This is a genomic window from Novipirellula herctigrandis (assembly GCA_007859835.1).
In the GTDB taxonomy this organism is placed as follows: Bacteria; Planctomycetota; Planctomycetia; order Pirellulales; family Pirellulaceae; genus Novipirellula_A; species Novipirellula_A herctigrandis.
The window spans coordinates 1250632-1365974 of record SJPJ01000001.1 but is presented as its reverse complement, the minus strand read 5'-3'; the positions used below and the strand labels follow the sequence as shown (position 1 = coordinate 1365974).

General features: G+C 52.5%; 89 protein-coding genes (1 of these 89 running past the window's edge). 18 read left to right on the top strand and 71 right to left on the bottom strand.

Going from position 1 to position 115343, the window contains the following annotated elements:
• The 31 genes from CA13_RS04785 to CA13_RS04640 all read right to left on the bottom strand — a co-directional run.
• A protein-coding gene (locus CA13_RS04785) for a hypothetical protein (RefSeq protein ID WP_146394838.1) crosses the window boundary here: on the bottom strand, positions 1-243 show its 5' portion. The gene continues 402 nt to the left of window position 1, outside the view; the window shows 243 of its 645 coding nt (coding positions 1-243); the start codon lies at positions 241-243; its stop codon lies beyond the left edge, outside the window.
• Positions 244-679: 436 nt separating this feature from the next.
• The gene (locus CA13_RS04780) at positions 680-1111 is read right to left on the bottom strand and encodes a hypothetical protein (RefSeq protein WP_146394837.1); all 432 of its coding nucleotides are present in this window, start codon (positions 1109-1111) and stop codon (positions 680-682) included.
• A gap of 121 nt (positions 1112-1232) precedes the next feature.
• Complete coding sequence (locus tag CA13_RS04775; protein WP_146394836.1) at positions 1233-1739, bottom strand: hypothetical protein; 507 nt, start codon at positions 1737-1739, stop codon at positions 1233-1235.
• A gap of 656 nt (positions 1740-2395) precedes the next feature.
• A complete protein-coding gene (locus CA13_RS04770; protein WP_146394835.1) occupies positions 2396-2884 on the bottom strand; it encodes a hypothetical protein in 489 nt (162 codons plus the stop codon).
• Positions 2885-2965: 81 nt separating this feature from the next.
• Positions 2966-3775, bottom strand: a complete 810-nt coding sequence (locus CA13_RS04765) for a TlpA family protein disulfide reductase (protein ID WP_419193943.1) — start codon at positions 3773-3775, stop codon at positions 2966-2968.
• Between the two features lie 631 nt (positions 3776-4406).
• A complete protein-coding gene (locus tag CA13_RS04760) occupies positions 4407-5159 on the bottom strand; it encodes an SUMF1/EgtB/PvdO family nonheme iron enzyme (RefSeq protein WP_146394833.1) in 753 nt (250 codons plus the stop codon).
• Between the two features lie 65 nt (positions 5160-5224).
• Positions 5225-5515, bottom strand: coding sequence for a hypothetical protein (locus tag CA13_RS04755; RefSeq protein WP_146394832.1), 291 nt, complete (start codon positions 5513-5515; stop codon positions 5225-5227).
• 134 nt (positions 5516-5649) lie between these two features.
• Entirely contained in the window at positions 5650-6054 is a 405-nt protein-coding gene (locus CA13_RS04750) for a hypothetical protein (protein WP_146394831.1), read from the bottom strand.
• Positions 6055-6293: 239 nt separating this feature from the next.
• Positions 6294-6716, bottom strand: coding sequence for a hypothetical protein (locus CA13_RS04745; protein ID WP_146394830.1), 423 nt, complete (start codon positions 6714-6716; stop codon positions 6294-6296).
• 203 nt (positions 6717-6919) lie between these two features.
• A complete protein-coding gene (locus tag CA13_RS04740; protein WP_146394829.1) occupies positions 6920-7438 on the bottom strand; it encodes a hypothetical protein in 519 nt (172 codons plus the stop codon).
• A 149-nt stretch (positions 7439-7587) separates the two neighbouring features.
• On the bottom strand, positions 7588-8046 hold the full coding sequence (locus CA13_RS04735) for a hypothetical protein (protein WP_146394828.1): 459 nt from the start codon (positions 8044-8046) through the stop codon (positions 7588-7590).
• A gap of 62 nt (positions 8047-8108) precedes the next feature.
• Positions 8109-8744 carry a cysteine hydrolase family protein gene (locus CA13_RS04730; protein WP_146394827.1) on the bottom strand — a complete coding sequence of 212 codons (636 nt, stop codon included), beginning with the start codon at positions 8742-8744 and terminating at the stop codon, positions 8109-8111.
• Complete coding sequence (locus CA13_RS04725; RefSeq protein WP_419193942.1) at positions 8737-9378, bottom strand: cysteine hydrolase family protein; 642 nt, start codon at positions 9376-9378, stop codon at positions 8737-8739. Before CA13_RS04725 ends, CA13_RS04730 begins: the two co-directional genes overlap by 8 nt.
• A 77-nt stretch (positions 9379-9455) precedes the next feature.
• Positions 9456-9863, bottom strand: coding sequence for an FAD-dependent oxidoreductase (locus CA13_RS04720; RefSeq protein ID WP_473087440.1), 408 nt, complete (start codon positions 9861-9863; stop codon positions 9456-9458).
• A 99-nt stretch (positions 9864-9962) separates the two neighbouring features.
• Complete coding sequence (locus CA13_RS04715) at positions 9963-10373, bottom strand: hypothetical protein (protein ID WP_419193941.1); 411 nt, start codon at positions 10371-10373, stop codon at positions 9963-9965.
• A 113-nt stretch (positions 10374-10486) separates the two neighbouring features.
• The gene (locus CA13_RS04710; RefSeq protein WP_146394825.1) at positions 10487-10831 is read right to left on the bottom strand and encodes a hypothetical protein; all 345 of its coding nucleotides are present in this window, start codon (positions 10829-10831) and stop codon (positions 10487-10489) included.
• Positions 10832-11265: 434 nt separating this feature from the next.
• Entirely contained in the window at positions 11266-11508 is a 243-nt protein-coding gene (locus CA13_RS04705; RefSeq protein ID WP_146394824.1) for a hypothetical protein, read from the bottom strand.
• A gap of 305 nt (positions 11509-11813) precedes the next feature.
• Complete coding sequence (locus CA13_RS04700) at positions 11814-12230, bottom strand: hypothetical protein (RefSeq protein WP_146394823.1); 417 nt, start codon at positions 12228-12230, stop codon at positions 11814-11816.
• Between the two features lie 141 nt (positions 12231-12371).
• A complete protein-coding gene (locus CA13_RS04695) occupies positions 12372-12728 on the bottom strand; it encodes a hypothetical protein (RefSeq protein ID WP_146394822.1) in 357 nt (118 codons plus the stop codon).
• A 119-nt stretch (positions 12729-12847) separates the two neighbouring features.
• Complete coding sequence (locus tag CA13_RS04690) at positions 12848-13345, bottom strand: tetratricopeptide repeat protein (protein ID WP_146394821.1); 498 nt, start codon at positions 13343-13345, stop codon at positions 12848-12850.
• Positions 13346-13470: 125 nt separating this feature from the next.
• Positions 13471-13869 (bottom strand): hypothetical protein, encoded by a 399-nt coding sequence (locus tag CA13_RS04685; protein ID WP_146394820.1) that lies wholly within the window; start codon positions 13867-13869, stop codon positions 13471-13473.
• A gap of 122 nt (positions 13870-13991) precedes the next feature.
• A complete protein-coding gene (locus tag CA13_RS04680) occupies positions 13992-14612 on the bottom strand; it encodes a hypothetical protein (RefSeq protein WP_146394819.1) in 621 nt (206 codons plus the stop codon).
• 41 nt (positions 14613-14653) lie between these two features.
• Entirely contained in the window at positions 14654-14830 is a 177-nt protein-coding gene (locus tag CA13_RS34705) for a hypothetical protein (protein ID WP_419193940.1), read from the bottom strand.
• Between the two features lie 585 nt (positions 14831-15415).
• Complete coding sequence (ltrA, locus tag CA13_RS04675) at positions 15416-16900, bottom strand: group II intron reverse transcriptase/maturase (RefSeq protein WP_146394693.1); 1485 nt, start codon at positions 16898-16900, stop codon at positions 15416-15418.
• A 511-nt stretch (positions 16901-17411) separates the two neighbouring features.
• Entirely contained in the window at positions 17412-17795 is a 384-nt protein-coding gene (locus CA13_RS04670; protein WP_146394818.1) for a hypothetical protein, read from the bottom strand.
• Between the two features lie 674 nt (positions 17796-18469).
• Positions 18470-19027 (bottom strand): hypothetical protein, encoded by a 558-nt coding sequence (locus CA13_RS04665; protein ID WP_146394817.1) that lies wholly within the window; start codon positions 19025-19027, stop codon positions 18470-18472.
• Between the two features lie 80 nt (positions 19028-19107).
• A complete protein-coding gene (locus CA13_RS04660) occupies positions 19108-20082 on the bottom strand; it encodes a DKNYY domain-containing protein (protein WP_419193939.1) in 975 nt (324 codons plus the stop codon).
• A gap of 81 nt (positions 20083-20163) precedes the next feature.
• Complete coding sequence (locus CA13_RS04655) at positions 20164-20628, bottom strand: hypothetical protein (RefSeq protein WP_146394815.1); 465 nt, start codon at positions 20626-20628, stop codon at positions 20164-20166.
• A 230-nt stretch (positions 20629-20858) separates the two neighbouring features.
• Positions 20859-21317 carry a hypothetical protein gene (locus CA13_RS04650; protein WP_146394814.1) on the bottom strand — a complete coding sequence of 153 codons (459 nt, stop codon included), beginning with the start codon at positions 21315-21317 and terminating at the stop codon, positions 20859-20861.
• 135 nt (positions 21318-21452) lie between these two features.
• The gene (locus CA13_RS04645) at positions 21453-22211 is read right to left on the bottom strand and encodes a hypothetical protein (protein ID WP_146394813.1); all 759 of its coding nucleotides are present in this window, start codon (positions 22209-22211) and stop codon (positions 21453-21455) included.
• Positions 22212-22415: 204 nt separating this feature from the next.
• Positions 22416-22850, bottom strand: coding sequence for a VOC family protein (locus tag CA13_RS04640; protein WP_146394812.1), 435 nt, complete (start codon positions 22848-22850; stop codon positions 22416-22418).
• A 448-nt stretch (positions 22851-23298) separates the two neighbouring features.
• Here CA13_RS04640 and ltrA (CA13_RS04635) point away from each other — a divergent pair, with 448 nt between their 5' ends.
• Complete coding sequence (gene ltrA, locus CA13_RS04635; RefSeq protein WP_419193938.1) at positions 23299-24906, top strand: group II intron reverse transcriptase/maturase; 1608 nt, start codon at positions 23299-23301, stop codon at positions 24904-24906.
• A 70-nt stretch (positions 24907-24976) separates the two neighbouring features.
• Here the strand turns inward: ltrA (CA13_RS04635) and CA13_RS04630 are convergent, their stop codons facing one another.
• The 11 genes from CA13_RS04630 to CA13_RS04580 form a co-directional block, all read right to left on the bottom strand.
• Complete coding sequence (locus CA13_RS04630; RefSeq protein WP_146394811.1) at positions 24977-25516, bottom strand: hypothetical protein; 540 nt, start codon at positions 25514-25516, stop codon at positions 24977-24979.
• A 39-nt stretch (positions 25517-25555) separates the two neighbouring features.
• Positions 25556-25906, bottom strand: a complete 351-nt coding sequence (locus tag CA13_RS04625) for a hypothetical protein (protein WP_146394810.1) — start codon at positions 25904-25906, stop codon at positions 25556-25558.
• A 633-nt stretch (positions 25907-26539) separates the two neighbouring features.
• On the bottom strand, positions 26540-27838 hold the full coding sequence (locus CA13_RS04620) for a sialidase family protein (protein WP_146394809.1): 1299 nt from the start codon (positions 27836-27838) through the stop codon (positions 26540-26542).
• Positions 27839-27984: 146 nt separating this feature from the next.
• Complete coding sequence (locus tag CA13_RS04615; RefSeq protein WP_146394808.1) at positions 27985-28623, bottom strand: hypothetical protein; 639 nt, start codon at positions 28621-28623, stop codon at positions 27985-27987.
• Between the two features lie 233 nt (positions 28624-28856).
• Positions 28857-29150, bottom strand: coding sequence for an immunity 22 family protein (locus CA13_RS04610; protein ID WP_146394807.1), 294 nt, complete (start codon positions 29148-29150; stop codon positions 28857-28859).
• A gap of 135 nt (positions 29151-29285) precedes the next feature.
• Positions 29286-29966 (bottom strand): hypothetical protein, encoded by a 681-nt coding sequence (locus CA13_RS04605; RefSeq protein WP_146394806.1) that lies wholly within the window; start codon positions 29964-29966, stop codon positions 29286-29288.
• 142 nt (positions 29967-30108) lie between these two features.
• On the bottom strand, positions 30109-30897 hold the full coding sequence (locus tag CA13_RS04600) for an SDR family NAD(P)-dependent oxidoreductase (RefSeq protein ID WP_146394805.1): 789 nt from the start codon (positions 30895-30897) through the stop codon (positions 30109-30111).
• A 150-nt stretch (positions 30898-31047) separates the two neighbouring features.
• On the bottom strand, positions 31048-31962 hold the full coding sequence (locus CA13_RS04595; RefSeq protein WP_146394804.1) for an ankyrin repeat domain-containing protein: 915 nt from the start codon (positions 31960-31962) through the stop codon (positions 31048-31050).
• Positions 31963-32148: 186 nt separating this feature from the next.
• Positions 32149-32763, bottom strand: coding sequence for a hypothetical protein (locus CA13_RS04590; protein ID WP_146394803.1), 615 nt, complete (start codon positions 32761-32763; stop codon positions 32149-32151).
• Positions 32764-32855: 92 nt separating this feature from the next.
• Complete coding sequence (locus CA13_RS04585) at positions 32856-33605, bottom strand: hypothetical protein (RefSeq protein WP_146394802.1); 750 nt, start codon at positions 33603-33605, stop codon at positions 32856-32858.
• Positions 33606-34047: 442 nt separating this feature from the next.
• A complete protein-coding gene (locus CA13_RS04580) occupies positions 34048-34929 on the bottom strand; it encodes a YitT family protein (RefSeq protein WP_146394801.1) in 882 nt (293 codons plus the stop codon).
• A 553-nt stretch (positions 34930-35482) separates the two neighbouring features.
• On the opposite strand from CA13_RS04580, the gene CA13_RS04575 reads away from it, so the two are divergent.
• The gene (locus CA13_RS04575; protein WP_146394800.1) at positions 35483-36340 is read left to right on the top strand and encodes a transposase; all 858 of its coding nucleotides are present in this window, start codon (positions 35483-35485) and stop codon (positions 36338-36340) included.
• Between the two features lie 133 nt (positions 36341-36473).
• Here the strand turns inward: CA13_RS04575 and CA13_RS04570 are convergent, their stop codons facing one another.
• The 6 genes from CA13_RS04570 to CA13_RS04545 all read right to left on the bottom strand — a co-directional run bounded on the left by CA13_RS04570 (position 36474) and on the right by CA13_RS04545 (position 41236).
• Positions 36474-37679, bottom strand: coding sequence for an endo-1,4-beta-xylanase (locus tag CA13_RS04570; protein ID WP_146394799.1), 1206 nt, complete (start codon positions 37677-37679; stop codon positions 36474-36476).
• A 555-nt stretch (positions 37680-38234) separates the two neighbouring features.
• Positions 38235-38981 carry a platelet-activating factor acetylhydrolase IB subunit gene (locus CA13_RS04565; protein WP_146394798.1) on the bottom strand — a complete coding sequence of 249 codons (747 nt, stop codon included), beginning with the start codon at positions 38979-38981 and terminating at the stop codon, positions 38235-38237.
• 202 nt (positions 38982-39183) lie between these two features.
• Entirely contained in the window at positions 39184-39675 is a 492-nt protein-coding gene (locus CA13_RS04560; protein WP_146394797.1) for a hemerythrin domain-containing protein, read from the bottom strand.
• An 89-nt stretch (positions 39676-39764) separates the two neighbouring features.
• Positions 39765-40220: an Hsp20/alpha crystallin family protein gene (locus tag CA13_RS04555; protein ID WP_146394796.1), complete on the bottom strand. Its 456-nt coding sequence runs from the start codon at positions 40218-40220 to the stop codon at positions 39765-39767.
• Positions 40221-40311: 91 nt separating this feature from the next.
• Positions 40312-40704, bottom strand: a complete 393-nt coding sequence (locus CA13_RS04550; protein WP_419193937.1) for an Hsp20/alpha crystallin family protein — start codon at positions 40702-40704, stop codon at positions 40312-40314.
• A 103-nt stretch (positions 40705-40807) separates the two neighbouring features.
• The gene (locus CA13_RS04545) at positions 40808-41236 is read right to left on the bottom strand and encodes an Hsp20/alpha crystallin family protein (RefSeq protein ID WP_146394795.1); all 429 of its coding nucleotides are present in this window, start codon (positions 41234-41236) and stop codon (positions 40808-40810) included.
• A 263-nt stretch (positions 41237-41499) separates the two neighbouring features.
• Between CA13_RS04545 and CA13_RS04540 the strand changes: the two genes are divergently transcribed.
• Positions 41500-42447 carry a PAC2 family protein gene (locus CA13_RS04540; protein ID WP_419193936.1) on the top strand — a complete coding sequence of 316 codons (948 nt, stop codon included), beginning with the start codon at positions 41500-41502 and terminating at the stop codon, positions 42445-42447.
• Positions 42448-42505: 58 nt separating this feature from the next.
• Positions 42506-42928, top strand: a complete 423-nt coding sequence (trxA, locus tag CA13_RS04535) for a thioredoxin (RefSeq protein WP_146394793.1) — start codon at positions 42506-42508, stop codon at positions 42926-42928.
• A gap of 56 nt (positions 42929-42984) precedes the next feature.
• Here trxA and CA13_RS04530 read toward each other — a convergent pair whose 3' ends face one another.
• The 3 genes from CA13_RS04530 to CA13_RS04520 form a co-directional block, all read right to left on the bottom strand.
• Positions 42985-43887 carry a helix-hairpin-helix domain-containing protein gene (locus tag CA13_RS04530; RefSeq protein ID WP_146394792.1) on the bottom strand — a complete coding sequence of 301 codons (903 nt, stop codon included), beginning with the start codon at positions 43885-43887 and terminating at the stop codon, positions 42985-42987.
• 73 nt (positions 43888-43960) lie between these two features.
• The gene (locus tag CA13_RS04525) at positions 43961-44461 is read right to left on the bottom strand and encodes a CBS domain-containing protein (RefSeq protein WP_146394791.1); all 501 of its coding nucleotides are present in this window, start codon (positions 44459-44461) and stop codon (positions 43961-43963) included.
• 133 nt (positions 44462-44594) lie between these two features.
• Positions 44595-44909 (bottom strand): TraR/DksA family transcriptional regulator, encoded by a 315-nt coding sequence (locus CA13_RS04520; protein WP_146394790.1) that lies wholly within the window; start codon positions 44907-44909, stop codon positions 44595-44597.
• A 302-nt stretch (positions 44910-45211) separates the two neighbouring features.
• Between CA13_RS04520 and groL the strand changes: the two genes are divergently transcribed.
• From groL to CA13_RS04505, 3 genes are all read left to right on the top strand, one after another.
• Positions 45212-46825, top strand: coding sequence for a chaperonin GroEL (groL, locus tag CA13_RS04515; protein ID WP_146394789.1), 1614 nt, complete (start codon positions 45212-45214; stop codon positions 46823-46825).
• A gap of 797 nt (positions 46826-47622) precedes the next feature.
• On the top strand, positions 47623-48099 hold the full coding sequence (locus CA13_RS04510; RefSeq protein ID WP_146394788.1) for a CBS domain-containing protein: 477 nt from the start codon (positions 47623-47625) through the stop codon (positions 48097-48099).
• Entirely contained in the window at positions 48096-48833 is a 738-nt protein-coding gene (locus CA13_RS04505) for a ZIP family metal transporter (protein WP_146394787.1), read from the top strand. The genes CA13_RS04510 and CA13_RS04505 overlap by 4 nt, the downstream gene beginning before the upstream one ends.
• Before the next feature lie 25 nt (positions 48834-48858).
• Here CA13_RS04505 and sufB read toward each other — a convergent pair whose 3' ends face one another.
• Positions 48859-50220, bottom strand: coding sequence for a Fe-S cluster assembly protein SufB (sufB, locus tag CA13_RS04500; protein WP_146394786.1), 1362 nt, complete (start codon positions 50218-50220; stop codon positions 48859-48861).
• 313 nt (positions 50221-50533) lie between these two features.
• Here sufB and CA13_RS04495 point away from each other — a divergent pair, with 313 nt between their 5' ends.
• Positions 50534-51052 carry a hypothetical protein gene (locus tag CA13_RS04495; RefSeq protein WP_419193935.1) on the top strand — a complete coding sequence of 173 codons (519 nt, stop codon included), beginning with the start codon at positions 50534-50536 and terminating at the stop codon, positions 51050-51052.
• Between the two features lie 121 nt (positions 51053-51173).
• Here the strand turns inward: CA13_RS04495 and ahcY are convergent, their stop codons facing one another.
• Positions 51174-52460: an adenosylhomocysteinase gene (gene ahcY / locus CA13_RS04490; RefSeq protein ID WP_419193934.1), complete on the bottom strand. Its 1287-nt coding sequence runs from the start codon at positions 52458-52460 to the stop codon at positions 51174-51176.
• A gap of 134 nt (positions 52461-52594) precedes the next feature.
• Between ahcY and amrS the strand changes: the two genes are divergently transcribed.
• Positions 52595-53719 carry an AmmeMemoRadiSam system radical SAM enzyme gene (gene amrS / locus CA13_RS04485; protein WP_146394785.1) on the top strand — a complete coding sequence of 375 codons (1125 nt, stop codon included), beginning with the start codon at positions 52595-52597 and terminating at the stop codon, positions 53717-53719.
• A 37-nt stretch (positions 53720-53756) separates the two neighbouring features.
• Positions 53757-54560, top strand: coding sequence for an AmmeMemoRadiSam system protein B (amrB, locus tag CA13_RS04480; RefSeq protein WP_146394784.1), 804 nt, complete (start codon positions 53757-53759; stop codon positions 54558-54560).
• Positions 54561-54986: 426 nt separating this feature from the next.
• On the opposite strand, the gene CA13_RS04475 is transcribed toward amrB, so the two are convergent.
• Together CA13_RS04475 and CA13_RS34700 are read right to left on the bottom strand one after the other, a co-directional pair.
• Complete coding sequence (locus CA13_RS04475) at positions 54987-56042, bottom strand: PDZ domain-containing protein (RefSeq protein WP_146394783.1); 1056 nt, start codon at positions 56040-56042, stop codon at positions 54987-54989.
• A gap of 41 nt (positions 56043-56083) precedes the next feature.
• Entirely contained in the window at positions 56084-56206 is a 123-nt protein-coding gene (locus CA13_RS34700) for a hypothetical protein (protein WP_419193933.1), read from the bottom strand.
• A 269-nt stretch (positions 56207-56475) separates the two neighbouring features.
• On the opposite strand from CA13_RS34700, the gene CA13_RS04470 reads away from it, so the two are divergent.
• Entirely contained in the window at positions 56476-57291 is an 816-nt protein-coding gene (locus CA13_RS04470) for a DUF4339 domain-containing protein (protein WP_146394782.1), read from the top strand.
• Positions 57292-57370: 79 nt separating this feature from the next.
• Here the strand turns inward: CA13_RS04470 and CA13_RS04465 are convergent, their stop codons facing one another.
• Complete coding sequence (locus CA13_RS04465) at positions 57371-94849, bottom strand: CARDB domain-containing protein (protein ID WP_146394781.1); 37479 nt, start codon at positions 94847-94849, stop codon at positions 57371-57373.
• Between CA13_RS04465 and CA13_RS34695 the strand changes: the two genes are divergently transcribed.
• A complete protein-coding gene (locus tag CA13_RS34695) occupies positions 94848-94976 on the top strand; it encodes a hypothetical protein (RefSeq protein WP_419193932.1) in 129 nt (42 codons plus the stop codon). The two genes, CA13_RS04465 and CA13_RS34695, sit on opposite strands and share 2 nt — an antisense overlap.
• A gap of 35 nt (positions 94977-95011) precedes the next feature.
• Here the strand turns inward: CA13_RS34695 and CA13_RS04460 are convergent, their stop codons facing one another.
• The 4 genes from CA13_RS04460 to CA13_RS04445 all read right to left on the bottom strand — a co-directional run bounded on the left by CA13_RS04460 (position 95012) and on the right by CA13_RS04445 (position 98617).
• A complete protein-coding gene (locus tag CA13_RS04460) occupies positions 95012-95458 on the bottom strand; it encodes a c-type cytochrome (RefSeq protein WP_146394780.1) in 447 nt (148 codons plus the stop codon).
• 57 nt (positions 95459-95515) lie between these two features.
• Positions 95516-96868, bottom strand: coding sequence for an MFS transporter (locus tag CA13_RS04455; RefSeq protein ID WP_146394779.1), 1353 nt, complete (start codon positions 96866-96868; stop codon positions 95516-95518).
• A 4-nt stretch (positions 96869-96872) separates the two neighbouring features.
• Complete coding sequence (locus tag CA13_RS04450; RefSeq protein ID WP_146394778.1) at positions 96873-98021, bottom strand: methionine adenosyltransferase; 1149 nt, start codon at positions 98019-98021, stop codon at positions 96873-96875.
• Positions 98022-98188: 167 nt separating this feature from the next.
• Positions 98189-98617 carry a DUF2267 domain-containing protein gene (locus CA13_RS04445; protein ID WP_146394777.1) on the bottom strand — a complete coding sequence of 143 codons (429 nt, stop codon included), beginning with the start codon at positions 98615-98617 and terminating at the stop codon, positions 98189-98191.
• Between CA13_RS04445 and CA13_RS34690 the strand changes: the two genes are divergently transcribed.
• Complete coding sequence (locus CA13_RS34690) at positions 98616-98756, top strand: hypothetical protein (protein WP_419193931.1); 141 nt, start codon at positions 98616-98618, stop codon at positions 98754-98756. The two genes, CA13_RS04445 and CA13_RS34690, sit on opposite strands and share 2 nt — an antisense overlap.
• Before the next feature lie 194 nt (positions 98757-98950).
• On the opposite strand, the gene CA13_RS04440 is transcribed toward CA13_RS34690, so the two are convergent.
• The 3 genes from CA13_RS04440 to CA13_RS04430 form a co-directional block, all read right to left on the bottom strand.
• A complete protein-coding gene (locus CA13_RS04440; protein WP_146394776.1) occupies positions 98951-99616 on the bottom strand; it encodes a response regulator transcription factor in 666 nt (221 codons plus the stop codon).
• 424 nt (positions 99617-100040) lie between these two features.
• Positions 100041-100526 (bottom strand): response regulator, encoded by a 486-nt coding sequence (locus CA13_RS04435; protein WP_146394775.1) that lies wholly within the window; start codon positions 100524-100526, stop codon positions 100041-100043.
• A gap of 57 nt (positions 100527-100583) precedes the next feature.
• Entirely contained in the window at positions 100584-100886 is a 303-nt protein-coding gene (locus CA13_RS04430; RefSeq protein WP_146394774.1) for a BON domain-containing protein, read from the bottom strand.
• Between the two features lie 987 nt (positions 100887-101873).
• Here CA13_RS04430 and CA13_RS04425 point away from each other — a divergent pair.
• The 3 genes from CA13_RS04425 to ppsA all read left to right on the top strand — a co-directional run bounded on the left by CA13_RS04425 (position 101874) and on the right by ppsA (position 106052).
• A complete protein-coding gene (locus CA13_RS04425; protein WP_146394773.1) occupies positions 101874-102137 on the top strand; it encodes a hypothetical protein in 264 nt (87 codons plus the stop codon).
• Positions 102138-102279: 142 nt separating this feature from the next.
• A complete protein-coding gene (locus CA13_RS04420; RefSeq protein WP_146394772.1) occupies positions 102280-103323 on the top strand; it encodes a beta/alpha barrel domain-containing protein in 1044 nt (347 codons plus the stop codon).
• 320 nt (positions 103324-103643) lie between these two features.
• Positions 103644-106052 carry a phosphoenolpyruvate synthase gene (ppsA, locus tag CA13_RS04415; protein WP_146394771.1) on the top strand — a complete coding sequence of 803 codons (2409 nt, stop codon included), beginning with the start codon at positions 103644-103646 and terminating at the stop codon, positions 106050-106052.
• 171 nt (positions 106053-106223) lie between these two features.
• Here the strand turns inward: ppsA and CA13_RS04410 are convergent, their stop codons facing one another.
• Together CA13_RS04410 and CA13_RS04405 are read right to left on the bottom strand one after the other, a co-directional pair.
• A complete protein-coding gene (locus tag CA13_RS04410) occupies positions 106224-106931 on the bottom strand; it encodes a hypothetical protein (protein WP_146394770.1) in 708 nt (235 codons plus the stop codon).
• Positions 106932-107278: 347 nt separating this feature from the next.
• The gene (locus CA13_RS04405; RefSeq protein ID WP_146394769.1) at positions 107279-107878 is read right to left on the bottom strand and encodes a glycosyltransferase family 2 protein; all 600 of its coding nucleotides are present in this window, start codon (positions 107876-107878) and stop codon (positions 107279-107281) included.
• A 213-nt stretch (positions 107879-108091) separates the two neighbouring features.
• Between CA13_RS04405 and CA13_RS04400 the strand changes: the two genes are divergently transcribed.
• Positions 108092-108559, top strand: a complete 468-nt coding sequence (locus CA13_RS04400; RefSeq protein WP_146394768.1) for a RidA family protein — start codon at positions 108092-108094, stop codon at positions 108557-108559.
• Between the two features lie 34 nt (positions 108560-108593).
• On the opposite strand, the gene CA13_RS04395 is transcribed toward CA13_RS04400, so the two are convergent.
• The 3 genes from CA13_RS04395 to CA13_RS04385 all read right to left on the bottom strand — a co-directional run bounded on the left by CA13_RS04395 (position 108594) and on the right by CA13_RS04385 (position 110642).
• Positions 108594-109208, bottom strand: coding sequence for a class I SAM-dependent methyltransferase (locus tag CA13_RS04395; RefSeq protein WP_146394767.1), 615 nt, complete (start codon positions 109206-109208; stop codon positions 108594-108596).
• A 161-nt stretch (positions 109209-109369) separates the two neighbouring features.
• The gene (locus CA13_RS04390) at positions 109370-109723 is read right to left on the bottom strand and encodes a hypothetical protein (RefSeq protein WP_146394766.1); all 354 of its coding nucleotides are present in this window, start codon (positions 109721-109723) and stop codon (positions 109370-109372) included.
• A gap of 70 nt (positions 109724-109793) precedes the next feature.
• Positions 109794-110642, bottom strand: coding sequence for a hypothetical protein (locus CA13_RS04385; protein ID WP_146394765.1), 849 nt, complete (start codon positions 110640-110642; stop codon positions 109794-109796).
• A gap of 221 nt (positions 110643-110863) precedes the next feature.
• Here CA13_RS04385 and CA13_RS04380 point away from each other — a divergent pair, with 221 nt between their 5' ends.
• Positions 110864-111253: a hypothetical protein gene (locus CA13_RS04380; RefSeq protein ID WP_146394764.1), complete on the top strand. Its 390-nt coding sequence runs from the start codon at positions 110864-110866 to the stop codon at positions 111251-111253.
• Between the two features lie 272 nt (positions 111254-111525).
• On the opposite strand, the gene CA13_RS34685 is transcribed toward CA13_RS04380, so the two are convergent.
• The 3 genes from CA13_RS34685 to CA13_RS04370 all read right to left on the bottom strand — a co-directional run bounded on the left by CA13_RS34685 (position 111526) and on the right by CA13_RS04370 (position 115105).
• Complete coding sequence (locus tag CA13_RS34685) at positions 111526-111699, bottom strand: hypothetical protein (protein ID WP_419193930.1); 174 nt, start codon at positions 111697-111699, stop codon at positions 111526-111528.
• Positions 111700-111857: 158 nt separating this feature from the next.
• The gene (locus CA13_RS04375) at positions 111858-113210 is read right to left on the bottom strand and encodes a hypothetical protein (RefSeq protein WP_146394763.1); all 1353 of its coding nucleotides are present in this window, start codon (positions 113208-113210) and stop codon (positions 111858-111860) included.
• A 530-nt stretch (positions 113211-113740) separates the two neighbouring features.
• Positions 113741-115105, bottom strand: coding sequence for an integron integrase (locus tag CA13_RS04370; protein WP_419193929.1), 1365 nt, complete (start codon positions 115103-115105; stop codon positions 113741-113743).
• Positions 115106-115343 lie beyond the last annotated feature (238 nt).

The window sequence follows — 115343 nt, the reverse complement described above, 5'->3', positions numbered from 1 at the left end:
CCACCGGCCGTAGGCGTACGCCGGTTCCGCCAGGATATAAACTCGCTTCGGGTCGTCGACGGGCAATTCGGGAAGAGCCAGCTCAGCCGCGTGCAGCCTGTTGCGCAGCTGGGCGATCTCGCTCTTGAATTGCGCCTCTGCCGCGAGTTGCCGCGCGTGCTGCACAACTACGGTCAGCACGAGCGCGACTAAGACGCACGCCACAAGCAGATTGCCGATCGAATACTGAAAGAGGGTTTTCATAAGGTATGACTGATCCAAGGCATGGTTCCTAGGCCGCCGTACTCACTATTGAAACACAATGGATGCCTGCCTGTGCAAGAGTCTGCTATTCTTGTTGCGAGAACAAGCGGCCTATCAGTTGGCGGATGTGATCCGACGGCATACAAGGTTCCAGCGGAATTGGACATTGATTCGGCAGCGATGTCGAAATCCTCCACGGACATGAAGTTACGGGATCCATTCATCGGAGCGTTCACTTTCTTGTATCTGTTCACGGGGTTATCCGAAGTCAGAAACGACGTATTAGGGTCAAGTTGATTGCGAGCCGTCCGCTAAATAAACTCCGCCAAATAACGTCCATTATCACCGAGAACGCGCGCAAGACTTTCCATTGCCAAACCGCTCTGCACGCGTCCTGCGGTAAATGTCATTGTTGTGTGCCTACATGTATCGGTGCCTACATGTATAGGAAGGCCCAATTGTACACGTTTGATGCGACAAGATAGGTGGCTAAAGCGAGGGAGGTCATCACGCACACAATCCCAACGAACAATGCTTGCCAGGAATCTAACGCCGCAAACAACGGTTTGTACTGAGCGACGATACCAGCCACGGGCAACCCGATTAACAGACCACCCCAAGTCCGCACTAGCAATTCGGGAATCGTCAATCCAAATATTGCGGGTGCATCTTGCAACTGATTGTTTGGGCCGTATTCCATATGGTCCATCAGCAACCCATCAACGAACGGAATCGTGCAAACGATGAGAACACCGGCTGAGGCTAAACCGAATACAAAACCGCACGGGTAACGCCACAACCTAGGCCCGGGATCTACGTTGAAGGGATCATCGAGCGGGAAGCCGCTTTGAAGTTTGGCACTACTCATGTTCGTAAGGCATTGGATTGGAAACGGCGATTCGATTTCACGCACGAAATTAGATTTCACAGGTGTCCCGAATCTCTGTCAATCAGAACGATTGCGCTTACTCGGTCGCCAGCAGTGATTCTCACTTGCCTGAACGCCCGGCTTCGCGACTCGAGGGCAACGCGTTGTTATTCGGCAATGGTTCAGACGTGATTCGTTTATGGTAGTACGCTGCGATCGCGAAATAGACTCCAGCACCCAAGTACAATCCAACCGACCAGAACCAAGCGGAATGAAGCCGATCATGGAATGCGTTTTGTACGACAGCGACCGTTCCCGTTCGCAAAAGCGACAGCCCGTTTATTGCCCCTATGGCACAGCTCATGAAACTAGCTGGAAGTAGTGTACGCGGGGATGGATTCTTGATCCAGAATCCAATGAAAATCAGGACGTTTGCGCCGAGGAATAGCCCGATCCACCCGAATCGAGGCATGACCAGGGCGCTAACCGCCGGAATCATCAACCCAATGATCGATATTAGGCAACCAGCGAACATGAATAGAGCGATCGCAAGCACGCCACGGTCCAACCGCCGGGACGATGGCGATGGCAACGCGTCGGCTTGCTGGGGTGACTCATACGGATTCATTCTGAAATTCCCATCGTGTGCCGGATCACGGGCGGTTTGACCAGAAGGTTTGACCGGGCGGGGAGAGAAAAGTGGCCCATTTCAAATTTGGTCGCAAGCCCCGCTCGGTGTGCAACCCATGGCGATCCGCCATTGTGGACGAACAGCACTTCGGCTAGAGAAGGGCAGACGAAAGTATAGGGTGAACGACGGTCAAAAGAAGTGCAGAAGCGGCGAAGTGGCACGCCGCAAGGCCCCACTTTCGCCGACGGCACATCAAGGCGGCGTTCAACATGATTGCAGCACAGATCAACGTAAGTGCGGGCAGGCAAAGGACGTAGGTTGGCATCGGGTTGACCATAACGGCAGCGGAGTTCAGAACGAAATCGTTCCGCAACCCAAAGATGGCAAGCAAAAACATAAGTATCGCGAGCAATAGCATCACCATAAACGCGGCCGAATGGGCGGCGGATAGTTGCTTGCCTGGGAGACCCTCTGAGTGAAGACCCTCTGAGTGAAGACCCTCTGAGTTACCTGGAACTTGGTACGGGTTGGTGCTCATGCATTCCTCTCGGCGATAAATTTCAGTCGGCAGAATGTCAATGATCACCGGGAACGCGCGAAGGGTTTTCAATTCCAAAACCCGCCTGGATCGCGTACTTGGGGGCACCCGCTGGCTATCGTAAATCTGGATCAGGGTGAGTACGCCGGTTCGCAGTAATCAGTGCGGCCAAAAACGAGATTCCGATGATAGCGGCAAGGACAAGGAGCGGTGAGACAAGTTCCCGGCGCCGCAATGAGATCTCAGCCGCAACATACGTTACAGCAAATGAAGCGAGGATTGCAAACCAGAAGTGCAGACGAGGACGAACCGAACGGTCGAGTTTGCGTGAGCAGATCGCCAGCAGTCCTGCATAGGGAATGCCGAACATTGCCCCGCCAATGGACATCGCAACGGCGAATAAGAACGTGGATCCTCCGCTGCGCAAAAGAAAATCAGGATAGCTGTGTAAGGCCCAAGCGAGGGCCGTTGCCGTCACATGTACGAGCCCAACAGACGCACCCGTCAGCGGTCCAGCAGTCCAGAAAGGAAACCGCGGACGCGGATCGAAAGACTCTTCGCTGTGTTGAACCGTGGCAGATGTTTTATACGGGTTGGCTTCCATGATGCGTGCGATGCTGTCGGAATGCGATAACTGCGGGGGTAACGGAGTCGCCGCCTAAAAACGATGACGTCAAAGCCCGCGTTATTGACGGCTCCCGTTCACCGTTTGGTTCTGCGACTTCTTCTCCACGAGATCAGAAACTACCTCTTCTACGAGAGCATTTGCATTGGCGTTGGCGTTGAGGCTGGCGATGCGACCATCAACATCAATGATGAAAACGGCTGGAAAACTCTTGATACCCCATTGGTCCATCAGTCCTCCGGGCTCACTGTCGCAAACAACGGGCCACGAAAGCGGTGCATTATCGACTGCCGCTCTCGAAGTTTCTAAATCCTTGTCTTGAATAATCGTGAGAATACGTAGTTCTTCGTGATACTGTTGAGCCAGCTTTTGTAGGCAAGGGTCCATGTATTTACACGGCGCGCAGCTGGTGAAAGAAAATAGGAGCACGACGACTTTTCCACGTTGCTCGGACAATTTCCAGAACGTACGATCCAGAAGTTTGCCCCCAAAGTCTTCGAGAAGGGAGCCAACGCGATGGCGAACGCGTTTCCTGCCGAGACCCGCAATCGTTGGCAGCTTCGCCGTAGCGTCGAGGTCAATTCGCACGCTGTTCGGAAACCTTGCAGCCCGAACAACTGGTATACGAAAAGAAGGGTCCTCAAGCGAGAGGGCCGCCAGCAAAAGATTAGCCTCCGACTTCCACGCTTGGTATTCAGTATCCGTTGGTAAAGCCGGGAGGAAGAACTCTATTTCCTTCACGCTCATAATCGACTCCGCATCGGATCCGTTTTTCAGTTCTTCGAGCCGCTGTTTTATTTTCTCTCGATGCTGCACAAATGTGTCGAAGCTGAGTATCCAGTCGCATAGTTTGAGTTTGGCCGCCGCCAACACATTCGGCTTCGCCGCGGGTGAACGCATGATCGCGCGAAGACAATTGCTAACTTCTCGGTCAACGTATCCGGTCATGACGAATCCCGAGTCAGCCAAATGACTGATAACCTCGGCGAGAATGGGTGGGGAAGCGTACGCAGGAAGGCGACGGAGCGCCTCCGATTTTGCCTTCGCAACGTCACTCGAGGGAAAGCCACAGCGGCCACTTAGCAGAATAATCTTTCGCAGTGCCATCAAACCCAAATGAGTTGAGGGATGGTCTTTTTCAAACCGCAGAAGTGCGTCGAGATGCTTCGGCGAAAGCCCATCAACCGCAAACGATGCCATCGATTGCCTCGGAGAAACAATCTTCTGAACAGCAAGTTAGTCGAAACGCTGTTGCACTTCTTTATCCAGATCCTCGCAGAGTTGGACGAATTCATCATGTGCACGGTCCTCCGCACCCACTGTCCTGTTCTGCCAAAAGGGAACGGTGCTCAACAGGATGAGAAGCAATCGCCAGAACCCCGACATGGTTCGATCCTCGAGTTTTAGTAGTCAATCGAATAACGTTTGGCACAACCGGGCCGCCACGATTGATGCCCCATTTTAAAAATTCGCGACCGGTGACTACGCGTTGATGCCGTTGTTATCCGCCATTCGTGGAGGGCACAATCTGCGGCACTAAGATAAAACGGCTAACGATAAGTTCGTTGAAACCATCGTCAGCATCTGGATTGCCCGTCGTAAATTGGTCACATCTGCATGCAGGCTTCTCTCGATCATCGTACGCGCCTGCCCAGTTATCCAGCTTACCCAGAAACAAGCCAGGTACATCTGCACATTCGGCATCATAATTCATGAAACCATCGATCCCGTACTTGTTTGGCCGATCGGAAGCCGTTGAGCCAATCGTGGACTTAGCACCTTCGCCAGGGCACGTTTGCTCGTAACCGTTCTTGCATGCGAAAGCCCATTCTTGCTGGCTAGGCAACCGGTAGTCGTACTCAGTATCAAACTGCGATAGGGCCTTGGCATACCGAAGCACGTCGCGCCACTCCGACGGATGACCGTTGTTGTGATACCAGTCGATTGTTTCGTACGTTCCATCCCCAAACGCAGCTTTGCGAAACGCCTCGTGTTGCTCCCATGTCAACTCGGTTTCCTGCAGATAGTAGGATGCCTTTGGAAATGAGTCTTCGTGATCGACTCGGGTTGAGTCAATTTCGACGAGGCAAAACGTCATTCCAAACTGGTTCGTTATTCTCGCTGGCATCCCCAGCGACCACGATGCGATTGGAGCCTGAACCGAGTTGATTGCGGCTTTTTCACTATCGTTCTCAGCAGGACTGCATCCGACCGCAACGAGAATGCAAATTGGGAGAATCCGATGAGCATCCATTTGTATTGCATACCTCACTTGCGGTTCACATAAGAGTGCGTCAATTCACTCTTACGAGTCAGTGCCTAGCCTTGTACACGAAGAACTACCGTTCCAATATAAAGCGTCCCAGTACAGAGCAACCCCCATGCAAGCACTTTTGCGATCGTACCGTATACACCAGGCAGTTTATATTGAAATGCGATGTGGTTACACACGAGCATCACCGTCACCGTGATTCCCGTGTAGTTGTCATAACTGTAGTCGCCCCCTATCACCAAGAGTGCAAGATTCGCAGCGAGCAGAACGAGCAACAAACTCAGGAAAGCATTCTTGTAAGGAAAACGATGTTGCGAATTCTGGATATCGTCATTCATAGGTAAATTGTGTCTGGGTTAATAAGGCAGCCAATCGAGTAACGTTAAAATTGCCGAGACGGGCGAGCAACTTGCGAGCAGGCCAAGAAACGCGACTCCCGTCCTAACGTGCATTTCATGGTTCGGGCTCCACTTCATGGAAATTGTATCCGCAGCATCACCCAAGTGCAGATTCCAACAATCAGTAAAATCCAGCCTCCAATCGCGACGAACACTCCGGGTGTATTCTCGGTAATGACCGGTCGCCCCAGCCCCATTGAAATGCCGCTTAGTCGTCCCAGTTCATCCGAGAACCAGATACAAGCTAGGGGCAATAGTACAAAAAGCAAAACGCGAAATGTCGATTCGCCAGAACCCGTCATCGCATATACGAACGCTACAAAGCTTGTTGCGGCTGACAGTGAAAGCGTCTTCGATAGATCCATGTTGTCAATCAATCGAATGTAAAACGCTTCAAGTGAGAACGTGAATGAGCATTTTCCAGAACGTTCAGCGTCACCGCGCGGCGGGGGCGACAAGTAACCATTTTGTTTAAACACCCCAACCGTCCTCCGGTGGATTTTATGGTTTTCGGACAAATTGTGAATCGCCGAATGGTTGTCAAGTTTGACGACGGTGAACACGCCATTGTAGGCAAACATTGCTAGCCAGAGCAACGGTCGAGCGAGCCAAACTTCAAGTCGTGTGCGTCCGATAACGGTGGGTATAACCAGGCCAGCGTGGTTGATCTTCTATTTGTAAAGGCGTCGTTGTTGGCCACTCCGCATTTATCGCTTGGTTATCCGCCGTCTTGGTTTACGGATTGTGTTCGATCGGTGTCCGGCGTTTCAGACAGTAAGGTCAGCAGCTCAGAAGCGAGTGCGGCGACGTCAGTGTTGGGTGATGATGATAGCCGATGAAGGTCCGCTGAGTATTCCGTACGCATCCAATCTTGCGCGGCGGCATCGTCGACAACCAACGTGGTAAAATCACGAATGATTTGGCGTTGCGTACTGGCGTCACCGTTTTCCAACCCTTCGTGATACGACTGAACTACCGCGGCCCCAAACACGTTTGCCATTGCGTCGCCATCAATAACGATACGGTTTGGTAGATCGCGAACCCAAACAACCACCTTGACCGCTGTCCAACCAGCCACCGAGACGCATGCGATGCACAGGGCGATCGCCGCGACGATTAGTTGCATTTTTCGAGATTTCATGCGTTCGCCTCGAAGCTTAGGTTTGATAACTTCCGCGATCACCGAGTCGGAGCACTTGATCATCCATTTTTTAAAAAGTACGCAATTCCGGCTTCGCGTGTTTTGAATTGTTGTCCAAAGTTTGGGGAGCCAAGACGCAGCCTCAGCGTGACGATACGATTGTCGTCTTTAAGTCGGTCGAGGCATCCATACGTTCGGCATCGTTAGTCGGATACGATGACGCGGAACTCACCCTTGAGACGCATGGTCCTTCCGGTTCCCGACACGACTCGGACAAATACGGGATGAACGCCTGGATTGGCATCCGGGGTCGCCGTTACGCGTACCGCCACGACGGTTAAGTGCTTGAACTCAGTGCTCTTCTTTTTACCCAAGTATATCCCATCCTTCGCGAAAGCCGCAGACGCGGCGCTCGACTTCTCTTTGTCGTATTCGGCGATGACCCCATTGCGTTCCAGACGCAACTCACCCGTCGAGTGGAGTACCCGCTCTTTCGACAACATCTCGTTGGAGGCGACGAGGAAGACGACGGGGACGCGACCGGTACCCTCGTCCCAGCACATGATCACTTCACTGGTCTCCCCTTGCGCAAGTGTGACTACCGATATTGCTTTGGCCGGGACTTTGGCGACCGCGGTCTGGGCCGCAACGGGCATCGCGGACAACAGCAGCCCCGCCACAGTCCCAACAGCAAAAATCAATGAGCGTGAGAACGATTGCATCAATCTATTTTCCAGATAAGGGTAGACATCACGGGTCACGGAGAGACGCCTTTCCATTTGTAAAACCTTGCCAGCCGTGCTCCGTGTGCACGGAATGGTTCGCTGATTTGAGAAGCCCGTGTCCCTTAAACCTTTTTGAGAAACTCCTCTCAACGAGCGATGGAGCCGTTTTCCGATTTTCGTAGCGTCATCTCCACTAGATTTTCAGCAAACCGCGGCGTTTCCGCAGCGTTGTGCTTTCTCAAAAACATGCTGCCGAAAAAGAGTGCCGTCAGCACTTTCATGATGAGTCTATCATGTTCCACCACGACGGTGTTCTGAAACAGACACTTCGTTGCAGACATCGGTAAGACCTCTATTTCCCACGTGACTTTCAGGTGAACGTACCACAAATGGAAAAGCCAGCAGTCCGAATGAGAGACCAGTTTAAGCTGATTTTGCAGTGAGATTTCTGGGAGATAGTGCTGAATCATCAGATGTCCACCGACCGATTCGACATTGACCGATGTTTGGGTTCCATCCGGCATGAGACTGGACCCGGCTGCAAGATGTCCCTTCGCGCACTTCTGGTATTCCTCATCTGATAATCCAAACAGCCACTGCCGCAAGTCAATGTCTCCGGACGGTATTTCCAGTGGAGCTTCACAAACGGAATGGAGTATCTGATAGCTCATGGCAATCCCTCCGTGACGCGTGGATCAACTATCAGCGACTGGAACTTCTTCAGGCTAATCACTGTTTGCGCATAGCGCGGAAGCGTGACTTGAACGGCCTGCGTCTCGGAGGCCGATTCTGCGGAAACACAGTCACTCAAGACCGTTACATGGAGACCAAACTGCACGCCATCTCGAACCGTTGAATCAATTGCCAAATTCGCATAGGGACCCGCCACGACAAGGTGTTCGATTTCCGACTCTTGCAACTGGTCGCGCAGATCCGTCTTCATGAAGCAACTCAGCGAAGGACGGTCCCTCAGGACAATGTCGCAGGAATGTGCAGCAAGCTCGAGCGGTATCTCCCTGCCATTGGGTGTCGAATCCAGTAGTTCCGTAAGTCGAATTTGAGCCGGCGAAGGGTAGTGCTGTGAATGACCACCGTATGGTGCATGAACAATGCGGACGCCCTTCTCGCGTGCCAATGTGTGCAATTGAAGTAGGCCGGGCATGATGCCCTGTAATTGACAGGCAAATGCCTGCTGAACGTTCACAAACAATACAGCGGTCCTCGCAGCCGGATAGGTTCGGTATTTCCTCATGGCGAAGGACACATACTTGTTTACGGCACGGTCGAGCAGGCGATTAAACATGTGCGTCTCCCAATTGGCGCAAGAGCGGCACCAACGCCTCCGTTGTCAAAACATCAGACGTCAGGCATGGATAATTCACAGAAACGGCTGCGTGATGGTCTACGGGGGTCCAGCTCGCGACCGCATCACTGACCAAAGTGATGCGGTAATCCAGGTCGACTGCACTTCGTGCGGTTGCTTCGACGCAGGTGTTGGACGTGTAGCCAATGATAATGATGTGAGAAATTCCTCGACCCCTCAGCTTTTCATGTAAATCCGTTTCAGCGAACCCGCTCGAACAAGCGTGAGGACTTGAGACCAAATCTCCTTCGATCGGGGCCAGCGGCCCGAAGAACTGCCCACCAAACTTGCCGTCTTCAAACACACGAAGCGACTTGATCCCAACGTGTGACGGGTGGAGGTATTTGCGACCGGCAAACTGCCCCGTCCTATATCGTTGATGAGGTGCGTAAACGATAGGTACATTACTCATTCGTCCGGTCGAAATGATTCGCTGCAGATTCTTAATTGCATTGACCTGTTTCGATACCCTTCGCAACGCCGGCCACAGCTTACCTCTCGCAGACATAAAGTCGTTGTAAGGATCGACCACCACGATCGCTGTGTCTTCGTTCGAAAATGCAGGAACATTCATTGCGGATTCCAACTTCTTGATTGTGCCATTCATTGTCGGAAGACGTCAGCCGCGGCGAACCGCGTCAACAGACGTCGTCAATCACCCCGTTCGCGGGCCAACGGATTGAAGTTGGCAGCTGAGGGCTCGAAGGTCCATCGCGACTGGTCCTTGTTCGCTGGGTTGTACGGCGCCTTGAGGCCCCGATCGGTGTAGTCTTTCACCACCCGCGTATGCAACTCATCAAACAGCCCCATGACCGTGCTGCGAACCATCTGATTGGAGTCACAGTGGCTCAGCCCGCCGGTGTTCATCGCGCCAACATGATCGGTCGGTTCCAGCAGAATGACCGAAGCACCTTCACGCGCAGCGGCAATCGCAGCACAAAACCCACCGGGGGTCGAACCGTAGACGATAACATCGGCTTTGTTCTCGGCCATTCCTTGCTGGTTGACGGTCGCAACTAATGCGATTGCAAGAATGAACAAGCGGGTCAACTGGATCATAAGTACCGATTGTGTTGTGCTCGCAGTGACGATTCTTGGCGAACGATTTTGATCTCACCACACCGCGCGGCCGCGGTATCTAGTGCAACGGTGTGTTCGTCAGTTTTTCGATTTGGTTTCTTCCACACTGGACCCCAAAGAGCGAATGAATGCACCGATCGCGGCAGTCGCGTAGCCCGGGACCATCAATAGCATTCCAACCAGCGGCGCAACGAGTGCGGTTGAAATACCAGCAGCCACTTCCGAAGGCTTCGGCGTTGTGACGCTCGTTGCAATAATGCTGTAAGAAGCAATTGCCCCTTGAATCGCAGCAAAAAGACCAATGAAAAATGGCACATGAACGACGAGGATAAGCGACGCTGCTGCCATCGGTCCTCTGCCACGCAGCACAACGATCAACGCAAGCAGGAAGCACAACAGTCCCGCGAGCGGCAACAGGATCACGTAGGGAAGTCCCAACGCCGCAAAAATCCAACTGAGAAGAGACTGGCGAATTGGTTCAGGGTCCATTGCGGATTCCAATTGAGTGTTGATGCTGACGAACGGTAGTGATCACCGAGCCGGAACGGTAGATCTAAACATTGAAAATCACACGCAAGTCCGACATCGTGTGCATCGTTTTGTTATCCGACGTTTTGACGTCCGGAAACCGCCCACCGCCAAGCAAGCGGTGCAGAAACGATCACGAACAGAAAAAACGCCGTTTGGGCCACTAGGTCAATGTTGCCTGGGTAAACACTATCTCGGTATTTGAACGCAAAGAACGTGTTGATGCAAACATCGAGCGTCATGATTCCGACGGCACTTACAATAGCCAGTCTGAACCTGCCGACCGCAAGAAATAAAGGCACAGCTAGATCGACGAAGGCCAGCGAGGTCCAGAATGCATTGAAGAACAATGGAGCACCACGATAAGGGAGAAAACCTTCGGTGAAAATGTCGTAGAGATGATGAAGGGATACGCCCACAAAACAAACAGAGTAAAACCACTGCAGGACCAGTAACCAGGGTGTGGAATTTTCACTTGTGTTAATTTGCTACGGCTCCGATATCTGATTTATTAACGCCCATATGCTAAGTCGGATAACAATAGCGATCAGCGAGCCGGGCAGTTGGCATTCCATTCGTGAAACCTTGCAAGCCCGGATCCGTTCATCCATGATTTTGTCATGTCGATTTGTTCGGTGCAAAAACGGCCAAGCATGCTTGAGGGTTTTCAATCGTCCCACCTGGATCGTGCGTACCACTCCATTCTGTTTCCAACATAGAGCAAAGTTTACGAGCGTACGATTGAAAGAGCCAGCAATGTTTGGCAATCAAATCGTCGTCCAGTCGTTTGACCCGTTTTGAGTCATGTGTCGACAATCCGCACGCGTACCGAGCCCAACCTTCTATGCCGTCCTCAAAACTGGCAAATATCGGCTTTGCTCTTTTCTTGTAGGGGGATGTTGTGCGATTTGCCAGTCAACGCGGACAGCTTGTGGCTTCGCAGCGGTTTTGCCAGTCGGCCGTTCGATACCCAGCTTGGATTCTGGAAGACGAGAAACACCTCGATCGCGTTTTCCAACGCAAAGCTGGCGAGAAGAAAGGTCGGGCGATCCGTCAATGCCCACGGTTCAGTAGGGGCACGGTTCAGTAGGGGCACGGTCACGATCGAGTTGCGTGATAACGGTTCCCGCGTGGTTGTGAAAACTGGTTTGTGTTTGTGCGTGGAGACTGTCCGCAACCAGCAGCCAGCGGTATGGATGCGTGAGACCAGCAAAGCCCACGCTTGTGAGTCCAGCTGGCATTGTCGTCTAGATTTTAGTTGTAGAACGGCCATGATCGCCCAGTTGCCCCTGAGAAATCGTCCATCCAATTCCGACCCGATCGGTAACTCGTGTGAATTTTGGTTCTGCACATTTAGAACGGTGAGTTCACGCAAAATATTGCTTAATTCCGAGACCGTTTCTATGAATCGAGTTCCCAAGAGGACACGACGAAGAACTGATAGTCTTTCGGTGGTTGCATCAGTGAGAATCGATCCCAGTTTTGAATACACTCAAAGCGGCCATGTAGCACAAAGTTACCCTGTTGGCGATTCAGCATGGGATTTCCCTCAGGAAACACGGCATGCACGATTTCCTTTGTTTCGACATTCTCAAATATCAACTCTTCGCCGCCCGGATATTCGCCGCCGGAAGAGCAGACAAGGGGATGCGCGACGCGCGCGTCACGCAAGACAATGAGGTTACTCAGAGTTGTTTCGGGAACGCCTTGACGACGACCAATCCTGACTTCGCCAGAGACGTCAAACTTTGGCTCAGGGGCTTCAGGCTCTGAACATCCGAATGTGCAAAGCATCGCAATGATGACAGCGGCTCGCATTTGAATACCCCCTGGGGATTAGTACCATTGTGATTGTGCAGAACCGTGGCGATATGCGGGCGGCGGCAGTTGGGCTTGCATTTGTGACCGGCGACCACCGCCGCTCCGTCATCATCACATGGTTGTCCGCGATTAAGAAATTCAGTTCGGCACTGGCATCACATCGTACCCGAGTCCGGCAGTCACGACAAACATCACGAGTATTGAAACGTAGAAAGAGACCGGGCTAAGAAGGATTGCGACAAGGAAACCACGCAAGCCCCACCGCACTATTGAGAAAGCTACCGGCAGAACGACACAAACCCAAAGAGACAGCAAGTCAATGAGAATGTGCGGTGAATACTCAGTGTAGTGTGCCTCCAAAGCAACGAAGAGAAATGATGCGCCGGCAAGGACTGAACCAACGATCCGTCTTGCGGCGGTCCAGTTGGCCGATGGCAAGTCCGACGACAACTCTGGCAGCCCGGCGGCGATCGGTTGGTAAGGATTGTCAGTCAATTGTCAAACGTGTAGGAATGCTCGACGTCCGTCGGATAACGGTCGCGATAACCGAGTCGCGATAGTAAATTGTCTATTGTCAAGTCGCCCGCCTACTGCGACGTCGGTTGATCGGATTGTTACCCGCCATCGTCGACTTGCAGCTCGTCAATGTATGGACCAAGCAATTCGTTCGCAATGTCAACACGAGTTGCGGCAACACGATCCGACATTGGATCGTCACAGGTATCGAGTATGGCGTAGGCGTCATCGTCCAGGCGTAGTTGCGCTAAGATTTTGGCCAGGCCGATCCGGGCGGTGTCGCCAGCACCAAGCCGTATAGCGGTCTCGAAGTGAAGTCTGGCGAGGGTATAGTTTTCTGCGATGTCATGCCAATATCCCAGTGAATTGTGTGCGGGTCCGTACTCCGGATCGGCGTCGATCGCATTCAGGTAGCAGTCCAGAGAATCGTATCGTTCAGCAAATTGATTGTCGGCAAGTTGTATGATGTCGCCGAGGACGTCCCATAGATACGGGTCACGGGGATGCGTTCGCGTTAGCGTACGGAGGCATTCAACGTCAGCCAACGTGATGATGTCTTTTCTGCGAACGGCGTCGATTGTGTCGTCAGGTTCCATTGTGCACAGCAGAGAGTTTAGTCGAATAACGGTTAAATCACCGGGGACGGAGAGTTATGTAACCATTTCGGAAATCGCCCGCAAGCCGCACTCCGGTGCATGCAATGGGTTTCCGCAGTCTGGGGCTACGTCGTAAAGGCGAAAGCAGCAACACCGTAAAGCACCGACGCGGCGAGACCCACAAGTGCCCCCAATTGGAGCGGCTCGTAGTACGCGTTCAGTCGTGAGTGATTTCCCCAGTACCAGTGGAAGTGAAGGTACAGAGCGAGAAACGCAAAGGCCAATCCGATTGCGCACGGGACATGAACGCTTGTGCTGACGGCCACGTGTTGTCCGATGCCAAATCTTCGAGGCAACGGCATCGTTACTAACGCGGGAGGAAATAGGAGCCACGAGACGCCGTAGACCAGCGAGATCACCGCTGCCGTCAATCCAAGCCCGAAGCGACGAAGAGGCCCATCGGATGGTGGGTCGGTCAGTCGATCGAGAAAGTCGACCCACGCGAGATCAGTGTTTCGTGTCATGATTTGCAGCGGATGGTCATGTTAATGCAGCAACGAATCAGTCGAATAACGGAAAGCATCACCGAGGACGCGCAAAGGACTTATCATTGCCAAACCGCTCGGTTCGCGTCCTTCGGTTAATATCATGGTTGTCGGTCATGTTTTGAATACGGCGGAAATCCGTTGCGCGCAACATCAACATAACGTTCAGACTCAACGTAGTCGACAATCGAATCAACTCGATCTTGAAGATACTCGTCGCGCGAACCATAGGAAAGAGACCGAATTTGATCCGTTGTATTGCTCTTCGTTTTGATGAGTTGGCGAAGTCCGTCAAGCCCAACCGATTTGACCTCGGCGTTTTTCAATAATCGCAAAAGTTCTTCTTCGTCAGCCGATCGCACATCGATAAGCTGATTGTTAAAACAAAGGCGTCCAGGGGACTCGGCGGTTGCAAGCAGATAATCACCATAAAGAGCGTGCTGGTTTAGGCGAATGAAACACCTGTGCCCTGACTTGGTGACGCCGTATAGTTCGACAGTGCCTCCGTCTTGTATTAACCCGCCATCCTCAACGATTGTGATTGCATCTATGTTTCGGAGAGCAATAGCTTGCGAGATCCATGGGGTGGATTGTTCCGTGTCCGTAGAGCAACCAAACGTGCTCACCAAGCTAATGAGAAGAATGCGATGAAGCGGCATTGCTACATCCGATAACGGTACCGAGGACCAGAAGTCAAACGCCCATTTGTGAAAACGATCCACCGGTCCTTCGGCGCATCAGATGGTTCGCCAGCATTCACGGGTTAAAGTTCTGGGAAATCTTCACCAAGTAGCTCAAATATAGGACCGAACGTGTGACGAAGTCCGTATTCCATCCATTCACCAATGTACCAATCGTAGGCGTCGCCAATCAGCCCCGGTGGTATCGCGTAGTCAACCGGCAAGTAAAAAAAATGGCCGATTCGGAGGGCCACCGCCATTGGAGGACTAGCTTCCGTGAAAATATGTTGCATCACAAGCATATTGAAAGGGCCGGTCGATGCGATGTAGATCGGGAACAAGACGAGTAACGCTCTAACGACTCGCGTTGGAATCCTTCGTTGACGTTTATCGCGTGATAGCAGGACGAAACCCAAGGGAACCAGCGAGAAACAGGCGATCCCAATTGGCGGATATCGCGCTGTAATAGCGAAAAGCACGGAAAATGCTGCAGCGATGCAAAAAAGGAATCGGATTGAAAATTGCATGAAGGCCATATGGAATCAGTGGCGGATTACCGGGTACTCTCTCTGTTGGCCTCATTCAAGAACTAAGTGGGCGCGCAATCTTCCTTGGCGAACGCGAGCGGTAACCGGGACGCCGCGTAGAAACGATGATTTCCAAAAAAACGTCATCGGCGGCTCCGGGAGAGTAGACCGAGGTCTCTTTGGTTTAGGTTACACTTTGTATTCCCTGTTTGCCACTGGTTTCCCGTTGTGGTGTCACAAGATTCGAACCTTGCCGCATTGACCCTCGGCCCCTCGTAGATCCGGACGTGCGCCTTTAACGCATCCGGCTCCCAGATTTCACTTGCCTCGCGTACTGCGTAACTTGCGGTCCATAGCGATCAAGTCCGTCAAACACTTCGGATTTACCAGCGGATGAAGATCCGTGAAGCGATTGAAATCATCCCAGTTCACATAGCTGTTCTGGCTCCGGCGACTCAAGTGACGCTTCGCCATCCGGCGAACCTTACTGCGATACGCCGCCAGCAACGGCCAATTATCATTGATACCGTAATACTGGTAGTGACCACGAAGTTTCGCGTTAAGCACCGGCCACATTTCGCCCACCGGAGTCGATAGCTGATGATGAAACCAGAGACGCATCTCCGCCAACTTCACTCGCATCTTCTTGCCAGACGTCTTCCTTTTCAGTTTGAACCTGCCTGCTCGACTACGACCACAGTAATGAGTAAATCCGAGGAAGTCGAAAGTGCCCGGAGCACCTTCGCCCAGTCGCTGGCAATCGCGACGGGCCAAGCGTCCGAACCGTAACAACTTCGTTTTGTCCTCGGCGACACATAACGAGAACCGATCCAATCGCTTGGGCAAGACCGTTTGGTATCGCACCGCATCAGATTCGAGTTCGAAGCAACAAAGGAAGTCGTCAGCAAAGCGCAGCAAGTACGCTTCGCCTCCGAGCCGCGGTTTGACTTCTTGTTCGAACCATTCATCTAACACGTAGTGTAAGTACACATTGGCTAGTATCGGTGAGAGACTGGCCCCTTGGGGGACACCCTCTTCGGTTGCCTGCAACTGGCCATCGATCATCACGCCTGCTTCGAGAAAACGTTCGATCAGCCGAAGCAGTTTCGGGTCGCTGATACGTTTCCGCAACAGCTCGCCTAAACGCTCCTGACTCAAATTATCAAAGAAACCTCTGATATCCGCGTCACTGATCCAGTTCACTTTCCGCGTGGCGATGATCCCACCAAGAGTCGCTAAAGCCTCATGACACGATTTCCCAGGGCGATAACCATACGAGAAGTCATAGAAGTCGACTTCGTAGATTTGCTCCAAGATCGTCACGACTGCGCGTTGGACAATTTTGTCTTCGACGCAAGCGATTCCCAGCGATCGCGTCTTCCCATTCCCTTTCGGGATGTTCTTTCGCAAACTGGGCTTCGGGCGATAACTGCCACGATGAAGTCGCTGGAGCAAGTCGCGAAGGTTCGCTTCGAGATCCTCCTCGTAGTCCTCGACCGTGACGTTGTCGACTCCTGGCGTTTTGCCTCGTTTTAGTCGGCGAAAGGCGTACCACAACAACTCATAGTTGAGCATCGAGAAGAGGTTATTGAAAACCGCTTCTGGGGCTCCCTTCGCTCTTTGAAAGGTGCGATCCAGCCGGGTTATCACTGAGGTTCCGTCTCTGAGTACGGGCAGTGCCTGGTCTGGATCGCGTGAAATCCCGACCGCCTTCCCTACACCGATATTACTCGGCTTGTCACTTCCCGATTGGTCTTCGGGCTGCAGCGGTACTATTCGGTCGTCCGATTCCCTGAAAGTCATTTGTCTTCGTTGCTTATTCCACTTCTAGGACATACTCGATCGAGCAAGCTGGTCTGCTTGCGGTCGATCAAGAACCTCAGGGCCTCACTGGTTGCCTGATTCACATGATGTGTAGAGCGAATGGGGCGCCGACTCCAGGTCTCTTCACGAGGCTCGCCAATGACGCGTCGTGAAGTGTTGCCTTGGGGCGTGAACAAACCTTGGGCAGAATCCAACAGGTACCTAATTTCGGAGCTAATCCCGTTCACGGTCACAGGGCCACCTGTGATCCATTCATCCTCACTACCTCTCTGTGTACGCTTCAATCGAAGACTTCGGGGAACCACCTGCGACAGCAGACAATTGCTTTGGGCCCTTATACTTCGGCTGCAACACTCGATACTGGGCGTGTGGCTAGCACTTACCCAGGCGGGATTTCCACCCGCTAGTCAATCAGACCTTGCCAGTCCGCACGTTTACCGCTTGGTTATCCGGCCAGTTTGGTTCGCGTTTCCAAGAACTGCGGATGTCATCAGAGCCAATTTGCATAAACCGAAGCAGTGATTCCGTCGTTCGTCGGGCGCATCCGAACCGTATAGTTCGTGTAGCGTTGGCCATGCACCTGCCAGATTACAGTAACATTGTTTTGATCGTAAACATTTCGTCCAACAGCTCGCATCTCGTCGTCGCTGCCAAAAGCTAGCACGAGCCGTACAGGTTCAAATTCAATCAATCGCAGTGCCTTTTCACTAATTGCGATGGCCTCTTCGTCAGAAATACTTGAACCAACATCAGCAGCGACAATAACCGAGGCGACAGGGTCGTCCATGCGTCGAATCAAAATAATTGTGGCGATGAGAAGAGCCACAACGCCAATGATCGCAACGGTAAAAAGTACGTTTCTTATTTTGTTCACCGTTTAGATCGGGTAACGGCAGGGAGAGTGGGCGGGGAGAGTTGACATTGATCGCACGAAAAACGCACCACCGCCGCTCCATTGCATCCCATGGTTACGTCGTTGTTTGGTTTACGCGGTGGTGCCGATGGCATTGCCAAACCATCCATGCAGTGTAAATCCCAGATGCAGCGCAAAGGAAGCGAACCCCCAGCAATGGAGAGTCGCGAGATGGTAACCAATTCATTATATCACTCACCGTGTGTTCCTCGCAGTCTCCGAGAAAACCGAGGACGAATGTAAGGCATGCGATCGCTGTCCACGGGAATCGAAAAAATGATCGGTTGTCCATCGTAAGCGCTGCCGCAAGTGGCATGATCGAGAACGGGTTAATACGAAATCCATCAACGATTGGCGAAAACAAGAGCGGAAGCCCGAGTGCGAGAATCGAAAGGACGCGCATTCCTCGTTTTGTTGATGTCACGAGTTCGGCGGGTAGTCGCGTGGCACGTTGCTCCGGCGAAGCGTCCGGTTCACATGCCTGGTGGACTGGCGGCTCGTATGGATTCAATTGGAACATATCGGTGAACTCATCGAAGAACGTCTATGTTCACTGGGTCGCGGCAAACAGCATTGATCACAAGAATCCGCGCGACCCGCGACTCTGTGTGAAACATTTTGTTCTGCTGAGTTCTTCAAGCGTTCACGACCCAACCTAGCATGACAAAAGCGCCTTCGATGGCCGAAAACGTGAAAATCCAGTATACCGCAGTCTTCACGGACTGCATTTTTAGTGTATGATTTTTACGTTCAAATTTAAGGTGGGCGAAAAAACAGAAGGACGCAAGAACAGTCGCCCCAACCTGGACAATTCTGGGACCGATTGTGTCAAGAAAATAGGGCCCACCACAGATGCCAACAAAATTGTTAATCGTGAAGGTGCCGCAGACGGTCAGGAAGTAAATTGCGAAAGCTTGGCGGCATGGAGTTGGCATCACAGCGACCAATAGCTTTGGCAAGACGATGTAGACAGGAATCCACAGCAACGAATTGCTTGTAAGTGGTGCCAATATCTGGTTCAGTTCGATTCCCAAGTCGTGCGCAACGAAATAGTATGTGGTCACCGTATCCAATAGAGCGACTGCCAGTACAGCGATTATTAGCAAGTCAAATCGGAATTTCACGGCAATGACATTGACTCCGATACGAGCAGCAGAACGGTAGGGTTTAGCGGGGCCGCGCGAACGACTCACCACTTCAATCGTGTGAACTCGCGGCCTCCGGTGCAACCGATTGTGCGTCGGGAAGCAAAAGGTAAACTTGCGAGAGCAGGTCAGGGATGGGGGTGAGCCGTAGCTTCGCCGTTCTCGTGCAGCCAAGGCCCGTCACGCTCGTCAATTTCGGTATAGGAATAGAAATGGTTCTTGTCGCGTGCGAAGGGGCCGTGGCCACTTGGATGCTCAAGGCTCGGCGGGAAGAATCTTAGGTACTTGCTTCCCAGGACCTCAAACGTTTTAGAATCCGCACCGGCGATGATTTTACGCATCCAGTAGACGTTGATGGCGTCTTTTGCGTAGTTCGCAAACTTAAGATCCTCGAATGTATAGGGATCGATGGTGTCAACGCGTTTGTTGCCAAAGAACACATTGTTCGCGTCGCGGTTCCAACCTTCGGTAGCATACGGGCCTTTGTGATAGCTGCCTCCAGACCAAACATTGGAGATGTAACCCGGCGATGATGCCTGGAACGTCGCGGCGTCCGCTGGAAGCGTAGTATGTCCCAAGTAGGCATGATTGTCGTCGACCGAAAAGTCCCCCTTGAACCGTCGAAACGAACCGGGATCAGCTCCTTCGATTTTGATGGCACGGTAATATACGTGATCTTTGTCGCACGCGAATCTGCCGGCTTCGTCCAACAACCGGAATGTTGCGGGGTCGGCGCCTAGTATTTGGATCTCACGGACAAGCTTTACAAAAACGTGGCTTTTATCAGCTGCGAAAAGCTCTCCTGGGGGATGGTGCTCCGGAAATACCTGTTCAAAAGTACGAAATGTCTCGGCATCAGCATCTTTGACGCGGGTAAGCCCCCGTTTACCTGTAAACGGGATGAATCCTCCCGCGAAGGCGGCTTGCCCATCGATCACGTGAAAACCGTAACTTAAAGCTTCATGCCTCTTTGGCTTGACCGATGCCTTCAAAGAGGACTCCAAACCCTGCGTTTCAATAACGCTTCGGTAGGCAAAGTACGTTAGTCCCACGATGAGAATCACGATCGACAAACCGATGATACGAATCTTGTTTATGTGCATTATGTGTGGGGGCAATGTTTGATTGTCCCCCATGGCAGCTAAGCGTTGGAAGTGTGTTTGTTGTACGACGAACGGTACCGATCACGGAGGACCGGCATTGTGGTTTCCATTGTAAAAACGGGACGCCCGGTCCTTTGGTGCATCGGATGATTCGTTGCGGTTCTTTTGAACGAAACGCCGTAGTAACGAGAACCCGGAAATCGCAAAGAAGGCGATCCCGAAATAGTCTGCACGAATTGGGCCAACAAACCAGTCTTTGCCCACGAAAAAATAGAGTAACGGAGCCCCCACAAAGAACGTGAACAAGGTACTTTGGAAGACCATGCGATCACGGTCGTCTTCCACCGTAGCAAGTGTTGGATCTATGCCATCGAGTACTAATCCATGGGCGGTAATCGAGTATTTACTTCCGAACGTCGTGTCGCGTATCGAGATCAACACCTCTTGTCCGTCGACTGTGAACGGAATATCGGCCGAATATCTCATAGTGGTAAGGTCACCGCTCTTAAAGACGGTATCGCCGTCAAGAAGCAGAGTTGTCGCCATTCCCCATTTGCTGTGCTTTAGTTCAACGACATGAGACACGCTGTTTGTGTGCAAAACCCATGTGCTTTTTCCAGTGCGTTCTACGCGCAAATCTCGTTTTGAGTTGGTCTCAGACATCTACTTGGTCGACGAACGGTAGTGATCAGCGGGGACGGGCAAAAGACTTGCAAGCTTACCAAAGAACCCGTCTCCCGTCCTCCCGTGCATTTCATTGTTCTGCTTTGGGCGAGTTAGAGGTCCATGTCGGAAAGTGAAATGGTGCCAGAGAAACCCAGTTCTTTTGCCACGGACATCAAATCTTCGTCGGATTTTACGTTGTACGCGATGCCGTAGAGGATACTCACAACCAGATCGTCAAACGTCTCAAACCTCTCTGTGACTCCTGATTCAAGGCAAAAGTCCACGAACTCTGTGGACTTGCCACAGGAAATTGCAAGGTAAAACGTGTCGCCATTGCAACCGGTTGCCAGCGGAGTGACCTCTGTTTCTTCGAGGTCAGCCCAATCACTGGTCATTAAATTGAAATAGGCTTTGTCTTCATCCAACAGAACGTATGACAAGTGATCTTCCCTTTTGCTCAGTTCTGCAATAGTCGCTACGAATGACGCGGGGACTCCAATCTCTTCGAGTCGCATCTTGCGAGCTTCACGGGGCGTCAATCGGTGCTTTCGATCTTCTTCGGATTGCATCTGACTTGAGTGGAATTGCCTTGAAAGCAGAACACCAGCGATAACCGGGGAAGGGTGATCGTAGCGGAGGCGGGTAAAATGCCGAAGGCAACCCGCCGCAGCGGAGAGCACACTTCCGCCGGTTCTTCGCAATAGTTATCCGCCTACAATCCCGACATCGTCATCACGACTGATCCTGAATTTACGAATTACATCGTTTCGCGGAGGAGTTGAAAGCAAAAGCGTTATTGAGCCACCGTCCGCCTCAATCCGAACAAGCGATTTCACAAGATCGATTGATTCTGTTGTGAAAATGGTAGAAACACCATTGGTGTTGATAATGCCATGAAGAACATCTCCGTCAATTATCTTTGGTGTCGCCATGCGGCTTGAGTGGACGCTCTCAACGACTAACCTACCACCGTGGCGAACGACGTCAAATCCAGGCGAACGCGGATGCGAAGAGAAACGCATGCTCGGTTTCCGGTGGACCTGAATGACCTTGCCTTCTTCTACAAGATGGATGTCTGCCTTTGCGTAGTGTGTGTCGCTAGAAGACCCTGCGAAACCTCTGTTGAGAATAGTGAGTTTACCGGAGTACCAAGTCGCAGCGACCGGTAGTGGTTCACCAAAAATTTCAGCTGGATCCACTTGTTGACCGTTGAGATAGGCCTCGAAACCCACGAGAAAAAGCATCGAATCGCGGATTTCCCAATGCGGGTAAAAACCAGACCAGTTTGCAGTGTTTAGAACATCGAACTTAGGGCGTTTTGTTCGAGGCCAGTATTTCCATAGCGGTCGCTCTCGCACAACTTTTTCGGTTCCCTCGACCGATATCGTATCCCAGACCTGATCAGTCCCACTCGATTCGCGAGCGAATGCGACAACGAGCATGAAGAGTACAATTCTATACACAGCTTGCCTCAGTAGGATTCATACAGGCCCGATAACGCCCCCGTTCACCGGGCCGCGGCGAACGACGTTGATTTCAGAACCCGCGCGGCCCGCGGCTCCGGTGGAACGGAGTGTTGTGGTTGTGCGAGTGCGGCTATGGATTACCCGCCACCTGGCCGGTCCTCCTCGTATTGTTTAGGTCGAAGGCTGTGCTAGAGAAGAATGCTATTTCGCGAATAGTTGGGACAAGTCATTGAACGCCTTGAATTCGAGAGCATTCCCAGACGGATCAAGGAAGAACATGGTGGCTTGTTCACCGACTTCGCCTTCGAAGCGGATATAGGGTTCTATAGTGAATTCTATCTCCGTGTTGAAGAGTCGATCACGTAGCATTTTCCAATCGTCCATTGTCAGGATAATGCCAAAATGCGGCACGGGCACATCGTGGCCATCCACAGGATTGTGATGAACCGAGGTTCCGACGCTGTCTGAAAGTGACGGCTTGTAGTGTGCCACGATTTGGTGGCCGAACAGGTCAAAATCGACCCAAGTGTCTGCACTGCGGCCTTCTGGACAGCCGAGGACCTCGCCGTAAAAACGGCGTGCTTCCTGTACGTCGCGAACCGGAAACGCGAGGTGGAAAGGACGCAATTCGCTCATCGATTTCTCCATTGTGGAACACCCATAGCAACATAACGGTTGACATCATGGGGGACGGACGATGGATTGTCCTTACCAGCAAACGCCGCAAGCCGTCCTCCCATGCCTGTGTACGCCCGACATGGGCGTGAACTTGTGGGGTGCCGCTTTCTTTGGGAAAGCCAGTCCCCTGTACGAAAACGGAACTTGAACGAAAGACAGGATACCAAATGTAATCGATCAAGACGAAGTACTAGGCGAAGGCAACTGCGGCGAGGTGACAGACCGTGGGGAGGAAGCCCGAGCCAAAGCTGCGAGGTGACGAACAGAAACGTCATGAAGGCGGCGAGCTTTCTGAGGCGAGTGGCCCCAGGACCACGAAGCCGTTTCCGACAGGACTCGTCGTAGTTGACGCACTTGTGCAGCGAAAGTTCACGTCCCTTATTCGGGGAGATCTGTCAGCGTACCCGTGAGTAAGGCTTGCCTGAAAGGCGGGGCGACCGGAGTGATCCGGCTCGTGCGAGCAGAAGTCAGCAGAGGTCGTAGTACCGGAGCTTCGCATTCCACCGGAGTCGGGAAGGACCGAACGTTTCTTGACAAGGAAGAACCATCGATGAACTCGAACCGACCGAAACATACAGAACCTACTTCCGGCAACCAGCAAGGAGCGGAAGACTCGAAAGGCCCTGTCGCTCAAGGAAACTTGGGCTCTTCGGCGTCCCTGACCGGTCACTCGGACTCGGCGTCCATCGAGAAGCCAGCCTTGAACGATGTTCCACTGAACCTCATGGAGCAAATTGTCGACACCGACACCCTCGAATGTGCCTGGGCACGAGTCAAAGCGAACCGCGGAGCCCCCGGGCCCGACGGGATCATGATTGACGAATTTCCAGACCACTTCCGAGAACTCTGGCCGGTGCTCCGGCAACAACTGTTGGAAGGAACTTACAAGCCCGGCCCGGTCCGGCGTAAGTCGATTCCCAAAGCGGATGGCGGCGAGCGACATCTCGGCATTCCAAACGTAGTTGATCGACTCGTTCAACAAGCCATCCTGTTAGTCCTGACGCCGATCTTCGATCCGGAGTTTTCCGAATCGAGCTTCGGCTTTCGGCCCTACCGCTCCGCTCATGAAGCGATCCATCTCGTCCAAACGCACATTCAATCCAGCTATCGTTGGTGCGTCGACATGGACCTGTCAAAATTCTTTGACCGCGTTCAACACGATGTTTTAATGCATCGTGTGGCTCGCAAGGTCCGTGACAAACGTTTGTTGCGTTTGATCGGGAACTATCTCCGAGCAGGTGTGATGGTCGATACCGATTGGCAACCTTCGACCGAAGGCACGATGCAGGGTGGTCCACTTTCACCCTTACTTGCGAACATCCTGCTGGATGATTTCGACAAGGAGATGGAGCGACGTGGTCATCGTTTCGTGCGCTATGCGGACGACTTCTTGGTGTTCTCCAAGACTGAGCAGTCGGCCACTCGCGTCTTTCGGTCAGTCGAGCGTTACCTGACATCAAAGCTGAAACTCGTGGTCAATCACGACAAAAGCAGCGTCTGCTCGGCGGAGGCGGTCGAGTTTCTCGGCTATACCTTTCGCGGTTTCGGCGGACGATTCGGTGTCAGCGGGAAGAACCTGAAGCGGTTCAAAGAGCGTGTGAAGCAGATCACTCGTCGCAACGGCGGGCGTTCGATTCAATCACGTCAAAGCGCACTTCGCCGGTACTTCCAAGGTTGGGTGGGCTACTTTCACTACGGCCTGGGCAAGAAGCAACTGCAGAGTTTGGACAAGTGGATCCGTCGGCGCATCCGCGCCTGCTATTGGAAACAGTGGTATCGAGTCCGCACCCGAATTCGGATGTTGTTGAAGCTCGGCGTTCGTCGTGACGAAGCCTTCTCTCACGGTAGCAGTGGCCGCGGAGTCTGGGTGATGTCGTCGAGTGCCGCGATGCATGTGGCGATCTCGAAGGACTATCTCAGGCAACAAGGACTAGCGAGTCTCGAGGAGATTTGGAGCAAGTTTGCTTCCAAGAAACGAACCGCCGGATGCGGACCCGCATGTCCGGTGGTGTGAGAGGGGTCCCGGGCAACCGGGCCCCTATCTCGATCTTGGTTCTGCGTTTGTTTTTGGATTCGGCGATACGCTAGCGGTATCCCTTCGATTCTATGTCCAAACGTGTTGTTGTACAAAAGCCAACCGCCCATTGACGATCTTCTGGCTCGGGATCAGATCGCAAGTAGCAATAGAATGCCCACAGATAACTATCCATAGACGGGTCGGAGTCCCAATCGAACTCTGGGCAAAGATGGACAACAACCACACGTGAAAAACCGAGCTGAGGCCAGCAAAGCAGATCACGGAATCCCTCCCAGTTTCCATGACCGGAGTAATATTTGGCCACCAAATCATTGAAGCAATTTGCAAGCACGTGCTCCATCATCACTATCGATCGCGTTAGATTCTTTGGAACAACAATGACCAGTGTTGAATCCGTTGTTGAGAGTTGCGTCCAGTCGGAATCGGGATCGAAATAGAAGAACGTGTCACTAGCGAAGTCGATATCTGACAGGTCCATAATTTGCGAAATTGGTAGTCTCGAGTCATTCGCAGAACGTCTGCCGTCACCGGGGACGGCGATGTGATTTTCCATCTGTAAACGCGCGACGCCGTCCTCCGTGTGCACGGCATTGTTCTGCTTCGATGTCAAACTGACTGCCAAACATCAAAGGGTAACCCACTCGCAAGTAAAGATGCTATCAACTGCCATTTCTAAGTCTATCAAATCTGGATCGATCAGCGTGTCCCTGAATTCACGTCCATGGTTTATCGAAGCCTCGTAATTCACATAGGCGTGGTGCCCGATCCCGAAAAGTGCGGCGGCAAGTTCGCGATCAATCGTTCTCGAGTCTCCTAACAGATCGAAAAGCCGCTTCAGGTCAAGCTTGAGTTCAGCAAAATACTGTTGGCCAGGATCTTCGGCACTCCGCGCGAGAACCGGCAGCGAATCTCCTCCAGTTAGACCTTGATCGATCAGCTTGGTTCGCAACCGCTCAAATTCAGAATCGGCGGTCATTGAGTGCCATCAACTTTCATAGCAGAACGCTGGCGGTAACCGAGCGGAGAGTTGGTGTGACCGAGCGAAGAGCCTGAAACCGCTTCGTTTCACCGCATTGTTCCGCGTATTTTACAAACGGCGACGGCCCGCTGCTCGTCGCTCTTTCCCCATCGTACCCCAGTCAACCGCCGAAGAGAAATTCGGCCTGGATATTCGGGCGTTGGGTCACATGAGTCAAAAGCGAAACGACCCCCTTCCCCTTTCCCTCGCCCGCCCTCACGATAGTCTTTAATCAACGGTGAAAAATCGCGTTGGCCACTGCAGCCAATAAGCCGATTAGCATAAGGTACGTGAGCCATGCTGGAAGTATTGGCGTTTGTGCCGGGGCTTCCGTTTGACTGCTCGGCTTTGGCGTTAAATCCGTGTCGCAAATTGGGCAGCGTTCCCCTGCGGAAGGCACTACAGGTATCTGGCATTCAGGGCATCGTATGGACATGGTTCTTTGCGGTAGTGGTATCGGGTGTAGAGTCGCGGCCGGCCCTGACTCGACTATTCAAGGCACATAACGCCGCCATTCGCCAAGCTGCGGCGAACGACATTGATTCCAGAGTACGCGGCCTGCGGCTCCGGTGCAACGAATATGGGGAATCGCTATTTTGCTGATTTACTACTTTTTGGATGGCCTTTTTCCCAAAGCCACTTCAGGAGATCATCCGGAATTCGGTGAACGCGCGCCGTCGCCTTCTGGGTTTCAGTAATGTAAAGTCCATCGTCCCATAGAAAGTCGGGATAGCTGATACGGGTTTTGGGATTTCTGTCATATAGGACTGCCAATGGTTCACCCCACTGGATGTGCTTGCCATCGGTGCCGTCAACTTCCACTCCTCCGAGCAGATAGGCGGGGTTGCGACCGTCCCAACCCTTCGTTTTTCTGTTGTGGAACCAATAGATGTACCGCCCTTTGTACGGACCCTCCGTAAGCTTACGTACAAAGTTGGCGGCCCGAGGGTGATTCACTAGCCTGCCGCCCGGGCCGTAGGTCATGAACGCTGATTCGGTCCAGCTCTTGCCATCATCGCGAGAGTACGCATGACAGGGGTGTCCGGCGACAGTCCGGTAGGTACAAAAAAGACTGCCATCTGACAGCCCCGTTAGATTCACTTCCGAAGCAATCGAATGTGCTGGAGATTGGAGACCATGGTCTCCCTTCGGAAGTGTCTCCCAATCGAGTTTGGCCGGATCGCGCTGTGTATCAATGTTGGCACAGCGCAAAAACCACGACTCACTGGCCCCAATGAAGTTCTCGCCGAAACTCTCGACCTTGGTAAATCCCAGATACATCGAGCCTTTGTGACGTATTGGTTTTCCGACACCCCAAAAGAAACGGACATCCCCTTTGTACGGATTTCGTCTGTCAATATTGGTTTCACGAACCGGAATAAACCAGCGTTCGCGCGACCAAGTCTTGCCCCCGTCATCGGAATACTTGAAAGCATATTCTCCGAGCGTATCGACCCGTTTTCGCGCGTAAGGAGTCGAAGCAATCACATCACGCATGTTCTTTGAGTTGTACGTGTAGAAGACGTAAGCCCTTCCATATGCGGTCAAATAGGGCATTGCCCATGAGGCCTCAGGACCGTCGGCTGGTTCGATGTCGACAAGTGGGCTCCATGTTTTTCCTCGGTTGGAACTGCGGCATGAGACAACGTGCTGCCCGGACTGACCCTCATGACCTTTTCCAGTTGTCATCGTGCAGAGCCAAGTACCGTTTGCAAGTCTCAGAACGTACGGCTGGTCGCAATACCCTTCGGACGGTATTGCAAGCCCCGACGCGATGTCGACTGCCGAAGGTGTTTGGTTAATTGCTTCGGTTAGCAGGTCCTGTCCCATCGCATCTGAAACTGGTAACACGACCATCATCACGATCACTGAGAGATAGAGTCGATTCATCGTATTTCTTCTGTATTGCACGATAGGGATAATGGCAACCGATTGGCGCCATTTAGTAAGCGAGATAACGATTGTAATAGCAGGGTAGCTGCGTTTGATCTTCGATTTGTAAACTCGCTGCCGGCCGCGCCGCGTGGATCGCCTGGTTATCCCTTCTTCTGGACGATCCAGTTGTCGCGATCGTAGTATTTTGGCTTACGCAATCCATAGTAGTACTCGGCCATTTCAAGATGGTTGTTGTTGCCGCAGATTGCGAGTGGACCACGAGGTCGTTTCTTGTCCGCGGGTTTGAGTTTGGCTTTGCCGATCACAAGCCATTCGCGATGTTCAATTGTCTCGCGATGAATTGGACAGATCTTCACAATCAATGGTTGGGTAACGATCTCGGCGATATTGATAGGCGACATGCCGCGCGAGTCATAAACGCCAACCATCGGTCCGAGGTCACCAACCTCGAAAATCCGAGCAAAAACAAGGTCGCCGCCCTTCATCGTGGCTTGCAGGACATCGCCGGCAGCGAATGCTTGCCGCTTCGGAATTTTGCGAGTCTTGAACGAGAGTTCGGTTAGCTCGGCAGTGGCGCCGTCACTAGTGTGGTCTTGCAGTTGTGCGTCCAAGACAGCTTCTACCGTACCGATCAGTTCGTCCAGAGTAGGCTTGCGTTTCCAATCACGTTGGTACAACCGACAGACCTCCGAGAAACAGTCCGCGATAGCGTCAAACGGTTCGTCTCCGATGTACGACTTAGACTTCGGCTTGTCGGAATCGAGTAGTGACCAGCCCATTAGATGTCCATTAAGTGTGCTTCAGTGGGATAACGGTAGCCGTCACAGGGGACGGCGAGATGATTTTTCAATCGTATAAACGCGATGCCGTCCGCCGTGTTTCTAGTTTAGGTTGAAGACGATGGATCGAACAACAATGTCCTGAGAAACAGCAACTCCAACGTTTCAGCCACCCCGCTTCGCTCTGGTTCGTAGCGATAGTTGAACATCATCCAGATTAAGCATGTCCTTGATTAGCCAGCATCAATTGCGGCTTCAGCGACAGCATTGCGGTAGGACGATGCCCACGATCCACGGAGCAGCTCCGCAACGAGTTTTGTCGAGCCGTCTGGGGTAGATGCAGTTTCTTGGATGTCATGATCGTAATAGCCTAGCCGAAAGTCAGCAGAGAACGGGTGGAATTCCGCGTCATCATCGTCGTAGTTTTCGGTGAAGTAGTCGACGGGGAAATCCGTCCAAGAGTATTTCGCAAGCCAGAAGTAACCGAGGTTGGAGTTGGGAGCTTCGTAGTGAGGGTAATCATCCATTCCCGTCAGATAACCTCCGGAATTTCTCGGCAACGACTTCAGTCGGGTGACGCCCAAGAGCACGCGGTCGTCACCGTGTGATCATTCACTTAATTCCCTCGCGATTGGCGACTCGCGCGGATCGGTACGTTCGTCTCATTTGCGAGTGACGCGGAAATTGTCGAACCGCACCCAGTGATCCCGATCTGAAGGGCCACCTGATGCAGAAAGGCTGAAACCACGTCTGGGCTCATCCTTGCGGAGCGCTGAATGGAAGAAGTTCAAGTATTTCCCTTTCCGTGAGGGGCCAACCTGGAAGTGTCCATAGTTCCCCCGAACGATGATTCGTAGCGAACCATAAACTTCATTCGCAGGCCAAAACTTCATCGCATATTGCTGAGGGTCGCCTTCCTCTCCCTCTTCACCAATGAATTCGACGTCTCCTGGTAAAAACACAAGATGACCGTTCCGATTTTTCTTCTCACCCCCGAATTCGCGGCTGTCAGCATCCGTAAGGAAGAGCCCGGCAGACTCGGCCGGCTCGGTGAATCGATCCAGAAGTGTCAGCTCGACCGAAGCCGTTACAAACTCCGATGTTTTGAAAGGCAGTAGAACCATGAGCATCGGCGTGTCACGGGCACGTCGCCCCGGTTGGACGCGCATCTCCAGTCCGCCGTCTCGGATTCGGTAGTCGTCCTTCGTTAACCCGACGGCCCGCCACTCGGACGACAGCGTGCCATCAAAGTCATCTTCAAAGAGCACTTCTTCCCCCACCGAAAAAGGGACTGTTCCGAACCACGCAAAGGCGATGGTTGCGAGCAAAGTGCATCGAACCATGGTACTCAAATCCTTCTGTGCATTCTGAGACAAACGGTAAATTTGACCGCGTCGGGACGATCAAGCGTTGAGATTGGCAGCGACCGCAGACCCGACCGCGGTCCAATATTTTGTTCTCGGCCAGTCGGGGAAGTGTGTCCGCCTACAGCTTATCATAGGGGGCCGGCTGAGTTCCGTCAGTGTCTGTGAATCCATATTCTCTTGCAAGTTCAGCGGCGACAAGAATTTGCCCCGTCTTCTTCATAAGGCCTCGATCAGTAGCCAAAGCAGCGATGGCCCTCCCCACAAACTGAGCTGATTCCCTCTTTGGTTTGCGTGTTTTTTTCACATCTATCACATGGCCCGGATACAGCGAAACGGACGCAACGTTGTGTGGCGCCAGTTCCACCGCCATATCCTGAGCCAAACGATCTACTGCTGCCTTGGAGACGCCGTAGGGCACGTTGTCGCGATACCTCCGTCCGGCATAGAACGAGATGCTGACGATTAGACCGTGGCCTTGTTCCTGCATTGCCTGCGCAGCAAAGACGCTGGCGATATAGTTCGAGCGAACCCCCACCGTGTGCATCTCGTCCCAGAGCGTCAAGGGTTGTTGCCAAAAAGGATCTTTCCACTGAAAGCCTGGATTGGCCTTTCGGTTTCGAAGGCGTTGGTATCCGCCCCATGCATTGTTCACCAAGACATCAAGGCGGCCCTCGCATTTTGCAATGTGTTCAAAGACCGACTTCACCCGGTCATCATCCTGGTGATCGCAGGGAACAGCGACCGCCCGTCCCCCCAACGCACTGACACGCGCGGCAACTCGATCCGAAACCGACCGGCCTGTGATGTAGACGGTTGCGCCCGCCTCGCAAAGCCCGAGCGCGATCCCCTTGCCGACGCTACGGCTACCGCCCGTGACCAGCGCAACTCGTCCTTCAAGTGAATGCATGGTTCTATCCTGGGTTTGTTCGTTCAAGGTGGATATCGCTACGCATTATCGGGACGCGCGAGAGACTTGCAAGTTTTCCGAAACGCGTGCCACCCGCCCATCATTGCACGCGATGGTTCTTCGGACATTTGGCAAGACGCAGGTCGTGAGTCATGCGTGTGCCAGTATATCAATGATGGTTTCGTAAGGCTGGCCATCCCAGAAGCGTTTGTGGGCAAAGTCCATTGCCGTATGACCTAGGTCATTGACGGCATTTGGGTCAGCACCCAATTCAAGGAGGCAAGTCGTTGCTTCAGGAAATCCCTCGGCTGCGGCAACCATTAGTGCCGTGCATTCATAACCGACGAGCGGACCATCTTCATTAGGTAAATCGATTGCCGCACACTTTTCTGTGCGACTGTCAACATCGACACCTTCGGACACAAGGAACCTTATCATTTCCACGCGGTTGGGCATTGAAACTAAATGAATCGGGCGAAATCCGTCCAGCGGTGAAAGCACATCTAGATCGGCTCCCGCCGAAGCCAGAGCTTGTGCGACCGGTACCCGTGTAGAGTCGAATCCCCAAAGCGATGCCATATGGATTGGTTTCCATGGAATGTAGTTTTGGCCGCGAGCGTCATCCTCCCATCCAAAGTATGCAACTTTACGCAGGTCGCGGTTTGCATCATCGCCGTGCTCTGCCAAACAGTGAATCACTTCTGAATGTCCTGCGGTAATCGCGAATTGCACAGGGAAATACGTATCGACTTGTTTGTTCAATTCTTGGGGGCGATCGGCCAAGAGGCTCTCGATTCGACTGATCGATCCGAGTCCGCAAGCGGAATGCAAATCGACCTCGGCACCGTGATCGATTAGCACCTTTGAGGGATTGCCACCTTTCCGTTCTCTAATCGACGCAAGCTGCAGCAGTGTCATTCCAAAGCCAATGGAGTGGTTGGTTGGCTGAGGGTCGGAGATCGTTGCTACGAGTGGGTCGCCGCCAACGTGCGACTGTAGCAGTGCCGCCAACTGACTGTCAGTACCATTCGTGATCGCGTCGATGAAGTTGCGTTCTCTGTACATCGAGTGAGTTGCCAATGAATGCCGTTTCTGTCCGCTAACGTTAAAAATCACCGGGCATGGAGTGAAGGCTCGCCACTTGCGCAAACTCGGACTTCATAGTCGGCACGGTTCAGCGGGCGGCGAACGACTCACCACTTCAAAAATGTCTACTCACGGCCTCCGGTGCAACCGAGGGTTCGTCGTCATTCAAACGGATCTCCGCCAAAAAGGATCGTCGTATGCTGCCGAAACGCCGCCGAAAGGATCATTCCCGGTAACGTTAGGTTGGGAATCCACCCCACCAAGCAGGTCATCCAAAATCGATTGCGAAACTTCGTACGCCGTAGTGTTCGAGCCATCGTATCGAACGTCAACGTCAGGATGAGTCGACCGGAAAAGGTACAAGACGCCCGCGAGTTCGGCGGCAGATTGAGATCGATCCGACAATCGCGTTGTCCAGTTGGAACATGAAACAGATTCCAGTTCTTCAAATGCGTCAAGTTCTACAACGAGATCGGGGTTCTCCTCATGTTGGAATTCAATGTGGGTGACGCGTCGAAACGCATCCAAGTCGAGGCATCGAATGAAAGCAGGACCGCGTAGTTCCGTGTACACCACGCCACCAGACCACGTTCCGCACCAGTGATTAACAGCATCGCTGATGTCGAATATCGACGTACGATTTTCGGTTAGTTCTTCGATTCGTGCGAGAGATCGAGGTTCCTGGGTACGCGTGGCGGAATTTCTCGCGTACCAGGCAAATCCAATCGCAATCGTCGTTACCACGCTCAACGCGGTCCGAATTGAAAGTTTTATTCTCATCTTCTATCGACGAACGACCCGCATCACGGAGTCGGGAAAAGTGACTGCCCATTCGTAAAACCACGCAACCCCGACTTCTGTGGATGCGATGATTATGCCAGTAATTTGAGGGAAATAGCGACGAACCAAACCGATATAACCGGGACTGCGGTCATTATCGTCCACCAATCCATTGCGTCTCGCCGTGTGACCGAACGGGCAATGGCTGCGATCAGTAAGCATATCGGAATTCCAATTGCGGCCTCGAAGTACCAGAAGTTCAATGCAGAGCCTACGTAGGTGCGAAATCCCAGATGGACCTGTCCAATAATCAAGAGTGCAAAGAACAGAAATCCCACCCACGTCAAACGAAAACAGAACGGTTGATTCTTCGTTTTGCAGATTACCCATAGGAGAACAGGTAAGCAGGCGACGTACCCGACATCAACAGCGAAGTTGCCGTACCAGATGCCAAGAATATAGCCCCGACGATCAACAACCCCCGGTGCGAGATCGGTTTGCATACGAACATACGTCACGGCGGAAGCGATGAATTCTAGGCTCCAGTTCAGGACGCACATTGTTGTGAAAAGCAATGCGAGCGTTTTACCTGGGCTCAACCAAAAGTCTCTGGCGCGAATTGCGAGAACAACCATCGTGACACAAAGTCCGTAGATCGCCGCGATGAGCATCCCAAAGGCGTGAACGCCTGAAGGACATTCAAGTTTGTAGTAGTGAGCGTCAGCCGGAAATCGCAAATGCTCGATACCCCGTGCAACAAAAAACGCAATGCTAATGCCTGCGGTCAACAGCATGAGATGAGATATTCCCAGACGTTCTTGCGTTGCAGGCAGTGCGGTCATTCGATTGGCATAACGTCACGAATCATCCGGTCGCGGCGGATGATTAACAACTTCAAAAAACGCAACCACCGCGACGCGGTTGCATTCGATGGTTATCACACGGATTTGGGTTTAACGCCGATCGAGTCACCATGATGAATCAATCGACCGAGCACCGTCCGTCCGGCCTTCGGCCCCGTCAGTGACGCGTGACACATCCATAAGAGTATCAGTTTAGCGACGGTTCAATTTGAAAGCAACAAACGACGTTGTGGACCAAGCGGTTGCCAGTGGATCATCGACAGTGCACCGATAGCAGGGCACAAATCGCGCGGACTTCATCGTCGTCACCGTTCACCGGGGTCGCGTGTACGATGTGGATTTCAGGATCGACGCGGCCCGCGACTCCGCTAGCAACCAAGGGCCTTCTAGATTTTATACGGCGTTTTCCAGTGGCAATCGGTTAGCCAATCGGCGCGATATGGTAACGACTAGAAATTCCCTCGATGTCGTGGTAGTAGTAAAAACTATCTGGATCGGCGTTTTTTATAGCGGCAATTATTTGTGGCAGTTCTTCGTGGGTAATAATGGTTCTGACAATATCGAAGGACTCGCCGCTTCGCCCACCGGTTCCTTGATGTATCGTGTAGGTCCGATGTGGAGAGGTCGTATTGATTGTGGTACCGATGGCTTCCGGTTGCCGCGTGATGATCGCGAGCATGGTTATTTTGAATTTGCGGTAGAGATTGTTTAGCGTTTCAGTGGACGCAAAGATGTAAATGCAGGTGTACATCAATGTGTTCACGACGGACTCGAATTCTCCGTTCTTAACAAGGTCCATTAACAGTCCAAAGGCGGTTGAGCCCACGGCGGCAATAATGGCAATTGATCCAACCGGTTTCAGGTACTTGGCTGCGAAATAGGCACCAAGAATATCTTCGTCGCCGGTTGAGCCACGATGTTTAAACGCCAATGCTTTGGCGACCCCGGCAAGGAGTCCGCCAAAAAGGACTAGGATGATTCGCTCGTTCTGCGGTTCCGGTTGAGCGAATCGCAATTCTGGCAAAACCAAGAGTGACACCACAACGGTAATCACGACGACGAGCGATCGGCGGGCGAATACCCGGCTTACATGTGCAAACGCAAAGGTCAGTAATCCTATTTGAAAAACCACGTAGAGAGCGATAAACACCCAGTAGCTCTCGAAGTAGTAAGACAGAGAAGTGGCAATGCCTTCGGTCCCGGTCAGAATCACCTTTGATGGTAGGACGAAATACTTCAGAGCAATGGCGTACAGTACTCCGGCGAGGCAAATTATGCCGTAGTCAGTTAACAATCGGCGCACTTTTGCGTCATCCTTGAAAGTGGAAATTTTGCCGTATAACGTTAAAAATCAATGGGGCGCGGAGAGGTTAAGTGACCATTCTAAAAAAACGCCGCAACCGTTCTCCGGTGCATTTCATGGTGTGTCACACGGATGTGCGTGAAACGCCAACCGCGTCACCATGATGAATCAATCGACCGAGCAGCGTCCGTCCGGCCTTCGGCCTGTTGGGTGACCGGTGTCCGTTCCCTAGCAGTATCTTAGCGAAGGCTTCGCTTACGATCAACAAACGACGTTGTGGACCAAGCGGTTGCCAGCGGATCATCGACAGCGCACCGATAGCAGAGCACAAATCGCGCGGCGTGAAGTAGTGAAATAACGTCTGTCATCACTAGCTGGACAGCGCCACTTTGATCGCGGGTTGGGCCTTTAAGACTCGGCGTAATATCGGTTTATCGCCGTTGACTTGAATGCGAAAAAATGAGACGACCTTCCATGTGCTTATGTTTCACAACGAAACCACGAAAGGCCGCCCCCATGTCTGACAAAGATATCGCATCGCTCGGAAAGAGGCTTGCCCAAAAACTTTGCCTTGTTTGCTGATTTTTTCTGCGGCATTCGTGGCCAAAGCCTGCTAGCGGTTTACGTCCGTGGACTCCTCTCGGATATCGGTCGCAAGAACGTCGAAACGATGGCTCGAAAACAAGACGTTGCTCCGCCAACATTGCAGCGTCTTCTCGAAACGATCAAGTGGGATCACCAGGAAGTTCTTCGCCGATGCCGGCGAATCATCGCCGCAGAACACTCATGGAATCGCCAACACGGTGGCCGAGGGAATCATCGGCAAGATACAGTCCGTCAAGCGACACGTCGGTGGCTACCGCAACAAAGATTACTACAAAACAGCAATTTTTTTTTACTGCGGTGGACTGGATTTACACCCACACTAAACCGTGACGGACCTTCGTCACGTGTCATCGGATTGAGTAGCGTCGAAACGGCGATCGCTCGACGTATGAAGGCGACCAAATCCAAGACCAGCGATGCCAAGTCGCTCCGCAAGCGGATCGCGGCACTGGAAAAGAACATTGCGAAGGGAGTTGAGCGTCCCTTGCTGCTCGACGACGACCACCTCGATGACGCATCCCGTCTGCTGGCCGATTGGCGCGGCGAGCGACGGAGGCTCAACGAACAATTGCAGGCGACTGGGCGCGGACGGCAATCAAACCCAAAACGCGAGGCCGCCCGTGTCACGGCCGAATTAGGTCGCTCGCGAGAGAACTTTCACCCTGTCCGACCCCGCGACGCTACGGGCCGCGCTGGCGACCGTGATCGAAGATGTCACGCTCTGCGGGACCGACGGTGGACCACGCAAATGGAAGTTCCAACGCGGCGTAAGCCGCCTCGGTGGGCACGTGCGCTTACTGGCTAGTGCTACGAACTGAAATTGTCATGTGTCGACTACCTAGACATTGTCGCAAAAATGTCGACTATTTCCTTTCCACAATCGCACACAGGAACGAATGCTCCGTCCAAATTTGATTTACCGGTAGTGGAACCGAACGTTAATTCTGGATCATGCACTCGTCTTTGATAATTCGCTCGATCAGCAATTCTTTCATGGCTCGATACGATGGCTTTGGATGGTAGTCGCGATCGAAGACAAGTGGGCAGGGTTCGTAATCGTGCCCATGGTTTCCTTTTTTCATCGGCTTCCAGCAACTTGCGTCCGTGAACCCCCATGTTTTAAACGCCTTGCACGCTGGCTCCGAAATGCATGCGGAAAGAATTGAGCGATAGGCACTCGCTTGCTTCGCGAGTTTCTCGTCATCGATTGTTCCATAGAGATGCACATCACATTCAGTGACAACCACGTCAATCCCCGCTTCCCCCATCGTTCGAATATTCGCTGCGAACGACTCAGCATCAAACTTCGGACCATGAGCTTGCGAACTCGCGCTCAACCGATGTTCTCCGTGCTGGGTGATCTTTGTATGACATTGAATTCCAATACCATCGATCGGAATCCCTTGTTTCTTCAACGCTTTAAACAAAGCAATGCAGTCCAGAGATTGCGGCATGCCCAAATGAGTATTGTTATTGTCGTTATAGATTAACTTAAGTTCATCGCCTCCATACTGGCGGCACCACAACAGCATTTTTTCCAAAGCGATTGGCCATCGACCAAACTCGTTCTGATGCCAACCAAGTTGAAGAAACCGATTTTCATTCTCTCGCCATCCTCGGGCTGCTCTGCCGAAGCCTTCGTTGTAAACATCAAGGATGTGGATTCTTCCTTTGTATCTAGTAAGCACCGTCTTAATTCGGTCCTCAATCATTTCCAGCATCTTATCATTGGTCAAATCATCCTTAAGTAACCAATCGGCAAGGTAACCATCGGAACCAAACATCGGATGAGCGTAAACCTTCAGCCCGTTTTGCTCCGCAAAGTGCACCACCGGATCAATGGAACGGAAATTCCAATCGTCCTGGGACTTTCGCTGTGTGCTTTTTTGATAAATCCCAACGGAGATCAGATTGTATTCTCGCGCGATGATCTGGCGAGGTTTTTCATTTTCCACCGTGTCAGGCATATGCGCGGCTGAAAGATGCGTGCCGAGCAGAAAACCGGGCCTAATTTCCTTCGTCAGCTCGCAAAGGCTCTTGTTCTGCAGCGCCAATGCGTGCGGCGATTCCTGGGCGTCCACATCATGAAAACTTAGCAACAGCGCTGCTGCCATAATCGAGTATTGCAATCGGACGAGTGTCATCGAATCTGCCTTCGTTCCATTTCTCGCTGCTTAGCGGCGCTGTTTCAAAACCATCTCAATTGTGAGGAAGAACGTCCTGCACGCTCGGCTGCATGCCGGGCACATACTTTTCCAAGTCGATCGAATTAGCTCTGCCACGCACAACGAGAGTTCACTATCGAATCCGCCGAGGGACAATTCCATGTCCAATTCTCTATGTCGAATTCATTTAAAAATCGAATTTCCTCAGTCCTTTCATCTCTCGCAAGATTGAAAGAGTCGACATTATAAACGGGGTCATGATGGGATGGAAACATGCTTGTTCAGAATGATCGTTTAGGTGGACGATTCGAGCAAGAACATCTGCTCAAAAGAAGAAAAATCTGTGATGCCCTCTCGCTTGATGCGAACTGCTTAACGAGCTCCTAAACTGGTCGCGTTGAGATTATTTCCTAATGCTAATCCGGGGGGCTCAAGAGCCGTACGTTCCTGACTCCGAAGCGGTGCGGATTTCTGCAACGCGTTTGGATTAGAGTTGCCCAGTCCATCCTCAACTTTGACGATTCAAGGAACGCGTTACGGTTCCCCCATCAGCTTTACAATGGTTGGCTCCATCGCTTCCGCCCAGATTCCATAGCCCTTCTCGCGCGGGTGCAGCAGATCGGGCATCACTTCACGTGTGAGAATACGATCCTCCGTTAAAAACGCAGAGTTAATGTTAAGGAAGTGAACCATCTCACCGTCCGCTTGCTTTTCGATCAACTCATTCGCTTTCATATTCACTTGCCGACCGGGATGCGTGTCGTCCTCGCCACGAGGAAAGATTGCCAACACCAGTACCTTCATCTGTGGTAGCTCTGTTCGCAACTTGGTCACGATCACATCGACCCCCTCGGCAATCTCCTCCGGCGTATTGCTGCGACAGTTGTTCGTGCCGATCATCAGTACCGCCAATTTCGGGGAAATGTTATCGATATTCCCATTTTCCAACCGCCAGAGCACGTGTTGCGTTCGATCACCGCCGATGCCAAGGTTGACGGCATTGCGGTGACCGTAGTACTTAAGCCAAACCTCACTGCCAGCACGTTCCCAGCCGTGCGTGATCGAGTCGCCGATCATCAGAAGATCAACATTTCCCTCTTTGATTCTCTTGTTAAAACTCTCGTGACGCTGCATCTGTTTTGCACCACGAGGAATTGGAACAATCGCCGAATTCGGCTTCGTCCGAGGTGGAGTATCCAAGACCGCCTCTTGGGCAATCGAAACGGTCGCAAGAAGTAGCGAGACAAAGAGGGCTAACGGACAAAAGTGTTTTTGAAGCATTGCGATTTTTTTTAGGCAGGAACAAATGGAAAGGTACCGGCGAACGAATGGGCCCCAACATTTTACTTTGATGCAACGCGGAACACAACAAACAGCCCTGCCAAGCACGGCAACCTAGCATCCTGGTCCCATACCGCGACTCACAATTGGAGACGAAAAGGCTACAATCCGTTCGCGGTTTAGGACCACCGTGCTAAATTTGCTAGTGCGCAACCTTCAACGAAGCTAGCTCGCTCCATCGATGGCCTTGCTCCTTCAATTTGCGCAGCACGTCGAGTTGCTCTTGCTGTTGCTCCATCGAATGCACTTGCAAGTGGACTAATAGCGATCCGCTGCTTCGGGCTCGTTCCAAACCTCGCTCAAGCAGCAATGTCCATTCTTCGAGCTGGTCTTGCGTTGGATTGGATTGGGGCGTTAGCGTTTTGAGTTCATCGATCACTTCGATGAGTCTGCGGCGTTCGTCGAAGATTTCCTCAACGTAGGCTGAGCCGTGCGCTTCATGAACTTCGGGGAAAACATACATTTCCTCGAACTCGATATGGGGACCGGCTCGCTTGTCGAGACGATTAGCGACCACCGCAGCCGAGACAAAATCTCGTTTTTCAATCAATGAGAGAAGCTCGCGATAGCCGCGTTTGATTTCTCGATGATCCTCGATACAAGTGCGTTCGAGTTGTTCCCATGAAGATGACATGACAATTTTACTCCAATTGCAAATAGTAGCGCGGCAGTCTCTGCCGCATTCAAAAAAAAGCACGGTGGATTTCCACCGCGCCACGTTAGCTAGTGAACAGCAATTCGTTTTGCCTTTGCTTGCTCGCCTTTGGGCAGATGCACTTCAAGGACTCCGTTCTTGTAAGTTGCATCGATTTTATCCGCTTCGATACCCTTCGGGACGGTCATGCTGCGATAGACCTTTCCATAGGAGGTCGTACTACCAGAATCCGTCTTGCTTTCCGACTTGTGCTCTGCCTTGACGACCAAACGATTGCCAGACAATTGCACATCAATTTCATCAGGTTCAAAACCTGGTGCTTCGGCGCGTACGACAAGTTCATTCTCGCTGTCCTGTATGTCGTATCCCCAGCGACTGTCCCACAAGTCTTCGATATCGCTTTTCCAGAAGTCGCTAAGCATCTTGTCGAAATTCGCACGGAACTGTGCGAGTTCGCTCATAGGCTGAGACTTGGCCAATTCCGTCTCTTCCGCCTTTCGCCGTGGAATTAGGCTTTTGAACATGGTTAGTCATCCTTTTTTTTGATGGTAAAAACACAGGTCCTTCGCCACAAAATGCAGCGAAGGAGGAGCCGTATCGTTTTGTTAGCAGGATTTAAACGGCTTTGACTTGGATTCGTTTGGGTTTGACTGCCTCGGTCTTTGGCAGGTGCACGACAAGTACACCGTTGTGAATTTCGGCATTGATTTTGGCGGGATCAATCGACTCACCAATCATGAAGGTGCGTTGATAATCGCCTACGCCATATTCCTCACAGAGCATGGTTTCAGCTTCCTTGCGCGATGGCACCTTTGCGTGAATCATCAATTGCTCGTTCTCATAGCGAACATCGAGATCCTTTTCTTCGACGCCTGGCATGTCGCCATAGAGCGTTAACTCGTTGTCAGACTCGACAATATCAAAACGTGGTTGATAAGCGGGTGATTGGCTTGTTGGCTCTGCTTCCATTTGAGCGGGATGAGGTTTTGTCAGTGGTTTGTTTGTCATCTTAAAATCTCCGATAATTGGCATGTTTTCACAGGAATATTGAGCGGCTACTCAAAGGGATTTACCGCACTTGCCGTCTACCGGCGGGGTGCCGGAAAACTTTCTAACCCGCTGTCACCGAAATGTGACGAGGTTTTGCTTCTTCTTTCTTTGCCAAGGTGATTTTTAATACGCCTGCTTTGTATTGAGCAGTCGTCTTTTCTGCATTGATGCTCGATGGCAATTGGATGCTTCGCGAGAATCGACCGAAGCTGCGTTCTTGTCGATGCGTAGAACCTTCGGCGCGTGGCGGTTGTTTTCGTTCGCCTTGAATCGTCAGGGAATTTTCATCATTGGAAAGAAGCTCCATTTCCTCTAGCTCCATACCAGGAATTTCACTCTCGACATATAGGTTGTCCTCGTCTTCCCAAATGTTTACGGGCGGATAGGCACGCGGACGAAACATGCTTTCTCCGGATCTGTCACCAAACAGTCGCTCCATTTCATCCTGCATCCGGTTAATCTCATTTGCCCATGGAATGTTGAATCTCATTTTTTCACCTTCGATGTTTGTGATCTAATACTTTTTGTATTCGGATGGACAGCTTCCGACGCACAAATTGCCGAATTGCAATTCGTGTGCCGTGGCAGTTCATAGTGTCGTTCACCGCATGTTTCCAATAAACGAAGTGCAATAGCCGCACGCATGCGTCAGGCAGATGCCCAAATCAGCACACCACCACGGTATGCTCTTTGCACGCAAACGTTTCGATGGTCTTGCTTCGTGTTGCGGTTTTGAAATTGCAGGGTTTCATCATGTCTGACGAAATGAATTTGAAAGCACCATGGTTGGTCGCCGTTTGGCCGGGGATGGGGCATGTCGCGTTAAGTGCCGGGTACTTTCTGATGGCAAAACTCAACATGCACCAAATGGCCGAGTTCAGCGGTGGTGGTTTATTCGATGTTGACTTCGCGATGATCAAAGACGGTGTGATCCAAAACACGCATCAACCTCGCAGTCGGCTGTTTCTATGGAAGGGACAAGAAGGCAAACGCGATATCATCGTTTTCATTGGCGAACAACAGCCGCCACGCGGAAAGTACGCGTTTTGCGAAAACCTAATCGACTTTGCTCGCGATCATGGCGTTGAACGAATCTTTACGTTCGCCGCGATGGCAACCGAGATGCACCCCGAGCAAGAATCTCGCATCTTTGCCGCCGCGACGGACACAACATTGCTCAAAGAACTCGATCGGCCCGAGGTGCGTATTCTTCAGGAAGGACATATTGGCGGTTTAAACGGAGTGTTGCTTGGTGTTGCAAAGGATAAGGGGATGCCGGGCATTTGTCTGCTCGGAGAAATGCCGCACGTGTTTGCTCAAGTTCCGTTTCCAAAAGCTTCGTTAACGGTGCTAAAATTGTTTGCAGAAATGGCAGAGATTCAAATGGACTTTACCGAACTGGCACATCAAGCCGAGGAAATTGAACATCATCTGGGCGACATCGTTGCCAAACTTCAAGCCAACCTACAGCAATCCGAATCGCAAGAGCCTGAGGAGGAATTCAAAATGCCTGAGCAATATGAAGGTTTGTCAGAAAAAGATGAACAAAAAATCGAATCACTTTTCGAACAAGCGCGCCAAGACCGCTCGAAAGCCTACGAGTTAAAAAGCGAATTGGATCGTCTAGAAATTTTTGACGATTATGAGGATCGCTTCTTGGATCTGTTCTCAAAACCGCAGCATGACGGTTCTCAGTCGTGAATCCAGCATTCATCAAAACACGGTGCGAACCGAACGTGCAGAATCGTTGAGTACTCCAATGGATATAACCCTTGTTTGTGCCGGATGTGGAGCGGTCAATCGCTTGCCCGACTCGAAAATGCGTGACAAGCCGGTATGTGGTAAGTGCAAACTCTCTCTACTACCAACGGCCCCGGTTGAGTTAACCGAGGCGACCTTCACAAAATTCATCACACGGACAAGCATGCCGGTACTCGTCGATTTCTGGGCACCCTGGTGCGGTCCGTGTCGCATGATGGCGCCTGCATTCGCCCAAGCTGCGGCCCAGCTTTCACCGCGAATCATCTTGGCGAAGCTGAATACCGAAGACGCTCCGATAGCCGCTTCCCCGTTCGCAATTTCGGGAATACCGACAATGATCTTGTTCCGAGGCGGCAACGAAGTCTCTCGTCAATCGGGGGCGCTTAACACTCAGCAAATTATCCAATTCGCAACGACTTAGTTCCGCCGCCCCTTCTATCGCAAACCGCCGCCTCGGAAGCGTGATGCGTGTTCGCGCTACGCTTGGTAGTATTCGAGACATTCATCTTCTCTGCCACGCACGATACGACGACCGCTTAGTTTGCCAAACCGTGACGTGATCACAGTCCACCGACCGTGCGAATGTGCATCGTCACGATAGATCACGACCCAATCCTTCGTCGTTTTCAGATCATGAGCACGAGCGGTATTGGAATACAAAGCCGAATAATGATGCCCGTTTCGCTCGCGATGCAATATCGGAAGCCAAGCCACATTGCCGGGATTGAACTTCCGAGGTGCGATCTTTGGAAGTTTGTCTTTACTGGCCAGACGACGGTACTGCTCGTCAACTTCAAGGATTTCGCCAACGGGAACAGACCGGTTTGTTTCCGGAAACAAGCTTGCCCCGCGGTGACTCTGTTTCTGCATTCGCTGAGTCAACGAATCACGAATCGCTCGCGCACGTTTGCGGCCAATACCGGGCACTTGATCGAGTTTGCCTTGGCAAACGGCAGCGAAAAGTTCGGGCAGCGTTTCGACATGAAGTTGCTCATGAATCCGCTGAGACAATTCCGGACCTACCCCGGGCAGCATTGTAAAATATTGCTCCGTCGAACCTTCCCCGCGGAGACGATCCAACAGCGGCATGCGGCCGGTTCGCAAAGCTTGAACGATTAAATTCGCTATCGATTTGCCGATCGTCGGCAACTCAATCAAACCATCGATTCCTTCATGTTCATAGATCAATTGCAGAGGGCTGGTCAGTTTTCGCACCGTTTCAGCAGCACTGCGATAGGCGCGTATACGAAACTCGCTCGCTTGTTGATTACTTAAAATCAAACCAATCTCGTCCAACCGATCCGCCATCGCATGGTTTTCTTGCAGAGCCTCAAGTTCGTCCGCAGCGTGAATCGGATCATTGGATAAAATGACGGTCATCGTTGGTTCTCCTAAAAATGTAGGACAACGCCGGCCCGCTATCAAAAAGGTGATTTCCGCGGAGACCAGCTAACTACGATCGGACGAGAAATCGGTGGTTCATGATTTCGTGAACGTCAATGGATTTTCGCTCTTGATCGTGCAAACGGACCCATTGACGATAGTACTGGTCCAACGCCTTTAATGCGTCACTTCGACAAACCATGCCAAGCAAATGCTTGTCGTCAACAACGGGCAAAAACCGGCACTTATGGCTGATAAAGACCGATGATAAGACAAAAATATCGGTGTCAGAGGTGACGCATAACGGGTGCTTTTGCATGATCGTCGCCGCCGTCTGGATAGGCATGGGTGAGCCATAGAAAAGTTCATTGCTGAGATGCTCCATGCAATCCGCTTCGGAGATGTATCCCAACAGTAACTTTTTGCCGTCCTCGACACGAATAACCAACACGTTGGCAAGTCGGTGTCGAGTAAGATACGACACAACGTCTGCCAAAACCGTCTCAGGCTCAATGGAATGGATACCTGTCTGCATCAACTCATCTGTTTTGGGTACCGATGGCATCTTCATTTCATTCCCCTTAATCCATATTCACATTTATCCACAATCACAACGGTCGTCAATCCGTACCGTTATCGCTCGCAACAACAACCCATTTTTATGACGGGTAAGCAAATCGGTTCATCAAAGACCACTTCTAACGCTACGCACAATTAGCACAACTCGTCGTATAGGGAAGTAATTCCAGTCGTTCGCCTGAGATCATCTCACCACATTTGGCACAAACGCCGTACGCTCCCTGATCAAGTCGATGGATCGATCGTTTGATTTGATCGATCTCGTCATGAGCCTGAGCACTCAGCGACTGCAGAACTTCATCGTTAATCCGCTGCGAAGCTTGTTCCTCCCAGTCCTCATCGCCGGGCTGTCTCAATCGATTGTCGATCTTTTCAGCACGTTCGATATGCACTCGAAGATCTTCTTCTAGACGCTCGCGAATTTCGGCTAAGTCAAACATCGCAAATGGTTCTCCAAGGAATCTTGTTGCGTGCGTTGCCGCACACCAAACTCTCGCACGGTTCCAAAATGATGACTTCACTTCCTACCGTTGGGCCGCCTCACGACATCGATCAATGCAAATTCAATTCCAATATTGACCACAATCGAATGAGTGCGACAAATAGAGGCAACCGCTATTCGTATTCGGTACGCGCGTTGCAGTAGGTGTGTAGCAAAAGTTCCAAATCTCTGGTTGCGTAGCGGCGGTGACGATCGTCGAATTTGCACGACGAGGCGATTCTTAAACGTGGAGTTTCTGCGATGTCTAAACTGATTGCGTTTGATAACGATGTATTTGAGGCGCTTCGGCGAGGGGTAACGACACTGTCCAAAGCAGTCAAAGCGACTTTGGGCCCGCGTGGCAAGAATGTAATTATTCGAAGCGGATTCGGCGGTCCCTCAATTACGAAAGATGGCGTCACGGTAGCCAAAGCTATTGAGTTGGAAGACCCGCTTGAGGATGCCGGCGCACAAATGGTTCGGCAAGTTGCTTCGCGGACCAACGACGTTGCTGGCGATGGCACCACAACCGCAACCGTCTTGGCGGAGGCAATTTTCAATGAAGGACTTCGGGCCGTTGTCGCTGGCGTGCGTCCGGTTTACATGAAACAAGGGATTGAGGAAGCAGTGGAAGACATCGTGGCCTACCTGAAGACGATCTCGGTGCCGGTAAAGGATAATTTACAAATTGAGCGAGTGGCAACGATCGCTGCAAACAACAACGAAAAAGTCGGAAAGCATGTTGCCGAAGCTCTCGATAAAGTTGGAAAAGATGGTGTCGTAACGTTGGACGATGGCAAGAGTACCGAGACGGAAATTGAGTGGGTCGAAGGCATGCAATTCGATCGCGGCTACCTCTCGCCGTACTTTATTAACGACACGGAGAAAATGGAATGCGTACTCGAAGAGCCATTGATCCTCATCTTTGAAAAGAAGATAAGTGTGATTAAGCACCTGTTGCCCGTGTTGGAAAAGGCCAACCAAGCGGGTCGTCCCTTGTTAATCATTGCGGAAGACGTGGACGGTGATGCGCTGGCAACGTTAGTGGTAAATCGCCTTCGCGGAACGCTCAAGGTCGCAGCTGTCAAAGCCCCTGGATATGGTGATCGTCGCAAGGAAATGTTGGAGGATATCGCCATTCTCACTGGTGGCCAAGCAATCTTCGAGAGTCTTGGAGTCAACCTCGATGCCGTCAAACTCAGTGACCTCGGAATGGCACAGAAGGTTCTAATTGACAAGGACAGTTGTACGCTTATCAAGGGTGGGGGGGACAGTCAAAAGATAAAAAGCCGCGTTGCCCAATTACGTACACAACGTGAAAAGACGACAAGCGATTATGACCGTGAAAAACTTGATGAACGCATCGCGAAACTCGCCGGAGGTGTCGCCAAAATCAATGTAGGTGCGATGACCGAAACGGAAGTCAAAGAGCGGCGTTTCATGTACGAAGACGCAATCAATGCAGCCAAGGCGGCGAGTGAGGAGGGAATCGTTCCCGGCGGCGGAGTGGCTCTGTTGCGTGCATCGTTGGCCGTTGGCCGCGAGGGACTGCACGAAGACGAGCAAGTAGGCTACAAGATCGTGCTTCGGGCGTGCCGGTGGCCACTGACATGCATCGTTGAAAACGCTGGCCAGGACGGCAGTCTCGTCTGTGAAAAAGTCGCAGAGCGACAAGGCAACATGGGCTACAATGCCATGACCGATACTTATGAAGACTTGATGGAAACCGGCATCATTGATCCGACAAAGGTTGTCCGCAGCGAAATTCAAAACGCTGCGAGTGTGGCTGCCTTGTTGCTGACAAGCGATGTTCTGATCGTCGAAAAGCCAGAGGAAAAGGAAGAAAAAATGCCAGCTGGAATGGGCATGTACTAGCTCCGGTGAAACGTACTCGATCGTTCCATGACAGGAGCATTGGCGAAATCGTTTCGTTTGGCGTGCGAGTTACCGTATCGCGCGCCTACCGGGTTTTCCCATCTAGGTCAAAGATGACTCCTTGACTTTCCCATACAGGCTTCAAGGCAGGGACGAGTCATTGGCAATGTCGCTTCTTTGTCAACTGATCCACAGCGCTACAGGCGTTAAATTTCCGGGTGGGCTATGAATAACAAACTGGCCCTCGTGTATAGGTCGAAAGTGCAAATGGTCGCCGTCTAAGAAAACGCACGTCTTTCCAACATGTGCGTGTCCGCACACTCTGTGACACAGTACTGCACATGCCAGTTGCAGTGACATCCAGTCAAGTTCACAGCCCCTTTCCCGGAGGGTGTGACAGGTGTGTATATTGAGAACGGCCATCAATTCGGGCTGAAGATCCCTACAACGATTGCGACGTACTCCCCCCACCCAATAACGGATCCATCGCCGGCGCCGCACACGCCATGCAGCCAACAAATGAACGCCAATCAAGTCAATTCTCACTAAATCAATGCCCGCCGCATCGGTTAGCCGCAATGAATAAATAACCGAGTGAAGCAGGTCTTCCCCATCTTCGTTGTTGATCCATTGACATCGAAAAACGTTGGCGTGACTCGTTTGCAATCGAAAACAAGCCGGGTAACCTTTGCCGAACGGTAAAGAATTCAGTAGATTCACTTCCGGCACGTTGATTGCTTATGATGCCTTAGAGGGTTATTGATCTGGAACCACTTTTCAAACAGAGGTCGAAACAGATGAGTACAAAAACCACATCGGAAATTCTGATCCACAGTGTTATGCAACGCACTCCCATAAAGGTTTACGATTCCGACACGATCATCGATGCGGTCGATCGAATGAGAGAGCATCATATTTCCGCGTTACCCGTGATTGACGAAGGTGGCTATTTACAAGGCATACTCACCGTCAACGATCTTTTGCGTTTGGTACAAGACGCCGGCTCGAAAGTAATGGACGACTTCCCACTCTACGAAGACTGCTACTGGGTGACCGAACTTATCCGAGAAACTCTCGGCACCAATGAAGTGACGTCCGCGATGACGGCGGCACCCGTGGAAGCTTCTCTCGATGATACGCTCAAAGACGTTTCGAAGTTGATGGTCGAACATCAAGTGCATCATGTTCCCGTTGTGGGAACAGACCACAAGTTGTTAGGCATTATCACAACCATTGACATGGTCCGCCTCATTGCTGATGGGGTTCTAGATTGACAACTTTAGCATGGATTGTTTTTTCCGGCATCGCAATGAGCATTATCTCGTTGGTTGGTGCCGTGACGTTGCTGGTAAAAAGGGAGACGCTCAATAAATTATTGCTGCCGTTGGTCGCGTTCGCCGCAGGTTCTTTGATTGGCGGGGCGGTGTTGCATATGATCCCAGCCGCCGTGGACCAAATGGACAACAATCTTTCACTCTACCTGTGGCTTGTAGCTGGTTTCATGTTGTTCCTGGCTCTTGAGCAGTTCTTACACTGGCATCATAGCCACAACGCCACTGACGATGACACGCCACCGCTTACCTATCTAATCATTATTGCGGATGCGTTGCACAACTTCGTCGGAGGCATGTTCGTTTCAGCTAGTTTTATGGTTGATGTACAGCTTGGCATCACCGCGTTTCTCGTTGCCGCAGCCCATGAAGTTCCGCAAGAGCTTGGCGATTTCGGCATATTGGTGCATGGTGGATGGAGCACATCAAAGGCTTTGCTATTCAACCTGTTTTGCTCGTCGACCTTCTTGGCGGGCGGGATCTTGGCCTATGTTGCTTCGGACCATATCAACGTCGTTTTTCTCGTCCCCTTTGCAGCTGGAAACTTCTTATACATCGGAGCGGCGGATTTGATCCCAGAAATCAAGCACCACCACAGCGTAAAAACGAACCTACTTCATTACGCGGCTTTTAGCCTTGGGATCGGTCTATTGTTGTTAGTGCGATTGGTTGGTTGAGCAGGATTTCCCTTCAAGAAACTCTTTAGCCGACCGCTGAATCCATGGGCATCCGAATCAATTCGTTGAGTTGTTTCGCATAACACAAGGGGAGCTCTCGGGCCAACGGTTCCACAAATCCGCTGATCACCATTTCATTTGCTTCGCTCTCCGAAATGCCTCGACACATCAAATAAAACAGTTGCTCCCACTGGATTTTCGACACTGACGCCTCGTGACCAATCTCGACATCTTTTTCGGCGACATCCAACTCGGGATAGGTATCGCATCGACTCAACGGGTCAAGAATTAGCGAGTCACACACGACGTGCGACCTGGATCCACTTGCCCCCCGGTGAACTTGGATCAAACTTCGAAAAGTTGACCTTCCACCACCCCGAGAAATCGATTTAGAATTCACTTGGCTTGTTGTGCCCGGTGCCGCATGAATGACCTTTGTCCCCGTATCATGATGCTGACCCGCTCCTGCTAACGACAACGAAAGAATTTCTGCACGGGAATCAGGTTCAGCCAAGTAAACCGAGGGATATGCCATCGTCAGCCGTGAACCTAGATTGCCGCCGATCCATTCCATTAACGCGCCACGTTTGACGACCGCACGTTTGGTCGCCAAGTTATACATGTCTTTCGCCCAATTCTGGATTGATGTGAAACGGCATCGTGCCCGGGGTCCAACAACAATCTCGACGACGCCTGCATGTAAAGATTCGGTCGAACGGTGAAGTGCAGAGCAGGCTTCAACGTAACTTAGCCGCGACCCTTCTTCCAGCACGATCAGCGTATGCTCAAATTGGCCAAATTCTTTTGCGTTAACACGAAAATACGAATGCAGCGGCATCTCCACTTGAACACCAGCTGGCACGTACACAAACGCGCCGCCCGACCAAGTAGCTGAATTGAGCGCAGCAAACTTGTTATCCGATGGTGGTACGATCGTTCCAAAGTAGCGGCGTAACAGATCCGGATGCTCGCGAAGTGCTGTGTCGGTGTCTGTAAAGATGACTCCCTTTTGGTTGAGTTCCCTCTTTACACATCCATAGATCATTTCAGAGTCAAGTTGAGCTTGGACAGCCATGTTAAGTTGGCGTTCGGCGTTAGGAACACCAAGTTTGCCGAAATCTTGCTGTATCAAGCAGGGAAGAGAGTTCCAATCTTCCACCTTCTGTGTTTCGGGTGGCACAAAGAAGTGAATTTCGTCAAAGTTCAATCCACTCAAATCCGCCCCCCATGTAGGCATCGCTTTGCTGCGGAATGTTTCAAGAGCCCGCAAGCGAAACTCAAGCATCCAAGTGGGCTCGTGTTTTGATGCCGAGATGCATCGAACCACATCCTCACAAATTCCTTGCTGAAAACGTTTGTCGATCGGAAGGTTTGATAATTGTGTCATTGAGATTATTGCAATCGCGGAGGAACGTCGGAAAATGACGCGATCAAAGAATCAGGGCAACACGCATGCCAAATGGAACCGTATTCGCAGTGTCTGGCACTATCCGACAGACCTAAATCGGCATGCGCTTTTGGAAAGCTGCTGTTCGACATTTGCCGACACTAATCGGTCGGTACCACAGCGAAATGTTGATTGAAGTTGATTGAAGTTGATTTGTGGGACAGCCTGGGAATCGCGAATTCGTGCGGCTTTGTCTCACTTTCTGCATTCCGTCGCACATCTAAATAGTGAATCCGAAAGTGAGTTTTTTCAAATGAGTACAACATCATCCGCAAAACACAATTCGTCACAAAGCCCGATCACCACGTTTGCAGGTGAGTCAGACGCGCATCGAATGTCAAGGCATTGGCAAACTGCCATCCGCGTGATTCTGATTGCCTTAGTGGTGGCCGCGATTGTGCTATTCGTGTTCTATCGTGCGGCCGCCTATCTAGCGGCGATCCCCATTCCGATTTTGTTCGTCACGCTAGCTCTACTGGACTATTACGAACAGCGTTCAAGGACGCATCACCGACACAAGTTAGGGGAGGCGGACTTAAGCAAGCAGGAGATCGAAGAGGAGGTCGAAACAGCGGGAATCGTAATGGTGTTAAAAGTATTTATGGCACTGGCATTAGGGACCTTTATTGTCGCTGCCGCATTCTTTGACTGGGCGACCGTCGGAATCGCTGCCACGGCAACATTATTCCTGGCAATCCTAATCAATCTTCCCTACTTACTGCTTGGCTTCGCCGAATCGGAACGGGATGAGCGAGAGAAACTGTCCCACTAAGGAAACGCGCAACCTTTAGCTTGGTGGAATCAAATCTTGCATGTCAAATGCCAATATCCGTAGCGGTTTCACCAACGCGGCAAAGGAACGGTTATCCGATGTCGCCTCTTGCGAGTTTGGTTCAAGTGCCTGTTTCCCATGCGGATTGATATTGTTGCTGCTGCTCGGTCAACGTATCAATCTTAAGACTCATGGCTTCGAGTTTCACCTTCGCCACTTGCTCATCAATTGCGACTGGAACGCGATGGATCCGATCGGGCAATCGATGTAGACGCGATTGCGCTACGATGTACTCGACACATAGCGCCTGGTTCGCGAAGCTCATATCCATCACCGCACTGGGATGCCCTTCGGCCGCCGACAAATTGACAAGTCTGCCCTCGGCTAGAAGTTGCAATTTGCGTCCATCGTCCATCGTGAAAGTTGTGACATGAGGACGCGGGTGGGCGATATTGCACGACATTTCGCTTAGCGATTGAACGTCTATTTCGACATTGAAATGCCCTGAATTTGCAAGAATGGCGTCATCCTTCATCCGTTCGAAGTGCGGACGATCGATAACGTTGATGTCACCGGTCGCGGTGACGAAGATATCACCAATTTTTGCCGCTTCGTTCATCGGCATCACGCGGTATCCATCCATCGCAGCTTCGAGTGCTCGTAGCGGATTGATTTCCGTGACCACTACATTCGCGCCTTCGCCTTTGGCACGCATCGCGATACCGCGTGAACACCACCCATATCCCGCGACGACGAAAACCTTTCCTGCGATCAGAACATTTGTGGCTCGCAGCAGTCCGTCGATGGTCGATTGCCCAGTCCCATAACGATTGTCGAATAGGTGCTTCGTCATCGCATCATTGACTGCGATCACAGGATAGCGCAGGACTCCGTTTTTGGCCATCGCCCGCAGCCGCATCACGCCAGTTGTCGTTTCTTCGGTACCACCGAGCACCAACGGTAGCAAATCGGTACGTTCGCGATGCAGCATTGCGATCAAGTCAGCACCATCGTCCAGCGTCACTGCGGGCATAATATCGGCAGCCTTGTGCAGATGGAGATGATAGGCCTGTGGATCCTCACCCCGCTTTGCAAATACCGCTATACCGTGTTGAACCAGCGCCGCCGCCACATCATCTTGTGTGGAAAGCGGATTCGACGCACATAGCCGTATGGTTGCACCGGCGGTTTGAAGCACTTCGACCAACCGAGCCGTTTCGGTTGTGACGTGCAGGCACGCGGCGATCAAGATATTTTGGAGCGGTTTTTCCTCGCGGAATCGATCCTCGATCAATTTCAAAACGGGCATCTCGCGAGCGGCCCAATTGATTCGTTTTCGCCCTGCCTCGGCAAGTCCTAAGTCGGCGACGTCATGTTGGGTGATGTTTTCCATTTGCATCGTTTGCATAATTTAACCTCGTTCCTACCCCAGACTTCTGCTTCACTGGAAGCCGCAACTTATATGCCAACGTAGGTTTGAGGCACATCGTTTGCATGACTAATTGATCGGTTGCAAAGCAAGATAGAACGTGGAGCAATATCATGGTCGAACGAGTTGTCTCACCGCCGAATTCACCGCTTCTTTCGGATGGCAGCAAACTTGGCGGATGGTACCATGTCAAAAATGGTCGAATTGTGTGCGACTTGTGCCCGCGCGCGTGCAGTTTGAAACCGGGTGACCGAGGGTTCTGTTTCGTTCGGGAAAACATTGATGGAAAAATGGTGCTCACCACCTATGGGCGTAGCACCGGCTTCTGTGTCGATCCGATCGAAAAGAAACCGTTAAATCATTTCTATCCGGGAACCAGTGCGCTTTCGTTTGGCACCGCCGGCTGCAATTTGGGCTGCAAATTTTGCCAAAACTGGACGACGACGAAGTCTCGAGAGGTAAAAACAGCCTCCCAATATGCGACGCCCGAAGGAATCGCCTCCACTGCCTTGGAACTCGGGTGCCAAACCGTTGCATACACCTACAACGACCCGGTCATTTGGGCAGAGTATGCCATCGATACTGCGAAACAATGCAGTAAACTTGGCATCAAAAACGTCGCCGTTACTGCAGGCTACATCAGTGCCGAAGCTCGCGGTGAATTCTATGAGCATATGGATGCGGCGAATGTTGACCTGAAGGCATTCACCGAGCATTTTTACAGCCATCTAACACTCTCTCATTTGCAACCTGTGCTTGATACGCTTGCATGGCTCAAACATGAAACATCGGTTTGGCTTGAGATTACGAATTTGATGATCCCTGAGGAAAACGATTCAAAGCAAGAAGTGAAGCAGATGTGCAATTGGATCTTCGATAACCTTGGTGATGATGTGCCGCTTCATTTCACAGCCTTTCACCCTGATTTCCGGATGCGCGACACGCCGCCTACGCCGCCTGAAACGCTCATCATGGCTTACGAGATCGCCCGAGAAGCCGGGTTGAAATTTGTCTACACAGGCAACGTTGACGATGTGACGCATCAATGCACCTATTGCCCGTCATGCAGTGAGATCCTTATCGAACGGCGTGGCTATGACATAACACGGTACCATCTCCGAAAAAATCACTGCGAATTCTGCGGCAAAAGAATCGCAGGTTGCTTTGGTGAACAACTCGGCACTTGGGGATCCCGCAGAATGCCCGTTGAAATTGAACCACAGTGGCCACCAAAATGAATCAACAAAAACACGGATAATCAGCAGGAGACATTCCATGTTAACGATTCGTCAATCAGCAGTTGCAGGAGTCTTCTATCCCGAAAATCCAGTTTCGCTTCGAGAATGTGTTAGTCAGCATATTTCCGCTGGACAACAAACCCATGCACCGATCAGCAGTCGTCCAAAAGCATTGATCGTCCCTCATGCTGGGTACGAATACTCCGGCCCAATCGCTGGCACCGCATACGCACAATTGCTGCCGATTGCTGACTCAATCGAGCGAGTCGTCTTGTTGGGGCCTTCTCACCATGTTGGATTTTCTGGCTTGGCGACAAGTGGTGCAAACTATTTTGAAACCCCTTTGGGTGACGTACCGATTGATACCGAAAGAGTAGAGGATCTACAAAGTTTGCCGGAGGTGACACTTCTGGATGAAGCCCATGCTTCGGAACATAGCCTGGAAGTTCAATTGCCATTTCTGCAGGTCGCTTTGCCAAACAGCTTCAAGTTGATCCCGCTCGTTGTCGGTATGGCTACCACCAAGCAAATTGCGGAGGTGATTGATTTCACCTGGGGAGGCCCCGAAACGCTCTTTGTGGTCAGTAGCGATTTGAGTCACTACAAAGACTATGCGACAGCGCAAAAAATCGATCTTCAAACCACGAAAATGATTGAATCACTTCAATTCGACGAACTTAGTGGAGAGCGAGCCTGTGGATTCGCAGGTATCCAGGGCCTTTTGAATATCGCAAAGCATCTGGGTTTGCGAGTCACCACACTCGACCTGCGCAACTCCGGAGATACAAGTATCCGCCATGACCACGTCGTAGGATATGGAGCCTATGTTGTTCACGACTAAATCACCAAGATTATGCGAGAACCCACCGAGTTCTTCCAGCGTTTGCGGCTAGAGGCCGGTCTTGATCCTGATTCATGGTCACCACACATTCAAGTCGCAACCTTTACATCGCAGCAAATTGCTCACAGCCCGCTTTCTCCGCTACATTGAATCCATCTTGGCTCGGAGAGGCATTGCTAACTATCCAATGTGATGAATCAAGATCGCACCAGAACACCAGACGGTATGACGATCGGGATGCATTCCTTAGCGATAGTAATACTGCAACCCGAACGGCCCCACGTAGACCTGCACACCCGGTCGTGAATAGGTCCGATACGATGGATAGCGACGGTGGTATTGGGGGTACGGGTACGGTCGTGGCAAAGAATACGCATTCGGCGGAACGACGTAGCGGTACCCGAAATAAGCAGAGGGCCCGTAACGTTATTCATACCTGTAATTTGGACGGTGCGAATAGCGATTCCGATCCCCTGAGTGAACGACATACACATACGGCGGAGAGCTCAAATACTGACTCGCGTCATCATCCGGCAAACTTTCTATCGTTTCCGGATCGTCCTCGTCCTGATCGCCCAAGGGTGCATTCTGGTTTCTCTTTTCAAGCATACCCTGCACCTGTTCGCGGAGCTCTTTAAACTGCTTTCGAATTTCAGTCATCTGCTCTTCCAGCGTTTCGGAATTCCTCAGTCGACTTCGCTCTAACTGTGGCGGAGTCGGGAAGCGCGGAATCGGCAGCGGCTGAATCGGTATAAATGAATCGATTCCGTTCGTGTCCAAATCCGGCATCGGCATGCGATAACTAAAGATTGGCGGTGCATCAACAATCGCCCCAAGCTTGACTTCCCGCTTCGATTCCTTCTTACCACCAAACGTGATCGCTACCGTTTCGTTTGCCTCGAGGTTCTCGATTGCGTTGACTAGGTCCGCTGCTGATTCGACCGGTTGATCGTTGATTGCGACAATCAAATCACCTACTGCCAAGTTTGCTCGCGCGGCGGGACTGCCAGGAATAACCATCGTGATTTTCGCACCGCGATAACCGTCCGATTCCAACATTACGCCAAGCCAAGCTCGGTTCGGTGCGTCCACAGGAACAACCGATGTCGCTAACAACGCCTGTTTGGTCATTTCTTCCCCAGCTCGCCAAACTCCGAGCGTAATTCTGTCACCCGGCTTTTGGACAGCGACGCGTTTCACTAAGTCAGACGGTGTTTCAATAGGATCGCCATTGATTGAAAGCAGATAGTCACCCGAGCGAATGCCAACTAAGTCCGCTGGTCCGCCGATCGCGACCATGTTCACCAATACACCAACACCGGGGCTATCGGTAACCTCGATACCCAAATGAGCGGATTCTAAATTTTTTGGCACCGACATCTCTATCGTCTGGCCAACCAATGCCTGATTGCTGATGCACACTGCCACAGCGAAAACGACACCGTGTGCGAAAACGCCCAATGCTTTCACTCTTGCCAACATGGTCTATTCCTCGAAAATCAAAAACGAAAAACCTCGTTCACTCAGCCAAGCAACAACCCTGCCACCTTTTGTGTCAACATCAACAGCAGCACGACAGCGAGCAAGAGAACTGCCATCCAAAAGACACCTTCTCGATGACTTGGTGACCAATGTTTAATATTCATGTTAAAGACCTCCCTCATTTGGGACTTTTCAATTCTGAACGCTACCAAACACGCCCGTGGAATTTTGCTGCACATCCCATTCCAATAACCCTTTCTTGACGTAAAATCCAAAGCCTCTTGCGGCGCACAACTCCCTCGTGCCAAGTGAATCGGGCACATGAATTGCAGCCAAGATTGCTTACAAAAGAAATCTCGCTAACTGCATTTAACCATGATGTTGCTGGCTTGTGTGCAATCACAGCGAAAGTTCTTCCGCGTCGAGGAAAGGGATGTGGGGCGAGCAAGTACAAACTGCCCATAAGGAGGAGGTCAAGACAAATGTCGACGTCCACCAAACCAATCGATGCCGATGCCAGCGGAATAAAAGCTTCGACGGACGTGGTCTAATTTTTGCCATCGATGGTCACAGGACAGGCCCATTAGACGCCGAAGCGATTCGACAACGCATGGTCGACGCTGTGATCACCGCGGATACCCTGGCTTGGTGTCAGGGCATGGAAGAGTGGAAATCGGCTCAAGAAATTCCGGAATTGAGGGAACGCCTTGCTGAACTTCTGATAGCTCACGTTGTACCGCCGCCGCTAGAACAAAACGTCGCTGACGTCACCCCTCTCACGCCACCACCGTTGCCGCCCGAATCGAAAGGAAGCGGCGCCGTCAAGCAGGATGATTCGGCATCGCAAACGGCAGGCGTTCCGGAAGGCTTAAGTGATCTTGAGGCAAATGCCTATCGCTTCACCATGTGGTTCACGCGATCAAAAATGTTGCGTGAATATATCCATAAGAATCCATCCAAAGCACTACCGATCGCCGCTGCGACCGTTCTTTCCATAGCGATACTGTTCGTCGCCGTCATGTTCAGCATTTCCGACTCAATCAACGAAGCGGAAAACTACGCGCCACAACAACCGGGCGGGATGCAGCAACCGGCTTGGGTCGACCAACATCAAGCGTGGCGGGAAGGATACCGCGACAGGCAAGCCATTCTCGATGACGCGTATCGACAGAAACGCAAGAGTGACGACACCATGAGCGAGACTTACCGACGAGGCAACTATGATTGGTACACGGACGACAAGGATTGATCCAGATCCGACTGTATGCACGTCTCGACGTTTGACGAAGCACTATCCACCGATCGACTGGTCGCACAATGGTGCTGCGTTATAACCGCGTTGCAAGGAGAGTAAGCAGTTGCTCCGATAGCGGCTCGGAATTGCTTGATGTATCTTTATGCGTCAAGTAATTGATTGTCATCAACGCGTCAATTGCGGTCAGCTTCCCATCACCATTGCAGTCATAGTAGGGCGTCGGATGATGTGTTTCATCAATCTCGTCGAGTTCACATGTATCCGGATCGCTCATCCGCCGATCGATCAACTCGTTGATAATGATCAGCGCATCGTTTGCAGTGATCTTTCCATCGTCATTGACATCCTCATGGAAGACCGGGTTTTGCCATCCAGGTAGCGGCGCCGGTGGCACGACCGATAACGCGTTGATGACTCGGACCGCATCCAAGGCGGTGAGTTTACCGTCGCCATTAACGTCGAAATAGGGTGGTGGGTGAATCGTTGAGGTAATGGGCACAAGATCGTTGGAAAGCCGATCCGTATAGCGGTAATCGGTTAACTCGTTGATAATCAGCAGTGCATCGTAAGCGGTGATTTTGCCGTCACCCGCGACATCAACCGGCCAAGCGGCATTGTGCCAAGTGAGCGTCGATCCCATTTGAAGACGTACGTCGCTGATCTCGGCCCGGCTACTATTTTCGCCAAATCCGATCAAGTCAAAGAAGACCGTGGCCGCAGCTTCGGAAAGCGATTCTGGTACGGTCGCTGTTACGCGAATCGGTTTCGCGAGATCGGTAAGCCTGTCACCGCTTGCATCGATTCCTTCGACGGTGACGCCCGACGCATACCGAACGGTTCCATCCGCAGCAATGTTCAATAGTGCATCGCCGCCATCGAGTCCCGTCATCGTGTTGGCGATTGATTCGGATGTATCCGTCATTATGACCGCTACCTCGAATGCCTCGTTGGGAGCATCGACTTGACCAACATCCAATACGATTCCTCCGATCGTAAACGTGATGTTGGCGGTGCCCTGTGGAACCACGAATGTTTGTGAAAAATCGCTGATCATCCCGACGCTTTCACTGATGGTTGCCACACCGTCGGCGATTTGGACGTCACCGACCATCGACCAGCCGTAGTCAACCGCATCAGGGTTCGTTTGAGTGAATGTCCCGTTGGTTAATCCGGTGGTGACGTAATCACTCGAAGCGATCAAGGCTTCACGAATCGGCGTGAATCCGATCGTAGCAGCCATTAATTCGCCATCGATCATCAACCGGGTGAACCCCGTTTGACTTGCATCCAATGCCGCCGAGATAATCTCCACTTCGGATTCGGTTGGCGTCTTGCGGACTCCAAGTTGAATCGAACCAGCCATCAGTAGCGACGGGTGACGACGGAGATCCAATTCGCTGTTGCTGGGGTCTAGCCACAAAGTCTCGGTCGAAGTGACAATCGATTGTCGGCCTTGACTATCGGAAACGGTATTCAAACCGAATCCGTCAAACGATTCGGTGAAGCCATAGAGATGGCCTAGTTCATGCAGCAAGACCGACAACACGTCAAAACGACCGATCGCTTCATCCACGTTGGCTTTCAACGTTCCATCGGCGTTGATACGAAATTCGCTATCGCTCGACGGTGTTGGATCGACAAACCAACCGTGTCCGGCAGCATCGTCGTCAATGACGATCGTGGCTTCGATCGGCCGACCATTTTGATCGATCTTGTTAAGCATCGTGTATCCAAGCCGTGTGCCGCCAAGTGGTTCGACGCACAAATGGATCATTGGACCCGGAAGATCAAGATCCGTTGACTGCCAACGCCCGATCGCGTCGACAAGCACGGGGCCAAGTTCGGCAGCGGTGACGATGGTTTGCGACGTCGCCGATTGGACAACCGCCGAGTGCATCAAACCGCTAAGGATCGTCCGCGAAGCTCCCCCGAGTTGCGCCGCGGGGTCCAAGTGAGGCGAGTAGTGTGCAACCACATCGAACGAACTGCCATTGGTGATCACGCTCATACCACCACGATCGATAGGCGTGTTTCGTGCGGCTGCGGCGTCAGCGATTTGAGCAAGCTCTCGGTTTTGGTAGACATACCATTCCACGGGAACTTCGACGCCCACTTTTCGAGCGGTTCTACCGATGAACGAATTGGGATCGGAATACTTGACAATAGCGTCGATCGCTTCCCCACCCTTAAGCTGCTGAATGCTGCCGTTGGGGAACGTGACTTTGGCTTCGTTGAAGACGCTCAGCAGATTGTTTCCACCTCCCTTCACAATCAATCCCAGGTCGACATCACTGGTACCGCTCATCATCGGACTCTTGGTCAAATCAGCCAACGTCCGCCATGCTTCCAACGGCTTCTGGAGAGTCTGGTGCAACCGTTGGAAATTCCCCGAGTAGACGTCCTTGACAAAGTCAGCACGAAATGCGATTTGGCTCAACGTGGCACCCGCGGTTCCCTGTAGCATCAGTGCAACGACACCACCCTCGTTGATACCCGGCACTTTCAGCTTGCCGTTATTGATGGACCTAGCGACGTTCGCTAAATCTTGGACGTCTTGGCGAGTCGTGAAAGGAAGATCCAATATCTCGGCGAATTCGGAAGGCGCGGTGGTGATCAAGCGATCCGCCAAATTGTTGAATGGTCCCTCGAACGAGTAGGGATGATCGGTGAGGATTTTCCTCATCGCTTGAGCTTGCTGGTAACGTGTGTAACCGAGGACATCCATCGGTTGCCGCCCACTCGGGAACAATTGTTTCATGCCTCTTTCATAAGCTCGCAACCCAGCCTGTTGTTTTTGTAGCGTGCCCACATGGTTACGCAACAGCAATTCCATGTTTTGGGTATGCTGTGTTTTGTCGCCTGTTTTGATATAGAATTTCAACGCTTCGTGTTGTGCCAGCGCCGCGTCCAATGTCGGGTACATGCGATTGATAACTTCCCGTTTCACACGATCGATCATCTTCGGCAGTTTATTTTTGACCCCCAAATGAGAGTACGGTGCGGACAACGTTGGCGCGGCCGGGTTGTTTACTCGAATCAATGTTGATGCGTGCAGGGCGATCGCTTGCTCGCGCAACGATGCCTTGGCGGTCGATGTCAACATGGCACCACTACGGTTGATCTCGGCATCGACCAACTCACCAATCAGTTTCCGATACACGGGATTATGTTCGGCATTGAATTGGATGACACGGTTCTGCGCTGCTTCGATGCGTGACGTATAGCCGCTGCCTCGAATTTGGTCGATGAATGCACGTCCTGCATTCCATGCTCGGTTTCCTTGAGCGTTTAATTCAAGCGGGTAATCCCACTTGGCGGATGTTGCTGCCGAGACCAGGTCTTGCTCCATCTTCACCAACGCGGATTCCATCTGCGCCAATTCGGGATTCTTGCGGATGTCTTTTTGCAGCATTTTCATCGACAGCGCCCCCCGTTGCCCAATCCGGTTCACGGCCACTGAGCGGATCTGATGATCCAAACTGCCATGCCAACCAAGTTTGGCGGCTTGAGCGGCGTCGATCAGTCGCGAAAATTGCTTGAAGGTATTTGTTTGGAAATCGGGCGGCTCAATGGCATTGCGTATGGCAATCGCGTCAGCGTTGCCACCAAGCGATTGCCGATAGTACTGCACATCTGCTTGGTACTGTTGCAATCGAGTGATATCCGAAGCGAGCCCTTTCAAATTCTTTCCAACACCCAACAAATACGGGATCGTTCCGTTACGGACTTGGTTAACGGTTCCGGTCCATTCCGTCCGCATGGTTGCGATGTCGCCTTTTAGTCCCTTCGATTGCATACCCTGCGCGTGATAAGAAGCAACGTCGCCAACGAATCCGGTTGTTGCCCCCATCAATCGGCTATCCATCGCATTGAGGTCTTTCTCATAAGCGAGTGCGACGTAGGCATCAGCGGCATTCAGCGCAACACTAGCGTAAGTGCCGACGGTCGGCCCAATTGCCGACGCTCCGACAGTCAGGAACAATTTGACGCCGTCCCAAAGTTCAAATCCTTCACGTCCAGGTTGCTGACTCTGCTTGACGAGGCTATAGGCAGTTTTCCCTGTGCTATAGGCTGCGTAGTAAACCATATAGGGAGCGGTCACGGGGTTCGTCGACAAGGCGACTGTTGCTGCGATGGTGGCGAGTGCTTCCACAGCGATATTGGTGCTGCTGATCGTCCCCATGGCAAACGTCAAGACGTTGAAGTTGCCAACCGACATGCTCTTGTCAAATGTCTGACGACTTTCCGTCACCGCATCGCGAACCGAACTCAATTGGTCGAAATACGGATTCGCCATCGCCGATGGAACCCCCGATAGCCCACTCGGATCAGCCATGTTGATCGGGTCTGACAAGGCGTAGCGATATTGGTTTGGATCGCCCGCGGACAAGCCGATTGGGTCGACACTGACAAATCGTCCATTCGTTGGGTCATAGTAACGGGCGCGGAAGTGATACAATCCAAGTGCCGGCTCGTAGCTTTGGCCAGTGAAGAAGTAACGATTGAAGACATCGGGATCGGTGCGTGAGACAATCTCGCCGTAGGCCGAATAGCGAAGATGATCAAGCAATTGGCCGTCTACGCCAACTAAATCGCGAACGGTCCCAACATGATCCGGCAACATCCAAATCGTGTTACCTTGGTGTTCTTGGGCCAGTGGTGAATCACCGCCCGCTCCGTGCAAGTAAACCACGTCCACCACAGGATCGGTTCCAACGTCGAGTCCGCCAACATCGACAATCTCTACCAGCACATCATCACCGTTGTACAAGTAGCCTCGCCAAGTAACCGGCTTGTTGCCAATGCCATCAGGATCCACACGCTTCCAAATCCGTCGATTCAAAGCGTCATAGCCGACCTCCACCACCTCCACGACGTTCCCAGATGAATCTTCGGTGACCGCCGCGACCAAACGATTGCGATGATCCCACGTATAGTGAATGACGTCGCCGGTTTCGATCGCCGTTTGTGTAACAAGATTCCCTTCGGCGTCATACTCGTAGTTAAAGATACCGTCGCTGGCTAGTCGGTTCTGTTCGACGTAGCTGTAGCTATCGCCATGCTCACTGCTAGAAGTTCGGTTTCCGACGTCATTTAGGGTGAACGACTCATCGGACATCTGCGGATCGGTGTGCGAAACAGATGTCAGACGTCCATTTGCGTCATAGTCGTAAGTCGCTCTGCCATATTCATCCTCGATCGACGCTACACGAGCGTCGGCATCATAGGTGTAGCGGTATTGATTGATCGTGCCCGACGTAGCGGATAGATGTTTGATTTGGTCGATCAATTGCCGCTCGTTCAGCGTTGTGCTTGTTGTCAACACCAAGGCATCATCGCTACCGTAGCGGCGAATTTCCTTGAAAGCGGAAACGTCATCGTGATAATCAAACTCGACTCGCTTCGCGTTCACCGCAGAACCGGTTTGCTCAATGGATGATAGTCGGTCATCGGTCAAACCATAGCTGAATCTTTCTTGAATGATGCCTGCTTGAACACCAAGGGATGCCGAAACGTTTGTCGTTAAGCCAAGCAAGTTACGTTCATAGTCGATCGCGAACACATCGACACCGCTGGCGATCGTGGACGTAATCGCGGAGATTTGCGCCGTCGCGTCATCGGCAAACGCAAACGTGTTAGTCGCATCACCACTGAACGCCTCCGTCATTCGACCGATCACGTCGTATGTGAACGACAAAGTGTTTGTCGTGCTGCCGGTTGAATCAAGCCAATCTTCTTGCACAAGACGTTGATTTCCGTTGTATTGGCGAACGGTGATGCGACCATCGCGATCGACGTAACGCACCGGATTCCCAGCCGGGTCATATTCGTAGGATCGAGTGCCAAAGTCGTTGGTGTCGCTGACCATCCGGTGCATTGCATCGAACACAAAACTTGTAACGCTGCCTTCCGCATCCATCACGCGGCTCAGGTTACCGGCTTTGTCATACTCTAGTTGCGTCAAACCGCCATCGGATTGCCGAATCGATCGCTGCAAGTTCAGCGCGTCATAGGAGTACTCAACCGGATTGCTTTGACGTGCATCTTGTTTGGTCAACAAATTACCAACGGCATCGTACGTATAGGCGTAGAAGTTCCCATATCCGTCCGATTCCTGAACCAAACGATTCAGCTCGTTGTATTGGAATTCCCGTTGAACGTCGCCAACGGTGGCCATCGTCAAATTCCCGGCATCGTCGTAGCTACGAACTTCGGTTTCAGCCGATCGCGGTTGAATCATCACAACCCGCTGTGCCTTGTCATAGTCGGTCGTCAAGGAAACATTTCCTGCCGCATCGATCTGTTCAATTCGATAACCAGTATCGGTGTCGACATAATTCCATTGGTTCACCATATCATCCGTGCCATCACGCTCGATCGTCTCCGACACCATGCGCCCCACGCGGTCATAGTCGCGAGTAATCACATGGCCGAGTGCGTCCTCGACGTGAACTTTCTGGCCGGCGTTGTTGTACTCGAACTTCTGGACGGCTTCGGCAGGACTAGCCGGTGTGCCGACTTGCTGTCTAATTCCCGTCACGCGACCAAGCCCATCGACATCCGTGTAAATCGTATAGAAATCCCCTCGAGCGGGAGTCATTGCAATCAGATTCCCCACCGAATCGTATTCATAATTTTCAACAATCCAGTCGTCTTCGCCCGGTGTACCGATGCCGGTACCCGTTGGCGTGCCTGCATGTCGGCGCTGCTGGATCATGCGGTTGCGAGCGTCATAGACCGTCTCGGTTCGATAGTAGTCGCCGCGCGGATCGATTTGCACGACTTGTCGTCCGAGCGAGTCGTATTCGTAGCGAGTCGTGATTTCCTGCGGCGTGTCGACCGCTCGCGTGACCGATAGCGGCATATTCCTAGCGTCGTAGACCGAATCGCTTACAATGCCGTTTCGATCGACGATCCGAACGACGTTCCCAACCGCGTCGTATTCCTGGAAGCTGGATTGCCCCACCGCATCGATCGATTCGATGACTCGGCCCAATCGATCACGGATAGTTCGGCTCGACCGCCCAAGCGGATCCTCGGTGATGATTTCCAAACCATTGTCCGAGTACTCGAAAACCGTCGTTTCGTCTTCGGCGTTTGTTTTGCTTAACAAGCGATTCAATGCGTCGTAGGTGTTGGTCGAAATGCCGTACACATCGATCACCGACAGCACATTGCCGTAACGGTCGTAGCTGTAGGCGGTTTGTTCTCCGACGGGGTCCGTGGTCAACGTCACACGTCCAACCGCATCATATTGATATTCGGTGATGTAGTCGTCACCACCGATGCCAACATGTTCAATCAAGTTGCCTTCCACGTCGTAGCTAAATTTTTCAGTCAAATGCGATGGCCCGCTGGTCCCCAAAACGGCATAGGTCGTCGAGGTGATTCGTCCGGAGGCGTCAACGGAATGGGTCGTCGCATAGTCGTCTCCGCGAGGATCGATGTTGCGAATCAAGTTGCCGGCAAGATCGTACTGGAATTGATCGACCTCGATCGTGGGTGCGTCTTCGGGACCAGCACTATTGTGAACTTCGATGGGAAGACTTCGGTGATCAAAGATCGTTTCCGTTGCAAAGGCCTCGCCACGTGGGTCAATCACTCGGGTGACATTGCCGATTCCATCGTGCTGCATGCGATACGTTACTGGGTCGCCGGGATCGGCTGCCGACCCCGTTGCGTAGTGAGTCGCAATTAGTCGGTTCGCGCCGTCAAAATCCATCGTTGTGTCGGCCCATTCGCCTCGCGGATCACCGATGCGGATTCGGTTCCCTGCGGCGTCGTAGTCATAAGTGGTCGTGTCACCTTCCGCATTCGTTTCACTGCGGATTAACGAACGACCATCGTAGATCCGCTCGATCACCGAAGCACCGTCGGAGCTAGATAGCGGACCAATAATGCGGACTGCATTTCCAATCGCGTCATATTCAGTCATCGTCTCCAAACCGACTGCATCAATCACCTTGGTCATGCGATTAAGACGGTCGTATTCCATTCGCGTTGTCCGCGTTGGTGTCAAAGCGTCGCCGAGTTCGGTGATTGCGAACGCATTTCCGATCGTGTCCAATTCGTACTGTGTCACCGCACCAAGCGAATCGGTCATCGAAGTTAGCCTACCGGCGGCATCGTAGCTGTATTCGGTCGGCAAAATGTCTTCGCCGGCATTTTCGCGAGGACCATGGATTGACTTAACCGTTCCGCCGGGAAAGTAGTCGTAGGTGGTAACGGCAGGGGCCTGAGGGTGTTCGGCCGAGCCTTGTGGAACCGATTGCGACTGAACTCGCCCGAGCGCATCGACGACCATGCGAACGGTGTAATACTCACCGCGAGGATCTTGTTCCGCGATCAAGTTGCCTACTTCGTCGAATTCATATCGAGTCACCGCCATTGGCCCAGGCTCCGCTTCGGTACCGGTCGGTTCGATCATCGCAACAAGTCGATTGCCAGCGTCGTATTCGAAATGCACCGCGTGAAATGGGCCGCGAGCGTCAACAGAACGAACAAGATTCCCCACCTCGTCGTACTCCGAAATCGTCTCCAACGCGGACGCTCCCCCACCGGTGTCCACGACAACGTTTTGCAGACTGACCGTGCGATTGTATAGCGGGTCGTACTGGTAAGTCGTGGCGTACTCGGGGCCTCGCGGATCTTCATATCGCACCAAGTTGTCCGCCAAGTCGTAGCGAAACTTTTCGATCGCGATGACGTCGCTACCCATCACACCAATGGACGAATGTTTTTCCGCGACTCGTCCAAGTTCGTCGTAGATAAACTCGGTAACAAATTCACCGGGTGTTGCCGCGTCAAAGGTCCGCGGATCAGTTTGCTTGGTAATATTGCCAAACGCATCATACTCGATCTCTGCACGATAACCGCCGGCATCCACAACCGCGGTTCGCCGACCCAATGCATCGTAGTACATTCGCGATGCGAAGTCGTTATCGCTATCGGCGATGCTGCACGTCGCCAAGTTTGCTCGCGCATCAATTGTTAGCAACAAATTACCGACGTCATCGGCAACAAAACAAGTCGTATTGCCCAGAGCGTCTCGCATCGAAGAGCGATTGCCGAGAGTGTCGTAGCTGAGTTCCAATATCGCAGCGGTGTTGCCATCAAGCGACGGTGTTTCAATACGTGTCGTGTTTCCCGCCGCATCGTACTGGTAACGCGTTTCTTGCCCCAACGCGTCGTGCTGAACCGCCAAACGACCATTCGAGTCATATTCCATCCGTGTTTCTAAACCATCTCCGCGAGGGTCGGTTTGACGAATCGGTTGTCCGATTTCGTTGTACTCGGTGATGATTTCATAAGGTCGCGGATCGGTTGCCGTTCCCGAATTACCGGACTCCTTAATCTGGCGATTCATCTTGTCGTACTCAAACGACCGAGTGTAAAAGGCACCTCGTGGTTCAGTCAACGAGGTTAGGTTGCCAACCACATCGTACTCGTACGTCGTCACGGCAGGTTTCGTCGACCCCTTGGCCACCGTGGTCGTTTTCGGACGAAGCAATTCATCAAACTCGGTAACGGTACGTTGCCCCATCGGATCGATTGTTTCCTGGACCATCCCCAATGGGTGATAGACCGTCTGCGTCGTCGCTGCCCGCGGCGAACCAGCAGCCATTGTCTGCTTGACGACTCGATTCATCTTGTCATGAACAAAGTCGGTTCGTGCTGCTGAACCTCGTTGATCGATGATACTCGTCATGTTGCCAATCGCGTCGTATTGGTATGTCGTCACGAAACCTTCGGGATCGATCCTTTGTTGCAACCGACTGCTTTGGTCGTATTCGTACTCAGAGACATCGTTGACAATGCCGTCGAGCGTCAACCGTTGTTGAGTCACTTTTGTCGCATTGTCGCTTAAGTCATATTCGTAGCTGGTGGAGCGACCTTCCGCGTTGGTTGTCTTCGTAAGTCGGTTGAGACGGTCGTATTCGAATCGCGTCTCGACCGGAATATCGTCGGTCGAGCGTGGGTCGATGATCCGGGTTTGATTCCCCAGTGCATCGTACTCGTAACGGGTCGTGTCACCGTACGGGTTAATGGTGGTGATTTGGCGATTCAATTCATCATATTCATACGTTTGCCGGAACTCCGTATTGTCCCGATCTCCTTTGGCACGCGGATCAACGATGCCGATTTGATTTCCGCTACCGTCATAGAGATAGTGAGTGACTTCGCCTTCCGCATCGGTCTGGGTAACCGTGCGACCGAGTTCGTCATAGACCATTGTGACCTTGGCGTCTAAGCCATTGGTGACTGACTTCAACCGTCCACTGGGGTAGTATTCGTTGTCTGTCGTCGCCAAATCATTGACCGTCGTGTGGATCACGCGGCCCCGCTGATCCAATTCATGCTGGGTGATACGTTTATCCGTACCGTTGGCGTTTTCAATGACTCGCGTGGGATGGTTCGCGGCATCGTGTTCGAACCGTATCACCACACCAATCGAACTGGTACTCGCCGCAACGGAGTCGAACAAGTTGTAGGTCGCCGTGGTAACTTGATTTCCGGTCGCTGGATTCACAATGATCGTTTCGACTTGCCGATTCGCGTCATCATAGACCGTGACGAATTCTTCCGTCGTTGGGCCAACCTTTTTCGTTTGACGTCCGCGACCATCGACCTCGAATCGAATATTCCCTCCGCTAGGCATCGTGATGCCGACCATCTGCTGGGCGGCATTATAGTGATATTGGGTCCGCCGCCCCATTTCATCAACCACCGTCATGGGTTGGCCAAATTTGTTTTCGACCAACAGCGAAACGCTACCGTTTGCGTTCTTTTCATAGCAGTAGGTGTAAGACGGATCAAAGGCAAGCGCAGCGTCGACCAACATCGCCCCAAAGTCGTAAGCGTAGTGGGTTGTTGCATCGAGTACACCCGCTGCTTCAATCCGTTTGGTCGGCCGATCATAAACGTCGTACTCGTACAGCGTTACATTGCCGTTGCGATCCACTTGTCTTTTCACGTTGCCGTGCGCGTCATACTCAGTAGCATCGACATAGGTCACGCCATCAATGGAAACGTCGATCGTCGTTGTCAACAATCGATTCATTGGATCGTATTGAAGTGTACGATTGAATCCATCGGGATCGATCACTTCACGAATGTTTCCGGTCAGATCGACATACTCATTGACCTGTTCTCCGTCAAAGAACTTTGTTGACGTCAGCCGACCAAAGTCATCGTACAAAAATTCGGTAACGATTCCCGCAGCGTCGATTGACTTTCGCATCAACCCATCGGCAGGTCCATTCGTGTGGAACTCATACATCTTGGTGGAACTGGTGGGATTGCCAGCGGGCAAAACTTCCGTCGTCGCAATTGTTTCGGACACGATGTTTCCGTCATCATCGAGCACGCGCCTGGTCGTACGTCCAACCGCGTCGGTGCTGGTTGTCCAAATCGCAGCAAAATTTGGATTTTCGTAAGCAAATGTCCTCGTGGCGGTGCGAAGACTATCAGGACCATCGGGGAAGTCGGTAATGCTGGTCACGTTTCCGAAAGCATCATACGTTTGACACGTCACGTTTCCAACTTGATCTACCTGGACACTCACGAGGCCGGACTCTTCACTGCGACCCATCGTACGTCCAGGAAGATCACCATCGGTTTGAATGTGAATATACTGACCAAACCCATTCATTTGGTACGTCGATTCTTGGCCGCCGAAGTCGATGTACTGTGCTTCCGCCGAAAATCCCGTCCCCCCCGACGCTTCGGGTGGTAAACCGCACTTGGCTCGCGCTGCATCCAAATTCGCTTTCTGAGGTTGGTCACCGATCATCTCGACAACCAGCGGAGCCTTATGCGGATCGCTAGTGAGTGACGGTCTATGTGCAGCCAATGACTGCGCTGGAGTTAGCGAAAACTCTGCACCATCCACTCGCGTGCCTGCGATCACTTGACCGAACTCGTTGTACTGGATGGTTTCATGAAAGGACTCACCCAAAGGCTCGTCGGCGGCATTGCCACGTTTTTGCACTTGCCCGGTCATCAGATGCTGATAAGGAGCAATCAACGAGTCGCCGGGTGCGAAAAGGTCATATTCAAAGCTACGCATGGTGCCGTCAGGATCCGTGATGCTGACAAGATTGGCCCCATCGTATTCCAATTTTGTTACGCGGTTGGCTGGGTCGAGAATCTGGCTAACCAAACCACCTGTGTATTCAAACCGTGTGACTAAGCCCACCGGATCGATGATTTGTTGGATTTTGCCATCGGAATAGACGTAACGCATTTCATTGCCGTTACGATCTCGCACAGTATGCAGTAAACCGTCTGCATCAAAAAGCTCGACGGTGCCATCAATGTGCCGTCTCTCGAAACTATCGTCTGGCAATTGCCGCAGCACGCTTCGATCCAACGACAAAGGCGTATAGGCTTGGCCAGCGGTTTGTGGCGGCAAAAAGATCTGCTCGGTCCCATTCCCGTTGGTCAACAACAAAACACCATCGCTGTTGTGCAATCGTAGCAACCCGTCGAGTGCCCAACCCGCTCCGAATTCGCTTTCCTGTAAGTTAACGACTGCCAAGTACTCGTGATCCGTTTGGAACGCGCCGTCGATATACCCGTCTGCCGACTCGCGGAAGACGCCGACATCGACTGCCAAGTCATACACGCCCGTTTTGGCATCACTGAAATCGATCATCACGCTGCCGCCATGGACTTGGGTCTTATCGAGACTTTCGTAAGAGAAGAAATGCTCGTCACCACGAAATCCGTCGACCCATTCCGTTCGCGTGGGCTCGTAGTCCGATTCGGCAACGTAAGTTCGATCATCAAGCATCGCTGCAGCACGGACGATCACTCGCCCGTCGTACTCGGCCGTGGCTGCCAATCCAGCTAAACCAAAATAGGTCTGATGCCTCGGTTCAGCACGCAGCGAATCGTAGTGCAATATGACGCCGCGATTTGCTTCTTGCGACCGGTACGACACCATCGCATGCGATTCGTGCAACGCGCCACTATGGATTTCCGCTTGGCTACTGCGGCCGGTTTCAACCGTTTGGGATTCGTTGGGGAACGATTGCAGCGAGGGCGCTTGTGTATAGGGTGTTGAAACAACCTGTAACACCCGAGGCGGCACGATTGGCTGCGAGTCAATGCCTCGCGGCAAGTTCCCGACTTCGATCGGGCCAAAATGGTTCGGCTCATCACCATACGGTCCCGTCGTTGGAACCCCATAAAGCGTATTCCGATCGTCAGAATAGAATGTGTAATGTGCCGCTGTCATCGCCGCAGGGTACATCGAATCGAGCGGGATTTGGCCCAACGGTCCACGGATCAGCGACGTTAGTTCCTGTGGCGCATCGGGGTACTGTGATCGTCCGGCATAAAGGGTCGTTGGCCCTGCACCGGCAGCCAACTCGATCGCCGCGATGGCGGTCGGCATGTCATAAGCAAAGACCGTGTCTTGACCTTGCATGGCGACCAATGCCATGCCCTGGGCACTGATGGTCAAATCGTCTGCGAACCCGTTCATGATCGGATTGGTTGCGGCGACCAACCGTGGTTTGTCCATTGGAATATCGAAACTGCCCAACGGATTGCGAACGAATCCGATATTGCTGCCCGCGCCGACCGCGAAATATCGAGTCACTTCCTGCGTGAACACCGTTGTTTTGCCGCTGCTATCGGTGACGGATTGTTCCACGTCATAACTTAGCGGCACATTCGGATCCGGTCCCGCGCCGGGATAACTTGCATAGAAGGGCGCGAGGTTCGGATTTTTCTTTGGATCGAACATTGAGGTGTAAGCATTGTAGGTGCTGAACACCGCATACGACGGATGGGGACCAATCACCGCTTCGAACTCGTTCTCGGGAATGAAGGCGATGCCTTGCGCGTTGCTGGTTCCAAACGCTTGCAGTGCACGACCTTCGTTGGGATCAAGTCCAAACGGTGTCAAATCAATCGAATCCACTTCATGCCAGAAAAATTCGTCCAACGTCATGTGACGACGAAGGATGCCGACGCCATGTTTGTCACCGACCCGATCGACGACCAACATCACATCCGGATCGTCTGTGGCCGTGATGTCATAGGGTGCATCACCAAATTCGATGATGGAATCATTGGAAGTGGGGTCAAACGAAAGCGGTGCGATTAGTGGCGGGTCGTCGGGATCAAGTTCGTTGATCAATCGGCGCCGCTCATCAATCGAAAGAAGTGTGGAAACCAAAATCCGCCCTGGCTCACCACTGTCGCTGCGGAACAAATCGCTGCCCGGTGCCGTTACATAAACGGTTCTGCGATCCGCAGCGACCGCCACGCCACGTAGCCCAAGCGGTGCGAGGTTGCTGCCATAAACCGCGAACGACTGAGTTTGTATGACTTGGTTAAATTGACTCGAGTACGGATCAATGTCGATCACGTACAACGTCGGTGAATTCATGTCCGTCACAAACAAGAACCGACCATCACCGTCCGTGGTTAAGTCATACGGTTTTGCACCTGATGGCAATGCGATTGCTTGATTGCCAAGCGTTTCCGGATCACTGTCATCGTCGGCAACCATGTCGACTTCTTGAAGCCCTACCGTATCGATCACGGAAATCCAAGGTCGACCACCCTGAGTAACGTAGAGACGCGTGCCATCGGGAGTGACTTGCGACTTTTGCGGTCGAATCAGACCCTCCGAATCCGTACCGATGCCCAAAGGAATGCGTGCGACTTCGCCAGGATCGCGAACGGTCAATTGTGTCGGATCCGCATCATCATCCGCCGGAGGGATGTCAACCACTTCGGTCGCATCGAGATCCAGCACGGTCACGGTTCCATCGGCGCCGTTGAGAACAAATCCATAACGGCTCTGAACAATGAACGAAACCGGATTGCTGGGTACCTCAATCGTGCGGAATACACCATCAAGTGCTGCTTCTTGTTTACGCGTCACGGTGATTGCTGCATCACCAACGAAGGAACCTCGCGGCAAATGAACCATCAGCGTTTCGTCATCGGTCATTTCCAAATCAGCACCTGGTACGATCACGTCGATTCCACCTACGACGACCGGATCTCCATTTCCGTCGACGCTGTCACGCCCGCCCACTTCGAAGGTGACAAATAGATCTTCGAGGGTGGTTCCCACGGTCGACCCAGGACGTGCCGTTTCGTCGGAGTTCAGCAAGAAATGCCCCATCAATTCAAAGAATGGACCCTCCGAATCAAAACGCATCTCGCTTTGAGCAAGGGATGGAGTGGCAGTTGCAATGGTCGCACGAGGCCGTAGTGGGACGGCGAAATCAATAAGCTGTTGGTCCGGAGACAAGAACACCTCGGTTTCGGTGAGTGTGTCCAAACCATGCGGCCCCGCACTATGGACCGCCAATTGGATCTTGTAGTTCGGCACCAATGGAATGTAGAAATCCGCCATGATTCCCGCCGACGCCGCGTACAACTCCTCACCCGACCCACTTGTGAAATCCCCAAGCGTGACAATTGGCGGGAGTGAATTTTGCCGATCTTTCGCATCCAACGTCATAAGCGCAAACGTCAATAGGCTTGGCGAGGCCATGAAAACGCGACCACCTAAACTTGGGCGAACAAATCCGGAAAATGAAGATCGGGTTTTCGCTGCTACTCCGATGTTTGGAGGTGACGCAGTACGTGCCATCCCGTCTTCACCTACGACCATCGAATCGACGATTTCCCAAGACGACAACACACGCCCATCGGCGAACGTGAGCTCAGAGGGTTGGAATAGGTAAAGAATATCACCTGTTGATTTGTCCGCTGGGGCCGGGATTGCCAAACTTAATGGATAGTTTGCAAGTCGGTCGCCGTAGTCAATCAATGCGCCGCCGTCAAAACCCCAATTCGTCGGCAAGTTGTAGGGCAAATCGGCCTGAGTCAACGCAGTCACCGACAACGCGATCGGGTCGTCATAGGCTCCCGGTGGAATTCCCACCGTGATCCCCGTTCCATCACTGATCACTCCCCCTCGATCATCAATGGTGGCCGTGCCCGTGACAGCCGCGTCAATGGTAATGGGAAGCACTTGCGAGATGCCACCTTGCACGATCGTCACGTAAGTCTGACCCACATCGATGGCGGTCAGCATCCCGTCAGCGTTGACCGCCATCAGACTCGAGTCCGCAACAAAGTACTCGGTCCCCGCCGATGCTGCGCTGATGTGGACAACGGAATTTTCGAGCCGTTCGCGGATCAGTAATTGACGTTCCTCGCCAACCATCATGGCATAGGCATCCGGGAAGAAGTCCAAGAAACGGTCGTCCAACGATTCAACATTGACCGCCGTGGCCGCAGTCAAGCCAAATGCTGTGACTGTGATTGTCGCAGCTCCCGGTGATTGTCCGATCATTAACCCCGTATCCGTAATCGCAACGACGGAATCGTCTAACGTCGTGTAGCTGACCGCGTCCGCAGGCAGCGTTTTCGTTTCTCCGTCGGCGGTCCGACCGATCACCAATAGCCGGCTCGGATCATCGAGCTTCAACGCCGGATCACGGTTTAGAATGACAAGTTCGCGGATGCTCGAAGTCAACACGCCCACGCTTTGAGTCACGTTTTCCGATGCCAAGATGCCATCATCGGCGATAACGCCCACCGAAATCGTGGTGTCCGAGGCGGCATCCGCATTGATTCGGAAAATGCCATTTCCAAGCGGGAATACTTCCGCGTCGGAAGACGATGCATGTACGAATACCGCATCGGCTTCCGCGTCAGTTACGTTCGATACGAGATCAACGACTTGGTTCACCCCGGCGATCAATTGCAGCTCGCTTGGAGCATAGGCCGGGGGTTGATTGGCAACAAATCCATAGGCAGCCAACAACGCCGCTTGATCCTGCGCGTCGACATCTCCGTCTCGATCGACATCCGCACTTATGAGGTAATTCGCATCGCCTTGGTTGCTGCCGATTGCCATCGCGAACATCGCATTGTCAGCAGCATCGAGACGGACGTCACCATTGGTGTCACCGCCCAAAAAAACATTTGCCGAGTAGTTGCCTGTGGCATCACCCGAAACGGAAAATGTATAGGTCTTTGGATCGGTGATCGTAAACACGGCAACACTGCGTGTCGGTTCACTCAGCAATGATCCGGCTGTTAGTCCCGTGACGGTTGCCGGGTTAGGTTGAAAATCGCCGCTCGTTGTCTCGATCCCGATGGTGATGCTGCCGGTGGGGCTGTTTCGCAATTCGCCCTCGGTAATAGTAAAACCAAAATGGTCGACAAAGTCGGCGGCGAGTGTGCCCATGATTGGCGCCGCCATCAGCGTTTGCGTCCCACCGAGGTGAGATTCGATTGCATTGGTTTGCGTTAGTAAACCTTCGCTACCGTATTGCAGTTGCGTTCCCGTGGTGGACGTTGGTGCGATGATCGTTAACCGGCTGAGTTCGTCATAGCCGTAGAAGGTCCGCTGTCCACTTACCGCATCGATAGCCGAGATCATTCGACCGGCCGAATCATATCGATAGACCAAATGTTCTTTCGCCGGACCGATCCATTCCGAAATGCGTCCATTTCGATCACGCACCATCATCAGCCGCGATCCGTCCGGCGCAACCAATCCGCTGTCGGTGTATCGCAGTGAGGTGCTGTGATCCGCCGCGGTAACTCGCCAAAGTTGATACTGCAAACCACTTCCCGCTGGGCCGGCGATGCGGTAGCCGTATTCGATTCCGTCGGGCGAAACAAGCGTAAAGACGGCCTCGTTGTCTTGCCCCACTCGCGGTACATAAGGTAGGCCTCGACCAACAATGTAGTATTGTCCCGCCGAACGGCGGAGCGTCGCATCAAAACTTTTCAGTTGCCAATTGACACCCGCATCACCGATCCAATTCGGCGCGAATGTGTCAAGGTTGCTCATCGCTGTGGAAGTCAGCTCCGGTGCGAACGTAAAGCCCACTCGCTCGCCACTGGGCAAAGTGACGTAGAGTCTCGTACCATCGGCAAGTGCTTCAAACTCGTCTGCGGTATTACCGGCCACCGCGATCGCCGGATTGATCAACGGAATCGACCATCGCGACCCGAAACACGATCCATTTTCGCCGTTCGCAAGTGAGTCATAGACCCGCGTAATCTCGATGGGGATTCCATCAAGTGTGATCGCCAAATCCACTTCACGTTCGCGAACGGATGCGGATTTATCGTCGGAATCGATCTCGAGTTGCGTTTCCTCGATCGTTTCCAGTCCACCAAAATCAATGGCATTGACTGTTAAAGTATAGAAACCGTTGGCAAACATCGCGGGATCTAACGTGATGGCCTCGCATCGACACGTCGTCCCTTCCCCGAGCAACATCGGCGCACCACCACCGATCGGAACGAGATCGATACTGTACTGAGCCAATCCCTCGTCGCTGATTTCAATGACAAGATCGCGCGGTTCGCTGACAATTGGCGGAACAATTTCGTTGATCGATACCACCGGTGCGTCGTGATCGTATGGGTTTCGTACCAAAATCGCCTTGCTCGTGGTCGTTTGGCGTCCCTCCGCATCGACCACAATGGCAGTTGCCTCGTATCGACCGGGTATGCTGGCAACGAATGTCCCACGCCCCAGTTCATCTAGAGCGATTGGATTGCCAGCGATCGAGAGGACCGTATCGACAATGCCAACATCGCTATCCGCAATCGGCTCGACAAGCACGGATTGACCTGGCACTGCCGGGAAGCTTGGCGTCAACGCGAGGGTTAACTGGGGCCCCAAAGGCTCAAGCGATGTCGCCAAGGTCAGTGTTCGTTGGGTTTGCAAATCACCGTCGTCCGCATTGACACGAACCGTGTAGGTACCGGTCTGGAAGCTTTGTGGTTCCCAACGCAAAACGTTATCAGCGTCAAGAGTTGCCCCCGCCGGCAAGTCAATGGCACTGAGCGTGACAGAATCACCGTCAAGGTCGCTAACGCCGATCGCCACTTCCAACAATTGCCCGATCGCGGCGTTTCGCAGCGTTGGATGCGACAACTCGGGTGCGCGGTTGGTTGCCACGATTTGAACGCTAACGTCCAACGAATCACTCGCACCCGACGGGTCGGTGACGGTGAAGGGCAGCGTATGGTAACCCGCTGAATCGTAGTCAGTATCCCAAACGACAGTACGCGAATTGGGGTCGAATTGGAATCCATTTGGTGGTGACCCAACAAAGGCATAAGCTAATGCACTACCATCCGCATCCGCAGCATTGAGAGAGAACACCATTTGCTCGCCCTCGCGACCATACAACCGTGGCACGGACGAGAACACGGGCGACTGATTCGTGTTCGTCACCGTAACTAAAACATCTTCGCTTCGCGATCCAGCGCCGTCGCTGGCAGTGATTCGAATGCGGTAGATTCCCGCCTGCGTCGTGCTTGGTGTCCATTGCAATAGGCCCGTCGCCTGGTCGAACTGGGCCCCGGTGGGCAATGGTCTGGCGATTCCCCCTTCGACCATCTCCGCAGTAAAGTGAATGGGATCGCTATCGATATCGGTCGCCAGCGTTTGGATCGTTAGCATCTGTCCTTCGGCAACCTGTTGCTCGCCAATCGGTGCAAGATCAGGTCGAGTATTGCCGTCGCGCACTGTTAACGTGATCGAGTGGCTATCCGCCAACGGAGCGGCCACTCCGTTATTGCCACTATCGGTCACGGTAAATGTGATCGCATGACTTCCAACGTCGGCCACCGCAGGCGTCCATTGGAAAGTCGCTTCACCATATACCGTCGACTCCGTCAAAGCAGATCCAACGGGCAACCCCGTAGCAGCAAAGGAAAGTGGATCTTGGTCAGCATCGGCGGCCATCAAACCAAGTGTATACGCTTGACCGGGAATCAATACCGCATCAAAAACCGATGCAAGGATCGGCGGTTCGTTCAGGCTGGTCGCTTTTAGAATAAACTGTGTCACACCGTGTAACGCCCCGACGTCCGCTGTCTCGTGTGCAGTCACCGTCACCAAATAGTCGCCGCGATCGCCTGGTTGCGGCGCGACCGAGAGCGTTCCCGTGCCATCCCCGTTATCAATTAGCGTTGCCCAAGTCGGCAGCACGCTCGCCTGATCGATCCGAACGTCAAGTGCGATCGAAGCTGCTTCGGGATCCATGGCGACAATGGGGATATCAAGCGTCTCGCGAACGGCAACCGTCTGGTCATTCATCTCGGTCACAATGGGTGCGCCGTTGGCGTTGAGGACCTTCAACGAAAGAGTCACCGTGTCGGTTGTCGGCGTGCCAGTTCCATCACCATCGTCCGTTGCTGTGAAATCAATCAAATATTGCCCCGACGCATCGAACGAAGGCGTCCACGAAAACAAACTGCGATCGAAATCATAGCTCGCACCGGTCGGCAACGGATCGTGGGTGTAGTTGAGATTGGGGAAGAGGCCTTCAAAGTCAATGAAGAAATCATCGCTAATCGAAAACAGGCTCGTCGGTGCTACGGGAAATTCGGGATCGAATGCGGCGATCCGAAGTTCAATCGTTTGTCCTTCATAGATCTCAAATTCGCCAAGCTCCTTAAAACGCACCTGCCCGTTCTGATTTAAAACAGTGAGCATTGTTGATTGCCGACCGAGTGCTTCGCCGTCATCGGCATAGAACACCAACTCGAACACGCCATGTTGATCGAACCGGGGCGTCCATTCAAACAAGCCTGTGTTGGGATCCAAGAAACTGCCCACCGGCAGGTTTGGCGAAGCGTAACGTATCGTATCGCCGTCTTGGTCCGATGCGAACAAAGCGAACGAGACGGAATCACCTTCGTTGATTGTTCGGTTTGCAATCGGCGCCAACGTCGGCGGCACGTTGTTGTTTGCAATCACGATGTCCAACGTAATGCTCGATTCGACGAAACCATCACTGACGCTTATCGCCACATCTTCATAAACCCCCGCGTCGTCGCCACCCGGTCGCCAACGCAGCGTTTGCCCTACGACATCCAACACCGCACCGGGCGGAAGATTGTCCGCAAAGTAGAACAACTCATCGCCATCGGTATCGTACCCACTAACAGGAATCTCCACTAACTCGCCTTCGGTAGCAAAGACATCCTCGTGCGGTGAAATGATCGGCGCATGATTTGCGCCCGATACATCGACCACCCAAGTTTGGCGTTGAAAGTCTCCGCGACTATCATAGGCCCGCAATTCGAACTCGACTTGTGAATCGTCGGCCCGAGAGGGCGTCCAATGAATCGTTCCAGTGATCGGATCGACCGAGGCCGTGTTGGGCGCATCCGCCAACACAAAAGTCGTTGTCGTTCCGTCAGGGTCTTCGGCTGCAGCAATGTATTGGTAGTCCGTTCCCACCGCAGCGGACGACGCCGGAACCGTCGTGAATTGAGGCAACTGATTCGGCGCCAGCATTGCCAACACTCTTGGATTGAACGACAAATCAACGAGTTCCGTGTTTTGGATCACAATCGTTTGTGAGGCTAGCGAATCGCCTGCACCAAGAATCACTCCTGCCGGCAATAATTGAACTCCTGTTTGTTCATCAGGCTCGCCGCTATTGCCAAACAAAACTACCGATTCGTGACCAAGGTCATCAAACACGATTTTCATCGGGCCGGCGACATCCGTATCGCTGGTGTTGGTAACCACAACATCGAAAATGAGCGTCCCGTCCGCACGGTTCACGCGTGTGTTCGCATACGAGACGTCCATCGCCGCTGAGAAATCACCAAACACATGTAAGGTTGCCTTGTATCCCTCGCCATCGATCGGAATGCCTTGCTCACTTTCGATAACGGGGCTAACCACGAGTTCGTATTCAGCCGGCGGCAACGTTTCAAACAACAACTCGGCTGATCGAGATTCAACGTCGTAGCGCACTGCGCCTACTTCAACTTGCTGACCGGTTTCCGTGTTTGTAATTGAATAGTTATCGAGATTCACGGCACTTTCGGGAACCGACGACTTCGCTGCATTGACGGCAACATCAAAAACGATCGATGCACGGTTGTTACTGGAATTGAGTTGTGTTTGAACCACTTGAGGCGCAGCAACGATGAAGAACAAATCAACTTGATCACCTTGAGTCACAAGGAATCGACCGTCGCCGAGCGATTCGATCCCTTCCACACGCCCGGTGCCTCCGGTGGCAACCACTTGCTGACGCAGCGATAGCGGATCGATTACCGAGATGGTTCCATGTTGTTCATGCCCGACGATCAATAGGCCTTCCAATAGCGAATCGGATGCCCCGAATGCCAACGACTCCGCTCGACCGTCAATTGTCGCGATACGCTCGGCTCGTCCACGAAAATCGAAACGCAGGACCTCCCCATCGATTGGCCATGCCGTCGCGTACAATGTCCCGTCGGCATCCACGGCCATCGAATCAACTCGGACACGACTAAACGGCGTTAACTTACGCGTTGCCGTATCAAAGCGCTGAATGCCTGCGGTCGTGGACACGTACAGTGCAGTATCCCCTGGGATCGCAGCAATCCCCAGTGCAATGCCAGCGCCGATTCGTTCGAGCACCTCACCCGTGGTTGGATCAACCTGTAACAAGCCTTCACCACCCGAGGTCGCCCAAAGTTGTCCCGCGGCATCAAAAGCGAGTTCGTAGATTGGCGTTGTGGAAGTCATTTCCAGACGCCGCATGCTACCGGTATCCAATGTGTTGCTGGCGGTGGCTGGCACAACGTACAACTCATTCCTTCCCGGTCCGCCTGAAAGATAAACATCTCCGTTGGGGCCGACGGCGATCGCGAGTGCTCCGATATCCGCACCACTGTCACCGGGTATCGTGACAAACCGTTCCGCTGCAAGAGGACGCGTGACTCGTGTGAAAATACTCGGTCGAGTCGAGCTTGTTCGAGATGGAATACCGAGAGAACTTTCAGCGAACAAACGATCGCCTATCGAGCTAGGAAGCGCGGCCGCTTGCGGGTGTTCGACCGTCGCCGAAACTGACACGGTCGGTGTTTGCCCCAGATTGATGTCGGGAATCAACCGGGGCAAACGCACTCCATCAGGCCCCATTTCGACGTTACCCGCGGCATCGATTGCGCGCACCAAGAACAATGGGTTCTGGCCCGGCTCTGCACGGTACCGATACGATTGCTCCGTTGTGCGGTAGAGCACCGTCCGATAGCGACTGCCTCCATCCAATGAAACAAGAAGCGAATAGGATGCAATGCCGCTTCCACCAAAATTATCCGTCGCATCCCACTTCACCTCATAGCGATCTCCTCCAAGCGGTGTGGCAATCACGCTACTTGTCGGTGCCGTCGCATCAAGCGTCGCAAATGCAATTTGGCTATCGACCGGTGCATTGTCATTCATCGTGACGCGGGCCACCATCTCGACGGTGTCACCCGTTACGACGTCGCCACCTGTACCCGCAGCCGCAGTGCTATCGGCGTTGATCCAGAACCCAACGATTGCCGATTCGCCTCGCTGAATCAGCCCAACGCCTGGATCGATCGGTGCCAACCCATCACGCGGATCGATTGCGCGCAAAAGATAAGATGCCGTTCGAGTCGTAGCGTCCACGCCCGCAGTCACCTGCAACACATAGCCCGCTGTGTCAAACAGGTCAAACTCACCAACAAAGCTCGGTCGACCACGGGGAATTGGCACAGCAGTGTTGCCAAGTTGGATGTCGGACAATTGGAAACTGCGTAGATCCAAAGTGTCATCAAGCGGCACGACGACGCGAATTTCTTGCACCGCTTCGGTTGATTCGTCGTCGTAGGTCGCAGTGACCCAATAGGGCAGCGGAGTCGAAATGGGGACAAAATTGGTTTCTGAAAATCCGCTCGGCCCGACGAATGTCACTGAATCGCCGCTCGTTTGGCCAAGCCGCTCTAGATCGAATACAATGCTTTGCGCTACCTCGACCGAGTCAAACAACGATGGCTGTCCCGCACGTAGTTTAAATGCGACAAAGGATGTGGGGTTCGATAGCGACAAATCATAGTCGTCACTTGACGGAATGTCGCCGCTGTTGGTGACTTCGGGAGTGTGTCCATAAACGACGCGAAGTTTGTCCATCAAACTTGTCAGCATCGTTTCTGCGGTGGCAAGGTTTGCTTTGGCGTCGGCAACGATGCCCACTCCGGCATCGCCACCCAACAGGCCGCCCGCCGCGGTGAAAAAGGCGTTGATATTCACTGCGCGTCCGAGTGCGGCGGGCGGCACATCTTCCGGACGCAAAAGTCCGGTTGCAACAAGGGATTGTAGGTAAATTTCCACGAACTTGACGCGATCACCAACAATCGACCGAAGAGCAACAGGAGCTTCCGGATCGGATAATATGGATTCGCGCAGCCGGTATGCTTCGTTTGTTTGATAGTCGATGTATTGATCGCTCGTCAGCGGTGTTGCTGATGCCGTGACATAGAAATCGAACGCCAAGGAATCCAAATCAAGCTCACTCAATTCCTTCAAAAAGTCAGGATCCGATTCCAACACTTCCCGCAGCCCTGGGTATATCGTTACGGCTGCTCCGATTTCGGTAACCTCACTGGCAGGCAAGTCGATCGCGACACCACGAACGGTCAACACACCGTCCAAATTCAGTTCGGGTGGTACACTGGCGAAATCGAATGTCGAAATCGAATCAAACAGCGGTGCCACCGTCGTTGCATCGCCGCGCAGGCCGCTCGAAAACTCAATCGCAGGTCCTGGAATGAGTTCAGCCATCCCATTGGCGATGTTTGGAAAAGCATACTCAACGATCGTATAGGGAATGTCGACGTTAGCAAGGTTCTCGACTGCGATTGCATAGCTGCCGGTGGCTCCAAGATCGATTTGACTCGGACCACCGACTCCCACATTGACCTGCAACGGTTCAACGGGTTCGATTTGGAACCGATACGGATCCACCGCGATTCGACCATCCGGATGCAGAACTTGAACGTCGTACAAACCGTGCGCGGCCTCTTGCAAATCAAATACCGCAATCAACTCGGTTGCATCGACGCGCATGACTGACACGGGCGCAAATTCAGCAATCTCGGGACGCACCAACCGCACGGCAGCTTGCTCGGGGAATTCGGCCCCCATCACGCGAACGGTGACGTATCGATCATCGCCGCCCGAATCAGGTGTTACGTCCGAAACTCCAAATGGAAGTTGAGTTGCCGTTAGCTCGACCGGATATTCATTTCGGTTCGTTACATCGCCTTCCTCATCGACGCGAACGCCTGCACGGGCTAGTACAAAGTAACGTCCGCCTAAGGTTTCGGGGATCACAAGCGTTTGATCAGGACGCAGATAACCCTGGTAGGCCGCATCAAAATCAAACGGCTGCGGCAATCGCTCGTGCGCGACGTACAACTCGTGTGAGCCAACGTCGTTTAGACTGTCTAGACCAATCCGAATCGTTTGCCCCGGTTCGGCATCAAGCTGATAGAGCCGCGAGACACCTTGTGCCAAATCGTCTTGAAGCGGTAAATCGACCCTTAGCGCAGGCACCGTCACCGTCACGGTATTGCTTGAAAAACCGGTGTTATTGCGGTTGTCCTGCGCTTCATAAACGTCGTCATAAATATCCGTGCGCACAAGGATTCGATAGTCCGCTGGAAGCGTCGCCGGTAGTTCAACGTCGATCGAGGCGTTGTAAGTCTCACCAGGATCCAGCGTTAAGACCGTGCTTGCTTCGTATCGGCCTAGCAACGGGTCGCCGAGATCCCAAACCGAATCAGACGATAGATAGACGGCATCGGCAAACTGTGCTTTGGCGGCTTCGTCCCCTCGGTTTTCGACCGTCCAACCGACGCGGATGACGTCACCGACCATGCCACCCGAACGGGATGTAACATCAATCACCTGTAAATCAGACGGCGGCGGCGTTTGGATCAACATCGGCGAATCGGCGATGCGCAGATTATTCCCTTCGTCCGCTTCGATCACTTCACCATCAGGCCTGCCAAAACGAGGCACATCGGTCGCAACGATGACATAGTAGTCGCCTGTTAAACCGCGAGGCAATTTCGCGACACGGTTGATGGTTTCGGTTTGACCAGATGCTAACGGGTTGCCACGCTGCACTTGCATGACAAAGTGATCGCTTGACACATCCAACAAGCGGTCCCGCGACAGATAGACACGGTCATAAAATGGCGTTTGGCTTGCGGGAACCGGGCCTCCGTCGTTGCTGACACTGTAGTAAAACGCAAAGTCTTCGCCGCGCATCACTCGCGATTGGCTACCCACTGTATCAATCACCAAATCGGGTGATTCAACATATTGGATCGTCACGAGGAACGATTGTTGGTTGTCACCTTCGTCATTGAACTCAGCGACGGCATCGCCGCTGGGATGAAGTTGTGGTGCTCCTGCCGTTGATGGGTAGGGAAGCGGCCTCGCTTCGTAATTCGGATTCCACCTTCGAAGCACTGCATCGGTTTCCGCCATCACATAGAAATCACCACCAATGTTGTCCGGCAATCGAACTTGAATCGTAGCGTCGTAGCTATCGCCAATCGCAAGTACGTCTTGATGGTTCAAACCGCCAAGATAGAAATCAAAGGAATCGACGGACGTATCGGTTGACAAGAACAAACGGTCCGCCCATTGGTCAACTCGCGTTTCTCGGGTTCCCTCATTGGTTACGGTAAACGAAACATCCAATATTTGCCCACTGTCGGCATTCGTTGGCACGACGTTTAGACTCGACAACACCAAGTTCGCTTCGGCATACTCAATTGCGGTTGGATTGGAAGAGCCGACATTGTTGTCCTTATTGCCTGATTCCCAAACGCGATGAGCGAAGTAGTCGACCCAGCTCGGGAATTGACTCTTCGACCACGGCCGGAAAATCGGCTTGCCATCTTTTAGACCAACATTGATAACCACATGCGCATACCAATCGCCACTGCTGCCAGGCGGTGTCGCAACCACCGTCGTGTCGGTGTAGCTTTCCCCCGGATCAAGCGGATCCGTCAACACGAAAGACTCAGCCGCTGCCAGCGAAGCTCGGCTCGGATCAAACACCGGATCCTTAGATAAGTAAACATATTGATATAGCGATCGATTTTCCTCGGTGGTCGTGAAGTCCCCTTGATTCTCGACGGTCCACTGAACATGGATCGGATCTCCCGATTTGCTGGCCATGTTTGTCACAACGCTTGTCACAGCCAAATCAACCGGAGCGTCCACGACGTCCGTTGGTGCCACGCCGACATTATTGTCCGTGAACGTTCCTTCATAGACGGTTTGCAAACGACCGGAAGTTCCAGCCAGGATCTCAAGCAATTCGCTACGTGAAAAATTTTGCAGATCACTTACATTTACGTTACCAATCGGTTGTCCGGTTGCTACCTCGATCCGCTCAAGCACTGCCCTAATTTCGGAAAGAAAGCTTGCCTCCTCCGTCACGGCTATCGACGGATCAACGTTGGTGCGAACCAACAAATAGTTGCCTTCGGCAGTCGGTGGCAACGTAAACTCAGCAGTATGCTGATAGGATTCGCCACGCTGCAGTGCGCCGGAATGCGGAAGCGCAAAAACAAGCTGATCGTTACTTGACCAAACGTCGTCTTGCGACAAGTAGATCGCGTCGGCCCACGAATCCCGATCGGTTGCGCCCGCACCTTCATTCGTGACACTCCAAGTGACGGTATAGCTTTCGTTGCCAACGCCCGTTGCATCGGCGTCGACATTCGTGACAACCAAATCCGCCGGCGGAGTCAACAGGACTCGGATGGCGGCACTACCATAATTGCTGCCTTCCATATCATTTGGCGCATCCGGGTTCACATTCTGGTCAAAGGCTGCCTCGAAAACACGGCCATTCCCATCGGCATAAACGGTCAAGAAGTACTCGCCGGAGACTCCCTGGGGAATTTTTACGGTTTGCAGTGCTTCGTAGTCGTCCCCCACATCCAACACACCGCTATGGGGGTTCGATCCGAGAAAGATGTCACCGCGATTCGGCTTGGGACCATCTTTGCCATACGTCAACCAAATTTGGTCCGTCCATGATCCCGGATCGGTGACTCCGACGCCAAGGTTCGCAACTCGATAACGGACCGTTACCGAACTATCATCGAATACGTCCCCAGGGCCGTTAACGGATTGCACCACAAGATCCGGCGGCGGCACGGGGTTCGCATCGATTGCGATGGCCGCAGCGGCACGGTTGTTCCCTTCGGACAGGGACTCGTCCACATTGTTTTTGGCATCGGTTTCGACAAGAACGAACCAATTGCCCGAGATCGCTCTTGGGATCAAGAACGATGCCGTGGATCGATACTCGCTTGGCTGGCCGGTTGTGGTCCCCAAAAAACCGAGCGCCGAATTATTCGTGAGTTCTCCTAGAAGAATTGCACCGGCGGTACTGTTCGATGACGACGATAGCCACACCCGATCCGTCCATCGACTGCCCGCGGAGGGAGTGTCGGCGGTGCCAAGGTTGGCAACGGTAAACTCAACATCGATCGCTGTCCCCGCCGTCACCATTGACGGTGAGGTGACCTCCGTCACGCGGAGATCAGGGCGCGGTCGAAGATTGATCAGGAGCGTATCCGATTGGGTCGTATTGTCGAGCTCGTTCGTTTCCACAATCGCTTGACGCGTGTCAGTCTCCACGACGAAACGGAACAACCCGCTCGTCCGCGGAATCGTCACCAACTCGGTTCGTGTCACTGTGTGCCCCGCGACAAGCGGATCGTCAACAACGTAGTTACCCAACTCAAAGACCTGCTGGTCGCTGGTCGATTGGAGATGCAATCGATCCTGCCACCCCGTTTCGGTATCGTGGGGACCGTCATTGCGAATCGTCCACTCCACTTCCACTTGAGCGCCGTCATCTACCTCGGCCAAACCTCCTATCGTGACTTCGGTCACCCTTAAGTTGGTTGGTTGAGGCGGGAGATAGATGACGTCGATCGCGTCACTGCGTCCCTGATTGCCCGAGTCAAATCCCGCATACAAGAATTCATAGGGACCGCCCGTCCGCACGAAAAGATAATTCTCGCCATCGGCATCACGTGGGATAGTGACGGTCGCTGTTCGCGAGTAGGAATCGTCAACCGCAATCGCCCCGCCATGAACGCTGCTACCAATCAGACGCAACCCCGAGGAACCGGTCGGATCCGGACTGATGTAAACGTAGTCCGACCACGTCGCACGATCCGTTGTCGAAATACCTCGATTCGAAATCGTCCAAGTCACCTCGATCGACTCACCCGAACTCGGTGAGGTCGTGCCAGGCGTCACCGACTCGACCACCAAATCCGCGTATGGTTTCTGTGTGACTTCGATCACATGCGTGGGTGAACCAACATTGCTGGCACCCCCATCGACTTCATAGACCACGTCTCTGGCATCTGTCTGTACGAACAAATGGAATCGACCGTTAGTTCGAGCGGCAAGCGACAAGATTTCCGTTCGGCTGTATTGCGCATCCTTGGGAACAACACCTTCATGAACAAACGATCCAAGAACGACGTCATCGCGGTCCCCAAGCACATCATTCGGCGAAAGCACCACCTGATCGGTCCAAGAATCCGTTCGCCCAGAGCCCTGGCCGACGTTCTGGACCGTCCACGTCACGGTCAAATCGACGGGATCGCCAATCAACAACTCCGGTGCATTAACCTCCGTGACCGTCAAGTCGGCATACGGATATAGCGAAACGTCAAGCGTGTCGCTCGCCTGGGTGCCCGTCGATTCGCCCTCTCCTTCGCGGACTGTATCTTCCGCGTCCGGAACGACGATCAAGTAGAACTCGCCTGAAATTGATTCAGGTAGCGACGCGGAGAGCGACGCATCATAGGTTGCGTTAATAGCCAATGACCGAGATTGTTGCGTCTGGCCGATTAGCACGTCGTCTGTGGAAAGTGTAATGTCGTTTGACAGGTAGACACGATCGATCCAATCCCCGGCCGCCACGAGTTGACCGCTGTTGCGTCCGGTCCAGTTAACTAGGATCGTTTCGCCTGACTGCAATACGCTGCCGAGCGCCGGAGCAACCGCATCCACAACCAAGTCGGGCAATAACGCAGGTGCGATCGCCACGGCATGCGATACCGTTACGTTGTTGTCCTCCGCTCCGGGCTCGACTACAGCATCCGACGCATCCGCTTGGAATATCAAATAGTAAGTTCCGGGCGTGACCGAGGGAATCACGACTTCGGGGCTGGCCGCGTATGAACCGTTGGCTTCTAGAACCCCAGCGTGATCGATTGTGACAAGCAACGAATCACCGGCATCAAGCGTTTGATCGGTACTCAAGTAAACACGGTCAACCCAGACGTCCACCTCGGTGGCTGCCGTCCCATCATTGCGAACGCGATAATGGAGCGGATAGGCATTGCCGATCCCCAAATCTGCACTCGTTTCGATACCATCAATAATCAAATCCGCGGGTGGTCGGGCATAGGCAATGGTTATCGTTGATTGCGCGAGATTGGCTTCGTCGACTTCGACGATCTTGTCCACGGAATCCGTCTCAACGAACACGCGATAGTCGCCCGTAATGCCAAACGGCACCATCGCGGTAACCGACTGTTGGTACATCCCTCCCGCATCCAAATTGCTTGTCGAGGTGAAGGAACCAAGCACGAAATCATCATTGTTGCCGTAGTATTGGTCGCCAGACAGCACAACGCGATCGGTCCACGGAACAACCGCGGTTGCTCCGCCCGTATTATTGACGGTCCAGTTGACGGTCAACGGTTGACCATTAAGTATCGATGCAGGCAACGCATCAATCGTGACTTCCATTTCCGCGAACGCTTGCTTAATCGTGCCAATGAATTGGTCATCAACCGCTTCACCGCCGACACCGTCACCGTCTTGATCCATGACGTTACCAATCGAATCAAGAATCTCTGGTCCGACGGTGATGATGAAATCACCAGGTGCCATTTGCGATTCAAAACGAACTCGCAAGACATCCGCATCACGAACCACAATCTGAGTCACGTCGATTGGCCCGCTGGGGCCAACGATTGCGACTTGATCATGGCTAAAACTGTTGGGCTGGATCGGTTCATCAAAGAAAACATCGATCCACGCCAGTGCATCGGAGGTCCCGATCTCAGGTTCGGTGCGAACGACCTTCGGACCAGTGCCATCAATTTCGAATGGCTTCGCATAGATATCATCGTTGGCTTCGCCTCGTATACCGTCCTGGTCTTGGTCCATCATTGAACCACCGAGGTCCGAAATCATCGGGCCAACCGAAAGCGAATAGTCACCATCAAGCGTTGCTTCCGCAAAACCGAGGCGGTAAACATTGTCGCCAATCGGATCGACACGCGTGACTGCGATTGGCCCGCCGGGCCCCATCAACGTGACATCATCCGCCGTGAAGGTAGACAATTGCAACGGTTCGCTGAACGTCAGTTCGATCGAACGAAGTGGCGGCTGCATGATGCCTGCCAGCGTCGTATTGGTGATATACGGGCCCGCACCAGCGAGTGTGAAAACACCGACATAGCGGTCATCCAACTCGCCGGCAATCCCATCGTTATCGCCGTCCATCGGAACCCCTGCTTGATCCCTGATGTCCGGACCAACAATCAACTGATACTCACCGTCGTGGGTCGATCTTTCGACATGAATGCGATAGTGCTCCGAGGTAATGCGTTCGATGCTCGTCACATCGACCTCACCGTGAGGACCGATCAAACGAGCGTCGGCCGTCGAGAAACTGCCATCGACGACGGGAACATTGAAGAACACATCAATCGATTCGATGGCTTGACTTGTCGTCCCCGAGGGCGTTTGAGACGTCACCATAATCGGCTTGCGATCGACTGTGATTCGGCCGATGTATACATCCTCGGTCGGCTCGCCGCCGTTGCCATCGCCGTCTTGATCCATCACGTTACCGTAAACATCGAGTGATTGCGGAGCGATACGCAATTCGTACTCACCGTCGACCGCCTGAGTTTCAAAGTGAATCGTGAACGATCGGTTGGTATCGCCCGTTGGCGTCACTCCAAGCGGTGCGATTGACGCAGAGGGTGGAATTGCAAACGACGACACGGCAAGCCCACCGGCATCGGTGTCGCCGATCAGTTTGAAGTCAGTACCAAACTCGATCTTCGTTCCTTCGGCGGCCGACAACTCGAATCCATAGTCGGCGTTCAGTTCAAACATGACTAACCGAATTGGATAGAAACCGGCATTCGGAAAATCAAACGTAACCAAGTCGGTTGCAAATCCTCGGCCTCGAGTAAACTCGCTCTCGAAGGCGCCAATCTGCAAATGATAGCCGTCATCGCTTCCGATCGCAAAAGTCCATGGACCAGCGGTGGGAATCGCAATCGTCCCGGTGGCCTCGAAGGCAAGGTAGTTCTCGTCAATACCAGGTCGATTGATCGCAGAAGACAGGTCGCCGGCAAAGTTGCCTGGGCTCGGACCGTAGTTGATTGTGGGCACGTTTTCACGAATCACGCGACGCTGTAGGGATCGATCGACGAGCACCCGTTCGGCGAATTCGAGGTGGTCGAACGTAGCCGCCGAGTCGGCAGCGAATACCGAGAATCCATCAACCACTTCCGCCGGATCGAATTCCAACTCGGCCGTCAACATGGCCGGGTCAATTAATTGAATCGCCGACCCTGTGAAGGAACCCTTGGCGATTGGCTCATTAAACGTGACCTCGATCGACGACAAAACGTGACCGATAGACCCGACAGGCGACTGATCGATAATCCGTGGACCGGATTGATCCACGTCAATCGCAGCTACATACACATCATCCGATACTTCACCTGCAACGCCATCGCTGTCTTGGTCCATCGGCGTACCGCCGGGCCCCAGTATATCCGGGCCAACATTCAACGCATGCGTGCCTTCCGCGAGCGATCCACCAAGTGTGACCACCAAACCGCGATCACCGAATGGCGTCAACGATTCCGCGACAATCGGCGATGTGCCTGGTAATGTCACATCAGTCCCATTAAACGAGTTCGCATCGATCGGACGATCAAACGTAAATAGCCATCGATCTTTGGCATGCGAAGCAACCGCTGTCCCGTTATCACGCAGCGTGATAATCTCGGCATCACTCACGCCTCGCTCGACAATCGAGATTGCATCGATTCGGCCATTGAAGAATCCGGCGTTGTCAAATGTGGTACTGCCAATGCGAGTGCCAGCGGTGGATGGTATGTACGCCGCACCAATATCGACATGATTTCGAAGTATGCCATCGGTGTAGACGTGCAGCATGTTGTCTCGCAACGTCGCAGCGACATGCGTCCAGCCACCGACGGTTGCAGGGACGCCACTATCAAGAATCTCGCCGGCTTTGAAAGCAGCAACGTAATTTCCATTGTAGATTTCAAGCGACCAATCCCGGCTAGAGGAAGCACTTCCCACGATCCCAATTCGCCCGCTCGCCGGGACGTCGGAGGGATTCACCCAAGCGGACACGGTCCATTCGGACGTCGGCGCTCTGCTGCCCAAGTCGACATAGTCACCGTCGCCATCGAACGAAAACGACAAGCCTCCGTCGTGTCCGGGTGCATACCAAGTGTTGTTAGCCAGGGTTCCGCTCTGAGTGGCGGATTCATCGTAGGCCGAACCGTCCGCTTCATAACGATGATGAATGGGTGCGGGTATTGCCGCAAGCGACTCGAACGACACGACACGTGGCCCGATTCCGCGATTCGGCGGACTGACCAAGTAACCGCTGTACTGAACATAGTCCGATACCGATTGTCCACCGGGATTATCGTTGACCACGCCATCGACTATCGACGGATCATAGGGGCCGCCTACGTCACCCCACCAATTGTCTCGAAAATCGGCGTTGAAAGCATCGGTCCCATCATGCCGTACGCCTATTGCATTTCCAATAAAAGCGGAATTTGACACAATCGCGGATTGGCCGTCGTCAATGAGAATGCCCACGTCATCGCCAACATTGTTGCCGACGATGTCAAGATCGGTAGCAGTGAGCGAACCTGTGTGGACCCAAATACCCGCATGGCTTGTACTTGACGTCGAGATTGAATCGAGGCGGCCACCATCGTAAGTAACAACACCGTCATCGATGTGCAGCCCACCGGCACGTGTCGACTCAATGTTAACATTGGTCAGCGTGATATCGGCAGCGGCATGAACCGCATAGGTACTGCCATAACCACCGCCATCACCGTCGGAGTCACCTGCGTAACGAACGTCGACATGGGTCAAAACATTCTGCGGACCGTTCAGGTAAATCGCTTCCCAGAATCCTGGATAGGCAACGCTTTCGCGTCCGTCATTGTTTGAGTCGCCCCCTACGGTATCATCGATGGCTGCTGTGAACACAATCGGATTATCCATGGTACCCATGGCGGCAATCGACCCGGTGCTTGATCGGACGAATTTTCCTTGAGGCATCTTCACCACGGTGCCTGACGCGATCGACAACGTGGCTTCACTGGCAACGGTAAAATCCGTTGAGATCTGAACGGGCAACCAACCGTAGTCCCATGTACGGTCTTCGCTGAGTGTCCCACCTTGGACTTCGATACGATCGCCACCGGTGTCAGCCGCTGTTAATCCACTCGCCGATGGCGAGGCGACAAGAGCAAACCAATAGGCAACGCCGTTGCTATCTTGCACATGGATGTTTTCGAGCGTGGGCGAACCGGCATGCACTCCGACACCGGTCGCGCGACTCAAAGCAACCTCCACATCGCTTAATCTCGTGTTCTCCTCTGGCTCAGCCGGATCATGATTGACTTCCAACGCATTGACCGCACCATATCCGCCGCCATCACCGTCACTATCTCCGGCATAACGCACTTCAACATGCTCTAGCACATTGCTTGGCCCACGCAGGTAGATCGCCTCCCAATAACCACGGTAAGCAGTGCTATTGGCACCATCATTGTTCGAGTCGCCGCCCGCCGTATCATCGATTGCCGCGGTAAATACAATCGGATCGTCCGCTGTACCAATAGCCGAGATGCTACCGGATGTCGATTCAATGTATTTCCCTTGGGGAAGCTTCACGACGGTACCCGGCGCCACGGTCAATGTTCCGGGTCCACCAACGCGTAGATCCGTTGAAAGCTGAATGGCCAATGGGCCATAGTCCCACGTGCGGTCTACGTCGAGCGTTCCTCCCTCGATCTCAATTCGATCACCGCCGGTATCCGCCGCCGTCAATCCGCTCGCCGTTGGAGATGCTAACAGAGCGAACCAATAGGCAACGCCACCGCCATTTTCCACATGGACGTCTTCAAGAGTGGGCGAGCCTGCGTGAATACCGATGCCGGTCGATCGGCTATGGGCGACCTTTACATAACTTAACCTTGTGTTGTCCCCAGGCTGCTCCGGATCATGATTGACTTCCACTGCATTCACGGCCCCGTATCCGCCGCCGTCACCGTCTTCATCGCCGGCGTAGCGCACTTCGACATGCTCTAGCAGATTACTTGGCCCACGCAAATAGATCGCTTCCCAATATCCTTGGTAGGGCAAACTTGCGACGCCATCATTGTTCGAATCACCTCCGACGGTATCATCGATTGCTGCTGTAAACACGATCGGTTCCGCAGCAGTGCCGATCGCCGAAATGGTTCCAGTCACCGACTCGATCAATTTGCCTTGCGGCATCTTCACGATGGTGCCCGGAGAAACCGTCAATGTCGCCGGTGCAGAGACTCGCAAATCGGTGGAAAGCTGAACAGGCAGTGATCCGTAGTCCCACGTGCGGTCTTCACTGAGCGTTCCACCTTCAAGTTCGATTCGATCGCTTGCGGTATCCGCCGCGGTCAAACCACTTGCGTTTGGCGATGCAGCAAGCGCAAACCAATACGCAACACCATTGCCACCTTCCACGTGAACGTCTTCCAATGTTGGCGAACCCACATGGACTCCGACACCCATCGAACGGCTCTGAGCGACCGTCACATGACTTAGTCTCGTGTTGTGTTCTGGCTCAGTCGCATCGTGATTAATCTCCAATGCATTGACCGCTCCGTAACCACCGCCATCACCGTCACTATCTCCGGCATAACGCACTTCAACATGCTGTAGCACATTGCTCGGCCCGCGAAGATAGATTGCTTCCCAATAGCCACGGTAGGGCGTGCTAGTGACACCGTCATTGTTTGAGTCGCCTCCGACGGTGTCGTCACTTGCCGCCGTGAAAACGATCGGCTCAGCGGCGGTACCGATCGCCGTGATCGTACCGGAAGTTGATCGGATAAATTTTGCCTTGGGCACTTTCACCACCGTGCCCAACGAAATCGTCAAGTCGGCGGGCGCTGCCACGTTCAAGTCGGACGAAAGCTGAACGGGTAACGATCCGTACGCCCATGTGCGGTCTTCCGTCAGGGTTCCGCCTTGAAGTTCGATTCGATCACCACCGGTACCCGCCGCCGTCAAACCGTTTACCATCGGCGATGCGGCAATTGCAAACCAATACGCTACGCCACCGCCGTCCATCACATGGATATCTTCCAATTGCGGCGTCCCCTGATGCACACCGACACCCGTTGATCGGCTCTGAGAAACGGTCACATGACTTAGCGAGGTGTTGGATTCCGGCCACGCCGGAACATGATCGATTGCCAAAGCATTTACCGCACCATATCCACCGCCATCCCCATCGCTATCTCCGGCGTAACGAAGTTCAACATGCTCCAAAACATTGCTCGGCCCGCGAAGATAGATTGCTTCCCAAAAGCCACGATACGGTGTGGTTGACGTACCGTCACTATTGGAATCACCACCGACCGAGTCATCACTGGTCGCAGTGAACACAATCGGTTCTGCCGCCGTGCCAATCGCCGAAAGCGTGCCACCAGTGGATTGAATCAGCTTGCCGGTGGGCACCTTAATGACACTACCGGGAGCAAGCGACAAAGTGACCGGTTCATTGTCGGCGTCAACATTGATCGCCAAATCGTTAGAGAGATGCGCAGGCAAACCACCAAAGTTCCAATAACGGTTTTGGGTAAGCGTGCCTCCCGCGACGACAACCGCATTGGTCGCGTTGTTCGACGCAGACATATTTTGATAACTTGGACTGGCAGTGAGCGTTTGAGTCAGCGCCGCAGCACTACGTTGGACATCGACCGTGTCAAGTGTCGGACTACCGCTAACTGAAATCCCTGAACCATAAGAATCGGCAACCACCACCGAGTGAAGACTGGTTGCCTGTTTGCCAAGCTGAACCGATGGTACTGCACCATAGCCGCCGCCGTCTCCATCGGAATCACCTCCATACCGCACGTCAATATGCTCAAGCGTGACCCCGGCATCGCCATTATCCAAATACAGCGACTCCCATCGTCCGGCGTACGGATTGCCATCATCGTTGGTCAAATCTTCGCCAACCGAATCATCTTGGTCGCTGGTGAACGTAATCTTGTTGTCCGCCGTGCCTCGTGCAACCAACGAACCATTGACGTCCAAGAACTTCGCTCCCGCGAACTTAATCACGGACCCAGCCTCGATAGTCAGCGACACGTTGGCCGCAACCGTCGTGTCGCCTTTTACATGGATCGTTCCCGACCATGTCTCATTTTCGCTTAGCACGCCTGATACATCGCGCGCTAACAACCGCCGATCTTCAAGCGACTCAATTAGCAATCGCCGAAGCGCGTATCGTCGTCTGCTTCGCTCCTTCTTCGTGACTGCCGAATTCCTCAAAGCACGAAAACCTGATGCATGGAACATGACGCTCGCCTTAACAACTTCACATAGCAGCAACACTCAGCAGCAACACTCAGCAGCAACACTCAGCAGCAACACTCAGCAGCAACACTCAGCAGCAACACTCAGCAGCGACACTCAGCAGCGATGAAACGACCAACCTTCGGCTTTACTAATTCGTATTTCTTAGTAGTAAGGAATGTACGGTGTCGGCTGGTACTGTTCGACCGTGTACTGTGACTGCAAGAACGCCACTAAGTCAATCAGTTGCTGCACCGTCATCTCGTTGTTGTACAATCGCATCTTTGATTGGCCATCCACTTTGATGGCTTCATCGGCGTACCCCACAGCGAACCGATGCGAAGGATTGATGATCGACGTCACCAAGTCACCATAGGTTCTCACCCGAGTGGTTTTCCCACCTAGCTTGACGATTTCTTCAGACGTCTCGACAGCATCAAATTCAATATCTGTGACGCTGTGGCACGCATAACATTGCAATTGTGCAAACGTGTCTTGTCCACGCTGTACGTCTCCATCGGGCAAGGTAAATCCAGCGGCGGATTTTGGGTCAGCTGTGCATCCCATGCAAGCCAAACATACAACCGAAATAGCAAGTAAGGTAACTTTCATCGAATTGGACTCCCGGTAAGTGGTGAAGCCCAAAACAATGCAATCGGTGTGCCACAATCAAGGGACCGCATCTTTCAGAGACTTAGCATTCCGCGGAGATCGTGGCGCCTCATCCACGTGGCCATCCTTCATCATCCAAAGCAATCCCATGCCAATCACAAACAGTGGCAAAAGTCCGAAAATCGCTAGTCGAGAGCTACCGGAAGTTGCAACGATCAAACCGAACAAAAAGGTACCGAGAAAACTGGTCGCTTTCCCTGATAAGTTAAAGAAACCGAAGTACTTTGCGCTTTCCCCCATGGGGGTCATCGTGGCCATCAATGAACGACTTACCGATTGCGTCCCACCAAGTACAAACGCGACGACGACCGCCATTCCCCAGAAACCGATTTTTGACGCAATGAAAAGCGCGGCAACCAAGACACCAATCCATACTGCTAAAGTTGCCAACAGCGTGCGTTTTTGCCCGAACCAATCCGCACACTTGCCAATCACCAATGCGCCTGGCAAGGCAAGGAATTGGATCATCAGGATCACCGCCATCAACTCGGCTTCCGGAAACGAAAGCTCTTGCAAGGCAAACGTGGACGCTTGGCTGATAATCGTTTGTACGCCATCGTTATAAAAAAGAAAACCAACCAGGAACAGCGCAAGCGGAACATTGACGCGTAAACTTCGTAGCGTTTGAAGCACATCACCAAAGCTATGGCGAATTGCGTCCCTTATCGATCGTTGTTCAGCATGCTTGTTGGGCTGGTCACGAAGAACAACGATTGCGGGCAGCGAAAAAATCCCCCACCAAATGCCCATCAGAACGAGACTGCATCGCAACCTCGCTGACATGGTTTCAATCCCAAGCAAGTGGCCAAACTGCAGGATCATCATCGCAATGAGCAAAGCAATTCCACCACCTAAATATCCTAAACCATAGCCCCAAGACGACGCAGAATTTATCTGTTTCTCATCAACGATCTCGGGCAAAAAACCATTGTAGATGCCTAGCGACAATTCGAGCATCAAGTTCGCCATGACAAACAAGATCACGATAACAACATACATCTGAGGCGGCACGATACCGAGCAAAATAGAGGCGACCGCGCCACTCAGTGCCGTAGCGGCCAACCAACGTCGCTTGCTTGCTCGGGCGTCCGCGATCGCTCCAACCAAAGGTGAAAGTACAGCCCCAAGAAACATCGACAACGAAATACCCCACGCCCAAACGACAGCCCCCGTGTAGCCCCATTGCTCCACTGGAAAGACAACCCGCTGAATGTATGCGACCAAAACCGTTATCAACAATGTCGTGTATGCACTATTGGCCCAATCGTACATCGCCCAACTCAACACCGCTTTGTCGCGAAGCGGATCGCACCATGACGGTCTGTGACGCGATTTGCGGCGAGAGTTCACCGTGCTACAGTGCTCTCTGAACGATCTCCTCAATCGATTTTCTCACATCATTGGGTGTGACACTTGATTCCAAAACAACGTCAACGGAGGTCGACCATGGTTGATCAATCGGGCTTCCAATTTGGCTGCACAACCACACCGTGGCTTCTTGCACCGGAGCGATCGATTGGACGATCTCAGCGGCAATTTTATGTGTCAAGTGATTGTAGATATTACCAACATGGCACATTGTGTTCTTACCTGCGGCCGCTTCATTGCTGGTCGGACGGTTTAGCGAGATCAAGCCGTTAACGGCATTGCCTCGGCCTACTTCTCCGCCATCACCGCTTTCGGCCGATGTGCCGATCACTGTCAAATACATACCCGCCATCGCGCGACTTGGATCGTCCAACATGTTGATGTCAACGGTGACTTCTTCGATTTGATCTCGCAATTCGTTGACAAAACCCACAATCGCTTCGCGGATCGATTGCTTGTTATCGTAGTAACTTGCCGCGGTAGGAATGAATTGATCCACCATCGCCACGGCAATCGTCATTCGTAACTGTTTGTGATGCCTGACCCCCATTACTTTGACATCTTCGCCCGCAAAGGGAAACGGATGTTGAAAATCGGCTGAGTTGATAAAGTGTTCGGTCTCCAAAACGATCCGTTCGGTTTCCGAAAGTGGAGCGTAGCCAACGGCGGCGGAGGTATCGTTGGCGACCGTCACTTCGCGATCAAAGATTCCCGTCAACTCCGCCGACCCAGCCTTGATTTCACTTCGAAAATTCACATCTTTGCGGACATCCATGAATCGCATGTGATTGCGAAGCCAATCCAAAACAGCGGACTCAACAATTTCGTCCACAGGAACATCCTTTTTGCCGAATCGGGTCGTCGCTCGATCACCCGCGATGAATTGCATGGGACGCTCGATTTTCCCACCACCGAGTTTCGGAGAACTCTCACCGGCCACGAGCATCGCTTTGTCCAGATTGTAATGCAACTCCCGACCAAACCGTTCAACATATTCACGCCGCAGTGCTGAGGCAGCTGCCTCCATGACCGAATCACAAATGGAATCTGGATGCCCAAGGCCTTTGCGCTCAACATACTCGAATGGCAAATTCGACGTGGTGATTGCACTCGAGACGCTCAGTTGAATTTCCATCGGAACCTACTCCTGCGCAGCGGCCCATGTCACGCAAACGCAACCAAAAGGCAAACTCGGCGAAAGCCACGATGACTCTTGATACACGCACTCCAACTTGGCCTAAAATGAAGGCGACTACCGTTGCTTTGATCCATGCGACTGCGCGGATCGATTACGCGGACCGATTACGCAGGCCAAAATTCACGGAATTTCACTGGCAACGTCGCTTTGATGTCATCAATCTCGCCTTTGGTAATGTGGCGTGCCATAACACGAAAGACCGCCCAAACCAATTCCTCGGGATCAACTTCGAAATCGCCCGGGAATGCGTCAAAGATATGTTGCAAGAATTCCTCTTTGGTTCGATCAGGCCTTACCGTTCGGTTGGGTCGCCATCCTTCGAAATAGACGCCGCGAACCAGCATCGGTAATTGCGACGACAAATCGACCGCTTCCGCGAGTGGCAATCGGTCACGCAAAGTGTGCAGTACGGCACGAAGTCCATGGTATGCACGCTGCGGATCATCCCAGCACATTTCATCCATCACTTCGTTCACCCATTCGTTTGATTTCTGCACCGTGCTTTCAAAGGCAGCAATTGCTGAAGCATTCATGAAATACGCTCCTATTATGGGCATGTTGTCGATCGAACCACTAACCGGTTTGTTGTTTTCCGACGATCATTGCCAAAGCAGTGCAAAGCGAATGCCACCTCGAGTCGCTTCCTTGCTCACCCACCATCAACCTGCCTGACCAGCAAAGACCATCGACTCGTGACAAACAGTCTGCTCGTGACTAAGGCCTGCACAATCTAATTTGGTCACCGTATTTGGCAACAAATTAAATCGCGGCCCGATAAACACAGCCATTGCATTGAAACACAGCCATTGCATTGAAACACAGCCATTGCATTGAAACACAGCCTTTGCGGAACAGAACATCAATGCTCACGTCTCTTCGATGAACCGAAGCACAGCATGGCGAATTAACTCCGTTGCATTATCAAGCCCGAGTTTCGCTTTGATATTTTCACGGTAGGTTTCAACCGTTTTGGGACTTAGTTCCAACTTATTGGCTATTTCACGAACCGTAATGCCTTGACCAATCAGCTGAAACACCTGCATCTCACGATCCGACAAAGTGTCGATCGGTTCTTTGATACTATCCTCTTCTTTTCCTATTGAGCGTTTCAACAAACGACTCGTCATCGCGTCGCTCAGAAACACTTGACCGCGCAAGATCGTACGAATCGCATCAATGATGAGGGTCCGCGAGTGCTCTTTACTCAAATACCCCATCGCTCCCGCACGAATCGCCCGTTCGGCATATAAACATTCGTCATGCATCGAAAGGCCTAACATCTTGATGCTCGGATCCAGCGCATGAACTTGCTTGATTAGCTCGATGCCGTGCCCCACCTTTAGCGACATATCAACAATCATAAAGTCGGGTCGATTCTGTTCGATCTGTCGCATCGCCTCCGAGGCACCCGACGCTTCGCCACAAACTTGCATGCCGGGCTGATTGGATAGAAACGTCGCTAACCCTTCACGCACCATTGCATGATCGTCAACGATCAAGATCCGAGTTGACTTCTTCGATTCCTGATTCATTCGCATCTCCACTGCTACCGCTGCCCGTCGCTACATGTGGATACGCTTCAAAAACAGAAATTGCATTCCCCGTGCCGTTTGCCCTCAAAACACCTACAACTCACAGAGATTTCGATTGCACAGTGGCCGGAGATCGGCCTAGACGGTAGGGAAAACGAATGAAATCGCCAACCGGATGGACAAGTTTAGAACTCGACCATAATCAGCCCTGGTTCGTCGATCCAAATCTTTGCCGGTTACCAGATAAGCCCTAAATCCAAACGACATTTAATATTCGACGACCGTTTTGCTTGCAACATTTCAGCACACCGCTGGGCGATACTGCACGGTCGCGGCCAGACAATCCCCCAACCATTTATCCAAAAAATGGGTGCGTCACCATCAAATCAGGTCGCGAACAAATGTCTTGGCTTGAGACAATCAATCACTTTAAAGGCTTCGTCGCCGAGCGGAGAATCCCAGGTGCAATGGTTGCTGCCAACAGTTGTTGAACTTGAGATCGAAAGTTCGTGGCCTTGGGCCGGAGCGTCTTAGTCGTCAAAAGCATTTGCTCGCGAAGTTCCGATAATCCAAACGGTTTTCGCAGAACCGCCGAGACGTGAGGCCAGTGGTAAAGACCTTTGATTTGGTTCGTCGATCGAGTTGTCGTCACAATGATGGTCAAATCCTTTTCCCGATAGATCCCTTCACCGTTTTCCGCTTCCCGAACCACGCCAATGAATCCGTCACTTCCTCCCCAAAGCATTTCATCCTCTAGCACCATGATCTCCGGCGATTGTTTTCGCCAAACACTTAAACACTCCAAACCATTGATGGCAGTAGCGACATCGTACCCGTGGCGAGAAAGATAGCGAGCGGCAACGTCAACCCATTCCGGGTCACTGTCAGCGACAAGGACTGTGTTATTCATTTTTCCCCAATGGCGTAACCCGAATCCTCAACCTTCGCGATGTCAATAGCAAAACACCTAGCAGTTGGTGCTTTCCACCATGACTTGATTGTTAATTGTGTGGACACCATCGAGCGTTCGTAATGCTTCCTGCAAAAGTTGCTTATAGAAAAACGTTGGCACTCGACCCGTCAAAACCAACCTGCCATCTCGGCACTCCACCTCAACCGCAGAAGCAAGGCCACGAAAATGTGGGTGAGCAGCGATAATCCGCAATGCTTCTCGCTCAACCCGTTCGGATCGCACTTGGCTCATACACGCGGTTGCATGGATTCGGAAGTACGTCTCGGCGGTGAACTCGGCTGATAGAGTGGCGGGCATACAGGTTTCCTTGAGAATAGGCGAAGTAACGGCTTTCGATTTGCTTAAGTATTTCGAATTCTGCAAGCATCGAACATCGGCAAGAGCCGTTAATTTTGACTAGGGATTATCCTGAAGACATTCGTATACCGGACTCCGCGAAAGCAAAAAAAGCGATCATTCTTGACTGTTCTTCGCAAATTCTGCGCAGCACTATCCGATCGCAGCCTTGCTTCATGGCCTGTTTTACCAACCGCCCCAAGCATCCACGAACTCATCTCGTGGCTCCCCAAAAAGTGCCAACACCGACTCCAATGAAAATAAGCCGCCCCGGTTCCAAACGTTGGCATCACGCTAACGAGCATTGGCACGAATCAAACCGTTAGCTTGAAAGTGCCCCAATGCCAAATCAGAAATGGTTTTGGTCCAGCAACCTCATCCGGCCAACAATGGCACGATGGCCTCGACGGTGAATTGACGCACGCTGATGTGAGCCGCAATACACTAGCCGCGGGTATTTCCAGGGTCACCGGCTAGCGCCGCGCCGCTGATCATTTACGAGGTCTCGCCTAGCATTCGGTCTCGGCTAGCATTCGGTCTCGCCTCGCATTCGGTCTCGCCTAGCATTCGGTCTCGGCTAAGATTTTGGGATTTCCATTGGTCGCGCAAATTAGCAACACTTCTGACTGAATATCCCCAAAACTGCCTCCGACGCCGTAGGGCCAGCCCAAACACGCAATGCGTGCTGAATCGACGCACTTGCATACTTGATTAGCCGTTTACGCACACTCCACGTGTCAGCCCTTCCACGGCAAGCCAAAAAAACGATGCCTAAAAACGTGTGAACATGCTGTGAAAAAACGGTTTGGCATGCATGTTGCGTCAATTCGATCACGGTCTCTACCGACATCAAAACAATCGGCTTGGACACGGCGGTTTCAGCCGAACTCCATAGCAATCCAAGCTGGTGGGTAACCTGCTACGTTGAAAGAAAAAAGGATAATTCGGATGAAAGATCAAGACAAATTGGTTGCGGAACTCGTCCGTGGCCTTAAGCACGAGCGAGATGAATTGAAACTTCAAATGCATCTTGGTACGAAAGAATTGCAGGATCAGTGGGACTCGCTGGACCGCAAATTCGATTCTCTCGATGAACGGTACACACCAATAAAAGAAGCCGTTGGGGAATCGGCGGATGACGTTTACGAAGCAGTAAAACTTGTGGCAAGCGAAATCAGAAGCGGTTTCGATCGCATTCGAAAATGCCTGTAGTCGTGCATGGAGAGAAACAGAGTGATTTCTTTTTAGGTGCACAGTTCGATCTGCGCACGGTTTCGCCTGCCCAAAGTTTTGTTTGCCCACAGTTTCGTCTGAACAGCCAGAAGCATTACCCCCTTCAGCCACCGGACAAACCATGAACTCTGAATTGGCCACTACATTCTTGGGGATAGAGCTGAAGTCACCCGTGATCGCGGGCTCGTGTCCATTGACGATCGAGCCGGAAATGGTCCGTCAACTCGCCTGCGCAGGCGTCGGCGCGATCGTGTTACCTTCAATACTCCAAGAACAGATTCTGTACGCGACGATACGTTCAGTGGACCCGGAACACGCGATCGAGCGCAGCGGCTACCAACCACTGCAAGACCGATACAATGGCGGCGTCGACAACTATCTCGCCGCGATTCGTCAACTAAAACTCTGCGAGCAGATCCCAATTTTCGCCAGCATCAGCGGTTCAAGTGTTGAACATTGGATTGACTATGCCAAGGAAATCCAAGCCGCCGGAGCGGATGCATTGCAATTAAGTTGGCCGCCGATCATCTCGCTTCCCGAAGAATCTTCTGATCAAGTGGAACAGCACTTCGTCGACACGGTTCGCCGTCTATGCGAAAATATTTCGATACCGGTGGCCGTCAAACTACATAAGCGATTCACGAATCTCGCATCGATCGCAAAAAAGTTACAAAATGCGGGCGCCGACGGATTGATTCTCTTTACCCATTTGCCGGAGTGGGATGTCCACATAGACCAAATGCGTTGGACCATTCGATGGGAACTTTCCCCAGTCCATTCCTTAGGTGGAACCCTCGAAGGGATCGTTCATGCTCGCGCTGGCGAACTCGACATTTCAATCGCCGCCAGCGGCGGAGTGCGTTCGGCCGAAGATGCGATCAAGGCGATGATCGCTGGCGCGAACGCAGTGATGGTAACCTCCGAAATCTACCGAGAGGGTCCCGAGGTCGTGCACAAAATGATCGACGGAATCAGCAGGTTCCTCGATAACAGCCCCTACAAATCTCTGCTCGATTTTCTTCAAGCACGACCAAACGTTGAGTTTGGCCCGCTCCGCATGATGCAATTGGAATATTCGGACCCGCTCACTCACATCAACGACTACGTCGACCCGACACCCGTCGCGTCTTTCGAAACGGGCGATTGCTATGGCCACAAAGCATAGACGGGTTTTTCTCAACCCACGACTACCGCTTTCCTAGCCAATGCCCGCTCCACTGCGTGAAGCCCCGCCGCACTGCGTGAAGCCCCGCCCCACTTCGTGAAGCCCCAACACAGTGTTCTGAGTTCTGAAAATTTCCACGCACAAAACTGTGACGCCAAAGCACGTTACGAACCCAATTGTGTGCGAAGTTGTTCACCTTCATTATTTTGTTTCCACAAAAACCATTTGGAACAGAGTTTGCGAAGCTATCACCCTATGCGTCATACCAACAACCTCTTGTTTGGGACGCTAGTTTTGCTTCCTTTAATGCGAGAAATACCATGAGCGTTGTTACCGACGTGTCTACCGATCTTATCCGCTGGTTTGATCAAATTGGTATGGATGATGTTCCGATAGTTGGCGGGAAAAATGCTTCCCTTGGGGAAATGTATCGCCAACTGACGCCGCGCGGAATTCGTGTTCCCAACGGGTTCGCAACCACGGCTGCGGCCTATCGAATGTTTCTCAATGAAACCGGTTTGGACGAAAAAATCTCGCAAATCCTCAGCGGCATAAACGTCGGAGACATCGATAATCTTCAGCATCATGGCATGGCCATTCGCCACCTAATCTTGGACACGCCTCTTCCCGAACCCATCTCGCACGCGATCGTCGAAGCCTACCACCACCTTTGCGAAGAACGGCATGACTTAGCCGATGTCGCTGTGCGTAGCAGTGCCACGGCCGAAGATCTTCCCGACGCTAGTTTCGCGGGCCAACAAGAAACGTACTTGAATGTTCGTGGCCAAGCTTCCGTGCTGGACGCTTGCCGTCGTTGCTTTGCCTCGTTGTTCACCGACCGAGCAATCTCGTACCGTGCCAATCACGGATACGATTCGATGCGTGTCGCGTTGTCGATCGGCGTTCAACAAATGGTTCGCTCCGACTTGGCAACTTCAGGCGTGATGTTTTCGATTGATACCGAAACCGGATTCCGTGACGCTGTGCTGATTAACGCAGCCTTTGGCCTTGGTGAAAATGTCGTGCAGGGAAGCGTCAATCCAGACGAATACTATGTATTTAAACCGACCCTCAAGAAAGGATTCCGCCCAATCCTAAACAAAACTATCGGCACCAAAGCGATGAAAATGGTGTACGACATTGGCGGCAGCAAAATGACCAAGAACGTTCCGGTTAGCCCCGAGCAAGCGAATTGCTTTGCTCTAGAAGACGATGATATCTTGCAATTGGCACGTTGGGCTTGCCAGATTGAAGATCACTACAGCCAACTTCGTGGACAAGCATGCCCGATGGATATGGAATGGGCAAAGGACGGGCGGACAGGCGATTTGTTCATCGTACAGGCACGTCCCGAGACCGTTCAATCCCGCAAGTCGCCGACGACACTCGAAAGATACCACCTCCGAGAACGCTCATCGATACTATTAACCGGACGGTCGATCGGGGAAAAAATTAGCTCCGGACCCGTACGGCTCATTCGTGATGTCCACGGTTTGGCTGGCTTTCGCGATGGCGAAATCCTCGTCACCGACAAAACCGACCCCGACTGGGAACCGGTCATGAAACGAGCCGCCGGGATTGTCACTAACCGTGGCGGGCGTACTTGTCATGCCGCGATCGTCAGTCGTGAACTTGGGCTCCCAGCGATCGTCGGAACACTTAACGCCACCGAAGTCTTGAATGACGGCCAAACCGTTACGATCAGTTGCGCCGAAGGAGATGAAGGCATCGTCTACCAAGGTGCGTTACCGTTCGACGTCGAGTCCGTCGACCTGAGCGACCAACAACGCCCAAATACCAAAATCATGATGAATGTCGCGACTCCGGACCAAGCGTTCGCATTCTCTGCTATCCCCAACGATGGCGTCGGACTCGCACGAGAAGAATTTATCATTAGCAACTATGTCAAAGTGCATCCGCAGGCATTGTTGGACTACGATCAACTTGATGACGATACACGAGCCGCCGTTGACAAGGCAACCATGGGCTACCACGACAAACCCAAATTCTACATCGACCGACTAGCCGAAGGCATCGCCATGATCGCGTCGGCATTTTTTCCCAAAGACGTGATTGTCCGATTGAGCGATTTCAAAACGAACGAATACGCCAACCTGGTCGGCGGTGCAAAGTATGAACCCAAAGAAGACAACCCAATGCTAGGATTTCGTGGTGCATCACGATACTATTCCCCGCAATTTCGAGACGCCTTTGGACTTGAATGTAAAGCGGCACGAAAAGTTCGTGATGAAATGGGGCTCCGCAATGTCAAACTGATGATTCCGTTTTGCCGGACCGTTGAAGAGGGCCGAAAAGTTCAAGAAGAAATGGCAAGGTATGGATTAGTTCGCGGACAAGACGGCTTGGAAATCTATGTCATGTGCGAAATCCCCAGCAACGTGATTCTGGCTGATCAATTCGCCGAAATCTTCGACGGCTTTTCGATCGGATCCAATGACCTGACTCAACTCACACTCGGTATCGATCGCGACTCGGAAATTGTCGCTCACGTCTTTGACGAAAACAACGAAGCGGTCAAACGATCCATTTCATCCGTGATAAAAACCGCCAAAGCCAAAGGAGCGAAAATCGGCATCTGCGGACAAGCTCCCAGCGACTACCCCGAGTTCGCTGCATTCCTAGTCAAAGAAGGGATCGATAGCATGTCGCTAACTCCCGACGCAGTCCTCAAAACCACCATGCATGTGCTGGAAGTCGAGAAGCAATGATCCCGAACCGGTATTGATCACTGAAATCTCGACAAATACATCGGATCCAATCGAAGGAAAACGTTTCTGCACACGCGTCGCGAATGGTTTCCGTTGATATCAAGTAGCCCGCTTGATGATGTCGTGCCTCAACGTCAATTTATCCATTCGTCAATTTATCCATTCGCCAATTCACCCATCCTTCGGAGTGTCGCGTTCCACAATTTCCTTCCTCAGTCGTTGCATGCGAGCGAGTTCCTTTTCCATGCAAGCGATCTCTTCATCAATCGATGCGATGTTGCGACGGTCCACTGGCATCAGCAAATCCTCTCGCGACGATTCCATCCTGCCGATGCGGTGCAAAATGGGGATAACAAGCGTGATCGCCGCAGCGACAATCGACATCGTTGCCACCAACCGCCATATTCCCTCCGATTCAATCTCGCCAAAAATGATCGTCGCTAACAGTACCGCCAAGCCAAATATCACTTGACATCCAATCCAATACACCCATTGGAAACGACCGACCAACCTTGCGATGGACAACAAACAAACATGAACGGTCGCGACACCAAAAATCGAAACCACCGCCGAGATTTTCCAGTAGACTTCGGAGTCCACGTCGCCCCACATGCCCAGCAACAACATTGCGGCGGTGATACCCGTCATCACCAAACCGGCCTTTGGCAACAAATTCAAACCGAACGGCGTCTTCGATAGATCGCATGCCAAACCGCATAAGCTCGCAACCGCGATAACCACAGTGGTCAACATGACTCGAACCTCAAGCCACCCCCAAGTATTGCGAAGCACCAACAGAATGCCCAGAATCGCTCCCAATAACACGGAAACAATCAAAGCGTACAACAGCGGCTTTTTAAGACCTCTCGAATCGGACATCCTATGATTCCTGTGCTTCAGGGAGTAATCATCACATAGTCATCGCGTCATCATCACATACTCATCGCGAGTTTCGAACGCTTCACTGTAACTCCCGAGCCCATCACCCCGCAGAGCGATACGCGGAATTCGGAATATTTCAAAGCAATTCCGAGAAGGTTTGCCGACACGGCGATCGACACAACCATTAGCACATCAATCGCTCCTGCGAATCGATTCTGCATTTCGACCCGTTGATCGCAGTTGTCGTGATTGCAGGTGTCGTGATTGCAGGTGTCGTGATTGCATTAGACCGCCTCCCCAAAGGCCCCCCTTAGGCTCATGGAAGCGTGCTTATTGATGCGTGCTCATGGAAGCGAAGTCGACCGCATCGTTTCGCTTTCCAATCGCACCCTCTCGCCCGCACGGCCTGCCAATCGTTGAAGGTGAGGTCTACGCACCATTTGCATACAACATGGCTGAACCGCCTGCTTCTTTTCTTCCGCGTCCTTTTCCAATTGTCGCTCCGCTGCCGCGCCCCATGCTCGCAGCCGACGAAGCAACGCAGGCGACAATGGCTGCGGACGACTCTCGGCTCGCGCCGCGACAACGCTACGATCTTCGCTCATTTTCAACAGCCGTTGAAGATCTTCGATCCGAACCGACGAGTCCGACTCTTGAATGAAAACCAATTCGCCCCGCGACCGCTCCAGTCCCGTTTGACCCGCCGCCTCCATGCCGCGTGGTCGACTGTGCCGCGCAACGCGGACTTGCGGATTCCGAGAGACCAATTCGTCGAGCACTTCCGCCGTCGAATCACGACTACCATCATCAACAACAACAATCTCTGCCGGATCGCTACTCAGACTCTCCAACGCTTCGAGAACCTGTTCGACCCGCGCGACGATACGATGCTCACCGTCACGCACCGGCAAGACGACCGATATCTTGGTGGGGTTATTCATCATCAGACACACTCATTGAAAATTCACTCGCAATTGCCAATACCTTGGCAAATCACTGGACAGCCCTTGGAAATGTCTTCGGCGAAAGATTTGCCGGTCTGGAGATCGAAATGTTTTGATCCCAATGTGACCATCATTCCTTCCGTGACGATTTTTCATATATTAACCACCTCGACGGTTGCCCTACTCACAAAACAATTCGTAAAAAAGACAAGCATGAATCCACAAGCCAAATTAAATCAACTCGCGATCACCCTACCTGAAAGCCCAAAAGCATTGGGGCTGTATAAACCTGTCATCGTCGTTGGAAACTTGGCTCACTTGTCAGGCCACGGTCCAATCGGCGTTGACAAGAAATTGATCACCGGGCGACTCGGCCTCGACATGGACGTGCAAGCCGGATTCGACGCAGCACGATTAACCGGATTGTCGATGTTGGCAACCCTCCAATCGCATCTCGGAAATCTGGATAAAATCAAACGGCTGGTAAAGCTGGTAGGTCTTGTCCGCTGTACCGACGACTTCGACCAACAACCCGCCGTCATCAATGGATGTAGCGAACTGTTTCGCGACGTCTTTGGCGAAGACGCCGGTGTCGGAGCCCGCAGCGCAATCGGAGCAACATCGCTACCCGGAAAGATGGCAGTCGAGATCGAAGCAATCTTCGAAATTACAGCACCCTAGGCATCTCTACTCATCACTTAGGCCATCTGATCACTTAGGAGCGTTTTCGCCACAGCCGCACATCGTTCGGGCCGCAAAACTGCATTAACAATGCCCCCCGTGCAGCATGCCGCTGAAACACTCGTTCGTGAAAGTCATCCTCGCCCGGCCACGGATAGGAATACACGATCGCAAAATCGTCTAGGTCCAATCCGATCATTTCATAAGCCGATTCCACCGCGTGTCCGAGACTCGGTAACGTTGGGTCATCCGCAAGATGCTCGGCATCCGCAGGCAAAAAATTGCCGCACACCAATTCAAGGTTGACGTTCCAATCCTTCGTCAACCCACGCCCTTGATCAAGGAGGTCCGCTTCCGCTTCGATCCCGATCACGTCCAAATCCAACGTCGACGCCAAAGCGCTAACAACCGCGAACCCGCATCCCCACTCCAAAAACCGCCGACCAATTAACATCTGCGACTCAATCGCCCAAGCAAGGGTTTGGTAAACCAATTCGTAATCCGCCGCAACAAACTGTTCCATCAGGGGGCGGTCCCAGCGATCCTGAAACGCTTCGATACGATTTCGAGCATCGTTGATCCAAAGGCGGATTTCCGGGGAAACAACTCGCCGGTCAACCGACGATGGAATGGAAATTCGTTCTAACAAGATAACGACGCAAAAATTCGAGTGGACAGCGATCAATGATCGCGGGAAATGGATAAGCCGGCACGCATTTTCCAAGGCCGGATACAGCCGCTGGAAACCACACCCTATAAAGAACTTGCTCGCATGAAAACCCACGTGCTATCCACACACACCAACACACGTCAAACCAAACCCTCGTCTGGATACACGTCCAATTCCGGGTTCGTGCAACCTGTCCAACCAAGCTCGGCAATATCACGCAGATCGGCCCACCGACTCTGTTTCCCCCACAACGGCTCGCTACAAATCGGACATCGCGCGTCACAGGCATCCGGGTATTGATGTGGCGTCGACGTATCGGGCTCCAACCAAATGGCTTCGCATTCGTCACAAACGATCAACCCGTGCGGCTTGACCAATTCGTAATGCCCCACCAATTCGTTGGTTTCGTCGTTGGCATTCAAGCCACAGATTCGGACACCACAAAGCCCACCGCCACAAATCGGACAAAAGTCAATGGAATGTTTCGGACTCACGGTTAGTCAATCTCCGGAATTAAGAAAACGATGCTTTACAGGACAAGAAATCAGAACAAGATGCCAACACTTACATCGGATACGCGGTAATCACTCGTGTCCCCTCAAGGACCATGCGGACACGGCGAGCCATCGGCTTCCGTTTTCGATTGCCATCGCGTCCCCCGACGTAGCCGATCCGACCTCCCATGTCGACCGTGTAAATCGTTCGACCATCGTCTGTACGTTTGGTCGTTCGCGTACCCTTTTTGGCTCGCTCGTAAGCTTTGTCAATCGTCTTTAACGCCCCTTCCATCTCACCATCAAACACCCCATGACTGCCCGCGCGCGATGGGTTGTCTTTGGTGTGCCGACGTAAATGCTCAAGCCGATGCCCCTCGGCACTGCCCGGCACATACTGCAAACCCGCCGGCGACATGTACCGCTTCGGTGACACTTCGCGGAGCAATCCGTAAAGCAAATCCGAATCACCCGCCCCTTCGACCTGCTTTGCATCGATCTGGCGCGACGAAGAACTGGCTGGCGAAACCGTTGCCGACTTCGCGCCACTCTTGGTCGGACTCATTCGGTCCGCCAACGGGCCTCGCGCTCGCTCGCTCATCCCCGGCTGACTCGTACCCGACTTAGCCGAGTCCTGTTTTACCGTTGCTGAATTCGCCGTGCCGCTTGACGACGGCTTGCTGGCGGTCCGCTTCTTTTCGGACGTTTGCGTCTCGCCCCTTTGCAGTGAACTAGAATTGTCCGAAACCTCTGCGACCGCCCCTTGCCCCGCTTGATTCGATCTCAAAGCGGGCAAGTTCAAACCGTACCGGTCGTTGAGGACCGGTTGAGCAAATGAGTAAATGCCGACAAGGACGACGATACCAATCGCACCGAGTGACGATTTTCCCCGCCCCGACTGTTTTGTATTGAATTTCATTGAAAAAATTTCCGCGCGGATTTTCCGACCCCACCCCTTTTGCAGGGGCCATCACCCCATCGATGATTGACAGCTCAAAAGAACTCTCCGCTGAATCGCGAAGGGAACTTGCACTACACCCATTTTTCGACGATCGTAACGTGCCAACGACTCGCCAATGATTATACACACCTTTTGAATTAGAAACGGGCGTACACGAATATGCCTGAGGAGACCCAATAATGAAAATAAGTATTTTGAACCTTTTCGTTGCCTGCGGACTGGCTTTGTCCGTCGCAGGCCAATCATCGGCTGCCGAACCGGGATGGTCACCCGTCGTCGTCGCAACCGGGGCGTACCGACAACAAATCAAATCGACGCCAATCGAAAATCGCCCCTACCGCCCAGGCCACTTTTACGGAAACACAGTGCGCCGCCGCTATCATCGAGGCACCGCGATGCCTACACCCGCTGACATCGCCGCCCCATTGATGGCCGCACCGCAATACAACGCACCGCAATACAACGCACCGCAATACAACGCACTGCAATACAACGCACGAAAATATGTAGTACCAAGCTACACACGCCCCGTTTACCCTTACTCCAATAGCTTCTACCGAGGCTATTAGGCCATTCTTACGGCATCGTTTCTTACGGCATCGATCCGCACGCATGCTTGATCGATCAACCACGCGGATGGCTACTCGGTGCCAAACTCCCGGACACCAGCATCCTGCTTAGGATTACTTACTAGGTCACCTCTCCCGCCTGCGCAAGAGGTTGACGTCTCCGCGCGAGAGGTTGACGCCTCCTGCGCGCGGTTGGCGACTCGAAGCCGGGCAAGGGTTTTACCAGCGGGCTAATGTCCCTAAGGTCCGAAAAATGGATTTGCCCTGGATGGCTACTTCGATTCCTTCAACTGCTTCGCCTCGGCTTCTAACTTCGCAACTTCATCTTCCAGTTGCTTCAGCTCCTCGGCATCATCTGCTTGAGCGCGAGAACCCGCCAACCGAGGACGCAAACTGGTGAGTTTTTTGTTGATGACTTCGAGACGTTTTTTGGCTTTCTTGTCCATGCGTCTAAGCTTCGCCCTTTAAGAATATTGTGTAACAGAATCATGCGTCCGCATCTGCGGCCCAACGCCAGTAACGGCCCAATCTGCCCGCAGCACGCGACGCACTTCATTTCAAAACGCCGAGTGTACCGGAATTGTCTCCTCCTTGTAGAGACCGGCTAAAACATTCCACCCATGCCGCCACCCATTCCACCACCCATTCCACCCATGCCGCCACCCATGCCGCCGCCCATGCCGCCACCATACGGCTGGACACCCGGAACCGCAGTTGCCGGGTTCTCCGGCTCACCGCCAAAGTGGTTTTCGCGAAGCACGTCAATCAACGCCTCGATTTGACGGTGCATCGAAAACGTCGCGCTGACAATCAATGCAGGACGTGCCGTCTGTAATGACGACATCGTCGACGATCCCCCCATCGCTTCCCATTGATCCGGCTCGATCGACGCTTGAATCACCTGCATGATCGAACCGAGATAACCCCTTGCCACCCCGGTTCCCTCCAACCAATAAATGCGACTCATTCCCTTTGATTCACGCGCTTCCCGTGTCGTTACCGTCAACGTGTCGCCTTGGACATTCAACGTTAAATCAACAGACCCCAGCAATAGATCCAAAAGGCTTTCTAATTTGACATCCTTTCGCACCAAAGAAACGGGCGTGTCCGTCGTTAACCCAATTTCTTCAAGCGATCGTGCATCAACAAGAATCGGCAAATCATGCTCGGCCGAAAGGACACTCAGTGCTTCCTTAAGCGGCGTATCCGAAAAATTAGCATCCGCTTGCGATTCCAACGCCCTCTCGATTGCACCAGCCGCCTCGGCATCAACACTCAGCCATCGCGATGTTGCAATCCCTTGATGCACCAGTGCACTCGGATCCGCCGTGATCACCAATCCCTCGTCCTCGACCACTCCTTTTAAACCAAGTGGCCGAAGCATCTGACGCAGCGCCGTTCGCAATGGTATTTCCCCAGATGCCTGAAAATCGACCATCGCCTCCTCCGCCTTCAACTCCGCGAACGCGACTCCGCGATCATCCAACATCACCGGCACCCCAACTTCTTCGCTCAAAACCCTCGGCAAATCCTTCAACAAACTCGATACCGAAAAGGAATACAATTCATCGAGTTGCTCCATCGTCGTTTGCGCAACTTTCGTCGCAGTGCCCCCAGCCCCACCTTCCGAGGATACGGCTCGTTGAGACGGAGCCACTCCTGGCATCCCCGCATGCTGAACGACATGGGGCTGAACGCCCTGAGGCTGAACAACCTGAGGCTGAACACCAGCCCCATGCTGTGCACCCCGCGGTTGCGGCGGTTCGGCAACAACCTCGGCGGTCAAACCACCCAGCTGCCCCAGGAACACATGCGGAGCCAATTCGATTCCCTTTTCGACAATCACCGCATCATTCACACAATCTCGCTCGCTCCGTTCGTCTGGGGCTTCCGCCACCGCAAGACCAACCAACATCAAACCCGCAACCACAGCAATACTCAAGCGAACATTGAACATAAGACGAGTTCCTTCAGAGAGAAAAGTAGGTCGAAAATCATTATCGCAACCATCTAGAATAGTGGATCGAGAGCCCGAAAATGCACACACTCCACAATGATTGTCGGCTTTTCCGATAACAACCGCCCAAGCACCCATCACCCAACCGCCCATCACCCGCCTTACCAACCACCAATCGAGCCGCTGTTGGCCACAACCCTTCGAAACACCCTGCAAAAAGTCCCTGTGACGAGATCAATCAAACTGGGCCAATCCGGTTCCCGCATCCAATTGTCTCCGCAGCCGATCACAACTCAAGAACTTCGTCCCCAATCACGGTGACTGGCCAGCAACGAAAGACGTCATAAACACGCAAAAATACCTAAGCAAACTATCCCGTAGCTTGAATATGCCATTTCCATATGTCGCTGCACAAAATGTCTAGCATTGCCCATCTCATCCCGCTACACTGAACGCTTGCAGCAATCAGGATTCTCACCTTTCGGGTCACCCACGGTACCGAAGGTGCAGATAACTACACCTGATCCCCCTCAACCAAGCTCACAGGGTGCCGACGACAACCCATCAAGCGGACTCGTCACTGCCAATCCTGGACGATTCATCACGTGCGTATAAATCATCGTCGTTTTCACGTCCTTGTGCCCCAACAACTCTTGCACCGTGCGAATATCAGCACCATTTTCTAACATGTGCGTTGCAAATGAATGCCTCAGCGTATGAGGCGTCGCTAACTTTTCGATCTCCGTTCGCCCAAGCGCATTCTTCATCGCATTGGCAAACGTTCTCTCGTGAACATGATGCCGTCGCTGCGAACCGCTACGAGGATCACGCGAAAGCTGACGTGATGGAAACAAATACTGCCAACCAAATTCACGCCCCGCATTGGGATACTTCCTCGCCAAAGCATTCGGCAAATATACATCCCCCAAACCTTGCTCTAAATCCATCTCATGCACCAAACGCGACTGCTGAATCTGATTTTGCAGCGACCGTATCGCCACTTCGGGTAACACAGTCACTCGGTCCTTCTGCCCCTTCGCCTTGCGAACCACAATCTGACGAGAATCAATACAGAGGTCCTTGATACGTAGCGTCCGACACTCCTTGTGCCGCAGCCCACTTCCATACATCAACAAAAACATCGTTCGCTTGTAGCCAATCATCCAGTGTATTAACTCGCTAACCTCCGACTTCGTTAACACAACCGGCAGAAAAACACTGGTCTTCGCCGTCAACCGAGAAATCATCGACATCTCCCGGCAAAGCACATGTTTGTAGTAACACAATATCGCATGAAGTGCCTGATTCTGAGTCGAACCAACCACGTCCGTTAACGCCAAATCCGTCAAAAACTCTCCGATCTCTCGCTCCCCATAGCGTTCCAAGTTTTCGTCGTCCAAATGATTGATGAAACGATAGACCCAACTCACATACGCTCGCTCAGTCGACAAAGGTGTCTTCTTTAAACGAAAGTGCACACGAAGCCGCTGAATCGCCTCCGGCTCGTTCTCATCGATCAATCCCGCAGAACCTTCACCAGCAACGACCGAGATTTCTCCGTCTCCATCAGCCCGAGCTTTCTCCCACTCCGCAATCTCACCAAGAACCCGCTTCACTTCCGAAAAATCAACAAAACTGCTTGGCTTCAATACAAAATGTTGATAAGTGTCAATCGCACGGACACATTGCAAACGTTTCCAAGCAGGAGTTCCCGAATCCCTCAAACTCTGCGAAAATCGAATCACATCGTCATGACCAAATTGGATTCGCTTAGCCGATTTTCCCCGCTCTCCTAATTGAAACTGCGCAAACGACATCATCCACCGTGGAAACCAAACCTGATCTTTCCCCACGACATATCGATGACAGACATATTCAAACTCGGCTAAAGACATACAGCTTTCCCCAATAGCTAATGGCCAATAGAATGAGCGGCGAAATCGATAACGCCACAACTGTGAACAAAACGTCACTGCAGAAGATTAAGCGGTCCCCATTGCGGCGTCAAGCGTTAACCATGGGGATATAATCAACCGCTAGCATTGCCAGCTACCCGTTTAAGCAAACGAGTTATCACACGGCTCAGTCGTGTGATAACAAGACATATCAGTAGCTAACCCGTATATAAACAAT

Bases quoted from the DNA above. Each gene is read 5' to 3' on its own strand.
- CA13_RS04510 (WP_146394788.1), top strand. From the start codon at position 47,623: ATGAGTACAAAAACCACATCGGAAATTCTGATCCACAGTGTTATGCAA.
- CA13_RS04375 (WP_146394763.1), bottom strand. From the start codon at position 113,210: ATGTTCAATGTTCGCTTGAGTATTGCTGTGGTTGCGGGTTTGATGTTG.
- amrB (WP_146394784.1), top strand. From the start codon at position 53,757: ATGTTAACGATTCGTCAATCAGCAGTTGCAGGAGTCTTCTATCCCGAA.
- CA13_RS04585 (WP_146394802.1), bottom strand. From the start codon at position 33,605: ATGACCGCACTGCCTGCAACGCAAGAACGTCTGGGAATATCTCATCTC.
- CA13_RS04610 (WP_146394807.1), bottom strand. From the start codon at position 29,150: ATGGATGATTACCCTCACTACGAAGCTCCCAACTCCAACCTCGGTTAC.
- CA13_RS04440 (WP_146394776.1), bottom strand. From the start codon at position 99,616: ATGAATCAGGAATCGAAGAAGTCAACTCGGATCTTGATCGTTGACGAT.
- amrS (WP_146394785.1), top strand. From the start codon at position 52,595: ATGGTCGAACGAGTTGTCTCACCGCCGAATTCACCGCTTCTTTCGGAT.
- ppsA (WP_146394771.1), top strand. From the start codon at position 103,644: ATGAGCGTTGTTACCGACGTGTCTACCGATCTTATCCGCTGGTTTGAT.
- trxA (WP_146394793.1), top strand. From the start codon at position 42,506: ATGGATATAACCCTTGTTTGTGCCGGATGTGGAGCGGTCAATCGCTTG.
- CA13_RS04770 (WP_146394835.1), bottom strand. From the start codon at position 2,884: ATGGAAGCCAACCCGTATAAAACATCTGCCACGGTTCAACACAGCGAA.
- CA13_RS04660 (WP_419193939.1), bottom strand. From the start codon at position 20,082: ATGCACATAAACAAGATTCGTATCATCGGTTTGTCGATCGTGATTCTC.
- ltrA (WP_146394693.1), bottom strand. From the start codon at position 16,900: ATGACTTTCAGGGAATCGGACGACCGAATAGTACCGCTGCAGCCCGAA.
- CA13_RS04615 (WP_146394808.1), bottom strand. From the start codon at position 28,623: ATGGGCTGGTCACTACTCGATTCCGACAAGCCGAAGTCTAAGTCGTAC.
- CA13_RS04690 (WP_146394821.1), bottom strand. From the start codon at position 13,345: ATGGAACCTGACGACACAATCGACGCCGTTCGCAGAAAAGACATCATC.
- CA13_RS04370 (WP_419193929.1), bottom strand. From the start codon at position 115,105: ATGTCTTTAGCCGAGTTTGAATATGTCTGTCATCGATATGTCGTGGGG.
- CA13_RS04545 (WP_146394795.1), bottom strand. From the start codon at position 41,236: ATGAGATTCAACATTCCATGGGCAAATGAGATTAACCGGATGCAGGAT.
- CA13_RS04600 (WP_146394805.1), bottom strand. From the start codon at position 30,897: ATGCATTCACTTGAAGGACGAGTTGCGCTGGTCACGGGCGGTAGCCGT.
- CA13_RS04775 (WP_146394836.1), bottom strand. From the start codon at position 1,739: ATGAATCCGTATGAGTCACCCCAGCAAGCCGACGCGTTGCCATCGCCA.
- CA13_RS04495 (WP_419193935.1), top strand. From the start codon at position 50,534: ATGAGTACAACATCATCCGCAAAACACAATTCGTCACAAAGCCCGATC.
- CA13_RS04720 (WP_473087440.1), bottom strand. From the start codon at position 9,863: ATGATCCAGTTGACCCGCTTGTTCATTCTTGCAATCGCATTAGTTGCG.
- CA13_RS04475 (WP_146394783.1), bottom strand. From the start codon at position 56,042: ATGTTGGCAAGAGTGAAAGCATTGGGCGTTTTCGCACACGGTGTCGTT.
- CA13_RS04620 (WP_146394809.1), bottom strand. From the start codon at position 27,838: ATGAATCGACTCTATCTCTCAGTGATCGTGATGATGGTCGTGTTACCA.
- CA13_RS04380 (WP_146394764.1), top strand. From the start codon at position 110,864: ATGAAAATAAGTATTTTGAACCTTTTCGTTGCCTGCGGACTGGCTTTG.
- CA13_RS34695 (WP_419193932.1), top strand. From the start codon at position 94,848: ATGACGCTCGCCTTAACAACTTCACATAGCAGCAACACTCAGCAGCAA.
- CA13_RS04420 (WP_146394772.1), top strand. From the start codon at position 102,280: ATGAACTCTGAATTGGCCACTACATTCTTGGGGATAGAGCTGAAGTCA.
- CA13_RS04565 (WP_146394798.1), bottom strand. From the start codon at position 38,981: ATGCTTCAAAAACACTTTTGTCCGTTAGCCCTCTTTGTCTCGCTACTT.
- CA13_RS04730 (WP_146394827.1), bottom strand. From the start codon at position 8,744: ATGTTTAATCGCCTGCTCGACCGTGCCGTAAACAAGTATGTGTCCTTC.
- CA13_RS34690 (WP_419193931.1), top strand. From the start codon at position 98,616: ATGAAATACGCTCCTATTATGGGCATGTTGTCGATCGAACCACTAACC.
- CA13_RS34700 (WP_419193933.1), bottom strand. From the start codon at position 56,206: ATGAATATTAAACATTGGTCACCAAGTCATCGAGAAGGTGTCTTTTGG.
- CA13_RS04465 (WP_146394781.1), bottom strand. From the start codon at position 94,849: ATGTTCCATGCATCAGGTTTTCGTGCTTTGAGGAATTCGGCAGTCACG.
- CA13_RS04400 (WP_146394768.1), top strand. From the start codon at position 108,092: ATGAATCCACAAGCCAAATTAAATCAACTCGCGATCACCCTACCTGAA.
- CA13_RS04550 (WP_419193937.1), bottom strand. From the start codon at position 40,704: ATGACAAACAAACCACTGACAAAACCTCATCCCGCTCAAATGGAAGCA.
- CA13_RS04405 (WP_146394769.1), bottom strand. From the start codon at position 107,878: ATGATGAATAACCCCACCAAGATATCGGTCGTCTTGCCGGTGCGTGAC.
- CA13_RS04425 (WP_146394773.1), top strand. From the start codon at position 101,874: ATGAAAGATCAAGACAAATTGGTTGCGGAACTCGTCCGTGGCCTTAAG.
- ahcY (WP_419193934.1), bottom strand. From the start codon at position 52,460: ATGCAAACGATGCAAATGGAAAACATCACCCAACATGACGTCGCCGAC.
- CA13_RS04385 (WP_146394765.1), bottom strand. From the start codon at position 110,642: ATGAAATTCAATACAAAACAGTCGGGGCGGGGAAAATCGTCACTCGGT.
- sufB (WP_146394786.1), bottom strand. From the start codon at position 50,220: ATGACACAATTATCAAACCTTCCGATCGACAAACGTTTTCAGCAAGGA.
- CA13_RS04725 (WP_419193942.1), bottom strand. From the start codon at position 9,378: ATGAATGTTCCTGCATTTTCGAACGAAGACACAGCGATCGTGGTGGTC.
- CA13_RS04540 (WP_419193936.1), top strand. From the start codon at position 41,500: ATGTCTGACGAAATGAATTTGAAAGCACCATGGTTGGTCGCCGTTTGG.
- CA13_RS04715 (WP_419193941.1), bottom strand. From the start codon at position 10,373: ATGGACCCTGAACCAATTCGCCAGTCTCTTCTCAGTTGGATTTTTGCG.
- CA13_RS04700 (WP_146394823.1), bottom strand. From the start codon at position 12,230: ATGCGAGCCGCTGTCATCATTGCGATGCTTTGCACATTCGGATGTTCA.
- CA13_RS04740 (WP_146394829.1), bottom strand. From the start codon at position 7,438: ATGCAATCGTTCTCACGCTCATTGATTTTTGCTGTTGGGACTGTGGCG.
- CA13_RS04430 (WP_146394774.1), bottom strand. From the start codon at position 100,886: ATGCCCGCCACTCTATCAGCCGAGTTCACCGCCGAGACGTACTTCCGA.
- CA13_RS34705 (WP_419193940.1), bottom strand. From the start codon at position 14,830: ATGGCGGTGGCCCTCCGAATCGGCCATTTTTTTTACTTGCCGGTTGAC.
- CA13_RS04655 (WP_146394815.1), bottom strand. From the start codon at position 20,628: ATGGCGACAACTCTGCTTCTTGACGGCGATACCGTCTTTAAGAGCGGT.
- CA13_RS04445 (WP_146394777.1), bottom strand. From the start codon at position 98,617: ATGAATGCTTCAGCAATTGCTGCCTTTGAAAGCACGGTGCAGAAATCA.
- CA13_RS04605 (WP_146394806.1), bottom strand. From the start codon at position 29,966: ATGGTTCGATGCACTTTGCTCGCAACCATCGCCTTTGCGTGGTTCGGA.
- CA13_RS04530 (WP_146394792.1), bottom strand. From the start codon at position 43,887: ATGACCGTCATTTTATCCAATGATCCGATTCACGCTGCGGACGAACTT.
- CA13_RS04460 (WP_146394780.1), bottom strand. From the start codon at position 95,458: ATGAAAGTTACCTTACTTGCTATTTCGGTTGTATGTTTGGCTTGCATG.
- CA13_RS04555 (WP_146394796.1), bottom strand. From the start codon at position 40,220: ATGTTCAAAAGCCTAATTCCACGGCGAAAGGCGGAAGAGACGGAATTG.
- CA13_RS04760 (WP_146394833.1), bottom strand. From the start codon at position 5,159: ATGGATGCTCATCGGATTCTCCCAATTTGCATTCTCGTTGCGGTCGGA.
- CA13_RS04470 (WP_146394782.1), top strand. From the start codon at position 56,476: ATGTGGGGCGAGCAAGTACAAACTGCCCATAAGGAGGAGGTCAAGACA.
- CA13_RS04640 (WP_146394812.1), bottom strand. From the start codon at position 22,850: ATGAGCGAATTGCGTCCTTTCCACCTCGCGTTTCCGGTTCGCGACGTA.
- CA13_RS04780 (WP_146394837.1), bottom strand. From the start codon at position 1,111: ATGAGTAGTGCCAAACTTCAAAGCGGCTTCCCGCTCGATGATCCCTTC.
- CA13_RS04685 (WP_146394820.1), bottom strand. From the start codon at position 13,869: ATGACACGAAACACTGATCTCGCGTGGGTCGACTTTCTCGATCGACTG.
- CA13_RS04560 (WP_146394797.1), bottom strand. From the start codon at position 39,675: ATGTCATCTTCATGGGAACAACTCGAACGCACTTGTATCGAGGATCAT.
- CA13_RS04435 (WP_146394775.1), bottom strand. From the start codon at position 100,526: ATGAATAACACAGTCCTTGTCGCTGACAGTGACCCGGAATGGGTTGAC.
- CA13_RS34685 (WP_419193930.1), bottom strand. From the start codon at position 111,699: ATGGACAAGAAAGCCAAAAAACGTCTCGAAGTCATCAACAAAAAACTC.
- CA13_RS04745 (WP_146394830.1), bottom strand. From the start codon at position 6,716: ATGAAATCTCGAAAAATGCAACTAATCGTCGCGGCGATCGCCCTGTGC.
- groL (WP_146394789.1), top strand. From the start codon at position 45,212: ATGTCTAAACTGATTGCGTTTGATAACGATGTATTTGAGGCGCTTCGG.
- CA13_RS04520 (WP_146394790.1), bottom strand. From the start codon at position 44,909: ATGTTTGACTTAGCCGAAATTCGCGAGCGTCTAGAAGAAGATCTTCGA.
- CA13_RS04625 (WP_146394810.1), bottom strand. From the start codon at position 25,906: ATGACCGCCGATTCTGAATTTGAGCGGTTGCGAACCAAGCTGATCGAT.
- CA13_RS04570 (WP_146394799.1), bottom strand. From the start codon at position 37,679: ATGACACTCGTCCGATTGCAATACTCGATTATGGCAGCAGCGCTGTTG.
- CA13_RS04410 (WP_146394770.1), bottom strand. From the start codon at position 106,931: ATGTCCGATTCGAGAGGTCTTAAAAAGCCGCTGTTGTACGCTTTGATT.
- CA13_RS04450 (WP_146394778.1), bottom strand. From the start codon at position 98,021: ATGGAAATTCAACTGAGCGTCTCGAGTGCAATCACCACGTCGAATTTG.
- CA13_RS04525 (WP_146394791.1), bottom strand. From the start codon at position 44,461: ATGAAGATGCCATCGGTACCCAAAACAGATGAGTTGATGCAGACAGGT.
- CA13_RS04755 (WP_146394832.1), bottom strand. From the start codon at position 5,515: ATGAATGACGATATCCAGAATTCGCAACATCGTTTTCCTTACAAGAAT.
- CA13_RS04595 (WP_146394804.1), bottom strand. From the start codon at position 31,962: ATGTACAGAGAACGCAACTTCATCGACGCGATCACGAATGGTACTGAC.
- CA13_RS04650 (WP_146394814.1), bottom strand. From the start codon at position 21,317: ATGCAATCCGAAGAAGATCGAAAGCACCGATTGACGCCCCGTGAAGCT.
- CA13_RS04590 (WP_146394803.1), bottom strand. From the start codon at position 32,763: ATGAGAATAAAACTTTCAATTCGGACCGCGTTGAGCGTGGTAACGACG.